This is a genomic window from Rhodococcus sp. MPR-R1B (assembly GCF_058793255.1).
Window position 1 is genome coordinate 283,318 of record NZ_JBXAFO010000002.1, and the last position, 112,676, is coordinate 395,993.

Below are 112,676 nucleotides of genomic sequence, written 5' to 3' on the forward strand. Positions count from 1 at the left end.
CCGGTTCCGGTGGAGTCACTTCCTTACGTACACCCGCACACCGTCATCAACCGATAACAACTCGACACGAAGAAGGCCCGCACCGAATCGGTGCGGGCCTTCTTGATGTTCGAGCGTCCGAGCGGACAGTCTTGCCGGTGTTACTTGAGGAACGACTTCGCGGTGTCGGCGACTGCGAGGATCTGCGGGTCGACCGGGATGCCGTTGGCCTCGGCGAATGCGATTGCCTGATCGATGGCGTCGGCGACCGGGTGTGCAACGGTCTGTGCGACCTGCTGCGCCGGAGCCGGAGCCGCCTGAGGAGCCGTCGTGGCCGGAGCGGAACGCTCGGTGGCGCCGCTGCTCAGCCCGAGGCTGGAGGAGCAGGACGGCCATGCGCCCCAACCCTGGTTTGCGAGAACACGCTCGGCAACAACGATCTGCTGCTCGCGAGTGGCCTGGTTTGCGGTGGCTGCGTACTGTCCGCCGCCGTGTGCGTTCCACGTGCTGGGGGAGAACTGCAGTCCGCCCTGGTAACCGTTGCCTGTGTTGATGGCCCAGTTTCCGCCGGCCTCACACTGGGCGAGACGATCCCAGTCGGAGTCGGGGGCAGCGTTTGCGGTTCCGGTGGCTGCAATTCCTGCTACGCCCATGATGGCGCCGGTGACGGCGACCTTGGCGACAGTGCGGCCGGTGGTGGTGGGCTTGCGATGGCGTCCGCTCATGATGGTCGAAATCCTCTCCACACGCGCCTGCGAGGTCAGCTGTCGGGTTCGGGCTGAGAGGTCGCCCGGCCTCGCCTTTCCTGGCTGGAAAGGGTCTGGCTTCACCCCAAGATTCGGTCTTGCGATCGAACCGGTGTCCACTGGAGAACTTTTCTGTTCTCACAGAGGACTTTGGGTCCCCCGTCCTCGTCCCTGGAATGCTCTGTCGGAAGTCCGGTACCCGCGGGACAAGGCTTGGCGCGGCGGGCCGGAGGTGGCCGAGTTTCCCGGCCGAAAACGACGGTAACGGCTCGAGTCGCTCGTGTCACCATTTGATAACGCGGCGTGGCGAAAGACGTACAACGCGTCACACAAAGCGCAGGAGACTCTTCCCAGGTAGGTGGGGGTGCCCGAGTGAATGTCCGGTTGTGTCCGTTCCGTTATTCATCCGTAATGTGAGCAAGGTCACACGTTATGCGGAAATAGAATTTCGGGCGATTGAGAGGTGCGTCGATCCGGACCCAAGGTTGTGGCCCGTGTCTCAACATCGACTATGAAACTTAGGTTAGGTTTGCCTGACTTGCCTCGCTTGGGCAGGTTTCGCAGAGTCTTCCAAAGAAGTAGGGCACCCCTCATGAAACTGCAATACCGTCGGCGTGCGGTCACCGCGTCACTCGCCGTCGCCGCTGCTGCTGTCGGCCTGGCCGTCACTGCTCCCGCTGCACACGCCTCACCCGAGGATCCGACACACGGTGTTGTCGGAAGCTATTCCGCAACCCAGCCCGGCGACATCGTCGTCGACTCGGCAACCCACCGCGGATACATCACGCAGTACGGCGGACCGACCAGCTCGTTGTCCGTCGTCGACACGAACACCGGCAAGTCCGTCGGCACCATCGACGGCGTCGTCGGTTACCCGTCGGCACTTGCCGTCGACTCAGGCCTCGGACGCGCATACGTGTCCTCCTCCTACGGCGGCGCGATCTCGATTGTCGACACGAAGACCGGGAAGGTCGAAAAGACGGTCACGCTGAGCGAGAAGAACCCCGACGGCTCGCGTCCGCAGATCAACGATGTCGTCGTCGATCCCACAACACACCGCGCGTACTTCTCGGACTACAAGTCCGGCAACATCCGAGTCGTCGACCCCAACGCCGCCGACGCCGTGTCGAGCATTCTGGTCCACAAGTCGGCAACGCCGACCAAGCTCGCCTTCGACAGTGTCCGCGGCTTCCTCTACATCGCGGACACCAACTTCTTCGACGAGAATTACGGCCGCACGCTGTGGCAGGCGGACGTACGCAAGGGCGGAGCACTCAAGTCGATCGTGCGTGCCGACAACCTCTACCCGGTCGACGTCGATGTCGACACGAACACCGGCAACATCTACATGACCGACACCCGGGCAACCAACCTGTGGGCGATCACCCCGGCCGGCGCGGTTCTGTCGAAGACCACGCTGTCTCCGACCGCGATTCCCAACGGCGTGGTCGTCGACGCTGCGGCAGGCATTGCATATGTCGCGGACGTCATAAACGGACACCTGTGGTCGGTCGATCTGACGACCCGCGCCACCACCGCTCTGACCGATACCAAGGTTCCGGTACTGGAGAAGGTCAAAAACCTCGCGCTCGACACCTCGACCGGCGCCATCGCGTCGACGACCAACGGGGGCAAGGTGACAGTCGTTGCTGCGTACCCGCTACCCGCGACCGTCGAATTGCCTGCCGCTCAGGTCGGTAAGGCGTATTCGCAGAAGCTCACTGCCGCCGATGCGCGCGCAACCTTTGCACTCACCAGTGGCACTCTGCCCGGCGGACTGTCCCTCGCACAGGACGGCACCATCTCGGGTACCCCCACCGCCGTCGGCAGCGTCACCGTCGAGGTCACTGCGAAGAGCGTGCTTTCGCGTGCTTCGAGCGTGACCATCGTGGTCTCCGAGGGGCCGGTCGGCCCCGTCGATCCGGGCAACCCGGGAACTGGTACCGGTTCGCTCGGTAACCTCCCCGGACTCGGTAGCCTCGGGCGCTGATCCGACCTGATACGAGAGAACCCGACCACGGCAACTGCTGTGGTCGGGTTCTTCGGTCTGCGAGGCCGCTTTTCGCGTAACGCGATCGACGACTTATGCGTAATTCACCCGGTCCACGTCGACGATCTCCTTGCCGAGCGGCATCAGCGAGATCGGAATCATCTTCAGGTTCGCGACCGCGAGCGGAATTCCGATGATCGTGATCGCCATCGCGACGGCGGTGACGATGTGTCCGATCGCCAACCAGATACCGGCGATGATCACCCAGATGACATTGCCGATCATCGAACCGACACCAGCGGTCGGCTTGTCGACGACGGTCTTACCGAACGGCCACAGTGCGTAGATACCGATGCGGAATGCCGCGATTCCGAAGGGAATCGTGATGATGAGGATGCAGCAGATGATGCCTGCGGCGAAGTAACCCAACGCCAGCCAGAAGCCGCCGAAGACCAGCCAGATCACGTTCAGGAGGATTCTCATGGTCAGTGACCTTTCGGTTGGAGGCGGGAGTGATCAGCGCACGCGTCGACCGGATCTGAGCGTGTAGACGATGGCCAGGAGGAAGCCGATCGGGCACGCGAGTGCTACCAGGTACAACGCCAGGCCGGGTGGGGTGTCGCTGAAGATATGGACTGCGAAGATGGCCACGATCGCCAGGAATCCGACGATGAACAGTGCCATCGCCGTACGGAACAGACCGTTTCCGGTGCCGGAAGTGCGCGGGTTCGGTTGATGGTCCACACCTACGAGGATAGTGCCTGTAAACCTGGGTGCCGACCCGGGTTCGTCACAGGTAGACTGTTAACAGACTGCGCGCCCCGCTGAAGCAAGTGTGGGGCGCGTTCTTTTGCATTCTTCCACCGGAAGCGATGCGAGCAAGGCCATGAGGCTCTTCCGAGAGCCTCCCGAGCACATTGGGGCAGACGCCCCAGTCGAGTGATGAGCAGGTGAACGCGGTGCCGACCGGCAAGGTGAAGTGGTACGACGTCGAAAAGGGTTTCGGCTTTCTGTCGCAGGAAGAGGGCGAGGACGTCTACGTCCGTGCTTCCGCTCTCCCCGAGGGCGTCGAAGGCTTGAAGGCCGGCCAGCGCGTCGAGTTCGGAATGGCTGCGGGCCGCCGCGGTCCGCAGGCACTGAGCCTGAAGGTACTCGAGCCGGCGCCGTCGTTGCGCGGCGCGACGGCGACGCGTCGTGAGCCCGTCGAGCGTAAGCACACCCCTGATCAGTTGCACGGCATGGTCGAGGACATGATCACGTTGCTCGAGGCGAAGGTCCAGCCGGATCTGCGCAACGGCAAGTACCCGGACCGTAAGACCGCTCAGCGGATCTCCGAGGTCGTCCGGGCCGTCGCTCGCGAGCTCGACACCTGATCGCTCGATACGAGCTGCCGTACACGGCTTCGAAACAAAATGCCCTGCACACCAATCGGTGTGCAGGGCATTTTCGACGTTCCGGGGATCAAGCGGTCTTGATCGACCAGATCAGCAGTCCCTGTTCGCTTCCCTCACCGACGGCGAGGTGGATTTCGACGCCGACCAGTTGCTTGACGGGATCGCTCGAAGACTCGACCGTCACTGCCAGGGCCTCGCCGGGCTCGAAGACTCGGGGCTCACCGGTCTGGTTGCCGTCGGCATCCTCGTAGACGGCGAGCAGTGCCCACTGCGCATCCGAGACGTCCGTCGACAACGACAGCTGCAGCGGGTAGCCCGCTGGAACGTCGAGTGCGTAGATGTCGCCCACCTGGGCGCACTGGGACAGGTCGATGGTGCAGAAACCGGCAGGGTTCGTTTCGATCGTCTTGCCGTGTGCGTATGCAGTGATGACCGGTAGCTTTTCGGGGTCGTCGTTGATGTTCTTGATGATCACGAAAAGAACGGAGACGTAAGCAACCAGTGCCACCACCATCAGGACACTGATCGCTGCCACGATCTTCTTTGTTCTCGAGCGCATCATCACTGCGGAGTACTTCCTTGTCCTCGGTTGGATTTACCGGTGTAAATCACTTCGGTCACTTCTTGTTCGGCCAGATCGGGTCGCTTCCCGCCGAGGCCGGGCAGGAGGCTGCTTCCTCGGTAGCTCAGGAAGGTCTGCAGAAGCCCGATCGTCAGGAACACCGATACAACAGTGAACCCGATCCAGTATTCGGTCGGAAGCAGAACCCCCAATGCGCCGCCGAGTACCCAGCTCAGCTGCAGAACCGTCTCGGATCTACCGAATCCGGACGCGATCGATTCCTCGGGCAGGTCGTGCTGGAGTGACGCGTCGAGTGAGACCTTGGCGAGTGCGCTGGCGGCCGATGCGATGAGCGTGGCAAGCGCGGCCGTCATGAGGTTGTCCGTCAGCGCTGCGATCACCGCGATGATCCACACCGACGCAGTGCACCGGAGCACGATCAAGGCAGGCCGGCCGAGCTTGAGGCGCGCACCCGTGGCATTTCCGGCGAAGTTACCCAGACCGGCTGCTGCGCCGACCAGGCCGAGCATCATGGCCTGCTGGAGCGGCTCGTGATCGGTGCGTGATTTGGCGACGAACGCGATGTAGAGCGTCAGGAAGCCGGTGAGCACGCGAATGGTGCCGTTGCCCCAGAGTCCGATGATCACGGCGCGTCCGAGAGGCTGACGGACCTTGGCAGGTTTGGCGTCCGGCTGCGGTGGGGCGCTGCCGGCGTGATGCGCTTCGTCCGGGTGGTAGGTGATGGTCGCGGGTACCTCACCCTCGGTGACCTCGACCCACGACGGGATTCGCATGCTCAGATATGCGCCGAACACGGTGACGGCGACCGCGAACCACAAGGCGCCGGTGGAACCGAAAGCGAGCGCGAGCGCACCTGCGACCGCGCCGGCCCCGATCGTTCCACCGATCAGCCCGAAGACCGTCAGACGCGAATTCACGCGCACCAGGTCTATTTCCGGTGGTAGGACGCGTGGTGTCACTGCGCTCTTGAGCACCGAGAACGATTTACTGAGCACCATCATGCCGAGCGCGGCCGGATAGAGGATCCAACTGTCGAAGTTGAAGACCAGGATCACCGCGAGGAGCGTCCGGATTCCGAACGACGACGCGAGTGCGATGCGGCGTCCGCGCTGCAACCGGTCGAGCATGGGGCCGATGAGCGGTGCGATGACCGCGAACGGTGCGATCGTGATCAGGAGATAGAGCGCGACCTTGGTCTTGTCCTCGCCCGTCGCCGCCGAGAAGAACAGGGTGTTGGCCAGAGCGACGGAGATCGCCGCGTCGGTCGCGTTGTTCGTCATCACCGCGTAGGTGAGAGCGGTCAGACCGGACTTGTCCGCGCCGTCGGCCTTCGCCGCGCGCTGGAAGGTCGCGATGCCCTTGTTCGTCAGTTCGCGGCTGCGCATCGCTGCGACGCGAGTGACGGTGAGCTTGCGAGGCATCGGTGGAGCCTTGGGAGCGTCCGCCCCCGGCGTCTTCGAACCGGCCGCGGATTCGGAGTCTCCCCGCGATTCGGGAATCGGATGCAGCGGTGGCAAAGGCGTGCGACGGGCAGCGGGACGGGCCGAAGGTGGGTAATTGTCCGGGCGGGCCGCGGGTGGGTAATTGTCGTAACCGGGGTGCACCTGTTGCCCCTCCGGCTCGTCGTGGATTCGCCGAGTTTCGGGGTCGTAGGGTTCGCGCGGTCCGGTCACCACTCAATTCTGTCCTAGTGTCGGCGCGGCTACCACGCACACCCCTGCGAGTCCTGTGTCATGTCGGACTCAGTTAACAAAACGGACTTCGAACATCTGCGGCCAATACTTGCCGGTGAGCAGGAATCGATCGGTACCGGGAATCTGCGCGATGCCGTTGAGAACGTCGACGGTGCTGGTCGATCCGTCCGCGACGAGTTCTTCGCGTAGCGGCGAAGCGTCGTACACGTTCGTGACGCTGCCGTCCGACGGGTCGATTCGGACGACGGTGTCCGTGGTCCAGACATTGGCGTAGACGGAGCCGTCTTCGGCGCATTCCAATTCGTTCAGCTTGCCGACGGACTCCGAAGATCTGGTGACGTCGACGGTCGAGATCGGCGCAAAGGTTTCGGGATCGCGAAAGGTCAACGTGGCCGAACCGTCGCTCGAGACAATCCGATCCCCGAGCGAACAGATTCCCCATCCCTCGGTGTCGAGTGGGAACCGCTCCCGTTCGGTCAAGGTGTCCTTGTCACGGGCGATGGCAACGCCGTCTTTCCAGGTGAGTTGCCACAGTGTGTCTCCGGCAACCGTGATGCCCTCACCGAACAACGGCGGGTCGAGATCGGCACGCGCAACTTCCGGTCCCGAAGCGGGGGACTGCTCGTCGGAGATCTCGCTCGAGCGCACCCAGGACTGCCCGACGCGTCCGGTGCTTTCGTACAACCGGTTTCCGTCGATCTCGAGGCCCTGCGTGAACGCGTCGGGATCGTGCGCGGACACTCGAACGATCTCGACGGAGCCGGTTTCGGACGTGAGGTTGTCGGGAGCGCCGCGGGAATCGGAGCACCCCGCCAAGGCCGACGCGACCACGGCGACCACTGCAAAAGTGCGCACGGAATTGGCGTGTGACCTACTCATCTGCCCAGCATGGCAGCCCAGTGCGTTGCGGACTTGCGGTGGTGCGGCAAACTGGAGGAGTGAGTGTTGCTACTTCTCCAGAGCGTGCAGTGCCGCGCCCAGTACTGGCCGATGCGGTCGAGCTTGCCCGAAAGGCAGTCGTCGACCTGCATGAAGGCGGTGTGGGGGCATACCTCGGCGTGACGTCGGAGGACGAATTTGCCGCCACCCATCGATTTGCAGCAGACATTCCGGGATACCGCGGTTGGCAGTGGGCGGTTGTCGTCGCTGCCGGACCGGAGGACACCCACGCCACGATCAGTGAGTTGGCGCTGTTGCCGGGTCCCGACGCGTTGGTTGCGCCGGAATGGCTGCCATGGGATCAGCGGATTCGTCCCGGCGATCTGTCCGTCGGTGACCTACTCGCCCCGCCGGCCGAGGATCCTCGCCTCGTTCCCGGCTACGTCGCCACCGGTGACCCGGAAGTCGACGAGGTAGCTCTCGAAATCGGGCTCGGCCGCAAACAGGTCATGAGCCGCGAGGGCCGACTCGATGCCGCGCAGCGTTGGTTCGACGGTGACTTCGGCCCGGAGTCGGAGATGGCGAAGGCCGCGCCGTCGACGTGTGGACTGTGTGGATTCTTCCTTCCACTCGCCGGTTCGCTGCACGCAGCGTTCGGTGTGTGCGGAAACGAACTCTCCGCAGACGGCCGTGTGGTCAGCGTGTCTTACGGTTGTGGCGCGCACTCGGACACCAGCCTGCCGCTCGGTGCGGGCTCGCCGCAGTTCGACGCATTCGACGACGGGGCCGTCGAGCTGATTGCGGTGCCCGCTCGCCCGTCGAGCGCTGTTGCAGTTGAGGATTCGGTATCCACCGAGTAGAAGATCCGTTCGGTACGGACGCACTCCGCGAGGCGACGCTGCGCGCGTGGTCGGAATCTCCGACGCGATTGCGTGAAGACGCGGCTGCGGAATCCGACCTCGCGAAGGCCGGGTACCGCGACCGTCTGCTCACCGAACTGGCGCAGAACGCTGCCGATGCAGCTGCACGCGAGGGCGTCGAGGGCTCTTTGTGGGTGGACGTGGACGGTCGGACGCTGACGGTGGCGAACACGGGCCGTCCACTGGACGAACCCGGTGTACATGCGCTCACCGCGCTGCGCGCGTCGAACAAGGTCGACGCCGACGAAGGTGTGACGGGACGGTTCGGCGTCGGATTCTCGGCAGTTCTCTCGGTCAGTGACGAGGTGGAACTGCGCTCGTCGACGGGATCGATTCGATTCTCCGCCTCGCACACTCTGCGCGAGATCGAGTCTCGCGAACTCCCCGTGCCGGAAACCGGTGTCCCCGTACTTCGTTTGGTGTGGCCCTCTGGCGAATTGCCGAGCGACGGTGCCGATTCGGAAGTGGTGCTGACGCTTCGGCCGGACGTCGATGCCGCAGCGCTGCTTTCGCAGATGGCACGTGAGGCTGTCGACCTGCTCCTCGAACTCCCAGCTCTCGGATCAATTCGTCTGGGTGAGAAGACTTTTCGGCGATCGGAACGGGTGCTGGATTCCGGCCTCGTCGAGATCGCTATCGGTGATCGCACGTGGTGGCAGTACACCGCGCCGAACGCACGATGGTTGGTGCCCGTCCGCGACGGGGTCGTCGAGCCGGTCGCAGACGACGTCCTGCGGGCGCCGACGCGATCCGACGAGGAACTGTCGATCCCCGCGATCATCATTGCCGACATTGCAATGCAACCCGATCGGCGACGCCTCATGCCCGCTGCACCGATCGCTCCGCTTGCCGAGGGGTACGCGAAGTTCCTTGCTGCACTACCTCCTCGGCAGCGAACGGCACTCGTCCCGATCCCTGCCTTTGCCCGCAGCGAAACCGATTCGCTTCTGCGCGAAGCGCTTCTGAAGGAGCTGCAGGAAAACGAGTGGCTTCCGGTGGTCGGTGAACCCGACCGCGCGCCGCAGCGAGCATCCGTGGTGCCCGGGCTCGGTGATGACCTTGCCGAGTTGCTCACCGACATCATCGGCGGCCTGGTTGTCCCCGAGCTCTCCGGCCCCAAGCACGAGCGAGCACTCGCGGCAGTGTCGACGCACCGCATCGGGCTCGCGCGCATCGCGGAACTGCTCAGCGGTTCGGAACGTGAACCGAAGTGGTGGAATCGACTCTATTCGGCTCTCGAGCCCTTGGTGATCGACACTCTTGCGGTGGAAGAGCTTGGAACACTGCCGGTTCCGCTCTCCGACGGACGGACGGTGACCGGGCCGCGGACCGTCGTCGTCGGCGTCGAACTGGGTGAAGACGCACCGTCGGTGCAGTGGACGAGGTTGGTTCATCCCGTCGCGGTTCACCCGTTGCTGTCTCGATTGGGAGCGCAGACCGCGAGTGCCACCGACCTGCTGTCCGATCCGGCGCTGCGCGCATTGATCGAAGATGCTGCGGACCAAGATGATTCGGTAGCGACGGAGTTGGCGCAGGTTGTACTCGGATTGGCGGCCCACGTGGCGCCAGGAGCGCTGCCGTCGTGGATCGGTGAAGTGCTGCTTCCTGATTCGGAGGGCGAATTGCGGTCCGCCGACCAACTTCTGCTTCCGGGAGCTCCCCTTGCAAGCGTCCTGGTCGAGGATTCTCCCTTCGGCATCGTCGACGCTGATTTTGTTCAGCAGGTGGGGGAGCAGGCGCTACGGGTAGTCGGTGTCGGGTGGGGTTTCACGGTGGTCCGTGAGGAATTGCCGTCCGGCCCCGATCACGATCTCGACGCCGAAGACGCATGGTGGGACACCCTCGACGAGGACCCCGAATACATCGAAGCCGTGCGCGATCTCGACCTCGTGGACGAAGACCGCTGGCCGCAGGCGTTGTCGCTGCTGGTCGAGTCGCCGGCGACACGGGCGCTGCTCACCGACCGTCGTGGATACACGGCGTGGTGGTTGCGTTCGAATGCCGAACTCGGCGGTGAGGTGCTGGGCTTGCTGCGCGCTCCGGGCGATCGCACCTTCGAGGGATTGCTCGATGCTGCCGAACACCCCGACGCCGGATTCTTCTCCGGATTGCTGGCATCGGATACCGTCGACGATCCGGAACTGGCTCAGCTGCTGCTCGATCGGCTTGCCGACCCACTACGGATGCCGGCCTCCGCCGTCGTCGCGCGGACGCACCGACTACTGGGTGAGGCAGCGCAGCGACGGGTTCTCGACCTGGAGGAACTGCACCTGCCTCCGTTCGTGCGAGGCCTTTCCGGCGATCTGGTCGATCCCGGCGACGCCCTTGTTCTCGACCGACCGTGGCTGGGAGCGGCACTACCTGCACAACGAGTCGTGCTCGGCAGCTTCGAGACGGCCGACGCACTGGCAGATCTGCTCGACGTCGCGACGGCGTCCACGTCAGTCCATGGACGAGTGAGCAGCACCGGCGTCGTGACGACGTGGGCGAACGAACCGCAGGCAGTTCTCGGCTTCGCAGCCCTCGGCCGTGAGGTACCCAGCGGCGAGGTAGTGATCCATCACGAACTGACGGTGGAACTGACGGGGGCGGTCGAGACGACGGTGATCGTGCCGTGGTGGGTGGACTCGGACGGCGTTCATCACGTGATGCGTACGTGGACTCTGCCGCAAGGAATGTGAGGGCAGATGTCTTTTGATCAGTGGGTACTCGACAGCGCAGTGAGTCAGCGGACGGCGTGGCTCGTGGACGTCGTCGACGTCATCACCGACAGCGGCGGAACCCTCGCGTCGTGGCTGATCGCGACGCTGCTCACGATCGTGCTTCTGGTTCGGGGACTACGCACCGAAGCTCTGCTGATCGCCGGATCGATGTTAACCGGTCTGCTCGTAATGAGCGGATTGAAGCGCATCTTCACGCGAACCCGTCCACCCCTGCCGGAGCGGTTGATCGAAATCGATTCGTATTCGTTCCCGTCGGGCCACGCGATGATGAGCGCGATCCTCGCGACTTCGGTTGCCGCCGTGATCCTTCGGCTTGCCTTGCCGAGGCTCGCGAAGACGGCAATGCTCGCGAGCCTCGGCCTGTACACGATCGCCGTCGGATTCTCCCGCGTCTACCTGGCTGCCCATTGGATGACCGATGTACTGGCAGGTTGGGCGTTCGGGATGATGTGGGCAGGGGTGTGGATCTGGGGAACCGCGCAGATCAGAAAGCGCCGGGCGCTGGTTACTTCGTGAGCTCGGCCAGTAGTTGGCTCGTGGCCCACGGCAAGCTCAGTGCCGAGCTTGCGGTCAAGGCCGCACCGACCTGCGGAGCCTGATCGTCGTTGACGTAGACGACGCGATTGTCCTTGACCACGTCGAGTTGCTGGAAGCCAGGGTTGTTTCGGACCGCCTGTGCGGCATCGGGATTGCCGATGACAACGAGACGGTCCACGTCGAGAAGATCCAGTCGTTCGGTGGAGATCGGCGCGTAGAACTCACCGTTCATCAAGGCCTCGACCGCGGGAGCAGGTTTGAATCCGAGACTGCCGAGAACCCGTCCGCGGGCGTCCTCGGAGGAGAAGGCGTAGAACTCCGGGGTCGCGTCGACGCTGATGATCACCGCGGTCTGGTCTGCAAATTCCGGGTGAGCGCTTCTGGCGTCGGCGAACTGCTTGTCGATATCGGCGACCAACTTCTCGCCGTCGGCTTCGCGACCCACTGCCTTCGCTGCGGTCTTCGTCGTGATCTGCCACGGAGTTGCGTAGTCGCCGTAGGCCGGATCCTTCGCGACGGTCGGGGCGATCGCGGAAAGTGTGCTGTACAGGTCTTTGTCGATGCTCGAGTAGAGCGCGAGGATCAGGTCGGGCTCGAGCGCAGCGATCTTTTCGACGCTGATCGTGGTTTCGGGATTGCTGCCGACGACGGTCGGTTCGGTTCCGCCCCAAGGACCGGTGACCCATGGCCACGTGCGGTTGACGTCCGGTTCGCCCGGGTACTGGTTGACCATTCCGACGGGCTTGATGCCCAGAGCCAACAGAGCCTGCTCGTCGTTGTAACCGACGGTGACGATCCGTTGTGGTTCGGAATCGATCGTGGTGCTGCCGAAAGCGTGATCGATCGTGACGGGGAAGGCGCCACCACCGGAACTCGACGAACTACTTGCTGCGTCGTCGTTCGAACTGCAGGAGACGAGTGCTGTGCCGACCAGGGCGACCACAGCAACGGATGTCAGTCTCGTCCAACGTCCTCGGCTTTTCCAACGATTTCGGTGGGAGATCTTCACGGCTACGTGGTTCCTTTCAGCATTGACAAGCTAAGACCGACACTGAAGTGCAGGGTAGGCTTACCATACTGAAAGGGTGAATCGACCTGCTCAGTCGACCAGACCGGCGCCCTGTTGTGCGCCCTTGTCACCGCGCACAGCTGCGCGTCGTTGAATGGAGAACAGAGCGAAGCCGAGGAAACCGACTCCGATACCCGCGTAACAGATCGGGAGTGCATCCGACCAACGATCGCCGCTCACCGCGACCACGATCGTGGCGATCACCCACAACGCGGTGCCGATGATCAGTGCCGGCGCGGGTGCGGACAATTTGCCGATCAGGCCTGTTGTGTTGCGAGTCTCCGTCACAAAATTAACGCTACCCGTACCCCGGTGGCCTACTCTCCCTAGTGCGACCGGCTTCATGTGCGCCGGCACACGGCGACCTACAGCGATGGGGAAAGAACAAACATGGCGGCACCCGGCAAGATCCTCGACACCTATTTCAAGATCAGCGAACGAGGGTCGACGATCTCGACCGAGATTCGCGGCGGTGTCGTCACCTTCGTGGCGATGGCCTACATCGTGGTCCTCAACCCCCTGATCCTCGGCAGTTTCTCGGCTGACGACGCTGCAGCGAAGACCGACGTTCTCGGCAACATCCTTCCGGTCAACCAGGTGGCTGCGGTCACCGCTCTGGTTGCGGGCCTGATGAGCATAGTCTTCGGTGTCGTTGCCAACTATCCGTTTGCCATCGCCGCGGGTCTCGGCATCAACAGCCTGCTCGCCGTCACAATCGCACCTCAGGTCACCTGGCCCGAGGCGATGGGCCTGGTGGTCATCGACGGTGTGATCATCGTTCTGTTGGCACTCACCGGTTTCCGAACTGCGGTGTTCAATGCGATTCCCTCGGCATTGAAGTCCGCGATCGCGGCCGGTATCGGCATGTTCATCGCCTTCATCGGACTGGTCGACGCCGGATTCGTCCGCCGTATCCCCGATGCCGCCGGTACGACGGTTCCCGTCGGACTCGGAATCAACGGCTCCATCGCTTCGTGGCCGACCGTGGTGTTCATCTTCGGTGTGCTGCTCATGGGTGTTCTGGTCGTGCGCAAGGTTCGTGGTGGACTGCTGATCGGCATCGTCGTCACGACGATCCTCGCCGCGATCATCGAGGCAGTTGCCGACGTCGGACCCTCGCTCGGAACCAACCCCAAGGGCTGGAACCTCAGCATCCCCGCGATCCCGGAGATGCTCGGTGGTATGCCTGATCTGAGCCTGGTCGGCGACGTCAGCATCTTCGGCGCATTCACCCGCATCGGTGTTCTGGCCGCCAGCCTGCTTGTCTTCACCCTCGTGCTCGCGAATTTCTTCGACGCCATGGGCACGATGACGGGTCTCGGTAAGGAAGCCGGCCTGACCGACAAGGATGGAAACCTCCCCAACGTCGGTCGCGCGCTTGTCGTCGAAGGCGCGGGCGCGATCGTCGGCGGTGGCGCTTCGGCGTCGTCGAACACCGTGTTCGTGGAATCCGCGTCGGGTATTGCCGAAGGCGCCCGCACGGGCCTGGCAAACGTCGTGACCGGACTGCTCTTCCTCGTCGCGATGTTCCTGACGCCGCTCTACTCCGTCGTGCCGATCGAGGCAGCTGCGCCTGCCCTCGTCGTCGTCGGTGCGCTGATGATCGGGCAGGTCCGAGACATCGATTTCACCAAGTTCTCGGTTGCTCTCCCGGCGTTCCTGACCATGATCGTCATGCCGTTCACCTACTCGATCGCCAACGGCATCGGCGTCGGCTTCATTTCATGGGTGGTCCTGCACGCTGCCAGCGGTGGTATCAAGAAGATCCACCCGTTGCTCTGGATCGTGGCGGCACTTTTTGTGGCCTACTTCACTGTCGGACCCATTACCGACGCCCTTACGTGAAATCAGGGTTGACCGGTATTCGATTACGTGAGCTACCGGCCAGCTCTTGACGTATTGTCTGACGCGTGACCACCGAAACTCGTGCGCTGGCCAGCGATCTTTCCCTGGCTGTAGTGCGTCTCACCAGGCATCTGCGCGGCCGCAGAGTCGACGCTCAGGTATCGCTGACGCAACTGTCCGCCTTGGCGAGCCTGGATCAGTACGGCCCGATGACTCCTGGCGTACTCGCAGCACGTGAGAAAGTGCAGCCGCCGTCGATGACGCGCGTTGTTGCTTCTCTCGCCGAGCTCGGTCTGGTCGAGCGCTCGCCGCATCCCACGGACGGTCGTCAGATCATCGTGAATCTGTCCGACGCCGGGCAGGCGTTGCTCGCGGACGAAACCCATGCGCGTGAGGCGTGGATGAACGAGCAGCTGGCCGGGCTGGGTGGCGAAGAACTCGCGACGCTGCGCGGTGCCGTCGAGATCATCACCGAGATGGTCAACAAGACGGAGTAGCTCCGTGAGTTAGAGGTCGCGTAGCTCCGCTACCTAGAGGTCGTTGCCCAAACGAATTACTCGAGGGGCAAGATAGTGGGGTGCCCCGAGACCCCGATTCCGGCATGTTTGCCGCGCTCCACAACCGCAACTACCGCCTTTGGGCTTCCGGACAGATCGTTTCTCTGGTCGGCACGTGGATGCAACGCATCGCCCAGGACTGGCTGGTACTGACGCTCTCGGACGGCAACGCGCTGGCGGTGGGCATCGTCATGGCCTTGCAGTTCGGCCCGACGCTGTTCTTGTCGGTGTGGGGTGGGGTGCTTGCCGATCGGTACGACAAGCGTCGGATCCTGATCTTCACGCAGTGGGCGAGTGCGGTATGCGCGCTGGTGTTGGGTCTGTTGGACGTCGGTGGGCTCGTCGCGTTGTGGCATGTCTTCCTGATTGCCTTTGCCCTCGGCTGTGTCTCGGCGCTCGACGCACCCGTGCGTCAATCGTTCACCATCGAAATGGTGGGCAAGGAACACCTGTCCAACGCCATCGCGCTCAACTCCATGACGTTCAACACGGCCCGCATCGTCGGTCCGGCCATCTCGGGTGTGCTGATCAACCTGATCGGAACAGGGTGGGTGTTCCTGCTCAACGTCGCAACATTCGGTGGGGTGCTCATCGCGCTCTACCTGATGAACAAGAAGGAGTTGATCCCGTCGGAACCGGCCCCGCGCACCAAGGGGCAGGTGCGCGACGGGTTCCGGTATGTATGGGGCCGCAAGGACCTTCGCGTGATAATGGTGTCGGTCTTCATGGTCTCGACCTTCGGCCTGAACTTCGCGATCAGCCTGGCGGTGATGGCGCGCAACACGTTCGGCCTCGAGGCCGACGGTTACGGATTGCTGTCCACGACGCTCGCCGTGGGCACCCTTGCCGGCGCTGCGTACGCCGCAAGACGGAAGGAAGCGCCGCGGTTGCGGACGTTCCTCGGTGCCGCCGTGGCTTTCGGTGTGTTCGAGGTCGCGGTGGGATTGATGCCCACCTACGCGTTGGTGGCGCTGATGTTGATCCCCACGGGCGCACTGACGTTGACGTTCACGACGTCCGCGATGAACATCCTGCAGATGTCGGTGCCCTCCGAGATGCGCGGGCGGGTGATGGGTATCTACATGCTCAGTTTCCTCGGTGGCACACCGCTGGGAAGCCCGTTGCTGGGTTGGCTCGCCGACTCCGTGGACCCACGTGCGCCCTTGATCGTGGGCGGAGTGATCTCGCTCGTCTCGGGCACTGTGGCCGGGGTGTACCTGCTACGCAGCGAAGGGCTGAAACTTCGTCTTGCGCGACCGGAAGACGGTGGCAGGCTGCCGGTTTTCGTCCTGCGTCCGGTGATCGTATGCGACGCGACCGAACAGGCAGTCGAGGCTAGCCGCGCGCCGTGACCTTCTCACGCTTGGGAAACACCGTGTAGCTCAGGGCGATTGCTCCCCAGATTGCGAGTACCACTGTCAGCTTGCTGATCCATCCGTCGAGGGCTCCAGTGCGGGTGGGGTCGTCGACGAGGAAGATGGCCGCGCCGAGAAGTCCGCACGCGACGGCCCAGGCGATCGCGGCTTTGCCGAACTCGCGCCATTCGCGCAGTGCTCGCGCACTCCCGTACTTGGGTGGTGCGACGGGAGCCGGGCCGCCGGCGAATCGGTAGGCGAACCTGGCGTCGGCCCAGGAGATGAGGCTGTGTCCGAACGCGACGGAGAATCCGATGTAGGCCGCGGCAAGCCCATGGGTGAAGTTTGCCTCGCCACCGCCACGAAGATCGAGGGCTGTGGCGACGAGCAGTACGACATCCACCAGGGGCGCGCAGATGAGCAGTGCGGCGCCCAGCGTTTTGCGGCGCAGTAGATAGCGGGCCGCGAGACCTGCGGCGATGAACACCCAGAACATGATTTCGCACGCGATGATCAAGTGGACGATCATGACATCAGCTCATTTCTAGTACGACTGTGTTAGTGATTGAAAACTAGCACAGCTGTGTTAGTTTTGTGAAGTGGTGAAACGTAGCAGTCCGGATGAGCGGCGTGAAGAGATCGCCGAGGCCGTGTGGCGTGTGATCCGTCGAGACGGTGTGGCGAGCGCCAGCGTCCGGGCGGTCGCGGACGAGGCGAAGATGTCGACGGGGTCGCTACGGCACTTCTTCGCGACGCAGTCCGAACTCTTGCTGTTCGCGATGACGCTCGTGACCGTCCGGGTGGAGGAAAGGATTGCCGGCATCGACTTCGATCCCGACATCCGCCGCGCGATCCGTCAGTTCACCGATCAGTTCGTTCCCCTCGACCGAGATCGGCGTGAAGAAATGCAGGTTTGGGAGGCCTTTGCTGCTGCCGCCCAGACCGATTCGGCGTTGACGGCGGTGCGTGACGAGACAGACCGGACCTTGTTCGAGCACTTTCGTTCGTTCGTGGAAGCGGCGCATCGAGCGGGTTTTCTACGGCCGGGTGCCTCGGTCGACATCGAGGCGATGAGATTGCATGCGCTCGCCGACGGGCTCGCGTCGCACGGCGTCGACAATCCCGAGCGAACCAATCCAGAGGTGATCAGCCAGGTGCTCGACGCGCATTTTGTCACGCTGTTGCGTTAGGTCGGGAGTAGTGGTGGGGGCTCGCGGTGCGTACGGCACGATAGACCCGTGGTTCACGTCATCGACATCTCAGATCCCGCCGACCCCCGGCTGGATGACTTTCGCGATCTCAACTCTTCGGATCGGCGCCCCGACCTCCCGGAGGGCAAGGGACTGGTCATCGCCGAGGGAGTGTTCGTCACTCAGCGACTGCTGACTTCGCGGTTCGAGCCGATCAGTCTCCTCGGCGTCGAACGACGGCTCCTGGAGCTCGCTGACGATCTCGACGGTGTGGACGTGCCGTTCTACCGTACGAGCGCCGAAGTGATGGCCGAGGTCGTCGGATTTCACCTCAACCGCGGCGTCCTCGCTGCAGCAGCACGCCCGGCACCGCTCGCGGTCTCGGACGTGTTGAAGGACGCGAAGACCGTCGTGGTTCTCGAAGGCGTCAACGATCACGAGAATCTCGGCTCGATGTTCCGCAACGCGGCGGGGCTCGGTGTCGATGCAGTTCTGTTCGGGAAGGGTTGTGCCGACCCGCTGTACCGGCGGTCGGTCCGTGTGTCGATGGGGCACGTGCTGCGAGTGCCCTTCGCGCATGTGGCAAAGTGGCCACACGACTTGGATGAGCTGCGTGGCAACGGTTTTCAGCTCATTTCCTTGACTCCGAATCCGGAAGCGGTCACTTTGGCCGAAGCGATGACCGGGGAGAAGGTAGCGCTACTGCTGGGCGCCGAGGGGCCAGGTTTGACCGAACATGCGATGCGGGCCACCGACATTCGTGCCAAGATACCGATGGCGCCCGGCACCGACTCGCTCAACGTCGCGACCGCAGCGGCGATGGCCTTCTACGAACGTGTCAGGACCGGCCGGTGACTCAGGACCGCACGCCCTGGTTCACCGGAATCGCGGTGTCGGTGTTCGCAGCCATGCTCTCGACCAGTGCCGTCGTGGCGTTCTGTGTCGCGCTGGGCAACGTGAACGTGCTCCTGGCGGTTGTCGTCAATGTCATTGCGGTAGGCGGACTTGCGCCGACCGTCTGGCGCTGGCGAGCCGTCCCCGTCTGGCGATGGGTGGTCTACGGCGCGGTAGCCGGCGTACCGCTCGGGTGGATCGCAGCGATAGCCGCGTGAACCTGTGAGGCTGCTCGGCGCTACTTGAAGCCGAAGTACCGAGCGAGGCGGCCGCGCGGCTTGGCCACCGGTGCGTCGTGGATCGGCGGCATGTTTTCGGGCATGGGTACCTCTGTCGGCGCCTGCTCGGGCATCGGCGCGGGGGCTGGGGGTGCAGGTTTGGGTGCCTCGCCGGGTCGGTGAATCTTGAAGCCCCACAGGAGAATCTGCGTTGTGTCGAGTTCGTGTTCTCGCGGCGCGCCGGTGTATCGAAATCCCAGCCACTCGAGGTTGGCGGACTCCGCGAACTGTTGCGGGTGGAACGGAAGTGACTGCGGATCAGGCAGGATCCCGGGCGGGTAACGCAGGGGATGGTTGCCGGCCCAGAATTCCAGTTCCCAGGTCTGTGGGATCCCCAGATTTTCGACGATGTCGATCGGGATGGCACTGAACGAGCGTCGTAGCTCGCCGTCCTCCCACAGTGCAAACGAACCCTGCGCGGTTTCGGGGACGGAGCTGATCAACAGCGTCGAGCCACCCTCTGCCGAAAGGTTCCAGGAATCAGGCAGTTTCGAGGGGACGAAGGTGCTGAGTTCGGAGCTGCAGACGACACTCACTCGACCGTACGCGCCGACGAAGACGTAGCCGGGGCTCACCGTCGCGGCCATCGACAGCGGCTGAGGCCCGAGCGACTCGAACTCCTTGTCCGGGTACAGCGACATGGCGATTTTCAGGGCCTCGGTCTGATCCGGCTGTGGGTACCTGCTCAATTCGGTGCGAGCGTCTGCGCCGCCCAGAAACCAGATCGTCGATACCCGTGCAGCCACCGGCAGCCCTCTCTCCTCAGCCTCGCTCGAAAGAAGAATACTTTCCTTCGGGTCAGCGACCGCTGCTGCGGACCCCGAGGAGTACGTCGTCCCACGAGGGAAGAGCAGGCCGTCCGCGCTTGTCCTTGGTCTGCGTCTGCTGCGGAGCGGTTTTCGGGGTCACATCCGGTGCGGGTTCGGGAACCTCTTCGGTGACGACGGTTTCCGGCTCGACAGCAATCGGTTCGGGCGCCACGATCCGTTCCGCCACCACCGTCCGCTCGGGGACTACTGTGCGCTCGGAAACTGCTGTCCGCTCGGAAACTGCTGCGGGCTCGGGCTCGATCTCCGCCACCGGTTCGACGTCGAATCGGGACAGTTCGAGCTGCTGCGGCTCGTTCGAGACCACCGGTACCAGGCCGCGGAGTGGGCGACCGAAGTCGGGATCGATCAAGTCGAATGCCGCGTCGTCGAGTGCGACGATCGTTCCGCCGTGCGCGTCGGGCTGGTAGCGCCAGTGCGCGGCGTTGGTGGTGCGGCCGGCCTGCCACTGCAACTGCGCGACCCACTGATTGTCCTCGTCGCGCCAGGCATCCCAGGTGGCCTCGTCGATACTGTGGCCGCGGGCGCGGAATGCGTGGGTCACGATTTCGGAGAGGGTGGGAACTGTCGGACCGTTGTCGCGCACCGGGTGTCCGCCCTGCGCCATTTCCGCGGCGCGGGAGCGCTCGAGCAGAACGGGGTACGCAAAGCGCTCGACCTTGCTGATGGGGATCTTCGCTTCTTCGGCGACCTGCTCTACGGAAGCACCGGAACGAATGCGCGCCTGAATTTCGCGGGGACGGAGTTGGCTTTCCATTTCGATCTCAATCTGGCCGAGTCGAGCCACGTCTCCGCGGGAAGCTGCACGAAGTTTGTCATCGGCGGGAAGCCGGAATTTCTGGCCGGTTTCAGCATCTGCGCACACCACATGCGATCCATCGGGTTCAAGTCCGATCACTCGAAGCTCTCGCACATTGACCTCCTTATCGCGCCGGCTCGCGACTTTGCGCCGCGCTCAACTGTAATTCATTCGTGACCATGGACTCGGCAGGACACGCAGGGCGAGATGACCTCGGATCCGCCCACCGGTGTGGTAGCTCACAAGGCCTGGCGCAAACGACGCTCGGCCCCCGACGTCATGCCGGGGGCCGAGCGGTGAAGCAAATGTGAAAATCAGCCGAGCTGAGAAACGACCCAGTCGATGCTCTTGGTGAGAGCGGTGACGTCATCGGGGGCGATGGCCGGGAACATGCCGACGCGCAGCTGGTTGCGGCCGAGCTTGCGGTACGGCTCGGTATCGACGATTCCGTTGGCGCGCAGGATCTTTGCCACCTCGGCAGCGTCGACGTCGTCGTTGAAGTCGATGGTGCCGACAACCTGCGAGCGGTGTGCCGGATCAGCGACGAACGGCGTTGCGAACTCACTGGCCTCGGCCCAGTTGTACAGGCGTGAGGACGAATCCGCGGTGCGAGCGGTAGTCCAGTCGAGGCCGCCGTTGCTGTTCATCCACTCGATCTGGTTGGCGAAGAGCAAGAGGGTGGCCAGGGCCGGGGTGTTGTACGTCTGATCCTTGGAGCTGTTGTCCACGGCGATGGGCAGCGAGAGGAAGTCAGGCGTCCAGCGTCCCGAATCCTTGATCTCCGCGACGCGTTCGAGGGCGGCCGGGCTCATCAGCGCGATCCACAGTCCGCCGTCTGCAGCGAAGCACTTCTGCGGAGCGAAGTAGTAGACGTCGGAATCGGCGACATTGACCGGAAGTCCGCCGGCGCCCGAGGTGGCGTCGATGGCGATCAGTGCGTTCTCCGAACCCGCGGGACGCGAGACGGGGATCGACACACCGGTGGAGGTCTCGTTGTGCGCCCAGCCGATGAGATCGACGGACGGGTCGGAGACCGGCACCGGTGCGCTGCCCGGATCGGCGGAAACGACGATCGGGTCACCGATGAACGGGTTGGCCTTGGCGACCGAAGCGAACTTGGAGCTGAATTCGCCGTTGGTCAGGTGCAGCGACTTCTCGCGGATGAGGCCGAATGCGGCCGCATCCCAGAACGCAGTGGTTCCGCCGTTGCCGAGGACGACCTCGTAGCCCTCGGGCAGTGAGAACAGATCGGCGAGGCCGGAACGAATGCTGGCCACAACGTTCTTGACCGGCTTCTGGCGATGGCTGGTGCCGAACACCGAAGCGCCCACCTCGACCAGGGACTGCAGCTGCTCGGGGCGAACCTTGGAAGGACCGCAGCCGAAGCGTCCGTCGGCGGGCTTGAGGTCGGCGGGGATGATCGGTGTGGAGGTCATCGCTTCTTTCTGTTCCTTCACTTGTGTTCTGTACTACCGTGATTGGCGAATTCGAGCGGGGTACTACGCGTGGCTGATCTGGTCCCAGCCCTCGACCGACTCCGGAGTACGGGGCGCCGGGCCGGTGTAGATGGCGGCCGGGCGTACCAGCTTACCGAGACGCTTCTGCTCGAGGATGTGTGCACACCAGCCGGCGGTGCGGCCACAGGTGAACATGGCGGGCATCATGTGCGCGGGAACCTCGGCGAAGTCGAGGATGACGGCGGCCCAGAACTCGACGTTGGTCTCGATCGCGCGATCGGGACGACGCTCACGCAGTTCTGCCAGTGCAGCCTGCTCGAGAGCTGCGGCAGCCTCGTAGCGGGGAGCGTTGAGGCGCTTGGCCGTGGCGCGGAGCACGCGTGCACGGGGATCTTCGGCGCGGTAGACGCGGTGTCCGAAGCCCATGAGCTTTTCCTTGCGGTCGAGGATTCCCTTGACCAGCGCGCGGGCGTCGCCGGTCTTCTCGGTCTCTTCGATCATCGGAAGAACGCGGGCCGGTGCGCCGCCGTGCAGCGGGCCGGACATCGCGCCGATGGCGCCGGAAAGCGAAGCCGCGACGTCGGCGCCCGTGGAGGCGATGACGCGGGCCGTGAAGGTGGAGGCGTTCATGCCGTGCTCGGCTGCCGAGACCCAGTACGCGTCGATTGCCTCGACGTGTGCCGGATCGGGCTCACCCTTCCAGCGAACCATGAAGCGTTCGGTGACGGTCTTGGCCTCGTCGATGCGGCTCTGCGGGACTGCCGGCTGGTAGATGCCGCGAGCGGACTGCGCGACGTACGACAGCGCCATGACGGATGCGCGGGCGAGCTGGTCGCGGGCGGTCTCGTCATCGATGTCGAGGAGCGGCTGGTAGCCCCAGATGGGAGCCAGCATCGCCAGTCCGGCCTGAACGTCGACACGGACGTCGCCGGTGTGAATGGGGAGGGGGAACGGCTCGGCCGGCGGGAGGCCGGGGCCGAAGCGGCCGTCGACGAGAAGGGCCCATACGTTGCCGAAGGTGACCCTCTGGCCGACCAGGTCTTCGATGTCGACTCCGCGGTAGCGCAGTGCGCCGCCGTCCTTGTCAGGTTCTGCGATATCGCTGGTGAAGGCGACGACGCCTTCGAGTCCGCTCACAAAATCGTCCGGTATTGCTGCGCTCGCTGCCATTCTCGTGGACTCTCCTCGTTCGAGTGCGCCAGGTCTACAGTCGCACTGCCTCAGCTTCAGTGACTGCGCCTCGGTGCTCGCAGGGATGAGCACGCACCGTGTTTTGTACTGCGCAATCGTCTCGTCCCGATTCGGTTGCTGTCGCTGGTGCGGCTCGCGGTCCGGGTCGGGTCTAGCCACGGCAAACTTTAGCGCGTGCCGCGTAGCCGTTGGCCAGTGAGTACCCGGGAGTAGCGTTCTCGGCTGTGTCGAATGAACGTCAGGACCCGCAGGCGGTGGACAACGAACTCGCGGCCATGCGTGTGGGCTATCCGCAAGCAGGCAGCGAATCGGAGTCCGTCGAGGACCGCATGAGTGCGGAATTGGATACTTCGGTTGTCGAAACCGGTTGGCTGCCCCTCATGCGCCAATGGCTCGTGGACGCCGTCGAAGCTGACGCGCCGGAGCCCAACGCCATGACTCTGTCGACGGTGGACGACGTTGGCCGTCCGGCGTCGCGCACCGTGCTCTGCAAAGGGCTCAGCGAGGACGGCGTCCTCTTCTTCACCAACTACGGATCCGACAAGGCTCGTCACCTCGACGCCCACCCGTACGCGTCGGCGAACTTCACGTGGCTGACCCTTGCCAGGCAGGTGATCGTCCGCGGCACCACCGAGCGGGTGAGTGCTCAACTGACGCAGGAGTATTGGCGAACCAGGCCTCGCGGTTCACAGCTCGGCGCGTGGGCGTCGTCGCAGTCTCGTCCGATCGACTCGCGTGCCGATCTCGACGAGCAACTGCGTGAGGTCGCTGCTCGATTCGGCGTGGACGGTGAGATTCCGGTGCCACCGAACTGGGGCGGGATTCTGATTCGGCCCGAGTCTGTCGAGTTCTGGCAAGGACGCGCGAACCGCATGCACAATCGAGTTCGCACGAGCCTGGTCGACGGACAGTGGTCCGCCGTCCGTCTCCAGCCGTGAGCCGGCTACTCGCGGACACGACTCCGCTCGAGAATCGCGACTATCGACGGCTGTGGACGGCCGGCATCGTCACCGTCATCGGCGCTCAGCTCAGCGTGGTCGCCGTACCGCAACAGGTGTACGAGATCACCCGAAGCTCGGCCTACGTCGGTCTGACGGGAATCTTCGGTCTGGTCCCGCTGGTCGTTTTCGGTCTGTGGGGCGGCGCACTGGCCGACGTCATGGATCGACGACGGCTGTTGATGATCACCTCGATCGGACTCGGCGTCACGTCGGTACTGTTCTGGATCCAGGCTGCCCTGAACGTGAACAACGTGTGGTTGGTGCTCGGATTGTTCTCGGTTCAACAGGCGTTCTTCGCGGTGAACCAGCCGACGCGAGCGGCGATCATCCCTCGGTTGATTCCGGGCAGGCAGTTACCGGCCGCGAACTCGCTGAACATGACTGTCGTGCAGTTCGGTGCGATAGCCGGCCCGCTACTGGCGGGTGTCCTCATACCGTCGGCCGGTCTGCAACTGCTGTACCTGCTCGACTCGATCTTTCTTCTCGCCACACTGTGGGCGGTATGGAAGCTCCCGGCGATTCCGCCGACCGGAACGTCTCGGCGAGCCGGATTGAGCGAGGTCCTCGGCGGTTTCACGTATCTCGCGACGCAGAAGGTTCTGCTCGCGTCGTTCGTGGTGGACATCATCGCGATGGTGTTCGGGATGTCGCGAGCACTGTTCCCGGAGATCGCTCACGAATCCTTCGGTGACCCCGCCAGCGGCGGTTTTGCGCTGGGACTGCTGTTCGCGGCGATGTCGGTGGGAGCCGTTCTGGGCGGAGTCTTCTCGGGTTGGTTGCCACGGGTTCAGTACCAGGGGCGAGCCGTTCTGGTCTGCATCGCGCTGTGGGGGCTGTCCATGGTCGGCTTCGGCGTTGCCGTGTACTTCGCGAGTCCCGGTTCCAGTGTGATTCTGCTCTGGGTGGCGGTCGCATTCCTGGCATTCGGCGGAGCCGTCGACATGGTCTCGGCGGCTTTCCGCAGCACGATGCTCCAGCAAGTGGCAACCGACGACATGCGCGGACGACTGCAGGGCGTGTTCATCGTGGTCGTGGCAGGTGGTCCGCGTATCGGTGACGTGCTGCACGGCGGTGCGGCCTTCCTGTTCGGGACCGGTGTCGCGGCAGCGGGCGGCGGCTTCCTGGTGATTGTCGGTGTTGTCCTTTCTGCCCTCGCATTTCCGGCATTCGTTCGCTACAAGGTGGGACGCGCCGTCTGACGTCCTGGTTAACCGGTCGCTCGTGGTGGAAACTGGAACGTATGACTGCGCCGCACAGCACGGGTAGGGGAGGGTTCGAGATCCGTGGTGGAGGCTATCGAGCCGAGATCGCCGCGGCCGGTGCCGGGTTGCGGCTACTCGATCACGAAGGACCGAACGGTCAGCGCGCGCTGACCGAGACCTGGGCACTCGGATCGAAGCCACCGCTGTCGGCCGGATTGGTTCTCGCGCCGTGGCCCAACCGAATTCGCGACGGGCACTTCATGTTCGACGGGATCGAGCATCAACTCGAGATCACCGAACCTGCGCTGGGGAACGCGAGCCACGGGTTCGTCCGGCGTCGCAATTGGAGCCTCGTGGACCACACGTACGAGCGCGTCGAACTGTCGGTCGACGTGGGACTTCACAAGGGTTGGCCCTATCCGTTGCAGCTGACGGTCGCCTACGAGGTCGGTGCCGACGGACTGACCGTCACGCACACGGCCACGAACAAGGGTGCGACCTCGTCGCCGTTCGGGCTCGGAATGCACACCTTCATTCGCGCCGGCGACTTTCCGCTCGACGAATGTGCTCTGCATCTGGCAGCAGGCACACGGTTGCCGATCGATCCGGCGAGGATGCTGCCGAACGCGTATTCGCAGGCAGTCGCCGGTACGGACTACGACTTCCGGACACCGAGACTGCTTGCCGGGGTGCAGTTGGACACTCCGTACAGCGCATTGGACGTCGTCGACGGCAGTGGTCGCACGCAACACGAGCTGCTGGCTCCGGATGGAACGGGCACTGCCCTGTGGACCAACCGCGAGTTCCCGTGGATTCAGGCATTCGTCGCAGATCCCGCCAACGACAAGGGGTATCCCGATCGCGGCCGCGCATTGGCTTTGGAGCCGATGACCTGCCCGCCTGACGCCTTCAACTCGGGCATCGATCTCCTGGTGCTTCATCCGGGTCAGACGTGGACGGGTAGCTGGGGCATCAAGGCGCTGTGATCCGGCTCTCATACCGTGGGATCGTGTAACACCAAGTAGGCATCAGCCGATAACAATCAGTTTTCGGTACCCCGTGTCAGTGGTCCGGAAGGTCCGACGTTGCTCCCATTTGCGAATTGCAGCCGAGATTTGCAGATCAGTGTGGGTAAATGCGCGATTCCGTAGACTGGAGTACCGGTCACGCGAGTGGGAAAGCCCAGACTGGAACATGTTTCAGTTTCGGTGGGTATGTCGGGTTCGTGAGTACCCGAAAAATAGCCGTGGAGCGACCCTCCTTCGGCACGATCTCTCCCGTGCGACTAGTTTCTAGTTGATCGCATGTAGTTACTCGTTGGTTCGAGCTTGAGAGGGATCCTTCGTGCCCGCTGACAATGACACAAAGCCCACGCTTACTTACCCCGGTGGTGAGTACACGATGTCCATTGCCAGGGCAACAGAGGGCAATGACGGCATCGAGCTGGGAAAGCTGCTGGCCACAACGGGGTACACCACCCTTGACCCCGGTTTTGTGAACACTGCATCCACCAGTTCTGCAATCACCTACATCGACGGTGAGAAGGGAATCCTGCGTTACCGCGGATATCCCATCGAGCAGTTGGCAGGTAAGTCGACGTTCATCGAGGTCAGCTACCTGCTGATCTACGGCGAACTGCCGACCGACGCCCAGCTCGAGTCCTTCACGGACCGCATCCGTCGACACACCCTGCTTCACGAGGACCTCAAGCGGTTCTTCGACGGATTCCCGCGCAACGCTCACCCGATGCCGGTTCTCTCGTCCGCAGTGAACGCATTGTCGGCGTACTACCAGGATTCGCTCGATCCCGAGGATCCGGAGCAGGTGGAACTGTCCACCATCCGTCTTCTCGCGAAGCTGCCGACCATCGCTGCGTACGCGTACAAGAAGTCCGTCGGACAGCCGTTCCTGTACCCGGACAACTCGTTGAACCTGGTCGAGAACTTCATGCGTATGACGTTCGGCTTCCCCGCCGAGCCGTACCAGGGTGATCCCGAGGTCGCCAAGGCACTCGACATGCTGCTGATCCTGCACGCCGACCACGAGCAGAACTGCTCCACGTCGACCGTGCGTATGGTCGGCTCGTCGGACGCCAACCTGTTCACCTCCGTCTCTGCCGGCATCAACGCACTGTGGGGCCCGCTGCACGGCGGCGCCAACCAGGCAGTGCTCGAGATGCTCGACGAGATCAAGGCCAGCGGCAGCACCGCAGCCGAGTTCGTCCGCAAGGTCAAGAACAAGGAAGACGGCGTGAAGCTCATGGGCTTCGGGCACCGCGTCTACCGCAACTACGATCCGCGCGCTGCGCTGGTCCGCGAAACCGCGCACACCATCCTCGCCAAGCTCGGCGGCGACGACGAACTGCTCAACATCGCAATGCAACTCGAAGAGGCCGCCCTCACGGACGACTACTTCATCGAGCGCAAGCTCTACCCGAACGTCGACTTCTACACCGGCCTCATCTACCGCGCGATGGGCTTCCCGCCGCGCATGTTCACGGTGCTGTTCGCCATGGGCCGTCTGCCCGGCTGGATTGCGCACTGGCGTGAAATGCACGAGGATCCGGCTACGAAGATCGGCCGCCCGCGCCAGATCTACACCGGCTACACCGAGCGTGACTACAGAGACATCACGTCCCGCTGACGCGTGACCTAGCGATATCACCACCCGCTAGTCTTCTGTACCCAACATTTCGCCTCAACGAGGAGGACCCATGAGTAGCAAGCCCGTAATCGAGTTCCAGGAAGGCCCCGCGCCGACCGATCTGGTCATCAAGGATCTGGTTGTCGGAGAAGGCGCCGAAGCCGTTCCCGGTGGCACCGTCGACGTTCACTACGTCGGTGTCGAGTTCGAGTCCGGCGAAGAGTTCGACTCTTCCTGGAGCCGTGGCGAGTCCATTCAGTTCCCGCTTCGTGGCCTGATCAAGGGCTGGCAGGACGGCATCCCGGGCATGAAGGTCGGCGGACGCCGTCAGCTCACCATTCCGCCGGAGCTGGCATACGGCCCCGCCGGTGCAGGGCACCAGCTTTCCGGCAAGACCTTGGTCTTCGTGATCGATCTGCTGGACGCCAAGTAATCCACTGTGCGCCTTTATTAACCCCCCGCGGTTAATAAAGGCGCACAGCACAAGCAGCCCCGCACCGTCAGGTGTGGGGCTTTCTTGTGTGGTCAGCTCGCGGTCTTTCGTCGGTAGAGCCAGTTCGACCACACGAATCCCACGGCGGCGATGCCCAGGCACCACGCGAGGGCGATGGCCGCGCTGTTCCCGATCGGCGTGCCCATCAGGAGTCCGCGCACAGTCTCGATGATCGGAGTCACGGGTTGGTGCCGGGCAAACCCCTGCAGCCAGGACGGCATGGTCTCAGCCGGTACGAAAGCAGTGCTGACGTAGGGCAGGAACATGATGGCGAAGGTGAATCCGCTTGCAGCCTCCGGGTTCTTGGCCAAGAGTCCCAAAGCTGTCGAGAGGTACGACATGGCAAAGACGAAGGCGACGATCACAGCGGCGACGCCGAGCCAGCGCAACGGATCGCTGGTCGGGCGAAATCCCATGATCAGCGCAACCACGACCACGATCGCCGTAGTCAGGACGTTGCGGACGACGCTGGCCAGTACATGACCGGTCAGGACCGACGGCGGAGATATCGCCAAGGTCCGGAAACGGTCGATGATCCCGTCCTTCATGTCGCTCGAGACGCTGACCGCGGTGGTCGAGGCGCCGAAACCGGCGCACAGAAGGATGATTCCGGGCACTACGTAGTCGATGTACTCGCTACCGGTGTTGATGGCGCCGCCGAAGACGTAGACGAACAGCAGCATGAGCATGACCGGAAGGGCTATCGCGGTGATCATCGAATCCGGACTGCGCAGAACGTGTTTGAGATTCCGGCGGAGCATCACCGCGGAATCGATTGCAACGGTGGAGGTCATCGAACGCTCGCAATCTCGGGTTGGCCTGATCCGGTGAGCGCGAAGAACACGTCGTCCAGATCCGGAGTGTGAACGGAGAACTTCTCGATGGTGATCGACGGATCGTCGATCGAGTCGAGGATCGCTTTGATCGACGGAACTGCCCCGTCGGAAGGGATGTGCAGGGTCAAGGTCTCGGCATTCGAATGCGCCTGCGGCAGTGATGCCGCGGCGAGTTCGAGTTGGGCCAGGTTCTCGAATTGCAGTGCGACGTGGCCGCCGGGAACAAGGCGTTTGAGTTCGTCCGGTGTTCCCTCGGCGACGATGCGGCCGCCGCTCAGCACGCCGACCGTATCGGCCAATTCGTCTGCCTCGTCGAGGTATTGGGTGGTGAGGAAGATGGTGACGCCTGACGCTGTGAGTCCTCGAACGATCGACCACATGTCGTGGCGGCTTCGCGGGTCCAGGCCGGTGGTGGGTTCGTCGAGAAAGACGACGTCCGGTCGGGCGACGAGGCTCATTGCGATGTCGAGTCGTCTGAGCATGCCGCCCGAGTAGTTGCCGGCGCGTTTGTCGCCGAAGTCCGTCAAAACGAACTGGTCGAGCAATTCCTCGGCACGGCGACGGGAGTTCTTCCGGCCCAGGTGATTCAGTTCGCCCAGTAGGGTGAGGTTCTCGAATCCGGTCAGCAAGGTGTCGACGGCTGCGTACTGCCCGGTCACGCTGATGCGTCGCCGAACATTCTGTGGATCTCCGGGCAGTGAATGCCCCGCGACCGTGACCTCACCTCCGTCGAAGGGGATGAGGGTGGTGAGAATTCTTACGGCCGTGGTCTTTCCGGCGCCGTTCGCGCCGAGGAGGGCGTACACCGATCCGGCCGGGACCGACAGGTCGAGTCCAGCCAGTACCTGTTGATCGCCGTAGCGCTTACGGAGTCCGCGGACCGAGATTGCGGGGATCGTTCCTGACATCGAGACCTCCAAGTAAGAACTGTGTATGTCATAAACTCATGTTTATAGCGTACACAGTTCTAGGATGATGGCAAGAGTGAAGAGTGGGAGCTTATGGATCGCGGAGCGCTACCGAGAGCAGTTGAACTGGCCTGGGGACTGGACCAGCCGGGAACGCGGGGTCCGAAGAAGGGGCTCAGTCTCGAGCAAATTCTCGACACCGCGATCGAATTGGCCGACGCAGAAGGCGTCACCGCTCTGTCGATGGGCCGCGTGGCCAAAGCGCTCGGGTTCACGACCATGTCGCTCTACCGCTACGTGGCAAGCAAAGACGAACTGATCGAACTGATTTCGGATCGGGTGATCGGGCCGCCGCCGGTAATTCCCGACGGCGTGACCTGGCGCGTCAAGCTCGAGGCGTGGGCGAATCAGGAGTACGCCACGATGCTGAGTCGACCGTGGTGGCTCAAGCTGCCCATCACGGCTCCACCGACCGGGCCCAACAACATGGCGTGGCTCGACGCGGGTCTGAGCGCCCTCGACGGGGTCGCCCTGAGCGCCGCGTCGAAGTTCCAGGTGGTGACCAACGTGTCGTTGTTCGTCATCGGCCGCGCTCGATTCTCGGCTGACCTGGCGTCTCGTTCAGCGCAGTCGGCAGACGACGACGTCGCATACGGCGCTCTCATTGCTCGTGTCATCAATCGGGAGAGATTCCCCTACCTGAGTGCCGCAATCGAGGAAGGCGGCTTCGAGGACGGCAGCCCGGAGGGTGAGGCCGCCGGCGACGATGCCTTCGATTTCAGTTTCTCGCTTGGCTTACTTCTCGACGGAATCGAGAAGCTGGTGCAGCGGTCAGGACACCAGCGCGGTGGCGCTGACGTCGTCGATGATCAGATCGGTGATCAGCCCGCCCCGTAGTGCTCCCTCCAGGGCCGGCAGTTTTGCTGTTCCGGCGACGATGCACACGCGCCTGGCGACCTTCTCGAAAAGGTCCAGTCGCGGGCCGCTCGCGCGCTCGTTGAGTTCGATTCCGCGGTAGCTCCCGTCCGACCGGAAGAAGACGGTTGCGATGTCGCCGACCACTCCGTCGCGTCGAAGTGCTTCTGCTTCATCGGGTTCGAGGTATCCGGCGGTGTAGACGTGACTCGGTACGTTGCCGCCCGGTACGCCGATGCTGAAGACTGCCAGGTCCATTCGCTTCTGCATGTCCAAGACGCGTTTGATGCTTCGTTCGCGCCACAGTTGCTCCCGAGTTTCCGGGTAGTCGAAGAAGGCAGGCACCGGAAATCCTTGTGGCAGAGCACCGTAGGCGTCGGCGATGGTTCTGATGATGTCGCTGGCGTAAGAGATCCCGGTGGTGCGAGTATTCGCGGCGCCGTTGAGTTGCACGACGTACGAGTTGTACGTGCGTTTGGGGGCAAGGTGCTTGCTGACTTCACTGAGTGTGGTTCCCCAGGCGATCCCCATCACCATGTCGCTGTCGAAGAACGACGCCAGCAGGCGTCCGGCAAAGGTTGCGACCTTTTCGAGTCGCTCGAGATCTCCCACCAGTTCCGGCACGGTCACCACGTGGGCGCGCACTCCGTACCGTTCCGAGAACTCGCGTTCGATGCGAGGAGCCTGGCCGTGCGGGGTGCTGATCTTGATCTCGACGAGACCCGAGGTGCGCGCGTAGGTGATCAATCGGGAGACGGTGGATCGGGACACCCCCATGTCGCGGCCGATGGCAGCCATGGTCTGGTCCTGGAAGTAGTAGAGGCGTGCGGCCTGAACTGCGTCGGCGATGCGCGGGTCCGCCGGATCGGAGGTAGCGGAGTCCGAAGTGGGAGTTTCCATGGGTTCGTCCTGTCTGCACGTACGTGCAAGAGCATTGAACCGAATCTTATCCGAGTAGGCCCAGGCCGAGGCGCTCGATCACGCAAAGTCCCAGAAGTGTGTCTGTTACCCGCGTTACGGTGCGCAAATGGGGCATTTGCACATATGTGCATGAGCTATGCGTGAATGTGCAAACGGCCTTACGCTACGGGTGCAGCAATCCAAACTATGACATGCATCACAACGAAGTGAGGGTGGGGATGGAGAAAGCCAAGCGATTAGGGCTTCCAGGCGAGTTGGCAGCCGAGTTCGCCGGAACGATGATCTTGATCTTGTTCGGCGTCGGAGTTGTGGCGCAGGTTGTGTCCGGCGGGAGCGGTGGGGGTCTCGGCGGACACGACAGTATCGCGTGGGCCTGGGGACTCGGCGTCATGTTCGGCATCTATGTCGCAGGCCGGGTGACGGGTGCTCATCTGAACCCCGCAGTGACCTTCGCCTTTGCGATCTTCCGGGGATTCTCCTGGCGCAAGGTCCTGCCCTACACGCTGGCGCAGACCGCTGGAGCCTTTGTCGCGGCCCTGATCGTCCGGTGGAATTACAACGACATGCTCAATGCCATCGATCCCGGACACACAACGGCGACTCAGACGATCTTCTCGACGATGCCCGGAAACGGAACGCTCCCGGTCAGTCTGGGATCAGCGCTGGTAGATCAGATCATCGGCACGGCGATCCTGTTGTTCCTCATCGTTGCGGTGACCGATACTCGGGGAACTCCGCCGCTCGCGAATCTTGCGCCCTTCGTCGTCGGTTTGATCGTGGTGGCAATCGGATTCGCATGGGCGACCAACGCGGGTTACGCCATCAATCCGGCCCGTGACTTCGGTCCGCGGCTGGCGTCGTATCTCACCGGTTACGGCAGCGCCTGGCGAGATCAGTACGGGAGCCTGTATTTCTGGGTGCCCATCGTGGGGCCGCTGATCGGCGCTCCGATCGGGGTGTTCCTCTACGACAAGCTGATTGGTCGATTCCTGCCTGACGAGTCGGTGGAGAAGGCAGCCGAGGAGCCGGCCACGATACCGGCCTGATGGCGAATCATCATCTCTGACAGTAAATCTTTCGCACTTTCTTCGACACCAAAGGGGTAGCACGATGGCGCAGTTCGTAGCCGCGATAGACCAGGGAACCACCTCCACGCGATGCATGATCTTCGATCACAGTGGGCACGTAGTCGCTGTCGAACAGCACGAGCACACACAGATCTTTCCGCAGGCAGGCTGGGTCGAACACGATCCGATCGAAATTTGGGACAACGTCCGCAACGTCACCGCGGGCGCCTTGGCCAACGCAGATCTGACCGCGGCCGACATCGCATCCGTCGGCATCACCAATCAGCGTGAGACGGCAGTGGTCTGGGAACGAGCAACCGGAAAGCCCGTTTACAACGCCATCGTCTGGCAGGACACACGCACCGATCGAATCTGTACTGCACTCGCCGGCGAAGACGGCCCCAGGAAGTACACCGAAGTCACCGGATTGCCGTTGGCCACGTACTTTTCGGGCCCCAAGGTCAAGTGGATTCTCGACAACGTCGAGGGCGCGCGTGAGAAGGCCGAAGCAGGCGAGTTGTGCTTCGGCACGATGGACACCTGGGTGCTGTGGAACATGACCGGCGGCGTCGACGGCGGAGTGCACGCTACCGACCCCACCAACGCGTCGCGCACTCTGTTGATGGATCTCGACACTCTCGCTTGGGATTCGGCGATCTGCGCCGACATGGGCATCCCCGAATCGATGCTCCCCGAGATTCGCAGCTCGTCCGAAACTTTCGGATTCGTGCGCGAACGCGGAACGTTGTCCGGCGTGCCGATCGCCGGAATCCTCGGCGATCAGCAAGCAGCGACTTTCGGTCAGGCCTGCCTCTCGCCCGGAGAAGCGAAGAACACCTACGGAACCGGCAACTTCGTGCTCCTCAACACCGGCACCGAAAAGGTGATGAGCAAGAACGGCTTGTTGACGACGGTCTGTTACAAGATCGGTGAGCAGCCAACGGTTTACGCACTGGAAGGATCGATCGCCGTGACCGGTTCGCTGGTCCAGTGGCTTCGGGACAACCTCGGCATGATCGACAACGCGGCCGACATCGAGGTGAACGCGCGCTCTGTGGACGACAACGGTGGCGCGTACTTCGTGCCCGCGTTCTCGGGCCTGTTTGCACCGCATTGGCGCGCGGATGCACGCGGTGCGATCGTCGGTCTGACAAGGTTCGTGAACAAGGGGCACCTTGCCCGGGCGGTGCTCGAAGCGACTGCGTACCAGAGTCGTGAGGTGATCGAGGCGATGAACCTCGACTCGGGTGTCGACTTGAAGGTTCTCAAGGTCGACGGCGGAATGGTCGCGAACGAACTCCTCATGCAATTCCAGGCCGATCTGCTCGACGTCGAGGTGATCCGCCCTGTCGTTGCGGAGACCACGGCATTGGGCGCTGCGTACGCCGCTGGTCTCGCGGTCGGGTACTGGGAGAGCGAGGACGACATTCGCAGCAACTGGGCGAAGGACAAGAGCTGGACGCCGTCGATGGATTCGGCCGAGCGTGAGCGCCTGTATGCAGGCTGGCAGAAAGCCGTCACTCGGACACTCGACTGGGTCGACGCAGACTGATCGCGGCGCCCCCATTTCTACCTATTTTCAAGTGAAGGAACAGTTTTCATGAGCACAGCACAAGCATTGAGTCCGTCCTCGCGGGCGGAGTCGCTGAAGAAGTTGGAAGAAACCGAACTCGACGTCCTCGTTATCGGCGGTGGCGTGGTCGGAGCGGGTAGCGCGCTCGACGCCGCAACTCGCGGTCTGAAGGTGGGCTTGGTGGAGGCTCGCGACTTCGCGTCCGGAACCTCGAGCAGGTCGAGCAAGCTGTTCCACGGCGGACTGCGTTACCTCGAGCAGTTCAATTTTGCGCTCGTGTTCGAGGCACTGCGTGAGCGGTCGCTGGTTCTGAATTCGCTGTGCCCGCATCTCGCGAAGCCGGTGCCGTTCATCTACCCACTCGAGAAGTTGATCGACCGGCCGTACGTCGGTCTGGGCATCGGCGTCTACGACGTGATGGGCGCAGGCCGCGGGGTTCCCTCACACCACAAGCATGTGGGCAAGAAGAAGACTCTCGAATCGTTCCCGTCCGGAAAGCGCTCTGCTATCCGGGGTTCGGTCAAGTTCTACGAGGGTCAGGTAGATGACGCCCGCCACACGATGATGCTGGCGCGCACGGCGGCCGAGTACGGTGCGCTGTGCGTCAACAGCACCCGCGTAATCGGCTTTCTCCGTGAGGAGGACCGCGTAGTCGGGGTGAAGGCCGTGGATCTGGAAACGGGTCGCGCGTTCGAGATCCGTGCTCGTCAGGTCATCAACGCCGCCGGTGTGTGGACTGACGAGATTCAGGAAATGGTAGGTGGTCGAGGACAATTCCAGGTTCGCGCTTCGAAAGGTGTGCATTTGGTCGTCCCGCGAAACCGCATCAACTCTGCGACCGGAATCATCACGCGGACCGAGAAGAGTCTGCTGTTCGTGATCCCGTGGGGAAGCCACTGGATCATCGGTACGACGGACACCGACTGGAACCTCGACCTCGCCCATCCGGCAGCGAGCCGAAGCGATATCGACTACATCCTCGGACATGTCAACAAGCTCCTTCAGGACGAGTTGACGCACGAGGACGTCGTCGGTGTGTACGCGGGGTTGCGTCCGTTGCTGTTCGGCGAATCGGATTCGACCAGCACTCTCTCGCGTGAGCATGCGGTGTCGAGTCCGGTCCGAGGTTTGACGGTGGTCGCCGGTGGCAAGTACACCACTTACCGCGTGATGGCCAAGGACGCTGTCGATTCCGCGGTGCACGGATTGGAACAGAAGGTGCCGAAGTCCTGCACCGAGCGTATCCAACTTGTGGGTGCCGACGGCTACTTTGCCGCGCACAACAATCGGCATCTCACCGCTGAGCGCACGGGACTGCACGTTTCGACCATCGAGCACCTACTGGGTCGGTACGGCACTCTGGCTGACGAGTTGTTCGAACTCGTCGAGGCGCGACCGGAACTGGGGCAGCCGTTGGACTCCGCCCCCGAGTACCTCAAGGCGGAGATCCACTACGCTGCGAGCCATGAGGGTGCGCAGCATCTCGACGACATCCTCACCCGTCGTACCCGCATCTCCATCGAGGTTACCGATCGCGGCGATGCGGCAGCTGCCGAAGTGGCGGAACTGGTTGCGCCGGTGCTCGGTTGGACTCCCGAGCACATCGCCGAGGAGATCGAGCACTACCGGTTGCGCGTCGCAGCCGAGCGGGAATCTCAGGAGCAGCCCGATGACCTCACAGCTGATGCGGCGCGCCTCGGTGCACCGGACGTTCGCACCGGAGTCACTGTCGGACAGGTTTGAGTCCGGGACACCAATGATCGGCCGGGACGCTGTGTCCCGGCCGATCGACCGAACTGCCTCGGTGTCAATCGAACTCGTCTGCCGAACATTCAGGGAGGTCGATCGTCACAACCGCGCCCTCGTTCGGATGGTTCGCGAAGTCGATACGAGCGCCGATGACCGCCGCTTGTCCCACTACGATCGTCAAGCCGAGGCCCAGGCCTGAGTTCGGGCCGCGTTCGACGGAGTTGGTCTGAAATCTCTTCGGCCCCTGGCGAAGCCACTCTTCAGTGAACCCGACGCCCCGATCTCGGACCGTGATGCGGGAGTGGTCGACGTGGACATTGATCGGCGACTTTCCGTGATTGCGAGCATTCAAGATCAGGTTGGCGATGATCCGCTCCAGTCTGCGCGCGTCGGTGTACGACACGGGGGTGCCGTGAACACTCACTTCACACTCGACCCCGGTGGTGGAAATCGCGTGACGCACCACCGGCGCCAGTTCCACCGATTGGATGTCTGCCTGCTCGGAGGTGGTGTCGAGGCGTGCCACTTCGATGACGTCCTCGGCGAGCCTCCTGAGTTTATGGACGCCGTCGCGCACCAATTCGGTTGGCCTACCGGGTGGCAGGAGCTCTGCGGCGCCGACCAGTCCGGAGATGGGCGTCCTGAGATCGTGCGCGATGTTGGCTGTCACGCGCTTTTCGGCGTCCAGTTGTCCCCGTAGGGCATCGGACATCGCGTCGACCGCATCCGCCAGCTCGGTGATCTCGTCGTCGAAAAGCGACCAGGTGACCGAGCGGACGCGGATGTCCGCTCCGGTAGACACTTTGCGAGCCGCACGGGCGGCCGAGCGCAATCGATACGACATCGCGAGTCCAAGCAGCACACCCAGGACGGCACCCGCTGCGATCACTGCGATGGTGGCGTTGCGAAGTGTCCGATCGACGCTGGCGATCGATTCCCGCTGCGCGGTGTACGGGACGCGAATCGCCACCACCTGAGTGTTGACGTCGGCAGCAGCCCAGACAAATGGCTGGTCCCCGCTGTCGACAAGGTAGGTGGCACGTTTGCCGCCCGCCACGGCCTGACGCAACTCTTCCGGAACGTCGAGACCATCTGTGGTGGCGCGGAACAGCGCACGCATGCTGCCCGTTTCGTCCTGCAGCACCAGTTGGAGATTGCGATCAGCTGCCGCCCGCGCTGCATCCTCTTGGTTGTGTGAAAAGGTTTGATGCATCACGGTACTGAGCGTGATCGAGGCGACGGCGATCACGAACGTGATGGCCGCCGCGATCTTCCACTGAAACGACAACCGCCTCCCGGTGGACGGGAGCTTGGCGGCGAGATCCCGCGATCTCACCGATGGTTGTCCATCGTGTAGCCGAACCCCCGGACGGTCCGGATCTGTTCGGAGCCGATCTTCGTGCGCAATCGCTGAACGTGAACGTCGACGATGCGCGTATCGCCGCCCCAGTCGTAATCCCAGACGTCCGAGAGCAGTTCGGAGCGAGACCAGACTTTGCGCGGCACACTCACCATGACCAGGAGCAGCTTCATTTCGGTGGGCGTGAGAGCCACTTCGGCGCCCGAACGCGTGACGGTCACCAACTCGCGATCGATCTCCAGATCGCCGAGAGTCACGATGTCTTTCTCCGTACCGGAATGGGATTCGACCCGCCGGAGCACACTGCGGATACGGGCCACCAGGACACCGCTGTCGAAGGGCTTGGTGACGTAGTCGTCGGCACCGGCTTCCAATCCGAGAACGATGTCGACCGGGTCGTCGCGCGCGGACAGCATGATGACCGGCACCGACAGTTCCTCACGAATGCGTCGGCACAGGCTGATTCCGTTCAGGTCGGGAAGCATCACGTCGAGGACGGCGATATCCGGCTTGGCGTCGACCGCCATATCCATTCCGGTCAACCCACCCGATGCGGTGATCACCCGAAACCCGTTGCGTTCGAGATTCAATTGCGTTGCTTCGCGGATGACAGCGTCGTCTTCGACCAGCAAAATCAACGGATCGGTCATCGGCCTTCGCTTTCATGGGAACGGAACACTCTCAAACCCTTCACCGGTCCACTTGTATGCAGTCGACGATTGACAGAACTCCGGAATGCCGGGGTCTTTGCACAGGTCGACCATGACCGACAATCCTCCGGTTGAGCCGACGACGTAGCGTCCTGGGTCTTGCACTCCGAAGACTTTGTGAGCGCCCGATTCGTCGATCTGGTAGACGAATCCGGCGACCATGAAGCTGACCGGTGGGGCCGGTCGTCCCCAGATGCCGACAGACTCGCAGGTGAAGACATTGACGACGGCATCTTGCCAAACGGCGCCTGTCACGGGGGAGTACCGGATTTCGAAGGGGAAGTTCGCATCACCGCACAGTCGGAGACTGTCCTTGACCGCATCGGACACTTCCGGGTCTGCTCTGAGGAGGGCAACAGGATCGATGCTCAAGCCCTGTGAGAGATCCGAGGGGTCGAGTGATGCTGCGATATTCGGAGTGGGTTCTGATTCAGGCTCGGTGGAACAGGAGACGAGAGCAAACGCGACCGGCAGGCAAACACCGGCGAGCATCGCGCGGCGACGGCGATCAATCACGGATGAACTCCATTCCATCCCAGTGGAACTCGGTCCGAAGCGGTGGACGGGGGCAACATTCGAACTCCGGTGGCCGCGGATCCGTTTCCAGGACAGACAAACTCGCGGCGCGTTGACCGCTGACGATGAACTTTCCGCGCTCTTCGACGGAGAACAGGCGCTCACCCAGTTCGGGATCGTCTTCACTCGAACCGGCCTTGCCGCTGCGGTAGACGTAGCCGGCAAGGTTGACCGAAATCGACACTCCGGTCCCGGGTTGGTGGGCCGGTTGGCACGGATACACATTCATGACGACGAGTTCGGTCTCCGGCACGATACGCGGTGCGCCTGGATCGAGAAGGATGGACCCGACCGAGATCGGATACCAGTCAGGGCACGACCGAAGTTCTGTCTTCACTCCCTCGGACACCCCAGGATCGTCGAGGAGCGCCCGGCCCAACCTCGAGTTTTCGGCAACCCGTCTGGCCAGGTCTGCAGGTTGTGTGACGGGCAACCCGGTGGAAGCGACATCGCCTTCGATCACAACGCCCTGGGTGGACGCGCAGCCGGTGATCACGGACGCTCCGAGGGTTGCTGCCGCGAGCGCTGTACCGAACAGGCTGCGAGTACGGTCTGATCGACCGCCGCAGATGTCACTCCGATACAACACTTTCCCCTCCCCGGCCGCTGCGAACCCTCTCATCGGCATGTGCGTTTTCATACGATCACAGGTGATCTCGATATCGGAGTTTTGCCACCCACCGTTACGTAATCGTATGAATTTCTGGACCGTCGAGAGTTGGTACGCGACCGACGGAATTCTGTTACGAAACCGATGGAATCAGGCTCCTAGAGTGAGTCACGTCGGTGTTCACCGCTTGGGCGGAACGAGCTGATCCGCGTATCGAGGAGTGTGAGAGCAAATGCCTGAACTATTGCTGACCAACAAGACTCGGCGTCTGCGAGTGCTGCTCGCCGTACTGACGATCGGGGTGATGTGCGCGATGACAGGGTGTTCGAGTGATGACAACAGCGCTCCAGGAGACGAACCGACGACTACATCGGTGGTTGCGGCGTCTACGACCCCACCGCCGCTGACCGCAGCGACCACTTCGGAGACAGTCGAAGGCTCGAACTCGGTGGGCGGCGGTACGGACGCATCCACCCCCGGAGTCCCGGCGGGCGGAGCAGCGCCGGCCTGGACCCCGGTCTCGACCAGCGCGGTTGCCCCTGCGGCCCCTGGTCCGGCTACCGAGTCGACCAAGTGCACCGATCAGATCAATTATGTGGGTGACCCTCGTTCGAATGCGGAGATCAACAGCATCGGAGAGCAGATGGGTTCATGCCCGGCGCCGCTCCCGCCCGATGCCGTCGAGCCCTCCGAGAAGTGCACCGACCAGATCAACTACGGCGCTGACCCTCGTTCCAACGCCGAGATCAACATCATCGGGGAACAAACCGGGATCTGCCCCGAGCCGATACGCCCCTAGCGACTTCAAAACCTGAGCATTAGTCGGGAATTCGACCAAGAGCCGAACCAGGGGGAGATCGGAATGACAAGCAGGGCAGGTGGACGTTCGATCGACAGTGTTGCCGACGATGCGTCCCGAGGGGATCGGGACGCGATTGCAGAACTCCTTCAACGCATCGTGCCTCTGGTGACGCGGCGCTGCCGTGCCGAACTGCGACCGCTCGACGCTGATCGTATTGCCGTCGGTATCTGCCGATCCGTCCTGTCCGACATTCGGCGACGTAGACGTGCCGGAGAAGCGTTCCTCGCGCATCTGTACGACGCGATCAGTCGCGAAATCGATTCGCTACCCGCCTCCAGTCGACTCACTCTGCCCTTCGGTGATCTGTCGGCCGCAGAACGCAACGTCTTGGTAGCTCGCATCGTTGTCGGCTTCGACGTGCGCGAGACGGCGCTGTCACTGAGAACGACAACGAGCGCCGTCGAACTCGCCCAACACCGCGCGCTGGCCAAGATCAGACGCGGCAGCCTGAGCGGCGCCTGAATCAACGCTCGAAAGTCAACAGCTGCAACCCTTCGCAACTCCCGGCAACCTCACGCAACTCTTTCCCTTCGCCCGTGACCTACACGACACTGCATGGCGACGAGTGATCGAGAACGAGGAGTGTGACTGTGGTTCAACGGACGGCGCAGAAGCCGACAACCCCAGGATCGAAAAGGACCGGCGCCAAGCCTCATTCAGGGCTGGACCGGGATGCATTGCTGAAGGCGTACGAGAAGATGTCGCGCATCCGTGCGTTCGAGGATCGACTGCACGAAGAGAATGCAACCGGTGACATCCCCGGCTTCATTCACCTCTACTCGGGCCAGGAAGCCATCGCGGTGGGAGTGTGCGAGAACCTGAGCGACGCCGACTACATCGGATCCACTCACCGCGGTCACGGGCACTGCATCGCCAAGGGCTGCGATCTGAACGGCATGATGGCCGAGATCTTCGGCAAGGACGACGGCCTGTGTCGCGGTAAGGGCGGCTCGATGCACATCGCCGACCTGTCCGTGGGAATGCTCGGCGCCAACGCGATTGTCGGCGGAGCCCCGTCGTTGGCGATCGGCGCTGCACTGAGTGGCAAGACGCTTCGAAACGGTGTCATCGCAGCGTCGTTCACGGGAGACGGTGGATCCAACCAGGGAACCGTCTTCGAGGCGATGAACATGGCTGTGGTGCTGGATCTTCCGATCGTCTTCGTGATCGAGAACAACGGATTCGGTGAAGCAACAGGAACCGACTACGCGGTGGGCGCACCCGACATCGCCGCCCGCGCTGCATCCTTCGGAATGCCTGCCGTCAAGGTGGACGGCACCGACTTCTTCGCGGTCTACGACGCGATGGCGGAAGCATCGGAGCGCGCCAGGACCGGCGGTGGCCCCACCACGATCGAGGCGGCGGCATTCCGTTGGCACGGCCACTTCGAGGGTGACGCGCAGCTGTACCGCACGGCGGAACAGGTTGCGCAACTACGGGAAACCAAGGATCCGCTCAAGAATTTCCGTAGCAGCGTGGATGTGAAGAAGGTCAGCACCGCTGATCTGGACGCGGTGGACGAGCAGTCGCGAGTGCTGGTGGACGAGGCGGTAGCGAAGGCGCGTGCCGCGGCGTATCCACCCGTCGAGAATCTGCTGACCGATGTCTACGTGTCGTACTGAGGAGCCCGAGATGACAAGCGTGGAAGCCGAGAACGTGTCGAAGAAGACCTACCGCGAGGCCGTCAAAGAGGCCATCGCCCAAGAAATGCAACGCGACCCGAGCGTCGTTCTCATCGGTGAGGACGTACGGGGTGGGCATGCCGGTACCAATCCCGATCTGGAGACGAAGAAGATCGAGGCATTTGGCGGTGTCCTGGGTGTCACCAAGGGATTGTGGACGGAGTTCGGATCGGAGCGTGTAATCGATACCCCGATCACCGAATCCGCGATCATCGGAATGGCTGCCGGAGCCGCACTGACCGGACTGAGGCCGGTCGCCGAGCTGATGTTCATGGACTTCTTCGGAGTCTCCTACGACGCGCTCTACAACCAGGCTGCCAAGTTCCGCTACATGTTCGGTGGCAAGGCCAGAACCCCGCTGGTGGTGCGAGGCATGATCGGCGCAGGGTTCTCCGCCGCTGCACAGCACTCTCAGTCTCCGTACAACGTGTTCGCGGCGGTGCCTGGTCTGAAGGTAGTCGCGCCGTCCAATGCCTACGACGCCAAAGGCCTTCTCATCCAGGCTATCCAGGACGACGATCCCGTCGTCTTCTGTGAGCACAAGGTGCTCTACGACCTCAAGGACGAAGTGCCGGACGAGCCCTACGCGATTCCGTTCGGCGTCGCCAACTACACCAGGCAGGGCGACGACGTCACGATCATCGCGTTGTCCGCAATGGTGAACCGCGCCAACGACGTAGCAGACAAGCTGGCAGCCGAGGGTATTTCGGTCGAGGTTGTCGATCCTCGTACTGTCTCTCCCTTGGACGAGGACGGCATCCTCGAATCCGTCGCATCGACCGGACGCGTCGTGATCGTCGACGAATCCGCCGCCCGCTGCGGTTTCGGGCACGACGTAGCCGCGCTGATCGCCACCAAGGGATTCAACTACCTGAAAGCGCCGATCGAACTGATCACGCCGCCGCACACGCCGGTTCCGTTCTCCCCGACCCTCGAAACTGCCTGGCTGCCTGACGCGGCGCGCATCGAAGAGTCGGTTCGCAAGCTGGTGAGAGCCTGATCATGGCTGACATCAAAGCTATCGACATCCCCAAATGGGGGCTCTCCATGGAGGAGGGGTTGGTCAACGCCTGGCTCATCGGGGAAGGTGACTCGTTCACCAAGGGCCAGTTGATCTGTGAGATCGAGACCAGCAAGATCACCAACGAGCTCGAGGCGCCGTTCGACGGTGTTCTCCGCAAGATCGTCGGCACGCCTGGGCAGACTCTGCCCGTCGGCGCCGTGATCGGTGTATCCGCCGATGCGTCCGCGACGGATGCGGAGATCGAGCAGTTCCTCGCCGCCCGCGGCGCAACCGCGCCGGCGGAAGAGCCGGCACCGTCACCAGCTGCTGCGCCGGCGGCTCCCGTGACACCTGCGGCTACACCGGCTGCGAAGGTGGTTGTTGCAGCGAAACCTGCACCAACCGGTTCCACCGTCGTACCGAGTGTTCTGCAGGGCACGACGCAGAGCGACGTGTTTGCGAGTCCTCGCGCACTCCGACGTGCCGAATCGCTCGGAATCGATCTCGCCGCCGTAGTGGGTACCGGTCCCCTCGGGCGGATCAGTGTCCGCGACATCGACGACGCGATTCGTGACGCCGGTGGCACTGTTGCGCCGGTAGTGCCGGCCGCGAGATCCGGCCTCCCGCTGCGATCAACCGCCGACGACAGTGCCGTGCCTGCCACCCCGGTCGCACGCAGAACTGCCCGATCACTGGGCGTCAACCTGCATGACTGTCGTCCGACGGGTTCGCGGGGGCGCGTCTGCGTCGCCGACGTGCACGACGCCGCTCGTTCCGCGCAGCTCCTGCCCGAGGCGGCGGCTGAGACCGAATCTGTTGCGGCCGAACCCGAGTACGACACAATTCCTTTCACCCCCATGCGATCGGCAATCGCCGGTAGGTTGCAGGCGTCCAAGCAGCAGGCACCCCATTTCCGGCTCACCGCAGACCTCGAGCTCGATGCGCTCCTCGCTCTGCGCAAGGAGATCAATTCGACCGTCCCGGCGGTCAAGCTGTCGGTCAACGACTTCATCGTGAAGGCTTGCGCCGCTGCACTGATGAAGGTGCCGGACGTGAACGTCCAGTTCGATGCCGCGAACGAATCGGTTCTTCGATTCGCGTCGGCGGATGTCTCGGTGGCAGTTGCACTTCCGACCGGGCTGATCACGCCCATCGTGCGTAGCGCGAATACCAAGTCGTTGGCGGACATCTCGGGTGAGGTGCTCTCGTTGGCCACCAAGGCGAAGACCGGCAAACTTCGTCCCGAAGAATTCCAGGGCGGAACCTTCACGGTGTCCAACCTCGGCATGTTCGGGATCAAGGCATTCGACGCGATCATCAATCCGCCCCAGGGAGCGATCCTTGCCGTAGGTGCGGGGGAGAAGCGCGCGGTGGTGGTCGGTGACAGTGTTTCTGCCCGGACCGTGATGACCGTGACCCTCTCGTGCGATCACCGGGTTATCGACGGAGCCCTGGGTGCGACCTTCCTTCGGGAGCTCCAGCGCTTTGTCGCTTCTCCCGCGCTGATGTTGGTGTAAGGGGCTGTGGTGGAAAACAATACGTCGCATAAGTACGACGTTCTTGTCATCGGTGGCGGCCCCGGTGGTTACGTGGCGGCGATCCGGGCTGCCCAGTTGGGGTTGAACGTCGCGCTGGTAGAACGTGATCGCCTCGGAGGTATCTGCCTCAACTGGGGTTGTATCCCCACCAAGGCGATGCTGCACGGCGCGGACGTCGCGCATACCTTGAGTGAATTCGACACATACGGATTCAGTTCGGCGTCTGTCCAGTTCGACATCTCGAAGTTGGTGTCGTTCAGCCGAGGGGTTTCGGAGAGGTTGTCCGGCGGTGTTGCCTATCTGATGAAGAAGAACGGCGTCGACGTCATCTCAGGCGCCGCGAAGTTGGTGGACAAAGGCGTCGTATCCGTGGGAGGACAGACGTATCGAGCCGACCACGTGATCATTGCAACCGGTGCCCGGCCGCGTTCGATTCCCGGCGTTGCCCCCGACGGTGATCGGGTGTGGACCTACTTCGACGCGCTCGTCCCGAAGGAACTGCCGAAGTCGCTGCTCGTGATCGGGTCCGGCGCGATCGGAGTCGAATTCGCCAGCCTGTACCGCGATCTCGGAACCGAGGTGACCATCGTCGAGATGGCACCACACATCATGCCGGTCGAGGACGAAGAGATCTCGGCCTTCGTTCGCAAGCAGTTCGAGAAGCGTGGCATCACGATTCACACCGGAGCCTCGGTGTCGGCGGTGACCGTCGGCGACGACGCCGTCCAGGTGAATGTGCAGACGAGCGACGGTGTCGAGTCGTTGACCGTGGACCGGGTGTTGGTGGCGGCCGGAATCACCGGCAACGTCGAGGATCTGGGGTTGGAGGCTCTGGGCGTCGAGATCGAGCGCGGTGCGATCGTCACCGACCAGTGGTGCCGTACCAGCGCTTTCGGGATCTATGCGATCGGTGACGTCGCGGGCGCTCCATGTCTGGCGCACAAGGCAAGTCACGAAGCTGTCCTGTGCGTCGAAAAGTTGGCAGGCGTGCCCGACGTTCATCCGCTCGATCGCGACTACGTTCCGGGATGCACGTATGCCCGCCCACAGGTGGCGAGCCTGGGTCTGACGGAGAAGCAGTGCGCCGGTACTGGTCGCGCGCTGCGGGTCGGACACTTCGACCTGCAGGCGAACGGCAAGGCACTGGCGATCGGCGAGGCCGAAGGCTTCGTCAAGACGATCTTCGACGCCGATACCGGGGAACTTCTCGGCGCGCACATGGTCGGTCCGGATGTGACCGAGCAGATTCAGGGTTTCGGTATCGCTCGATCCCTCGAAGCCACCGGCGAGGATCTCGCCGAGGTCGTGTTTGCTCATCCGACGCTCTCGGAGGCAATGCACGAGTCTGTGCTCTCGGCGCTGGGGAGACCCCTCAACGCGTGAGCACCGTTCGCGTGCGTGAACGCCGTCCTTTCGTTCACGCACGCGAACAACTCTGCAACCGGGTGCAACGCTCGCTTTCGATGACCCCGTCACATAGGACTGGAGTGTGATCGGCGAAACGAATCGACTCGAACCGGCCCTGGCCAGTGGTGAAGACCCGGCGCAGTACGCACGTGTTCTCGAATCCGTGTACGAAGCAACGATGTCGGGACGCAAGCCGCCTGCGCGTCCGCGCTCCGTCATCGCGAATTCGTGGTCGCGTTTGCGTGCGCTCGGACTCGATCCGGACCGGTGCTCGATCACCGAGACGGGCCGCGAATCCGAGATCGACGAAGGCAGACGCGCAGCCGGCATGGCGGAGATCTTCGACGAGGCGGTGCACGGTCTGGCACCACTCGTCGGCCCGGACGACGCGAATCTGATCGTGGTGGCGGACCGCTACGGACGTATCCTCTGGCGACACGGGTCCAGTCGAATGTTGGATCGGGCCGAACGGCTCGGGATGATCGAGGGTGCGTCGTGGACCGAGGAAGCTGTTGGTACCAACGGGATCGGCACTTCCTTGGCATCAGGTTCGGCAGTGCAGGTGTTCTCGGCCGAGCACTACTCGCGCTCGCAGCATCCGTGGACCTGCTCCGGGGCGACGGTTCGAGATCCGCGTAGTCGCCGGGCCATCGCCGTCGTGAACGTCGCCGGCGCAGCAGACACGGTCCACCCGTCGACTCTCGCTCTGGTGGACAGTGTGGCCAGGCTGGCGGAATCCGCACTGCGGGAGAAGCATCGAATCGGATTGGATCAGCTCCGGATGATCTCGGCATCGACGCTGGCTCGTGCGAGTCAGCCGACAGTGGTCGTGGACCGCAGTGGCTGGGTCGCGGCGGTGGACTCGATGGCGCCGATCTACAGAATCGCACTGCCGAAAGTGATGAGCAGCGGCGAGCATTGGCTCCCGTCGCTCGGACTATGTATGTGCGAGCCGCTTCCGGGTGGTTGGCTCGTCCGCCCTCAGATGGATCCGGCGTCCGGAACGGTTTGTGCAGAAGTCGAATTGGATGTGCAAGATCCGAATGCGATGGAATTGCGGTACTCCTCGGCAATGGGGAGCTGGAGTATCGACCTCAGCCCGCGCCATTCGCAGATCCTCGTGGCTCTGACACAGGCGCCCGAGGGCCTCACGGCCTCGCAGCTCGCCTCACAGTTGTTCGGCGATCCACGCAAGACGGTGACCGTCCGGGCCGAGATGTCGAGGTTGCGTAAGCGATTGGCCGGAATCCTGTTGGCTCAGCCCTATCGCTTCGACCCGGCGGTGAGGGTAAAAACCTCCCCTGCTGTGCGCCTTTATTAACCGCGGGGGGTTAATAAAGGCGCACAGCAGAGCGGCGCGAACGCCGCACCTGCGCGTACTCGTAGCCGTTCTGCCAGGTCACGGTGGCCACCAGCACCCAGATGATCCACGTGGCGCTCATGTGCGTGCCGACGATGCCCATGACGATGGGGACGGCGGTGCACGGGAGCGCCCAGCCGAGCAGCCACCGTCGGTCCGATCGCGCGAACAGCCCTGCCACCAGGCTGATTCCGAAATAGACTGCGATGCTTCCGCACAACAACCACCGCAGGTTCGCGGGCGTGTGCTCCGCGCCGTGTTCGGTTGCCGCTCCGAGCCCCGCGACCAGAACCGCGATAGCGCCGGTGGTGAAACAGTGCAGCGCCATGTCGATGCGAGCGGGAAACTTCTCGGGCTGCAGGTGCGGAACACCGGCGTGGCCGTAGAGAAGCGAGAGTGCCCACATGCCCGAGAGCAGGACAAACGATCCGACTGCGAGGCTGACCACCGTCGAGTCCCAGGTGAGCTTCGAGGCCGCAGAAATCACGAGGATCACACCCTCGCCCAGCACGATGATGACGTACAGGCCCAAGCGCTCGGCAAGGTGAGCCCGATCGGAGTGCAGGGCTTCGAGTTCGGGCATCCGGTCGTCCTTGAACCCCCGAACCTTGATGATGCGGTCGAGCTTTTCCTGCGCGTCTTCCATGATCGCGCTGCCGGAGACGACGAACATGATCAGCAGGTCGATGGTCACACCGGCGGTCCAGAGCCAGAACCGAGTTTCGCCCTCGAACCAGAACGAGACGATCCACGGGATCACACCGAGAGACATCTGGGCGATCGGCCAGTCCACGACTATCTGGCCGTTGTGCCACACCCGACTCGCCAGCAGACGTACGGCCACGTAGGCGACAGCGAAGGCCAGCGCATGGTTGTCGTGGATGCCGGCCACGGCCGCCATCATGACGGCCAGTCCGAACATGGCGATCAGCATGCTCGGGATCCGGACACGGTCACCGGCAACGTTGCCGTACATCGTGAACGTCGCCCACGCGGTCCAGAACGCGAGATAGAGCAACGCGTAGAGCGCGACATCCGACCACGACGGCGAACCGTGGAGCAGGTGAGCCAACTGACCGATACCGGCAACCACGACGAGGTCGAAGAACAATTCGATCCACGACGCGTGTCGCTCGAGCACCGCCTTCTGCTTCGAGTCTGGTTCATTTCCGAGTTCCGACATACAGCTCAGTATCGGTTATCGGCATCAACAGTGCTGGTAGGCGGCGAAGTTGTCCGTTTTTTCGAAGTAGTGTTTATGCTGTCCGCGCTCACGCGCGCGCCGTCAGGGAGGGGCATGCGAAGGCGCAAGTCGACGCCGTCGACCACATGACAAAGAAGTACGCACAAGAGTTGGCAGACAAGGGCTGACATCGTGAATGTCCCACAGGGCAACCGGGCGTTGTGTTTTCGAGAAGCCATGGCGCACGTGTGCTCACCGAGACTGCCGGACGCTCCCATCTGGATCGTGTGCACTGTGGACGGTGGTGATCACAAGATCGTGACAGGATCGGTGAACGAGGTCGAGCACCGCGAGTCGAATCCACTGACCTACCACCGGCGTGTATTCGGTACGCACGCACCGACGTCAGTGCTCTAGGAAGGAGAGCCATGTATGTACTGGTGGACGACGGCCGCGTCAGCATCCACGATGTGGACAACCTGAAGGCCTTTCACGTCGAGGTGAGTGCCGACATCTCCGAAGCCGAACTGGACGAACTCTTGCGCCTTCAGGATTACGGATACGTCAGCGGTGGTAGTGCATTCATCTCGGTAGCCCGCGTTCGCGAGAGCACCACGGACGTCGAAGGTGTTGCCGCGATGGTCGAATACGCCCAGAGCAAAGGCTGGGTGGACGAGGACGGCGAAGCACTGCAGGCTCACGTCGTTCGCCAGAAGTAGCGGAACGGCTCAGACCATGTCGTTCTTCTGCAGCCATCGCAGCGTCGGCCAACCGCAGAACACCGGGAGCCAGCAGGTCAGCACTCGGTAGAGCAGGACCGACGGGACCGCGATGCTTGCCGGCAGTCCGAATGCGGACAGACCACCGATGAGGGCGGCCGCCACCCGGTGTCGGAGCCGCCGAGGCGAGCGTCCCACCGATCATCGTCACGATGGTGACGGTGATGAACGTCGTGCCGCCGCCGAATGCTTCGACGCTCGCCCACAGAGCCAGGGCGGCACCCAGAGTTGTTGCGGCGCTGCCGCCCACGATGATGAGGAAGCGCGTGGGATTTCGCGCGAGTTGGCTCAGTTCACCCAACACCTCGGTGATCTGAGGACGCAGGTCGTCGCGCAGCCACCCACGGAGTTTCGGGATGAACATGAATGCACCGAGAACTCCGAGCGCGACGCCGCCTGCCAGATACAGAACAGTGGATCCCGGGATGAAGTGCGAGAGGTTCGTATCACGTCCGGCGACGATCGAGAAGAAGATCAGCAAGCCGACGTGGGTGACCACCTGGACCGTCTGTTGCAGCGCGACTGCGGCCGTTGCACGGACGGTACCGAGCCCGCCCTTCTGCAGGAACCGCACGCTCAGCGCTAGCCCGCCGACTCCGGCCGGAGTTGTCGTCGCCGCAAAGGTGTTGGCCACCTGCATGATCAAGAGGTTGCGGTAACTGACCATCGACGACGCACAGGCCCACAGGGCCGCAGCCGCGCCGACGTACGTCAGTGCGGAGACGCCGAGGCCGAGCAGTGCCCACCACCAGTTGGCCGTCTTCAGTTCGGTGATGAACGCGGGGACCTGGCTGATGAAGGGGTAGGCGACGTAGACCAGACCGATGAGCAGAACGAGCTGGATCAGCTGGTTGCGACTGAATCGGGTGACCTGTGCGGGAGCGACCTTTTCGATCCCGTTCTTGGCACCGACCTCGTCTCGGATCTCGGTCATCAGTTTCGCGGAATCCGTGACCGTCCGCCGAATTCGGTTGGGCAATGCAGCGGTGGTCAATCGGCCGGAGGCGGCGAGAATCGTGTCTGCGCCTTGCGCTCGAATCGCGGCGTCCACCGCTGCATCGACCCCGAACAATGATGCGGTGGCGAAGAGAAGTTGTGCGTTGTCGGACTGCATCTGAACTTCGGTGGCGCCGAATTCGGAGTACGCGTACCCGCCGAAGAGGATGGTTCCGCCTTCGACACGAATCTCGGAAGCGCGCAGGTCGCCGTGCGCCATCTGGTGCACGTGAGCGGTATGCAGTGTTTGCCACAGCGCGTCGATCAGTTTGGTGGATTCTTCCTCGCCCGCCTGGTTCTCGACGGCGACGGCAAGGGGGATGCCACGAGGACTCGGGCGCGCGTACATCTCCCACCCGCGATCGAGTACCGAGATTGCGACGGCCTTGGAACTGGCCAGACCGATGTCGGCGAACGCGATACCCATGAGCGCTCGGTGTTCGACGGCGCGACGAAGTGATCCGTAGGGCGGCGGAGTTTCACGGTTCCGGAACGAGATCCAACGGAACGTCTGTCGAATTGCTCCGCTGCTTCGCTGGTTCTGTCCGTACAATTCGACGACGAGTTCGTCGAAAGGTTCGTCGTCCGGTGCTTGGTCGATGGCTGCGGACATGACAAGAGGCCCGATTCCCGAGGGACTCACGACGCGGAACGCGGTGACGCGGTAACCGCGCCGCGCGAGTACGCGTACTGCCGAGTCCAATGGCACTTCGAGGGCAGGGGTGCCGACGGCGAGAACGATCACCGCGCCGATCAGGTAACCGACGGCGAGACCCAGCATCGATCGTGCGGGAACGATCGAGCTGACGATCAGATGGATGGGAGCGAAGAGCAGAAGCAGCGTCCACCAGGCTCGTCGCCACTTCTTCGGAAGCCACGGGCCCGAGACGGTGAGCACCGCCGCGAGCATCGCGATCCATCGCGGATCGTCGAGGAATTGAGACAGGAAGGTGGCGTCGAGTCGGTCCGGCACGTCGAGGTGCCATTTCGGTGCCGCCAGGCCTGTTCCGGTGAAGGACAGCGCGACACCGGCGCACAGGCCGGCGGCGGCGTATCCGGCCAGCAACTTCCACCGGCGCCCGACGATCAGGCCGATCAGGATGGCGAACGGTAGCGCCAGAATTGCGATGCCGTAGAGCAGGTACACAGTGTCGGACAGGCTCGGCGAGAGAACACCGACGATGTTGGACACCGACGTTTCGAGGGCGTCCCACTGACTTCGAGTGATCAGAGATCCCGCGATCACGCCGCCGAGCAGCACAGCAGCGATCGCAACCCGCATGATGTCGCTCGTACGGCGGTGCAGTGGTGGCAGGAGGCTTCCCGTTACCGGGATCTCCCGTCCGTCTACTCGCATCTCGCCAGAACTCTCTTCTCTCGGGGTTACCGACCGTCTCAGTTACCTCGATCAAGGTACCGCGTGAGGGTTCGGCGACTGGGAAGCCGGACCTGTCGTTACCTCCTCGATGCCAAGCAACATTCTCTTCGGACCCGCGGGAGCGGGCTTCGGCGCGTAAAATTCACTTTCCGGACGTTCGTTCATTTCGACGACAGGGAGTGCGTATTCATGAGCCCCGACGCCAGCGGTGTGGACGGTCGGGTTCCTGACCTGCCGACCCCGTCGACCAGAATTTCCGTCACCGAGGATTACGCGGCCGAGATCGACGAGCTGTCGAGTCTCAAGCACAAGCTCGGCGTGCTGGAGCCTTCGGAGTTCGCGGATGCCTGGAAGCAGGGCTATCCGTACGAGAAGAAGATGTCGCGCCGCGAGTACGAGCGGAAGAAGCGGCGTCTGCAGATCGAGTTGCTCAAGCTGCAGCTGTGGGTCAAGGAAACCGGTCAGAAGGTGCTCATCATCTTCGAAGGTCGCGATGCTGCCGGTAAGGGCGGGTCGATCAAGAGATTCACCGAGCATCTCAATCCCCGTGGAGCCCGCGTGGTCGCGCTCGAGAAGCCCACCGACATCGAGCGGACGCAGTGGTATTTCCAACGCTATGTCGCACACCTACCCAGCGGCGGCGAGATAGTGATGATGGACCGGTCCTGGTACAACCGCGCCGGCGTCGAACGAGTGATGGGTTACTGCACGCCGACGCAGTATCTCGAGTTCATGAGAGAGACCCCGGACTTCGAGCGGATGCTCGTCAACTCCGGGATTCATCTGCACAAGCTGTGGTTCTCGGTCAGCCGCGAAGAGCAGTTGGCGCGGTTCGCGGCCCGCCGAACGGACCCGGTGCGTCAGTGGAAGCTCTCACCGACCGATCTGGCTTCGCTCGACAAGTGGGACGACTACACCCAGGCCAAGGAAGCCATGTTCTTCTACACCGATACCGGGGATGCGCCCTGGACGGTGATCAAGAGCAACGACAAGAAGCGCGCTCGCCTCGAGGCGATGCGTCACGTGCTCGCCAGCTTCGACTATCCCAACAAGGATCACCGGGCTGTCGGTACTCCGGATCCCTTGATCGTCGGGCCGGCGTCGGCCGTATTCGAAGAGGGCGAGCACGTGAACGTGGAGTTGCCTCAGCTCTAGCGCAGGTGATCGCTCAGATCGAACTGGCCTCTGCCCACAGATTGATGCCGCTGTCCTTGGCGTGCTGATCTATGGATGCCAGTTCGGCTGCGCTGAATTCGAGATTGTCGAGCGCGCCGACGTTGGCTTCGAGTTGGGCGACACTGGACGCACCGATCAGTACCGAGGTGACCCGCGAATCGCGGAGTGCCCAGCTCAGTGCCAGCTGAGCCAGCGACTGGCCGCGGTCTGCCGCGATGTCGTTGAGCGCGCGGATGTGGGTGAGAGCGTCGTCGGTCAACCACGACGGATCCAGTGACTTACCTTGAGCTGCACGGGAATCCTCGGGGACGCCGTTCAGATAGCGATCGGTGAGCATGCCTTGAGCGAGTGGTGAGAACGCGATGACGCCGACGCCGAGATCGTCGACAGCCGACAGCAGGTCCTGCTCTATCCAGCGGTTCAGCATCGAATAGCTCGGCTGGTGGATCAAGAGCGGAACCCCCGCAGCGGCGAGCAGTGCGGCGATTTCACGGGTGCGCTCCGGCGAGTACGAACTGATACCCGCGTACAGGGCCTTGCCCTGCTGGACAGCGCTGATCAGGGCGCCTGCGGTCTCGTCGATCGGAGTTTCGGCGTCAGGGCGATGGCTGTAGAAGACGTCGACATAGTCGACGCCGAGTCGTCCGAGCGACTGATCGAGGGACGACAGCAAATACTTGCGGGAACCACCGAATCCGTAGGGGCCGGGCCACATGTCCCAGCCGGCTTTGGACGAGATGACCAATTCCTCGCGGTACGAAGAGAAATCCTCACGCAGGATCCTGCCGAAGTTCGTCTCGGCGCTTCCGTACGGGGGTCCGTAGTTGTTCGCAAGATCGAAGTGGGTGATTCCGAGATCGAATGCCCGCCGCAGTACTGCGCGCTGGTTCTCGATCGGTACGTCGTCGCCGAAGTTGTGCCAGAGGCCCAGCGAGATGGCCGGGAGTTTGAGACCGCTCCGACCGGTTCGGCGGTACGGCATGGCTTCGTAGCGGTCCTGCGCGGCGACGTACTGATCGGACATGGTGCCTGCCTTCACATCGTTGTGTCTGCGGTTGAGCGTTCACTCCCGACCATTATCGCCGACGGCGCTCAGGTGTGCCGGCCGCTGGAGGTGTGTCAGTCAAAATGCTTGCGGTTTAAAGCAATTCGATCGATCTTTTGGACCGATGTTCAGGTTCGAGTCACAGTGCCGGGCGGCGGTGACGTCGACCACGTCTGGGCTCGCATCTAAGGGAACGGTAAGGAATCGCGGTTACCATGGTCACAGTCGATCGGCGATACCGATCGCCGATTCGCTTCGAACATGTTGCCCAGCAGCCGGATCCGGGGTCCGGCGAGGAGATCTATGTCGACGCAGTCCGTAGTGCACGCACAATCATCCGCAGACGAGAGCGTCGTGGGGGATTCGTCTCCGCCGGGTGGTGGAAGCCGGCGATATCTCGAGCAACTGATCAGATACGACGTGCCGGCGTCGCTGGTCGTATTCCTGGTGGCGCTTCCCCTGTCATTGGGAATTGCGATCGCCTCCGGGGCGCCGATCATGGCAGGTCTGATCGCCGCAATCGTCGGCGGAGTGGTGGCCGGAGCTGTGGGAGGTTCACCGCTGCAAGTCAGTGGTCCCGCAGCCGGCCTGACCGTGGTGGTCGCCGAACTGATCGGCAAGTTCGGGTGGAAAGTCACCTGCCTGATCACCGTCGGCGCCGGAATTCTGCAGATCGTGTTCGGGCTCAGCCGAATTGCCCGTGCGGCGCTGGCTATTGCTCCAGTGGTGGTGCATGCGATGCTCGCCGGTATCGGCATCACCATTGCGCTACAACAGGTTCACGTGTTGTTGGGTGGAAGCTCGGCCAGCTCGGCGCTGGACAATCTACGGCAGTTGCCCGCACAGATCGGTGCCTTGCATGTCGAGGACCTGATGATCGGACTCGTCGTCATCGCCACCCTTCTCGGGTGTCGCTATCTCCCTGTCGGTGTCCGCAAGGTTCCGGCGGCGTTGGTGGGCATCGTATTGGCAACTCTCGCTTCGCTGGCGCTGCCGATCGACGTCGAGCGTATTGCTCTCGACGGATCTTTGCTGGACTCGATCGGACTCCCCGCTCTGCCCGACGGCCAGTGGCTCGGCGTCGCAACCGGCATCCTGACCATCGCCCTGATCGCCAGTGTGGAGAGTCTGCTCTCGGCCGTGGCCGTGGACAAGATGCACTCGGGCCCGCGGTCGAACTTCGATCGCGAGATGCTCGGCCAGGGCACCGCGAACATGGTGTCCGGGGCCATCGGCGGCCTTCCGGTCACCGGGGTGATCGTGCGCAGTGCGACCAATGTCGAGGCCGGGGCGAAGTCCCGCGCGTCGTCGATCATGCACGGCCTGTGGATTCTGCTGTTCTCGGCTGCGCTCGCCGGGTTGGTCCAGCAGATTCCGAAGTCTGCACTGGCCGGACTGTTGATTGTCATCGGTATTCAACTGGTCAAGCTGGCGCACATTCGGTTGGCGCGACGGACCGGTGATCTGTGGGTGTACGGCATCACGGTGGTCGGCGTCGTGTTCTTGAATCTGCTCGAGGGCGTCCTGATCGGGTTGGCGCTGGCCATCGCCCTCCTGGTGTGGCGTGTCATCCGCGCAACTGTCACCGCAGAAGAGTTGGGCGACAACGATTCCGGGAAGTGGCGCGTGCTGGTCGAAGGCTCGTGCACCTTCCTGGTGCTGCCCAAGCTGACGTCGGTGCTCGCCGGACTCCCACCGCGGTCGGACGTCACCGTCGAGCTGTCTGTCGACTTCCTCGACCATGCCGTCTTCGACGTCATCGAAGAGTGGGCGAGGCAGTACGAGTTGGCAGGTGGTTCGGTGGTCATCGACGAAGTCGGCTCGGTGAGTATGGAGAGCGCGACCACCGGTCCGCCGAAGCGCGGCGCCGCAGTCACCGACCTGCGCGGCTTGCTCGCGCCGTGGGGCAGTTGGCAACCACAGGCTTCGGGGAGGAATCTGAGCAGCCCGCCGGCCTTGCGGCCCATTCTCGACGGGGTGTCCAACTATCATCGCCATCGCGCCGAAGCGATACGGCCGCACATGGATCAGTTGCGCGACGGGCAGAACCCCGACTCCCTTTTCCTTACCTGCGCAGATTCGCGAGTGGTGCCGAACATAATCACGAGCAGTGGCCCCGGCGACCTGTTCACCGTGCGCAATGTCGGAAACCTGGTTCCTGCCGGCGGCCGCGATACGTCGGTGGAAGCGGCACTGGCCTTCGGGATCGACGAGTTGGGTGTCAGTTCGGTGGTCGTGTGCGGACATTCGGGCTGCGGCGCGATGCAAGCACTCCTGACGAACGGTTCGTCGGAATCGGGAGTCGTCGGGGAATGGCTGCGGCATGGGGAGACGAGCTTGCAGGCCTATACGAGTGGCCATCCGGTCGCGCGTGCTGCGGCCGAGGCAGGTTTCTCGGAGGTCGATCAGCTCGGAATGGTCAATGTCGCAGTCCAATTGCAGACTCTCGAACGCCATCCTCTCGTCGGTCAGGCCCGTGTGGATGGTCGCCTGCGTATCGCCGGACTGTTCTTCGACATCGGCTCGGCTCGGGTCATCGAAGTGACAGCGTCAGGGATCGGCCAGTTGATCGAGACCTGAAGGGGCTATTCGGGTCCGGGCTGATCCCTGAGTTCGACCAGCAGGCGAGCCCCGCCGAGTGGACTGTCGTGAAATGTCGTCCGTCCGCCGTGCAGGGCCGCCTGCTGCGCCACCAGCGCCAGGCCCAAACCGGAGCCTGTCTTGCCTGCCGTCGATCCGCGAGTGAAGCGCTCGAACACGCTCGAGCGTTCCTCGGCCGGTATTCCGCAACCGTTGTCGTCGATCGTGATCGTGACGGTGTCCGGTGAATCGGCCGGGCGAGCGAGGGTGATGCGCACCGCGCTCGCGCCGCCGTGGCGGACTGCATTGGTGATCGCGTTGTCGAGGATCAACCGGATTCCGCCGGGAAGGGCCCGGATGCAATAGGGGAGTGGGGAATCCACCGTGACGACGCCGACGTCGAGCCCAGGATGATGTCGGCGTGCGTCGTCGGCAGCGATGTCGCAGACCTCGGTCAAATCGGTGTCCTTGAAATCCTCGGCCGTCGAGAGTTCACCCTTCGCCAGGCGCTCGAGGTCTCTCAGAGTTGACTCGACGCGGCCCTGCGCGCGGGCCAGATCTGTGAGGATCTCGCGTCTTTGTTCGTGATCGAGGTCGTGAATGGACAACACTTCGATGTCGGTTCGCATTGCTGTCAACGGAGTTCGGAGTTCGTGAGCCGAGGCGGACGCAAAATCTCGGGCGGCGGCAAGGGCGGAGTTGGTTGCGGCTTGCGCTCGAGCGACGTCGCTGAGCATCGATTCTGCTGCTGCGGCAAGCTCGTCCGCTTCACGGATTCCGGAAACCTCGGTGGCGAGATCGGGATCGCGCCTGGCGATCCGGCGGGTCAACTCCACGAGGGGGCGCACCGCCGGGCCACCGAACAACCATCCCAACGCAGCTGCGGCCGCTACGGCCCCGACGCCGAAGAACGCAACCTGTCGCTGTTGGTCGACTGTGATGTCTCGCGCTTCGGCATAGGGAACCGCCAGCGAGACAAGGGCATTGATCCCGTCGGCCTCGGCGGTATATGCCCGGTACTTCGTACCGTCCACGTCGACGGTCGCCGAGCCGACCGGTAGTTCGGGCAGTCGCGTCGGGGTACTGGATTTGACGGTTCCGTCGGTATCGGAGCGGATGGTCACGGAAAAGGCGCCGCCGTCTCCGAACGCGCCGAGAAAAGGTCCCGCTGTTGCAGCATTGGCCACGATGACCGTCGATGCCGTCTCGAGTCGGCGGTCCAATTGCGCTAGATTATTTCGTGCGATAGCCAGTGCAACGACCACACCGAGTGCGATGACGATGAACGTCGCCCCCAGTGCCGCGGCCGCGGCAACGCGAGTTCGTAGTGAGAAGCGGCGACGCTTCACGGGTTCTCCCGAAGCACAAACCCGACGCCGCGAACCGTATGCAGCAGACGAGGTGAACCACCGGATTCGAACTTTCGACGCAGATAGCCGATGAAGACGTCCACGACGTTCGTGTCGGCGACGAAGTCGTAGCCCCACACCAGTTCGAGGAGACGTTCGCGAGTGAGCACGATGCCTGAATTGTGTGCGAGCACTTCGAGTAGCTCGAATTCGCGTTTGGTGAGCGGTACTTCCTTGCCGTCGACACGAACCCGGCGACCGGAGAGATCGATGTCGAGGTTTCCGACCCGCAGGGTATTCGTACCCTCGGAGTGATCGCCGGCCGGAGTGTTGCTGCGACGGAGCATTGCGCGGATCCGGGCAACCAGTTCGGCAAGAACAAACGGTTTGACCATGTAGTCGTCTGCACCGGATTCGAGCCCGGCGATGCGATCGTCGACCGAGTTGCGCGCACTGAGCACGCAGATCGGGATTTCGTTGCCGGCGGCACGAAGCGCCGTCACCACACCGGTGCCGTCGAGCACCGGCATGTTGATGTCGAGGACTACCGCGTCCGGTCGTTTGTCGGAGATCACTCGGAGCGCGTCGGCGCCGTCCACCGCCGTCAGTACGGTGAATCCCGAGAGCCGCAATCCGCGTTCGAGTGAGGTCAGGACGTCTGCGTCGTCGTCGACTACGAGGATTTTCGGTATCTCGGTCACAGCCCCATTGTGCCTTGCCTGGTACGTCGGGTTTCGCTGATCAGACCGGCAAGTCGGTACCGTCCGGACGCAGACCGGCCATGAACACCGCGACCAACCGCGGGACCAGGTTCGGCATGGCTTCGTCGGACAACTCGATTTGCGGGCGCGTCAGTTTGGCCAGAGCCATGACGAATTCGAGCGGTTGCAGATCGGCGCGGACCAGTCCGGCGCTCTGAGCGGCGCCGATCGTCGCGGTCATCTTCGTTTTCGTCACCTCACGCACCGCGAGAACTTCGGGCGCCAGCTCGGTGAAACTGCGTTCCACCAGTGCAGGAATGAGCGCACCCAGGCGCAGTTCCACGAGGCGGTCCACCAGCGTGTGCCACGCGTTTGTCGGATCGGTGGACATTGCTGTGAGTGCGATGTCGGCAGCCTCGCGGACATCGGTCAGTGTTGCGACGGCGACGGCGGTCACGAGGTCCTCGCGCGTCGGAAAGTTTCGATACAGCGTGGCGATGCCCACTTTCGCGAGTTCTGCGACTGCGTCGAGCGGCGCGTCGTGCCCGCGCTCGGTGAACACCGCTCGTGCGGCGTCGACTATTGCGTTTCTGCGTTCACGTGCATCGGCTCGCACATCCACCTCCGGTATTGACAGTTCATCATAACCGGAGGAATATCTTCCACAAATAGTGGAGGAAAAACTTCCACTTAGGGAGGGTAGTTATGAACGCCGAAGTCGAAGCACGGGACCGCAAGAAGTTGGTGGCTGTGGTGTTGGGCTTGTCCGCCGTGATCGGGCTGATGCTGCTTGCCTTCGTACTGCCCTCGGTCAACAGTGGCCCGCACGAACTGAAGTTGGGCATCACCGGTCCAGCTGCGGCAACCGAACAGATCAGCACCTCGCTCGAGGCGGGTAAGCAAGGCGCCTTCGATACTCGAGAATTCGCCGACGCCGACGCCCTGCGTGACGCGATTCGGAATCGCGACGTGGTCGGCGGAATCGCCGTTGATGCCAACGGTCCTCACGTGTTGATCGCGACTGCAGGCGGAACCCCGATCGCCCAGACCCTGACCGGGGTGGCCAACGGCCTCTCGGAGGCCTCGGGGGCAAAGGTGCCCGTCGAAGACGTTGTGCCGCTGACTGCGGACGACCCGACCGGTGCTGGGCTCACGGCATTGGCCTTGCCCTTGGTGTTCGGCGGAATCATGCCCGCTGTTGTTCTCGTGCAACTGTTTCCGCGCAGCATCGTCAAGCGAGTGTTGGGCGCTGCCGGCGTCGCGGTGGTCGCGGGTTTTGCACTGACTGCCATTCTGCAGTTCGGCACCAACAGTCTTGACGGAAACTACCTGCTCACCGCGCTCGCACTCACCATGGGCATGTCGGCCATCTCGCTTCCCATTTTGGGGCTCGAATCCCTGCTCGGGATGAAGGGGTTCGCGTTGGGCGCCGTCACGATGATGTTCATCGGAAACCCACTCTCGGGGATGGCGACAACTGCCGCGTGGTTGCCCGCAGGCTGGGGCGCATTGGGGCAGCTGCTCCCACCTGGCGCCGCAGGAGCATCCGTCCGTTCGATGGCGTTCTTCGACGGCCATGGCGCCACCACGCCACTTCTGGTGCTGGTGTGCTGGATTGCCGTCGGGATCGCGCTGTGCGTGGCTGCCGGCCGGAAGAAGGCGTCGGCGCCGGTTATCGAACCGGAGGCTGCGCTGGTCTAGCCGGCGCAGCTTGCGTACGGGGTCAGGTCGGGAATCGGCCAGACCCCGTCAACGCGTTCCATGGCCAGTTCGGCGACCACGGTGTCCTCGTCCATCGGTAGAGGTCGGAGGATTCGGGGCTTTTCCGCCTCCCATTCGACGTCGATGCCCGCGGAGGTCAGGGCGTCCTGATCGATGACGGCGACGACCAGCGGCAATGTGAGGTCGCCGAACACCAGATCGAGCACCGAAGCGAGTGCGTCCGGGGTCGTTGCGCGAATGAATCCTGCCTCGTCGTAACTGATTCCGCGCGTCGAGACCTCGTACTCACCGAAACGCTTGCATGCTTCCCAGTCGTCGGCGATAGCGACGTGGACGAGTCGTTGTCCGGTCATGCAGTGCTCCTGTAGTATTCGAATTAATGAAACGTCAACGTAGCATTAATTTACCGGCACGGTAACAGGGGACTTGATGGAGCAACCGCGCAGACGTGGGAGAACCAGTGACGCCGAGCGCGCCGAACGACGCAACGAGATTCTCGACGTCGCTGTCGACTCGTTTCGAGATGTCGGGTTCGCCCGAACTACCATCGAGGGCATTGCCACGGTGGCCGGCGTCGCCAAGCGCACCGTGTACAGCTACTTCGGCGACAAGTCTGCGGTCTTTGCAGCTGCGGTTGCGCGTCAGCACGCGTACGTCGACGATGCCGGCGAGGGCCAGTCCGACCTGCTCGCCGCTGCAGTGGACATCGTCATCGCCCTGCACAGCGACAACTCGATTGCGCTGCACCGCATGATGATCGGCGAGGCCGTGCAGTTCCCTGAATTGGCCGCAGCGTTCTACGAATCCGGCCCGGCCAAGTCGATTGCCTTTCTGGAGAAGATTTTGATCGATCAGCACGGCCAGAAGGCTGCGCTGTGCGCGGATCAGTTGTACACCTTGCTGCTCGGGGAGGAGCACCGGCGGCGACTGCTCGGGCTTACCTCCGAACCGACAGCCGAAAGAGCGGCGCAACTGGCGGCCCGCGCGGTGGGATGCGTTCTGAGATCTGATCGGTAGGCTCGACTGGGTGAGTAACTCTGTGATCTGGTTTCGACGCGATCTGAGGGTCGGTGATCTTCCGACTCTGACTGCAGCGGCGGATGCCGGCGGACAGACGTTGGGTTTGTTCGTCCTCGACGAGAAGTTGCTCGGACCGGCAGGCTCACCCCGCCAGAATCAACTGTTCGCCAACTTGTCGGCACTCGACAACCAGCTCGACGGACGATTGATGGTTGTTCGAGGTGATCCGGCAGACGTGGTGCCCCGCGTGGCGGAATCCGTTGGCGCCGAAGAAGTTCACATCAGTGGCGACTACGGGCCCTACGGCCGACGGCGCGACGCGGCCGTGGCCGAGAAGGTGGAGTTGATCGCCACCGGGTCACCATATGCCGTGGCGCCCGGACGCGTCACCAAGGCGGACGGTGATCCGTACAAGGTGTTCACGCCGTACTTCCGTCAGTGGATGGAACATGGTTGGCGGGGCCCCGCGTCGACCGATGCGGGGACGGTCCGTTGGTTCGATCCGAGCGAGAAGGACGGTGGCCCGCGCCGGGTGAGTATCCCCGCGCCGTCCGGCACCGTCAGCGATGTCGTCGGTGAGGCCGGTGCGCTCGAACAGTGGAAAGAATACTGCGAGAACGATCTTGACCGGTACGACGACGAACGAAATCGACCCGACCTCGACACCACGAGTCGGATGTCGATCCCGCTCAAGTACGGCACGATTCATCCGAGAACTATGTTGGCAGATCTCTCCAAGCGACTCGGAGACGGCGCTCAGGCGTACCGTCGCCAGCTTGCTTGGCGAGACTTCTACGCAGACATCCTATTTCAGCGCCCCGACAGCGCGCGGAAGAACTACGACGACAAGTTCGACCGTTTACGTCACGACGGGGGAGTCGACGCAGACGCCGCCTTCACGGCCTGGTGTGAAGGCAAGACCGGCTTCCCGATCGTGGATGCCGGCATGCGGCAACTCGCCGCCGAGAACTGGATGCACAATCGGGTCCGAATGATCGTCGCGTCATTCCTGGTGAAGGACCTGCACATTCCGTGGTGGCGCGGCGCACGGTACTTCATGTCGCATCTGGTGGACGGTGACTTGGCCTCCAATCAGCACGGGTGGCAGTGGACTGCCGGGTCGGGTACGGATGCTTCGCCCTTCTTCCGCGTCTTCAACCCGATCACGCAAGGGGAGAAGTTCGATCCCGACGGCACATACGTCCGTCGGTGGGTCCCCGAACTTCGCGATGTTCCCGGGAAGGCCGTCCACTCGTTGAAGGCGATGCGCCCAGTCGACTACCCGGACCCGATAGTCGATCACGCGCACGAGCGTGAGGAGGCCTTGCGCCGGTACGGCGAGATCAAAGGCTGAGTGCTCAGTGATCTGCGGGCGCTACGCGGACGCGGTTTCCGTCCAGATCTGAAATGACAAACGTCAGACCGAAGACATCTTCGTTGGGTTCTTCGACGACCGAGACTCCCTTGGCCACCCACTCGTCGTGGATCGCCCGAATTTCGTTGCTCCCGCCGTCGACCAAGATGCCGACTTCGAAATTGCGCGGTGTCGCGGGATCGAGGTCGCGGGACTTGCCGCTCCACAGTGCAAGGACCACACCGCCGCCGAGGTCGAAGGTCATGTACCGAGGGCTGAGGACCTCAGGCTTCGCGTCGAACAATTCGCCGTAGAACGCTGCTGCGGAGGCGGCATCGCTGACGTAGATCAGAAACTGGTTGGGTAGTCGCACTGTGGTTTTCCCTCTCCCGTTGATTTTCGGGCCACCGGCAGCGGGGCGTGTGCCTGGTCGTGCGGGGCTGCGTTCAACAATCCCCGCGCGCCGGACGAATGTCCAAGAACAAGTGCGTCTGAGAGGCAGATGGATTACTTATGACGACTGCCGCAGTCACACCGCACTGAGGTGGTACCCGACGCTCAGGTTCGGGTAGTAGCCGTCGATGTAGCTCGAGATGAAGTAGTGATCAGGGTCGGTGGTGCGAGTTCCGTCGGTGTCGAACTGCGGATAGTCGTTGGCCATGAAGACGGCTTGTCCGCCGCCGGGAGTGGAATAGACGACGTCGACCGTCAGGCCGCGCGGGTCCTGGTTGTACGCCGTGACGATTTCGGTCTCGTGAGGCGCGAGCGACTGGCGTGGGCTCTGCATCCACTGTCCGTAGGGGTTGTCGGCGCCTTCGAGATGAATTGTCTGTTCGGTGTCGTTGCTGATCGTCATCGTGATGCTGTTGCCGGTTGTGGGAAGGGTTCCGGCACTGGCGATTCCGCTCAATCCCAACGTGAGGGCGCCGGCGGCCAGAGCTGTGATTGCGGCAACTACGTAGCGTGGGTTCGTCATCGTCGGTGTCCTTTGTCCGGGTGAGCGTTCGGTTGGCTCTCTCGAAGACAACTATGTCGGAGCAGATCGATGTCGTATGTCCACTCCCCGGACCCTGTGCAGGCGGAACGGTGTGTCCACCGATCGGGGGACACCTACTCCGACACCGAGACGGCTTCGACCTTTCGCTCGCCGGTGACCAGCAGTCCGATCAGTGCGGCCGCCGCGAGCACCATGACGAGTGCGCCGTAGCCACGCGTCGTATCCACCAATCCGACCTTGCCGACCAGGTAGCCGGCCAGCAAGGCGGGAAGACTGTTGGCCAGATATGCGATGACGTAGACGGTGGACAACAAACCCGCGCGTTCGTGGTTCTCGGCCAGCGGCATGACGGTGAGGATAGTTCCTTGGAATCCTGCTCCGAAGCCGATACCTGCAACAGCCGTACCGACCAGAATCAATACGGCAGAGGATGTTTCAGCACCGATGAGTGTGACGGCCACCCCGAGCACCAAGGCGGTGGTTCCGATCAGCATCACGGTCCGGCCGCCGAGTTTGCGGAAGGTGAGTACTGCTGCCGCTCCGAATCCTGTCAGTGTTGCGACCATGATGGCACCGATGAGGGAGCTGTGAACGTCAAGTGCGTTGCGCGCCAATGCAGGTCCGAGTGAGAGGTAGAAACCTCCCAGTGCCCAGACCGCGATCAGGCACGGTGCGGTCAGGGCAATCATCGTGCGCGCCTGACGAGGAACGGCCAGTGTGGGGCGCAGGGACTGCCAGGCTCCGGGGCGTCCGCCCGAAGTCTCGGGAGCGGCCCATACTCCGAAGATCTCGAGAATGACAAGCACGAGAAGGACCAGGTAGACAGTGCTGGTGGGCCGGGGCAGGTGCTCGCTGATGAGGCTCGAACCCACTGCTCCGACTGCAAGCCCCATCGTCGGAGCGACGCTGTTGATGATCGATCCTCGACCCGGAGTGCGTTCGAGGTCGATCAATGCCGAACCCAGAGCACTGATTGCAGCGCCGGTGGCAACACCCTGTACGACCCGGGCGATGAGCAGGATGGTCAACCCGTCGGCCGAGGCGAACAGCGCGAGCGAGACTGCCTCGAGCGCGAGTGCTCCGAGCAGGACCGGGCGCCTGCCGATGTGATCGGACAGGGATCCGGCGGTCAGGAGCGTGGCGAGCAATGCGAGAGCGTAGATGCCGAACACGAGCGTCGACGCGAGCGAGGAGAATCCCCACAACTGTTGATAGTGCTCGTACAACGGTGTCGGGGTCGCGGATGCGCCCAGGAACGTGGCGATGATGACGGCGATGAGTGTGAAAGCGACGCCTCGCCCAAGGCGTGGGCGTGAAGTGCTCTCGGTCTGTGGTGAAACGGTCGTTGTCATTGTCGTAGCGCTTCCCGTGCGGGTGGTGAAGACTTCAAACGCAAATACTTTGCGTTTGGGACGCTACGCCTGGCCGTAGCCTAATGCAACATCTTTGCGTTAGTATTGGATTTATGAGTCCGTCCGCAGGTCCGCGCCCCGGTGGCCGTAGTGCGCGCATCCAACAGGCCGTGCATGCGTCGGCGCGCAAGTTGTTGGAACAGCGTGATCGAGCCGAGATCACGGTGCCGATGATCGCGACCGATGCGGGAGTGACCCCGTCGACCATCTATCGGCGGTGGGGTGACATCAACGAAGTCTTTGCCGACGTCTCGATCGAGAGATTGCGCCCGGACGCCGACCCGCGTGAAACGGGCTCGCTCCGAGGGGATCTGACGATTTGGGCGCAGGAGTACCTCGAGGAGATGTCTGCGCCTGTCGGTCGTGCTTCGTTGCGTGACGTGTTGATGAGCGACGATCAGACGCATGCACCGGACGGTACGAAGAAGTTCAAGTGTGCCTTCTTCTGTCGGACGCAGATCGACGTGATCCTCGCGCGTTGGCCGGAAGCTGCCGGCGTGGATGGTGATTCGGTGGTCGACCATGTAGTGGCGCCGATCATCTACCGAATTCTGTTCGACCTCGAACCGGTCGTGCCGCAGCGAGTTGCGGAATTGGTGGATCAGACGCTTGCCCTCGCGGCGCGGGTCGTTGCCGATGGCTGATCGCTACGTAGTCGGGCGTGGACGTGCATGTCGTGCCAGCCGTCGGCGTGCCTGGCGGAGCTTCGTCGAACACCTTCTTCGCTGAACCCTGCTTTGGTGGCGACTCGGCACGATCGTGGGTTGTGGATCGAGTGCTCGAGTTCCAGTCGATGAAACCCTACTTCGCGGAATACCCACTCGGACAGTGCGGTTACAGCCTGGGTGCACAGTCCGCGGCCGCGCGCCGCTGGGGTCACCCAATACGCGAGCTCGGCAGTGCCGTCCCACAAATTCACCCCCTTTGCTGCGATTCGACCGAGGAGTTCATTTGTCTCGGGAGCGGCGATCGCCCAATGGCATTCGGATTCGCTTGCCCGCCCGTCTCTCCACTGGGTGAGCCAACCCCGTGCTTCGTCGATCGAGTCGGCGCGGCGGATGTGCCAACGCTGAATCGACGGATCGCGAAAGGCTTCCATGACGGCCGGTGCGTCGTCGCGGGTCCAGGGTCGGAGAATCGCGGAAGTCCCGACGTGGATCGAGGGTTGGTCCATTCCCCGGAGATATCCAGCGGCGATAGCGGGCGTGGTCAACTTGGGCACGTGAAGCATCATCGCCTACCCGCCTGATGGCGGGCAATGGCGTGAGCTTTCCGGTCATTATCCCTGCCACTCTGCGTTCAGTCGGCGCGCAGATTCCAGAGTTGCGATGGCCTCTTCGGTGTCAACTCGTGCGAGTACCAATGCACTTACCGTGCAGGAGAGAAGGATTCGAGTGCGATCTGAGAGCGTGGCGTCTGTCTCGGTTGGAAACGCGGCGTGTAATCCACTGTTGATCGCGTCGGCGAGCTCTCGGCGGTAAGCGCGGATCACTGCGGCCACCGCATCGTCGTGCGCGCCGAGTCCGGCAGCCGTATTGAGAAGTAGGCAACCGCGCCGAGGTGAGTCGGCGGTCATGGTGCCGATCGCGTGCGCAAGCGAGGAAAGGTAGTCGTCGACGGCGTCTGCCCCGGGATTTGTCGTGAGGCTGCGCAGACGTGGCCGGATGACATGTTCGAGGTACAGCTGCACGGCGGCGTCGAACAATCCGCGCTTGTTGGTGAACGAGTTGTAGAGACTTGACCGACTCAGCCCCGTCGCGGATTCGAGGTCGCCGAGTGAGGCGCCTTCGTATCCGCGTGCCCAGAAAACGTCCAAAGCGGCAGCGACCACGGCTGTTGTGTCGAATTCTTGTGATCTGCCCATCAAAGCCTCGCTCTTTCTGTATCGTTCGGTCCAGTATATATTGGACCGAACGATACAGAATTCACTCGAAGTAACAGGAGCTCACCGATGAACGTCGCCGGCTACATCTTCGCGGGACTGGCCGCAGCAGTGCACGTGTACATTTTTGTCCTCGAATCGATTCTCTGGACGGCCCCGAAGACCCGCGCCACGTTCGGCGTGAAGTCCGAGGAAGAGGCGATCACCACGCAGCCGCTCGCCTTCAACCAGGGCTTTTACAACCTTTTCTTGGCGATCGTGTCGGCGGTCGGCATCGTGATTGCGGCGACCGGCTCCGCGTCGGTCGGAATTGCCCTCGTACTGGCAGGCACAGGATCGATGGTTGCCGCGGGATTGGTGCTGATTCTCTCGTCTCCCGACAAAGCCCGCGCAGCCGTCGTGCAGATGCTTTTCCCAGCTATTGCCGTTGTTCTGCTGGTAATCCACCTGCTTTGAGTGGTCTCTATCCGCCGCCGAGCACCAGTGATTCGATCAACGCAAAAGCCCCGTTGAGTGCTCCGCAATCGAAGGCTTCGGCCAGGGCGTAACCGATGACAAGTTCGTCGGTGCTCGGCGTGCTCGACCAGACTGCGTCGGTCTGTCTGGGATCGGATTCCTCGTTCTTGGAGAAGTGCCCGATCCGCAATCCGTCGCGGGTGAATGCACTGTTCGCGTCGTCGACTGGGGCGAAGTTCAAACTCACGCCGTCGACGAGTGCCGAGACAGAGTACGAGCGACGGGACAGAAACCCTTTGCCGACAGTGAGTTCGACTTCGTCGCCACCGACAGTGAAGAACAAGTCGGCGGCGGCGCGCGTTCCGATAGGTGTGCCTTCACGGCGCGGGGCATCGACTCGACGCGTCAACAGAGCGTGTGAGTTGCCGTTTCGGACGTCGACGACCCCCGTGTCGACATCGAACGAGATCTCGACTTTTCCGTGAATCGGGTCCATTACGGCGTATTTGACCGTCACTGTGCCTACCCCCTGTAAGTGTGAACTCGGGTCCATAATACGTGGTGGGAGCGTTGTCCAGTATGCCCGAATCCAAAAAATAGTGCCGAATGACGCGCGTTTGCGGCCAAATGCTTCTACGCTGGGTCTTGGGTTTGTTGCGCATCCCACAACGGTTTTTCCCACGCCAGACGAGGAGCGCCTATGAGGTTGTCGACTACTTGTTCTGTTGCTACGAAGGCTTGATCAAGCCGGAATTGCCTCTGCCGGATGGTGCTCGAGACCCATCCGGCAGAGGCAATTCTGCATCAGTTCGGGCCTTCAGCCGCCGGCGAATTTTTCCGAGGTGCCGAGATCGATCGGCAACGCGATGCCGGTGATCCCGCGGCCGGCCGGCCCCACCAGATAGAACACCGCATCCGCAATCACCTCGGGGTCGACCCACGGGTGGGGCAGCAGATTCAGCTTCGACATGATCGGAGCGGTATCGGCGAGGACAGGATTCTCCAAGTCTGGACGGAACGCACGAACCATCGGTTCGTTGTCGATCATCGTCGTTCGCACATTGCCCGGGTGTACGGAGTTGACTCGGATGTCTGCCCAGCCGAGTTCGTTGGCCAGAGACTTCGCCAGCCCCCGAACGGCGTGCTTGGACGCGGAGTAATGTGCAATCCCCGGCACGCCTCGAAGCCCGGCCATCGAGCTGATCAACACAATGGATCCACCTCGATTGCCGTTCATGATGTGCGGAATCGACACCTTGGTCGTCAACCAGACGCCGGTGACGTTGATGTCCATCAGCTCGCGGAACTCTTCGGCGCTCAGGTCCCAGGACAATTTCGCCGACGCCGCGATTCCCGCGTTGGCGATCACGATGTCCAGTCGGCCGAGTTTCTCGACTCCGGCGTCGACCGCTGATTTCAGGGCATCGAGGTCGCGAGTGTCCGCGACGGATGCGACGATACGCCGGCCCTGAGCTTCGACCAGGGCGACGGTCTGGGCGAGGTCGGCTTCGGTGGCCATGTCGTACCCCGCCGTTGCCACCGGCGCGCAGAGATCCACCGCGATGATGTCCGCGCCCTCGGACGCGAGCTTGACGGCATGCGCGCGCCCTTGACCACGCGCCGCTCCGGTGATGAATGCGACCTGACCGTCCAAATTGCCCATCGAACTTCCCCTGCCCGTCTGAATCGTTGAAAACTGGAACGTGTTCATACTGCTACGTCCGGAGGCAGACAGACAGGGGAATTCGCTGAATCCTTATCCGCGAAGGAGTTTGGACAACTCGTCCAATACGCTCGCGTCCTCGATGGTCGACGGGACCGTGTACTCCTCGTTGTCGGCGATCTGCCGCATGGTCTTGCGGAGGATCTTGCCGGAACGAGTCTTCGGTAGTGCGGCGACGACGGTGACGTCCCGGAACGTGGCGACGGCACCGATCTGGTCTCGCACCCGCGCGACCAGTTCTTGTCGGAGTGTTTCGGGATCGATGTCGACGCCGGACTTGAGCACGACATAACCGCTCGGCCGTTGCCCCTTGAGTTCGTCCTGAATGCCGATGACCGCGCATTCGGCGACAGCCGGGTGGCCGGCGACGACGGCCTCCATGCTTCCGGTCGAAAGGCGATGTCCGGCAACGTTGATCACGTCGTCACTTCGTCCGAGCACGAAGACGTAGTTGTCCTCGTCGATGTACCCGGAGTCGCCGGTGAGGTAATAGCCTTCGAAAGTCGACAGGTAGGACTTCACGTACCGGTCCTCGTCACGCCACAGTCCGGCGAGTGTTCCGGGAGGAAGCGGCAGGCCGATCACGATGTTGCCCTCGGTGCCCGGACCCACGAGTTCGCCCTTGCCGTCGACGATTTCGACGCGGTATCCGGGGCAGGCGACGGTGGGTGAGCCCGCTTTGATCTCCATGGGTTCGAGGCCGCGCAGATTCGCGCAGATGGCCCAACCGGTTTCTGTCTGCCACCAGTGATCGACCACCGGGCGATCGAGAATCCGAGTAGCCCACTCGTAGGTGTCGGGATCCAAGCGCTCGCCGGCCGCGAACAGTGTGTCGAGCGACGAGATGTCGTACTTGGCAAGCTCTTTTGCGTCCGGGTCGGCCTTGCGGACCGCGCGGATCGCTGTCGGAGCGGTGAAGAGTGCCGACACGTTGTATTCGGAAATGATGCGCCAGAACGCACCGGCGTCGGGGGTGCCGACGGGCTTGCCTTCGTACATGACCGTCGTGGCTCCGGCGAGCAACGGTCCGTAGACGATGTAGGAGTGGCCGACCACCCAGCCGACGTCGGAGGCGGTCCACCACACCTGTCCTGGGCTGATGTCGTACAGATTCTTCATGGTCCACGTCAGCGCAACGGCATGGCCACCGTTGTCCCGGACGACGCCCTTGGGCTTACCGGTCGTTCCCGAGGTGTAGAGGATGTAGAGCGGATCCGTCGCGGCGACCGACACCGGGTCGGCCGGGGTGGCGTCGGCGATCAGCTCGTCCCAGTCGAACCAGGCTGCGGCACTTGACTTGTAGTCGGAAGCTGCACCGGGAATCTGCTCGCGATTCTTCACGATCACGGTGTGCGCGGGAGTGGCGGACAGTTGCAGAGCCTTCTCGACCATCGGCAGGTACTCGATTGTTCGTCCGGGTTCGAGGCCGCCGGACGCCGTCACGAGCACCACTGGACCGGCGTCGTCGATTCGCGTTGCGAGCTCCTTGGCCGCAAAGCCGCCGAACACCACCGAATGCACCGCGCCGATTCGCGCACACGCGAGCATCGCGATCGCAGCCTCGGGGATCATCGGCATGTAGATGATCACGCGGTCGCCCGCCACCACACCCTGATCTTTCAAGACGCCGGCGAAGAGTGAGACCTGCTCGAGCAATTCGGCGTAGGTGTAAGTGGCTTTGGTGGGGACCATCGCGGAGTCGAAGATCAACGCGGTCTGATCGCCGCGGCCGTCGCGGACGTGCCGATCGAGGGCATTGAAGCTGGTGTTGAGCGAAGCATCCGGGAACCAGCGATAGATCGGCGCGGCAGAATCGTCGAGAGCCTTCGTGGGGGCGACATCCCAGTCGACGGCCCGCGCAGCGTCGAGCCAGAACTTCTCCGGCTGATCCATGCTCTCGCGATATGCGTCGGCATACGTGGTGTGGGACGCCTGCTCGGAAGAGCTCATCGACGTGTGTCCTCTCGTGAACTTCGCTTACCGGTGACCTGAAACACCTTAGGTCACCGTCAGTGCGGTGCGCCTCAGTAGCGGTGCGGGTACCGTCCCTTTGCGCCGGGCGGGCCTGTCCCGTCGGCCAGTGGCGCGCAGGGGTGGGATAGGCCAGGGACTGAAAGGGGGATCGATGTGACAGGTGCAGCGCAACGCGCAGGCTTCTGGGGAGTCCTCGCTCTGCGTGACTTCCGACTTCTGTGGACCGGCGACGCAGTCAGCGGTATCGGAAACGGTGTCACGACCGTCGTACTGCCGCTGATCGCGCTTCGCGAACTGGACGCGAGTAGCTTCCAGATCGGTGTGCTGGCATCAGCAGTGTGGTTGCCGTGGTTGATCGTCGGACTACCAGCAGGTGCCTGGATCGACCGGCTGCCTCGGCGCCCGATCATGATGATCGCGAACGCTGCGTGCGCGCTGTTCTTCGCGAGCCTCGCGATCGCCGGCTTCCTGGAGGCGATGACATACGGCCACCTGCTCCTGGTCGCGCTGCTCACCGGTACAGCCACCGTCTTCTTCCAGGCGGCCTATCACTCGTATCTCCCCACGGTGCTCGCCGAAGCGGATCTTGTCGAAGGGAACTCGAAGATTCAGGGCGCCGAGGCCGCAACTCGGGTGATCGGCCCAAGCGTCGGTGGGCTGGTGGTTGCAACTGTCGGGCTCGCGGCCGGTCTGGTTGTCGACGCGTTCACGTTCGCCTTCTGCTTCGTATGCATCTGGCTGATTCGTGTGCAGGAGACCGTCCATCGCGGACAGAATCAGCGAGAACCGTTGCGACGGCAGATTGCGCTCGGACTGCGATTCGTCGCCGGTGATCCGTATCTGCGGTCGATCGTCGTCTACGGCACTCTGCTCAATTTCGGTCTCACCGGGTACTCCACGATCCAGATCGTGTTCCTGGAAAAGACGGTTGGCGTGGGGGAGTTCGGACTCGGGCTTCTCCTGGCGATTGCCGGGGTGGGCGGAATTGTCGGATCGATGATCGGGCGCCCGCTCGGTCGCAGATTCGGCACTGCCCGAAGCGTTCTCATCTGTCAGTTGGTGACGGGACCGTTCATCCTGTTAGCACCTCTGACGACGTACGGTGCCGGCCTGTTCTGGTTCTGCATCGGCGGCATGGTGATGGTTGCGGGCGTCGTGTCGTGCAACGTGGTGCTCGGCAGTTTCCGTCAAAGTTACTGTCCGCCGGACCGCCTCGGACGAGTGGTGGCAACGAGTATGTTCCTGCTGCACAGCAGCATTCCGCTCGGTGCGCTGACGGCAGGCTACCTCGGCGACGCAGTGGGACCGCGCGGGACGATGTGGATCATGGCCTGCCTGATCGCGCCGTGCGGATTGGTCCTGCTCTTCAGCCCGCTCCGCGGGATCCGCGATCTACCGAGTCGGCCGGCGATCTCAGTGCGGTAGAGAATCGCTGCGGTAGAGGATTACTGCGGTAGAGCTGCGGCGGACTCTTCGCTTCGAATCGCGATGCGAAGTGTCGCGAGCATGAACAGTGACACTGCGAAACCGAAAAGCGCGCCGAACTGGTCCTGCGTGAACAGATAGACCTGCGTCACCAGGAGACTCACGATGAGGGATGCACGCAGGAGTCTCAGGGCTCGCAGGTACGGACCGCGGAAGAGGAACCACACTCCCAGAACCACAAGAACTCCGGTTGCGACGGTGGAGATCTGGACCACCAGGTCGGAGACGTCGTCGGCCTCGACGACGTTCTCGGAAACCAACGCGTAGATCACCTGGACAATCGCCAGAAGAGCCTGCAGTACGAACAGGGTCAGTACCAGTCGGCGGACGACCCGGTGCCGGAGCAGTTCCTCGGCACGGTGGAAGAACGCGTTGCGGCCACGAGTGATCTTCGATTCGATACCGCCGGTCGGCGGAGTCTGTGAATGCAGGCCGGCTTTGATCGAATCGACGAGGTCGGTGAGGCTGCGGTCTTCGACGCCGTCGAGTACGCGGAGGGCGTGGTTGTACTGGATCTCGTCTAGCTGACCGAGAGCGAGGTCCGAGAGCGCTCGCGCCCCGATGGCGAGCCGATGACGATCATTCATTCCGCGCCGAATCACCACCTCGCGCGCGGCAAGATAGAAGAGAACGAAGACGACGTACATGATCGCGATGGCAGGCTGGTAGAAGTAATCGACGTCGGCGGTGACGAATTTTCCGACCTCGTCGATGAAGAGACCGAATCCGATTCCGCCGACGAGCGTGGCCAGGTCACGCGTGCGAGAGCCTTCGGTGATGGCGGTCGCGACGATGGCGACGGCCATCAGCAATCCGCCCCAGAGAACGTGTGCGATGTGGAGGGCGCCGCCCCCGATCTGGGGATAGCCCGTTGCCGCCAGATAAGCGCGGGTGATCAGCACGGTGGCGACGCCGGCGAACAGGAACAATTCGAAACGAGCGAGTGCCGCGCGGTCGTAACTGTGCGGCAGCGTCAGCGCATTCCGGTCCTTCGTCGTCATTGCGGAACTCCCAGGTTTCGATAGCGCGCGATACGGGAGGACTGGCGATCGGTGTCCGACTCTTCGGCAAGCACGAAGAGTTCGTGCGCTATCGCAGCCCCTACCCTCTTGGAGAATTCCACGGGTTCGTCGGCCGCGTCAGGCGTTTCGGGAATGATCGCGTCGATCACGCCGTCTCGAAGCAGATCCAACGAACGAATGCCCTGCGCTGCCGCCATCTCCGGTGCGTGACTGATGTCGCGATGGACGATCGCGCTTGCGCCTTCCGGCGGCAGGGGAGCGAGCCACCCGTTCTGTGCCGCGAGTACCCGATCGGCGGGCAGCAGCGCGAGAGCCCCACCGCCTGTTCCCTGGCCGAGCAACACCGACACTGTCGGGGTCTTCAGCGTCACGAGGTCGGCGATGCAACGGGCGATCTCAGGGGCCAGTCCACGTTCTTCAGCTTCTTTGGACAGCGACGCGCCCAAAGTGTCGATCACGAGGACAAGCGGGAGTTGTAGTTCTTCGGCAAGTTTCATGCCCCGTCGCGCTTCCCTGAGCGCGGCCGGTCCCATCGTGGTGAGCGCGGATTGGCCACTGCGGTCCTGGCCGAGCAGGATGCACGGAAAGCCTCGGAAGCGGGCGAGCGAGAGCAAGATCGTCTTGTCGGTTTCACCCTGCCCGGTGCCGCTGAGCGGTACCTGTTCAGTTGCGGCATGGCGGAGCAACTGCCGGATGCCGGGTCGATCGGCCCGGCGCGAGAGCATCACCGACTGCCAGGCGGGAACATCGGGAATCTCGGGTGAGGGAATCGGGTCCGTGGCCGCCGGGGCCGGGGGATCGGTGAGCACACACAACGCTCGATTAACCAGCAGACGGAGGCGGTCGACGGGTACGACGCCGTCGATAACGCCGTTGCGATACAAGTTTTCGGACGTCTGGATACCGTCGGGAAACTTTTCGCCGTACAGGGATTCGTAGACACGGGGTCCGAGGAATCCCACCAGAGCACCGGGTTCCGCGACGGTGATGTGGCCGAGGGATCCCCACGAGGCAAAGACCCCGCCGGTGGTGGGATTGCGCAGGTAAACCAGGTAGGGCAGGTGTGCCGCTTTGTGAACAGCCACTGCCGCAGCGATCTTCACCATCTGAACGAACGCCACGGTGCCCTCCTGCATCCGCGTTCCGCCGGAGGTGGGCGAGGCCAGCAGCGGGAGTTGTTCTGCCGTAGCACGTTCGACAGCGGTCACGATCCGCTCGGCTGCAGCAACTCCGATCGAACCGGCGAGAAAGCTGAATTCACAGGCAATTACCGCGACCCGACGTCCCCGAACGGTACCGACACCGGTGACGACGGACTCGTCAACTCCGCTCTTCTCGCGGGCCTTCGCCAGGTCTTCCGCGTATTTCGCGCCAGGTCCGACGTCGACGGGCGGGGAGTCCCAAGAGACGAAGCTCTCGGGATCGAGTACCGCAGTGAGTAGTTCTTCGGCCGAGATTCGCACAACGTCCTCCAAGTAAGCAGCACCCCGTCCAGGATGAACCTACCTGGGCGGGGTGCTGCCGTGATCGTGTGGCGTCAGTTGTGCGCCGGATAAATCAGCGTCCGAACGCCTCTTTCCACGAAACGACCTTGCCGATACGAAGGATGGAGCGCTGGTAGATCTTTGCCGCGATCATCGACAGCGCAGCAGTCACGACCAGCATCAGCAGAATCGTTCCCACGATCTGGAACGGAGAAGCAACACCGGCGGAAATGCGCAGGGGCATGAGGATTGCCGAGAACGGCGGAATCCAACTCAACACGTTGCTCAGGGTTCCTTCTGGATTGCTCACCGAAACGAAAGCCACGCTGACCATTGCCATGACGAGCAGCGCGAGAGGCATCGCGGTGGCGTTGACGTCCTCCTGTCGCGAGACCATGGACCCGGCCGCGGCGTACAGCACGGCGAAGAAGAGGAAGCCGAGAATGAACCACCCGAGAGTGCCGAACAGAACGCCGATTGCGGTGCCCGTCACGGTCAGGACACCCGTCGCCAGTCCGGTGGCGACGCCCGCGACGGCATAGGCAGCCATCTGCATCAGGCCGACAGCACCGATTCCGAGAACCTTGCCCCACAACAACTGCAGTGGACGGAGAGTGGAGAGCAGCAACTCGACGACACGGCTGGACTTCTCCTCGACGACGCCCATCGCCACGTACGTTCCGAACAACAGGATCTGCATGTACAGGAGCACCACAGCAGCGATCGACATCGCTATACGTTGGCCCTGTTCGGGATCCGGGGGATCGATGGCATCGATGGTGACCACTGCGGTGGACGTGGCTTCGGCGAGCTGAGCCGGGTCGATCCCCGCAGCGGAAAGCGCATTCGATTGTGCCTGCTGTGCAACGGAACTCTCGATGACGGCCCGCAGATTCGTGGCTACTTCCTTCTTGGTCACGACAGTGACGCCGCCGCCCGATCCAGCGATCACGGCCACGTCGAGGTCGCCGTCCTTGACTTGATCACGCGCGGTGCCGTCGTCGGAAACCTCCGTTACCGTCACCGGATTTCCGAGGGTGTCGCCGATGGACACCATCGTGGCACTGAGTGATTGGTTGCCGACCAAGCCGATCTTCGACTTGTCCTCGTCGCCGCCGGAGAAGAGCGAGAAGGCGATGATGCCGCCGATGATCGCGACCAGAATGATGACGTTGCTGATCACAAAACTCTTCTTCGAGATCTGCGTCATGAATTCGCGTCGGGCGACCAACCCGATGGCTCGACCTCCGCTCAACTGGTTGCTCATGCGGCTACTACCTCTCGGAACAGATCGGTCAGTGACGGACGTCGTAGCGTGAACTCGTGCACCGGTCCGGTTTTCAATGCTGCATGCAGGATCTGCTGATCGTCGGCGGTTCCGTCGACGATCAGGAGCGTTCGACCGTCGAGGTGGCTCAGTGTGGTGACACCGATCAGATGGTGTGCCCAACCGACCGGCGCGTCAGGGGCGAAGACTTCGATTCGGCCGTCACCCTTGCCTCGTAGCTCGTCGACGGTTCCGATCTCTCGCATGCTGCCGCGGCTGATGATGCCCACGCGATCGCACAAGCGCTCCACCAGATCCAGCTGATGGCTGGAGAAGATTACGGGAACACCGGTGCGAGCCTTCTCGACCAACACGTCACTCATGACATCGACCGCTACGGGGTCGAGGCCCGAAAACGGTTCGTCCAGAACGAGTACCGATGGGTCGTGAACCAGCGCCGCCGCGAGCTGCACACGTTGCTGATTGCCGAGGGACAGGGAATCGACGGTGTCCTTGACGCGTTCGGCGATGCCCAGACGTTCGGTCCACCGCTCAGTGGCCGCGTGCGCGTCGGCCTTCGAGAGTCCGTGTAGCTCGGCCAGATAGGAAAGTTGCGCTCCCACCTTCATCTTGGGGTAGAGGCCGCGTTCCTCCGGCATGTATCCGATAGTGCGACGCACCTCGAGGTCGACGGGTTTGCCGCCGAGGCGAACTTCTCCCGAATCTGCTCCGAGCACACCCAGCGCAATGCGCATCGTGGTCGTCTTGCCGGCGCCGTTACTGCCGACGAATCCGAAGATCTCGCCTGGGCGCACTTCGAAACTCAGGTTGTCGAGTGCGACGACGTCGCCGTAGCGTTTCGAGATGCCGTCGATCGTGAGGGTGGCTGACATGGGTCCTTCCCATCGGTCGAGTGGTGCGCTTCGGTAATACGGGTCAGAGATCGAACTCTTCCGAATCAATCGGATCCGGGTCTGGATTGGTCCACGAGAGAATCATCGCGGGCGTGCACGCGCCGATCAGCATTGCAGTCAGTGCCAATAAACCTCCCGTGTAAGGCAGCCTCTCTACATTCCACTGCACCGACGAGGTGAAAATGAGGAAAATGGCGACAATGAAGACCAACGTTTGGGTCACGCTGAGCCCGACGGAGCGAGCGTCGTTGCGTTGCTGGATCTCCCATTCGTCCAACGCCTGCCGCGGAGCATCCCCTTGCCGGCCCGACACGATTTGAAGTGAGGACCACGTCGGCAGGAACAGCAGGGTGAGGACCGGCCATGCCACGGCGAAGAGCGGATTGAACAGGCATGCTGTGCTGACGGCAACCATCGTGGTGAACAGGACCGCCAGGGCGACGACGAGTACGCGCCGACGTCGACGGGTTCGCCAATTCGGTAGCCAATGTCGGAACGTCTCCTCGTTCTGCAGGAACCGCCGAGTGCGGTGGGCCTGGTAGCGGTCGATCAGATTTGATTCAGGCACTTGGCTTTTCACTCCCCTCGGTAGTGCGGTCAGATCGGTAGACCTCCGTCGACGGTGCATTCCGGTAGACCTCCGTCGACAGCGGCCCGAACTCCGTCCGGGAGAACACCGCCTCCACCGGGAGGTCGAACACCCAGCAGATTCGGAATGCAAGATCCAGGCTGGGGTAGTGGTCACCGCGTTCGAGTGCCCCCACCGTCTGCGGATTCACGTCGACGAGTTGCGCAAGCTGTGCCCGGCTCATCTTCCGCTCGGCGCGAAGCACTCCGATGCGATTGAAGATGGGGAGCGCGTCTCCCCGCCGGACTGGGCTCATGCATCAAAGTGTTGTAAAAACCCAACAGTTTGTCAACACGAACCGCGATTGTTCGGCTTCTGGGGCGTGCCGGCGGATAAGGTTCGGGCAACGGAAGGGGCTTGGCATAGTGGTCGAACAGTTGGTGCTCGAAAAGTCCGGCCTGGTCGTGCAGGTGCGCGAGGATGGTAGCTACTGCGTGGGACCGCAAGGGCGCGACGCGGTCTGGCGCGATCCGATGGAGAAGGGTGCAGTCATCGGTATCGGGCAGCACACTCCGGGGGATGTGGAAGGCGAATCGTGGTGGGTCGTGTACGGCCAGTCGGATATCGGGGCGGACGTCACCGTTCGACTCGAGGACGGGTCGCACGTGCCGGTTTCGCGCCTCGGTGAGATCTTCGCCAGTGAATGGTTGAGTACCCCGCAGCAGGCGTTGCTGTACCGGTCCGATCGCCCGGTGGAGTCGCAGCCCACTAAACTGTCTGTGCTGTTCGCCAGGCCGAAGTTCATGCCCAAGGCGGCGTTTCCGGAGAATGATCGCTTGTAGTTGCAGCGAGCTGCCGTCGGGAGGCTGGCAGCCATCTTCTCGAAACATTACGGTACGTACTGTACTGTTTTGGAATGACAACTTGGCCGAACGACCTCGCAGTAGTGCAAGTGCGCGTAGCGCGACCCACCGACAGGCTCGACGACGTGATTGCGTTCTATCGCGACTGTCTGGGATTGCCAGAGCTCTACCGGTTCTCCGGTCATGCCGGGTACGACGGAATCATGCTGGGTCTGCCGGATTCGAACTATCACCTCGAATTCACGACCCACGAAGACGGAAGCCCATGCCCGGCGCCGACGCAGGACAACCTGTTGGTGCTCTACTTCGCCGGCGAGTCGGCGATGTACGAGGTAGTTCAGAGGTTGGGGGAAGCAGGGCACGAACCCGTTGGCGCCGAGAATCCGTACTGGGAGGAGAACGCGGGGATGACTTTCGAAGATCCCGACGGCTGGCGTCTGGTGCTCATGCCGCGGCCGGTGCTGTAGATGGTGCGCGCCCGCGACGAGCGGATCGACGACGCCGTTCTGGCGGCAACCCTGGAGTTGTTGGGGGAGAACGGATATGCGGAGCTGTCGATCGGTTCGGTGGCGACGAGAGCGGGCGTGCATCGACCCGCCATCTACCGGAGATGGCCGTCGAAGCGGCATCTGGTGGTCGACGTTGTCGTGGCGCACATCGGTACTGATCCAACGCCGGACACCGGCAATCTCAGGGCAGACCTGGTCGCCGGCATCACGACATTGGTTGTGGGACTGAGTGAAACGGTAGTCGGTCGGATCCTGCCCGCGTTGGTCGCGGATCTGGCGGCGGACCCGGAATTGGCGCGGGATTTCCAGTCGGCATTCTTTCAGCCTCGACGCGATTCCACTGCGGCAGTGCTGGAATCGGCGCGGCTACGCGGCGACATACGGAGCGACTTCGACCTGGACTTCGTCCTGGACGCGCTGGCGTCGCCGATCTATTACCGAGCGTTGTTCCGTCACTTACCGCTGGACGCGCTCCTGGCCGAGCAGTCCGTCGATTCTGTGCTGCTGACGTTGACTCCCCACGAAAATTCTTGAAGCCGTTTCGATTCAGTTCAATTCGACTGGATCAGGCCCGACACGGCTGTCGGTGTTCAGCGCTGCGATGGCCGCTGACTCGTCGGCATCGAGTGCGAAGTCGAAGATTGCGGCGTTGTCGCGCATGCGTGCAGGCGTGACCGACTTCGACAGAACGGTGTGACCCTGTTCGAGATGCCAGCGCAGAATTATCTGTGCCGGGCTCTTGCCGTGTGCTGCAGCAATTTTCCCGATGGCCGGGTCGTCGAGGATGGTTCCCTGTCCCAATGGGCTCCAAGCCTCGATTTCGATGCCGCGACTTCGCGCGTACTCCCGTGACGCGTGCTGTTGCAGTCTGGGGTGCAATTCGATCTGGTTGACGGCCGGGGTGATCGAGCTGTGCTCGGCCAGCAGTTCGAGGTGCTCGGGCAGGAAGTTGGACACACCGATCGCCCGGGTGCGGCCGGAGGCGAGAATTTGCTCGAATGCCGCCCAGGTCTCGACGAACAGGCCCTTTGCCGGCGCGGGCCAGTGAATCAGATAGAGGTCGACGTAGTCGAGTCCGAGCTTGTCGAGGCTGGTGTCGAAAGCGGCGAGTGTTCGGTCGTGGCCCTGATCGTCATTCCACAGCTTGGTGGTGACAAAAAGCTCTGACCTAGGGATATCCGAACCTGCGATGGCGCGGCCGACCCCGGCTTCATTTCCGTAGATCGCGGCCGTGTCGATGTGGCGGTAGCCGATCTCGAGAGCTGCGGCAGTGACCTCTTCGGTCTGTGCGTCCGGTACCTGGAAAACGCCGTACCCGAGTTGCGGGATGGTGATCGGCTCGCCGGTGGTTCCGTGAGTCAGTGTGCGGTCGGGGATCGACAACATTGAAGAGTGCCTTTCGGGACTGGGATGTGGCAGCTCGACGGGGGATCATGTCATCCGCGGGCCACCTGTGCCGCGCATGCAACTATTGCGTGCGCCTGATAAATAGTTGCACACGCGGGTTGTCTGCGCAAGCAGAGTCGATCGGCTACTCCTCGAAGAGCTGTCCGTTCTCCATTCGCCACCGGCGCGTGCTTCGGGTGGACTGCAGCATGCGTCGATCGTGAGTGACCAGAAGGAGGGTTCCCTCGAACGACTCCATTGCCTGCTCGAGCTGTTCGATCGCCGGAAGGTCGAGATGGTTCGTCGGCTCGTCCAGTACCAGTAGGTTCACGCCGCGAGCCTGGAGCAAAGCAAGCGCAGCCCTTGTTCTTTCGCCGGGGGACAGGGAAGCGGCAGATCTGAGTACGTGGTGTCCGCGCAGGCCGAACTTGGCGAGGAGAGTGCGGACATCGGCATCGGGCCAGTCCGGAACCTGTGCCCCGAAGGCCTCCACGACTGGTTGATCACCTTCGAACAATCCACGCGCCTGATCGATCTCACCGATCGCGACACCGGAACCCAGCGACGCGATGCCCTCGTCCGGGACGAGTTTGCCGAGCAGGACGTTGAGGAGGGTGGTCTTGCCTGCCCCGTTCGCGCCCGTGACGAGAATTCGATCGCCCCAGTCGATCTGCGTCGTGACCGGACCGAACGTGAACTGACCGCGAGTTACCTTGGCGCCGTTCGTGGTTGCGACAACGGAACCGGACCGCGGCGCCGCCGCGATCTCCATGCGAAGTTCCCACTCCTTGCGCGGTTCCTCGACGACTTCGAGTCGCTCGATGCGGCGTTGAGTCTGGCGGGCTTTCGCGGCTTGCTTCTCCGTCGACTCGGTCCGCAATCCGCGTCCGATCTTGTCGTTGTCCTTGGCTTTACGACGCGCGTTGCGGACGCCGTGTTCCATCCAGTTGCGCTGCATCTGTGCGCGATCTTCGAGATCGGAGCGGGTGCCTGCGTATTCCTCGAACGCCTCGCGTGCGTGCTGGCGGGCGATCTCGCGTTCGGCGAGGTACGACTCGTAGCCGCCGTCGTACACGGCGATGTCCTGTTGTGCCAGATCGAGTTCCACGATTCCGGTGACGGTGCGCGAGAGGAACTCGCGATCATGGCTCACGACAACCAGTGCTGCGCGCGTCTCGGCGACAAATCGCTCCAACTGCTCGAGACCGCGTAGGTCGAGATCGTTGGTGGGCTCGTCCAACAAGAGAATGTCGTAGCGCGAAAGCAACAGTGACGCGAGGCCGGCGCGCGCGGCCTGACCGCCGGACAATGCCGTCATGTGAGCATCGAGTGGAACTCCGAGACCGAGTTCTTCGACCACCTTCTCGGCGCGCTCGAGCAGGTCGGCGCCGCCGAGAGCGAGCCAGCGTTCGAGAGCCGGGGAGTACAGATCCTCTTCGGCTTCGGCCAGGGTTTCGGCTGCGGCGTTCATGACTTCCTCGGCGTGGGCGACGCCGGTGCGGCGGCCGAGGAACTCGAGGACGGTCTCACCCTCGATGCGATCGGGTTCCTGCGCGAGGTAACCGACCGCAGCATCCGGCGGGCTGAGGATGATCGAACCTTCGACGTCGGCAGTTCCGATTCCGGCCAGTGCGGTGAGAAGCGTCGACTTGCCGGCGCCGTTCGCGCCGACGAGGCCGATGACGTCGCCGGGGGCAACGGTGAGGTCGAGGTCGGAGAACAGGGTGCGTTCTCCCCGGGAAGCAGAGAGGCCGCTGATGCGCAGTGTTGCAGTCACCTGAGAAGTATCCCCGGTGCTGTGCGCCTTTATTAACCGCGGGCGGTTAATAAAGGCGCACAGCAGTCAGCCACGGACCAGGTGATACCAGCACGGATGTGCCGCACGGACCGGAAGTGGCGATTCACTCACGTCCGCGGCCATGCTCGAGGCCATCGACCAACCGTCGAATGCTCGCATGACGTCCTCCTCCGAGACGCCGTGTGGCATCGGCCAACGGTGCCCCGGTCCGAATGCGAACATCACCATGGACGCCCCGGGTGCGGTGATCGCGTTTACGGATCTCCCGTAGTCCCGCCGTTGATGATCGGTGAGCCCGTGAAAACAGCCGATGTCGAGCACCAGCATGTGCCCGCCGTCGACGGCAATGTGCAGGTCTGCCGCGTCCTCGTGGAGGAACCGGACGTCGACGTGTGCTTCACGCGCGTGTATGCGCGCTTTGTCCAGCGGTTCCTGTTCGGCGTCGACGCCGGTGACGTGCCAACCGCGTTGCGCCAGCTCGATGGAATGGCGTCCGGTGCCGCAACCGATATCGAGTGCACGGCCACCTTCCGGGACGGGAATCGCATCCAGAAGGCCGGACAGTTGAGCGTCGAACCCGTGCCCGGTGTGCTCCCACGGAGTGACGCCGACCTTGTAGGCGAGACGATATGAAAGATTCATCGCTCTCTCTTTTCTCGAGGCGATTCCAATACTTGTCTTCCAAGGTAGACCGGCATTTCGGGCGGTACAAGGGCACTGCCCGGAGGTTCGGGGGGAATGCCTCCCGGCCCTCGCGCGTTGGATCCATATATGACCGAGACCAACGATGTGACCTCTGTACCGACCATTGTTCTGAACGACGGTAAGACGATCCCCGCACTCGGATTCGGTGTGTTCCAGGTTCCGGACGACGAGACGCAGGAAGCCGTCTCCACCGCCCTGAAGACCGGTTACCGCAGTATCGACACCGCCAAGATCTACGGCAACGAGGTGGGCGTCGGCCGTGCGATCGCCGAATCCGGCATCGCCCGCGAAGACCTCTACATCACGACAAAACTGTGGAACGACGACCAAGGCTACGACTCGACGCTTGCGGCATTCGACGCGAGCCTCGACAAGTTGGGTCTCGAGTACCTCGACCTGTACCTGATCCACTGGCCGGTTCCGTCCAAGGACCTGTACGTCGAGACGTTCAAGGCATTCCAGAAGCTCAAGGCCGACGGACGGGTTCGATCCATCGGCGTTTCCAACTTCACCATCGAGAACCTCGAGCGCGTCATCGGCGAAACCGGTGAGGTGCCGGTCCTCAATCAGATCGAGCTTCACCCCAAGTTCAACCAGGCCGAACTGCGCGCCTTTCACACCGGCAAGGGAATCGCGACGGAAGCGTGGAGCCCGCTCGGACAGGGAACCGTTCTCGGCGACCCCGTCATCACCGCTATCGCCGACGCTCATGGCGTCACCGCGGCTCAGGTGATCATTCGCTGGCACCTGCAGATCGGAAACGTGGTGATTCCGAAGTCGGTGACCCCCGAACGTATCGCCGCCAACTTCGATGTCTTCGGATTCGAACTGACACCGGAACAGATCAACGCAATCGGTGCTCTCGACGACCCAGCCGGCCGCATCGGCCCCGACCCGGTCACGCTCGGCAGCTAGTACTTCCGGCAGACCCACAAACGGCACTCCCACAATTGCGGGAGTGCCGTTTTGTCGTGCGAGGTCAGTTCAGGTGTGTGCGATGTTCTGCGGTGAATGCGATGTGCTCGTCCGCGCGTCCGGTGCGGAGCTTCTCGACCCACTCGGGATCGGCGAGCAGCGCGCGCCCGATGGCAACCATGTCGAATTCACCCCTCTCGTACTGAGCTTCGAGACGCTCCAGTCCGGTGACAGCAGATGCAGCTTCGCCGGTGAATGCCGTCGTGAACACGGAATCGAGTCCGACCGAACCGACGGTGATGGTCGGCAACCCGGTCAGCTTCTTCGTCCAACCGGCGAGGCCGAGTGTGCCGTCTTCACCGTCGAGTTCAGCGAATGCCGGTTCCCAATGACGCCTCGTGGACGGATGCAGAACGTCGACGCCGGCGTCGACCAGGGGAGTGAGGATGCGGCCGAGTTCTGCCGGGCTCTGGGCGATACGAGCGTCGTAATGGCCGGACTTCCACTGCGAGAATCGGTAGACGATCGCGAACTCGTCCCCGACGGCCTCTCGGATTGCGGCGACGACCTCGGCCGGGAAACGGGTGCGGGCCTCGAGTGATCCGCCGTATCCGTCGGTTCGGACATTGGTTCCCGCCCAGAGAAATTCGTCGAGCAGGTAGCCATGTGCTCCGTGCAACTCGAGACCGTCGAAGCCGGTGTTCTTCGCGTTGAGTGCGGCGTCGACCCACGACTGCTTCAAGTCGTCGAGGTCAGAGGTGGTGAATTCTCGTCCCAGGCGGGTGCCGTCCAGTGCCAGGCCGGAGGGGCTGACGGTTTCGACCTCGGGGTTCAGGCGCGAGTTCTCGCCGCGTTCGACTCCGAGGTGCCACAGCTGAGGAATGATCGATCCGCCTTCGGCGTGGACGGCGTCGACAACCGACTTCCATCCACCCAGGCTCGAATCGCCGTAGATGCGCGGTACGCGGGTGTGCGGGCCGGCTGCCGGGTCCGGGATGTACGTGCCTTCGGTGATGATCAAGCCGACACCACCTGCTGCGCGACGACGGTAGTACTCGGCTACGTCGGCGCCGGGGATTCCGTCCGGCGAGAAGGCGCGCGTCATCGGGGCCATGGCGAAACGGTTACGCAACGAGAGTGATTTGACCTCGAAAGGCTCGAAGAGGCCGCGCAACGCGGAGGCCTCGGGTGCTGTCGATGTGTCGGGAAGAGTCACGGGTTTGTTCAACGCGGCGGACCCTCGACCTATTCCGCCGCCTGACTTTATCTCACCGAAATCTGCAAAAGGTTGCGTACGTTCGGTTTTCGATAGATGCTCACGTCGACCACACTTAGTTTGTGCATTAACTATTAACATGCGATATGGTCGTGCGGAAAGTTCTTGAGGCGGTATCGAGCACGAAAGAGGACGCGCGAGCATGACGACAACGGTGCCGGACGAGCGGACCGGAGAGTTGGAGCCGATTCCGGAGCGGCCGTACCCGAAGCGCCGTGATCCCAAGGGGTCGTGGATGTTCGACATGATCAAGACCACCGATCACAAGAAGATCGGGATCATGTACATGATCACGGCTTTCGTGTTCTTCCTGATCGGCGGCCTGATGGCCCTGTTCATGCGTGCGGAACTGGCTGTCCCCGGGATGCAGTTCCTCTCGAACGAGCAGTTCAACCAGTTGTTCACCATGCACGGCACGATCATGTTGCTGCTGTACGCGACGCCCGTCGTTTTCGGCTTCGCGAACTACATACTTCCGCTGCAGATCGGTGCCCCGGACGTGGCGTTCCCGCGTCTGAACGCATTCGGGTTCTGGCTCTTCACTTTTGGTGGTCTCATCGTTCTCGGCGGATTCCTCACGCCGGGCGGCGCTGCCGACTTCGGTTGGACCGCGTACACCCCGTTGTCGGGTGCGGTGCACAGTCCCGGCGTCGGCGCCGACCTGTGGGTCTTCGGTCTGACGGTCGGTGGCCTCGGCACCATTCTCGGTGCGGTCAACATGATCACCACCGTGATCTGCCTGCGCGCACCAGGCATGACGATGTTTCGGATGTCCATCTTCACGTGGAACATCTTCATCACCAGCATTCTGATCTTGATGGCGTTCCCGTTGCTGACCGCTGCGTTCATGGGTCTGTTCGTCGACCGTCACCTCGGTGGACACATCTTCGACCCTGCGTCGGGTGGAGTTCTGTTGTGGCAGCACCTGTTCTGGTTCTTCGGTCACCCCGAGGTGTACATCATCGCGCTGCCGTTCTTCGGTATCGTCTCGGAGATCTTCCCGGTCTTCAGCCGTAAGCCGATCTTCGGGTACACCGGATTGGTCTATGCGACACTGGCGATTTCAGCTCTGTCGATCGCGGTGTGGGCTCACCACATGTACGCGACGGGTGCTGTTCTCCTGCCGTACTTCTCGTTCATGACGTTCCTGATCGCCGTGCCGACAGGTGTGAAGATCTTCAACTGGATCGGCACGATGTGGAAGGGGCAGTTGACCTTCGAGTCGCCGATGCTGTTCTCGGTCGGCTTCTTGATCACCTTCCTGTTCGGTGGTCTGTCGGGTGTCATTCTCGCGAGCCCGCCGATCGACTTCCATGTCACCGACACGTATTTTGTCGTCGCCCACTTCCATTACGTGGTCTTCGGTACGGTCGTGTTCGCCACGTACGCCGGTATCTACTTCTGGTTCCCGAAGATGACCGGTCGCATGATGGACGAGCGTCTCGGCAAGTGGCACTTCTGGACCACGTTCGTCGGTTTCCACGGCACGTTCCTCGTTCAGCACTGGCTCGGCGGCGAGGGGATGCCGCGTCGCTATGCCGACTACCTGCCCTCGGACGGGTTCACGGTGCTGAACTCGGTGTCCACGATCTTTGCCTTCGTGCTCGGTGCCTCGACGCTTCCGTTCATCTGGAACGTTTTCAAGAGCTACCGCTACGGCGAAGTTGTCACCGTCGACGATCCGTGGGGTTACGGAAACTCGCTGGAGTGGGCAACCACCTGCCCGCCGCCGCGTCACAACTTCACCGAGTTGCCGCGCATCCGTAGTGAGCGTCCGGCGTTCGAGCTGCACTACCCGCACATGGTGGAGCGAATGAGGGCGGAAGCGCACGTGGGTCTCACCGGGCAACCCACGTCGACGTTGGAGAAGAGTGACGATCGTCGCCAGATTGATTAGTGCAATAATAGTTGCTGCACTAATTAATCTGATAATATCGGAGTCATGACGACGAAGGCTCCGCAGATGCAGATGGATGATCCGCTGGCTCTCGACCGGCAGGTGTGCTTTGCACTTGCGGTCGCGAACCGGGCGGTGCTGTCCGTCTACCGGCCACTGCTCGAGCCGATGGGCCTCACGCATCCCCAGTACCTGGTGATGCTGGCACTGTGGGGAAAGTCGCCGATGGCGGTCAAGGAAATCGGGCAGGCACTGCAACTCGATTCGCCGACGCTGTCGCCGCTCCTCAAGCGACTCGAGGCGTCCGGGCTGATCACGCGAACCCGTAGCCGCGCCGACGAACGGCAACTGGACGTGGACCTCACCGAAGCCGGTGTGGCACTGCGCGCGGAGGCGGAGAAGATCCCGCCGGCGGTTGTCGCGAAGCTCGGCGTCAGCCTCGCCGAACTCGAAGAACTCCACAACGTTCTGACGCGGGTCAACGAGGCCGCGCTCCGCGCCGGAGCCTTGGACCAATGAGAGAAATGTGATGACTGCATCCGAAAGAAACGTGATGACTGCGTCAGTACCGTCGATGCGTACCGAACAGGTGACTTCCGTGACTTCCAAAAAGCAACGTACGAGCCCGAATCCTCTTCAGTGGTTGGGTTATTCAGTGGGGCGCAAGCTGCCCGATTCGATGCAGGACTGGGTACGAAACGACCTGATCGGTGACTGGGCCGTGCCGCGTCACCTGATCCGAAGCATGGTGCCGTTCATTCCAGTGTTCGCGGCTTTCATGCTCTTCCCCGGACCGTGGGCCCTGCGGGCATCGATGGTGCTGCTCGGAGTGCTTCTGGCACTGTTCTATTCGGTCTCCTACATGGCTCAGAACAGGTCGCGTCGCCTCGAGCGTCACGGTTTGCCTTCCGACCTCGAGAACCCGAAGAAGATCTCGCGCCACGACGCCGAGAAGGCCGCCTACGAGAAGTTGCACGGCGGCCCCGCGACGTAGACACCTCGGTCACAAGCCGTGGAGGGCGCTGCCGCCGTTCAACTCGCAGACGCGTTGCTCCACGGTCGCCGAGAAGCCCCCTTCCGGCTCGGTCGAACGAAGAGCCGATTCGACATCTTGCTCGACCAGATATCCGTTGATCGCGATTGCCGCGGTCGAACCTGCCGCCGCAGCATTGATTACCTGGGCGCGAGGGTCGACGACGTTGCCGGCGCCCCAGATACCAGGAACACTGGTGGCGCCGGAACGATCGACAGCCACGAATCCCGTGGGGCTGGTTTTGCAGCCGAGTCGCGTCAGATGTGCGTCGTTCGGAACGAAACGCGGCGCAACGAACAGTGCTGAGCGCGCAACAAGTTGGCCGTTGTCGAGTTCGACGGCTTTCAGTTTGCTTTTCTCGCAGACCAATCCAGATACCGATCCGTCGGCAACCGTCACTCCTCGGGCAGCCAGTCGCGCGCGTTCGTCGGGGGTGAGCGAGATCTTGTCGGGGAAGAACGTCACATCCGACGACCACTGTCGGAGTAGAAACGCCTGGTGAAGTGACATCTCGCGAGCGTCGCCGCCGAGAACGCCGATCGGTTGGTCGCTGATCTCGTACGCATGGCAGTACGGGCAATGGAGCACGCTTTGTCCCCAAAGCTCCTGGATGCCTGGTATTTCCGGGAGTGAATCCCGTAGACCGGTGGCAACCAGCACAGTACGAGTTTCGAGCGTCGTGCCTCCTGAAAGTTCGACGACAAAGCCGGGTTCGATACCGCGCCAGGAGATGTCGACTACGTCATCTTGTGTCAATTCCACTCCGTACGTCTGCAATTCGCTGCGTCCGACGGCGAGCAACTCACGTGGCGCCATGCCGTCGCGCGAGAGGAAGCCGTGCATGTGTGCTACCGGTGCGTTGCGCGGTTTGCCGGAATCGATGACGGCGACCGAGCGCCGAGCACGACCCAACACCAGGGCTGCGCTGAGTCCGGCGGCGCCACCGCCGACGATCACGGCGTCGAGGATCTCAGTTTCAGTGTGTGTTCGCATGAGCACAGATTGCTCGCGGAGGGGGTTCTTCAGCAACTAATGTTGCCATTTCTGGGAATCGTCGTCAGACTCGGCACCATGAATGTCAACGGTCCGCACATCGATGCCGCCATCTCGCAGATCGGCGCGCGCCTCAAACGCATTCGTACACAGAGGAACGTCACGCTCACAGCGCTGTCCGAGTCCACCGGTATTTCGAAGAGCACCCTGTCGAGGCTCGAAGCGGGGGAGCGTCGCCCGAGCTTGGAGTTGCTGCTTCCGATCGCGCTTGCCCACCAAGTGCCGTTGGACCAACTGGTGGCGGCACCGCAGGTCGCCGATCCACGCATCCAGAGTGCGCCTCGAAGCGTCAGTGGGCGAACGGTATTGCCGCTGACTCGGCAACCGGGTGGGTTGCAGGCATTCAAGATGACCATCCCGGCAAGCCAGACGGAACCGGATCCCCAAGTGCACGACGGCTACGAATGGCTGTACGTGTTGTCGGGGAGGTTGCGGTTGGTGTTGGCCGATCACGACATCGTGATGGGTACGGGTGAAGCTGCTGAATTCGACACCCGAAACCCGCATTGGTTCGGCAGTGACGGGCGCGGCCCGGTCGAGGTACTGAGTCTGTTCGGCCCCCAAGGAGAACGCATCCACGTTCGGGCCAGGCCTTCGGCGAAGTGACGGACAGTCATACTTTCATTCGATGCTGCCGGAAGCGAAGAGGACAGTGAGGGTCTGTGCGAATCGAAATTGACGACCTGAGTCGGGATGCGGTCCGTGCTCTACTCACCGAACATCTCGCCGACATGCACGCGACCTCGCCCTCGGACAGCGTTCACGCGCTGGACGTCACGGGGCTGATGGATATCTCTGTGACCATGTGGACGCTGTGGAGCGAAGGTGACGAGTTACTCGGTTGCGTCGCGCTCAAGGAACGGTCGTCGGCGGGCGGCGAGATCAAGTCGATGCGAACGTCATCGGCAGCAAGGGGGCGTGGCGTGGGAACGCGACTTCTTCAACACGTCGTGGACGAGTCGAGACAACGAGGTTACCGGCAACTCGAATTGGAGACCGGTACGCAAGAGTTCTTCGATCCAGCTCGCCGGTTGTACGCGAAATTCGGGTTCGTGCCTTGTCCACCGTTCGGGAACTACCGCGAAGACCCGAACAGCGCATTCTTCCTTCTCACCTTGTGAGCAGCTCGCACGCTACAGCATCTTGGCTGTGATGCGTCGTACTGCACTGTCGGGGTCCATGATTGCGGTGTCGAGCACCAGCCGTTCCGTAGTCCACGGCTCGTAGTCTCGATCCAGAATTTCCTGCCACGTCGGTAGTACGAGATCCGGGATGTCGACGACTCGCCGTTCAGCGCGTCTGCGATGCTCGTCGGGATCCGAACAGATGACCTCGACACCGAGCAGGCGCGCCGAATTGTGTTGTGCGGTAGCGGACCAGGCGGTTCGTGTCGCCTCGACGGGGTTGACGCATTCGACCACGACCGAAAGTCCCAGTCGCAATTGTTCGGCGGCGAGCGCGTACCCGGTGATGTATCCAGCGGTCCCGGACGCGTCAGCGATACCGCTGCGGATCAGCGTCTGTTCGATGGTATCGATCCGCACGAAGGGGATTTGGTGACGCTGCGCAAGCGCCCGCGCGATCGTCGACTTGCCGGTGGCCGGCAAACCACCGATCACGACGAGCGTTGCGCGGGTCGATGGCTGGGGGTTGTGTCCGGCATCCACCATCCCCGAAATGTACGGGGCGTTGTCGATTTACGTGAACTCGCCCCGTACTCTGCTCAGTTCGAGATCGCGAACTCTCGTGCTTCGAACGCCAGATCGTCGGCGGCGGATTCCATTCGTGCCGTCGCGCGGTTGGGTGCTGTCAGCACTGCGACAATCGGAACTGCCAACGCCAGCAGGCCGAGAACGAAGACAGGGAAGAGGAACGAGAACACTTCGAGTCCCTGTGGCGCCGGGGCTGCCGCGTCGTGAACAACCTCGACAGCGGCCATTCCGGTGTAGTGCATACCGACGACAGCGATGCCCATGATGATTCCGGCGACAAAACGCAGAATCGTGGACTCGAGCACCATGGTGAACCACAGTGCAGCGGTTCCGGCGACGACTGCGATGAGAACCGACAGTGCAACGAAGAGCAGGTCGTAGTGGATCTCGCCCTGAAAGCGCAAGGCGCGCATACCCGTGTAATGCATGATGTTCACGGCGAGACCGGTTACCACGCCCCCGATCAGAAGCCGCGTCCAGCGAAATTCGGTCCCGATGATCAGCAGGCCGACAAACACGGCCCCTACTGAGATGATCGCGGAGATCACGGTCCATCCGAGGTTGTATCGAATGGGACTGCCGGGGACCGCGAAGCCGAGCATGGCGATGAAATGCATGAGCCAGATGGCGACGCCACCGATCGACAAGGCAGCCATGGCGAGCCATCGCATGCGTGTGGCGGTTGTCGTCGCCGACGCTGAATGCCTGGTGCACGCCAGGCCGACTACCGACCCGACCACGGACACGACGTAGGCGAGTCCGAGCAGCCAGATTCCCATCGAGAAATGGTGCATTTCATCCGACATGCCAGTTCCTTTCGGCGACGATTCGCATCTGGTGATTCATCTAGACGACTGCTTCAGCTGCAAGTCGTTCGAGGGAGTATTCGGTGACGGCGATCAGCGCGCGTTTGGCTGATTCGCGGTTTCGGGCGTCGATCTCGATCATGGGAACCCGGTTGGGTAGAGCCAACGCCTGGCGGAGATCGCTCGCCGAATGGATTGGCGCGCCGTCGAAACGGTTGACCGCCACGATGAACGGGAGGCCTCGCGCCTCGAAGAAGTCGACTGCGGCGAAGCTGTCTTCCAGGCGACGCGTGTCGACCAGAATGACCGCACCGATCGCACCGGTGATCAGGTCGTCCCACATGAACCAGAAGCGGCGCTGTCCCGGGGTTCCGAACAGATAGAGGACCAGGTCGTCGGCGAGAGTGATGCGCCCGAAGTCCATCGCGACCGTCGTGGTGCTCTTGTCGGGAGTGGATCCGAGATTGTCGATACCGTCGCTGGCGTCGGTGACCATGGCCTCCGTGCGAAGGGGGACGATTTCGGAGACGGTCCCCACAAGTGTTGTCTTGCCAACACCGAAACCCCCGGCGATCACAATTTTTGTCGATTTCACGCGAGACGATGAGTCAGAGTGCCCGAAGTCCACTGAGGGTCCTTTCGATCAGTTCGCGTCGCTCGACTCGAGATGCGTCGCTTCGCAGAGTGGCATGTATTTCCAGTGATCCGGCTACTACGAGGTCGGCGACCAGTACCCGCACGACTCCGATCGGAACACCCAGGTGGGCAGCGATCTCGGCAACCGAGATCCGCTGCTCGCAGAGTACGACGATCGATGCACGAATATCCTGCGGTGCAAGATTGTTCGAGACCGCGTCTTCGATCGTCGCGATGATCGCTTCGAGTGGGAGGTCGATGGACGGCAGGGTCCGACCTTCGGTGAGCGCGTACGGCCGGACCAAGCTCGGTTCGGCGTCGTCGTACTCGGATTGATGGTGAGGCATCGAACTCAAATACCCTGCGATGTTCTCGGGGCAATGTCCATGGTGGTGCCGACGCGATCGACGAGAGTCGCCATTTCGTAACCGATCTGGCCGATGTCGCATCCGGCGACAGCGAGAGCAGCAAGGTAAGCGCCACTACCGACGCCCATGAGAAGCAGGTAGCCGTTCTCCATCTCGACGACGGACTGCATGACGGCTCCACCGTCGAAGAGGCGTGACGCCCCCGCGGACAGGCTGGCGAGTCCGGAAGTGACAGCGGCTAATTGATCGGCCCGATCGAGCGGAAGATGTGTGCTCGAGGCCGTCAACAACCCGTCGGCTGAGACGATGATCGCGTGACTCACACCCGGCACGTCTCGGGCAAAAGCCGATACCAGCCAGTCGAGTGCGCGGGGAGTCTCTTGGGCTCCGACAGTGTTCACTGTTCTCCTTCATCGTTGTGCAACATCGTGGACGATTCGAAAGACTGTCCGCCATCGGGCTGATGGTCGGCGGCGCGCCGACGCCCTCGTTGTACTCCGGATTGGTAACTGCTCCAACCACGTTGGACGTCCGCCGGATTGGATGCATGGCGCTGTGTCGTTCCGCCTCTCCCGACGGCGCCGGGAACCAGGCGGGCTCCGCGGTCTCGAATGGGAAGTCCGGAATCGGCGATCTTGGTGACCGGCATCTCGAACGAGGTCCGAGCGGCCAGCCAGCCTTGATCCGCGTCGGTGGTCCACGCACTGCCAGTGGAAGCAGCTGACGTCTCCGCCGTCGGGTCCACGAGCCACTCGGACACCATCCGGGCGAAAATCGGCATCGTGGTCGGGGCAGCGAGTACGCCGTTCGAGTTGCCCTCTCCCGCGCCGTCAGCGCGCGCCGATGCGCGAGCAGAGAGCCCGTCACGGGTGCGCGAGGAGAAGAACGCCGCAGTATTTGTCGGCGTCGGGGCTGAGAGCCGGTGCCGTGGCGGCGGGGTTGTCGACGGGTGTGGACCCACCGGGATCTCGGGACCCTGTGCCGGCGAGGTGAATTCCGGCGAAGGAGTACGCACGGGAAGGGACGTCGATGCGCTTGTGCCTTCGGGATCGGGCAGAGGAGCGAAGGACGACACGGAGGTGGCGGGTGCAGCAGTGGTCGGAGTCGAGGTACTGACCGCCGGTACTCCACTTGTGCCCGGAGTGCGACGTGGCAACCCCGACGGCGCTGTTGTCGTGGGAATGGATTGCGGTGTGATCGGGGCGAACGTCTCAGTCCGGTCGGTGCTGTTGCTGGGCGTTCGACGCGGGAGATCTGCGAAACTTCTGGTCGCAGGCTGCGGGGGTGCCAATTCGGTCGGGACGGGCTTTGACCAGGACGGTTCAGACGGTGCGGGCGGCGGAGTCCGATCGAGCGTGGGCACGGGTCCGGTTCGCGGCGTGCGGATCTCGGGTCTCCGAGAAGAATCGAGTATCGACGTCGGTAGGAGCACCGTTGCGGTGATGCCGCTGTGCGTCGACGACGTTGCCGTCGGGCGCAGGCGCACAGAGATGTTGTAGCGACGACTGATTCGGCTCACGACGAACAAACCCATGCGACGCGCTGTATCCGCGCTCATCTCGCCGCCGGCGGCGAGGCGCTCGTTGGCATCGAGGATATCGGCAGGCGACATGCCGATACCGAGATCTGCGATCTCGACGATCATGGAGCCGTCGATGGTGCGGGCAGCGTTGATGGAGACGGTGGTCTCCGGCGGGGAGTACCGCAGAGAATTGTCGAGCAGTTCAGCGATGAGGTGAACGACGTCCGGGGCAGCATGACCGTTGACGACTCCGGGCGGTATCTGCCCGAGTTCGACGCGTCGATATTCCTCGACGCCTGATACCGCCGCACGAAGGATATCGCCGAGAGCGACGGGGGCGGTTCTGGCGCGGCGTACATCGGTTCCGGCGAGAACCAACAAGTTGTCGCCGTTTCTACGCATTCTCGCGGCGATGTGGTCGAGCCGGAACAGATTCTCGAGGCGACGAGGGTCGTCTTCGTCCTGCTCCAACTGTTCGATCAAACCGAGTTGCTGGTCGACGAGGGACTTGTTACGCCTCGACAGCGTTTCGAACATGTCGTTGACCTGGCGCCGCAGGGTGGCCTGCTCGCCGGCCAGCGTGATGGCCTGACCGTGCATGTCGTCCACCGCGCGTGCAAGCTCGCCGATTTCCTCGTGGGTGCGGATCGGTACACGGGCGAAGTCGACGTCGTCGATACTGGCACCTGCGCGAATTCGTTCGATCGCGTCGGGGAGTCCGCGTCGTGCTGCTTGCAATGCGGCAAATCGCAGCCGACGGATCGGATCGATGAGCGATCGGCTGATGACGAGGGCGATGGCCAGTGCCAGCAGGACCGCGCCGAGCACGATTGCAGTGTCACGAAGTGCTGCGGTTCGTGCTGCATTGGATTCAGCGGTGACGGTATCGCCGAACTCGGTGACGGTGGTGTCGGTCAGGCTGTTGTACTGGTCGTTTCCGGATTTCAGATCGGTACCGACGCGGCTCCCCAGAGGAGAGGTCGACGGGGTTGATCCGAGTGCGTTGATCCGGTTCTGAGCGGAGTTGCTGAGGGTCCGGACGGTGTCGTTGCTCCCGTCGATGGCGAGAATGTTGTTCAGAGCGACCAGTTCGGCACCGGCGGCACTGACCATCGAGGTACGAGCCTGCTGGTCCGGATCACCTGAGCCGAAGAGGATTCGTTGTTCGGCCAGTGCTCGTCGCGCATCCCAGAGTGCTGAGAGTCGGCCACCCTCTTCGCGCAGCGCCGGACGCTGAGAATGCTCGACGACGCTGGTGAAGGTGCTCGAGAGTGCGCGAGAGACTTCGCCGACCCGCGAAACCAAGCGTGCGGGAGCCACCGCGCCGGCGGCGACCTCCTCCGTGATGGAACGGCTCTCTGCGAGCGCCGAAGTCACTTGGTCGTTGAGATCGTCGTCGGACTGGAACGCGCGCGCGGCGTCGACCAGTTGATCCATTGCGTCCGAAACCGCTTGTGTGGCGGGGCCGGTGTCAGTGCGTGCCGATGCGGCTTCGGCGAGCTCGTACAGCGCGGATTCGAGATTGATCGCGGCGGGCACAGCGAGGGCGCGCTCGGACGAGGAACTCAGCTGTGCGGCTTCTTCGAGTTCCGTCTGAACGCGAAGGGCTCCGAGGACGACGGCGACGATCATCGGCAATGCGAGAACGGCGATGACCTTCCATCCCAGGCGCCATTCGCCGATCGACCACCAAGAGGTTGTCGTGTGTGAATCGTGTTTCATGCGGAACATGGCCCCTTCACGTCAACCCCCCGTGGGTCATTGCCCGAACCCCTTCGATCCGGTTTGACCAGAAGGGGTAGTTAGCTGAACGGTAACAGACTGTTCGCTGGCTCGCTACATCCCAGTTGGCTTCTTGGATCGCCGATGACTATATCCGGATTGTAAGGCCAGGTGAAAGGGTAAACGGACAAGTGCGGCGAATGGGATAGCCGGATAGTCCAATTTGGTAGCTCGGTGAGCAGTGCTGCCCGGGAATTCGTGGAACTCGCGGCAAGCATCTGGCTCGTGTCCCGACATCGAGGACACGTCCGAACGAGGCGCACACGCATGTCAGAATGTGGAAACCGCACCGATGACCGAATTGAACTTGGAGCCATAGTGAGTGGAACTGCTCGCGACGCGTTGCGCGCGATCGCCGAACTGCTCGCCCCTGACAGCGCTGTTGTCATCGATCGTGTGACTCTCGCGATCGACCAACCGGAACGGTATGTCGAAGTACAGAACGAGTTGTACTCACAGACGCTCGAGAAGCCACACCCGGAAATGGCGTGGTTTGCTCTCGTCGACGCATTGCACGAACAAGAACGCCTGGTCTGGGTGGATTGGAACGAGGGCGCTGCCGAGGTTCTGGGTCAGCTGCGAGTGCTCACGTCGGCGCCGGCAGGATCGTGGGAGTGGGCGGACAGTCTTGCCATGGGCTTCGATCGAGCTGCCGGACTCGAATCGCTTCTCGCCCGTATCGTCGACAACATCACCGATACGGGCGTTTCACTTGCCTGGCTCGACAGCGACAGCGATACGTTTCTCCTCGCGCTCGTCCCGAGTGTTCACGGTGCAACGCTCGTCGAACTCGCGCTGGCAACCGGGCACTGCGTGCGCGTGTTCTAGAGTCTCAGCGTTTGCCGAGCAGGCGGCGCAATCCTTCGATTCGATCGCTCAGTCTGGGTGGCGTGCGCTCGGGATCCATCAGTGCATTTTCAGCGAGCACGTGGTCTTCGCCGTCGACTGTGTTCCGGTCGAATTCGCGCAGACTGCGAGCGTCGGAGGTCGCGAGAGCGCGAACCGTCGACAACAGTGACTGCTCGCCCAACGCGTCGTCGACTTCTTCCTCGGTGACGTCGAGGTGCTCGCTGAGTAGGCGGCGCCTCAATCCGATGATCGAGGCGCGCAACTCGACATCTGCGTCGTCGTCGGATTCGACGGCGATGTCGCACTCGGTGTCGAAGCCCATCGAACGGTTGTTGAGATTCGACGACCCGATTCGCAGGAGGCGATCGTCCATCACGAGAACCTTGGCGTGGACGTAAATAGGTGCGCCAGAAGAGGTCACGGGATAAAACGCCCCGAACCGGTCGTGGATATCGGCGGACCACAGCAGATGCAACAGGTCGTGGCGCGCCCCGTCCATCGCCTTTTGTTCCAGCCAACCGTCGGCGTTGCGCGGAATGACCAGAACGATCTCCGGTCCGTCGTCCTCACGCAGGCGCGCGGCAATCGCCTCGGCCAGAGTGCGTGAGGCGAGGTACTGGCTTTCGATGTACAGCGTGTGCTCGGCCCCGGCGATGGCCGCGAGATACAGCGCCTCGATCTCACGCACCTCCGTGCGTTCGCCGAGCTCCGGCAATGTTCTGGCGACGGCTACGTCGACAACCCGCAAGGTGGGCGCCAGATTGACGGGCCACGGAGTCGCGGTGCTCTCGACCGGTGTGAGATCCTCGCCGGTTGCGGATTTCCAGCGTGCCCGCGCCAATTCGCCGATGGCCGCAGCCGCATTGCCGTCGACCGCCGTGGTTGCGTCATGCCAAGGGCCGTAACGCCTTCCGCTCGGCGTGATTCGATAATCGTTTCGGTCGACGTGATCCGAGGTGTCCCAGCGGTCCACAGTCATGTCGATGCCGCCGCAGAACGCCAGAGCGTCGTCGATGACGATGATTTTCTGATGGTGCGCCGCACCAACCGGGTGGGCGCCGTCGATCTCGAACCGTAGGCGCTCGTCGGTCAGCCAGTTGGACACGAAGACGGGAGTCATGCCGCGGCCGATTGCGGTGAACGCGCCGATGTTCCATTTGAGTACGAGGATTTCGAGGTCGGGTTTCTCGCGGACGAGCCAGCGGAGGAACATTCCCAACCGGTTGGGGCCGTCGAGAGTCTGCTCGCCTGGTTCGAGTTTGATGCGCGTGTCGAAGTCCCAGCCGATCAACATGATTCGCTTTTCAGCTTGCAGCATTGCGGACTTCGCATGATGAAAGTAGTCAGCGGCGTCGACGATGCAGGCAAGATTGTCCGCCGGTTCGATGCGCCAGCAGGTTTCGCCCGGAACAAGGATTCTGTTCATTCGCCGATTCCCAGGTACGCGGTCAGTTCGCGCGCTGCCGCTTGGCCGGCGCGGTTGGCTCCGATCGTCGACGACGACGGTCCGTATCCCACCAGGTGCACGCGAGGGTCGGCTTCGACCTGCGTGGCGAGGCGCCCGGTCATCGGGATTCCGCCACCCGGTCCGCGCAGGTGCAACGGCGCCAGGTGATCGAGTGAGCTACGAAAACCGGTGCACCACAAGATGACATCGGCGTCGGCGACGGTACCGTCGGCCCATTTCACGCCGTTCGGAAGAATTTCGGAGAACATCGGCAGTCGATTCATCACACCACGCTCACGTGCTGCCCGGATGGCAGGCGTTACCGGGAGGCCGGTCACCGAGACAACGGATCCCGGTGGCAGGCCGCGTCGTACACGATCTTCGACCATGGCAACCGCAGCGCGGCCGATGTCCGGCGTGAACGGCTCGTCGCGGAACTCGGGTTCGCGCCGCGTCACCCAGGTAGTGGTCGTGACGCGTGAGATCTCGTCGAGCAGTTGGACAGCCGAGATCCCGCCGCCGACCACGACGACATGTTTGCCTTCGAACTCGGCAGCGGTTCGATAGTCCTTCGTGTGCAGTTGTCGGCCACGGAACGACTCGGCCCCGCGATAGTGGGGGATGAAGGGCCGCTCCCAGGTCCCCGTCGCGTTGATCAAGCCTCGCGCCGCGAATACTCCCTGGTCGGTCTCGATCCGCAGGCGCTCTTCCCTCGGACACACCACTCGCGTGTGTACCGGGCGGTGGACGGGAAGTTCGAATTGCTTTTCGTACAGTTCGAAGTAGTGGGGGACCGCCACCGATGCAGGCACCTGTTCGGCGTCTGTACCGGTGGTTTCCGCGAAGGACATTCCCGGGAGGTCATGGACGCCGTTGACGGTGCTCAGTGTCAGGCTCGGCCAACGGAACTGCCACGCCCCGCCCGGCCCCGACGCATGATCGAGCACCACGAACCCCGATTCGGGCTCGATTCCGAACTTGCGCAGGTAGTACGCGGCGGAGAGTCCGGCCTGTCCGGCGCCGATCACCACCACGTCAACCGGGTGTGGTTGCTGTGCGGCAAGGTCGTCTGTACTCATCGGTAATCTAACCTCCTGATGTACAGAACTTAGCTGCAGAGAAGTATGCGGACGGTATCGGCGCCTCGGAACATCCCTGTGTCGAGCCTTCCAGAAACGAAAGTGAGCGGACATGATCGGGTTCTCCCGTGACGGCAACGTCGTGACCATCGAGTTGCAGCGTCACGAGCGTCGTAATGCGCTCAGCGCGGAACTCTGCATCGCAATACGGGACGCGATGAACGCGGCGGTAGCCGAGCACGCGCACGTCGTCGTCATCACCGGTGAGGGATCGGCGTTCTGTGCAGGCGCGGACCTTTCCGGCGACGTCTACATGGAGGGCTTCACCGATCGTCTGTTCGAGATGCTTCGCTCTATCGACACGGCGCCCATCCCCGTCATTGCCGCTGTCAACGGTCCGGCCATCGGCGCGGGCACGCAACTGGCCATCGCGTCGGATCTTCGCGTCGTAGCGCCGAGCGCTCGCTTCGGAATCCCGGCCGCCACCCTCGGTGTCTCGGTGGACAAGTGGACGATGCGTCGGCTCGCGTCGCTGGTCGGCGGCGGTCCCGCGCGCACCATTTTGCTCGGCATCGAACAGATCGGCGCCGAAGAAGCCTTCACTCGCGGCCTCGCCAACAAAATTGGAACCCTCGACGACGCTCAGGAATGGGCACACCGCATTGCAAATCTCGCACCGCTGTCGTTGCGGCACATGAAGATGGTTCTCAACGACGACGGCACCATGGAGGAGCAGTCTCCCGAGCAGCTCGACGCGCTTCACGCCGCCTGGCTCAGCGAGGACGTCCAGGAAGCCCGCGCTGCCCGCATCGAGAACCGCCCTCCCGTATTCAAGGGTAAGTAAAGCTGGTTGCAGGGAAAACAGGCGCCGGGCACGCAGGGCAGATAGTGGCTACGCTCGTCTGAATGAAGAAGACGACGGTTCTCGGAGTTGCTGCTGTTGCCGCGGCGACGGGGTGGGTGGCGCGAGCCGCATGGGGCATCCCGACGCAGATCGGGGCCTCGCGAAACACGGTGCAACCGTATGCGGCGATGTCCCCGCGATACCGGGACCGCCAGTTCCACAACTCGGAGCCCAGCAGCACACTGGTTCCGGGCACCGATGTCGGAATGTTCAAGTCGATGGCCACGCGAGGGTCGACGGGTCGGCCGCGTCGGCCGATTCCGTTGGCCACTCCGCTGGCACCGGCGGCAGCCGGCGACGCGGCGGTGACGTGGTACGGCCATTCGAGCGTTCTCGTCGAGGTCGACGGCTACCGCGTTCTCGCCGATCCGGTGTGGAGTGAACGCGTATCACCCTCGGCCACAGTAGGTCCCGCACGCATGCACCCCACTCCGGTGGCTTTGACCGAACTGCCTGCAGTGGATGCGATAGTCATCTCTCACGATCACTACGACCATCTCGACATGGCTACGGTCAAGACCCTGACTCGTACACAGACCGCTCCGTTCGTCGTGCCGATCGGTATCGGTGCGCACCTGCGGCACTGGAAGGTGCCCGAGAACCGGATCGTGGAACTGGACTGGGACGAGTCGACCAAGATCGGCGACCTGGTCCTCACGTGCACGGAGGCTCGTCACTTCTCCGGTCGTGGCCTTGTCCGGAACACGACCCAGTGGGCGTCGTGGGTATTCGCCGGGCCGAAGCACCGGGTCTTCTTCGGTGGTGACAGCGGATACACATCACGTTTCGAACAGCTGGGTGAAACCTATGGGCCTTTCGATCTGACGCTTCTCCCCGTCGGTGCGTACGACGTGCGCTGGCCGGACATCCACATGAATCCGGAAGAGGCAGTGCAGACGCACATCGACCTCAACAAGGGCGACGGGTCGCGCGGTGTCTTCGTCCCGATTCACTGGGCGACGTTCAACCTCGCGTTTCACTCGTGGTCGGAGCCGATCATTCGCCTCGACGAGTCGGCTGCAGATGCGGGCACAACAGTGTCGGTCCCGATGCCGGGCGGCAGGATCGACGCGTTGTCACCGACACCGCCGTCGAAGTGGTGGATACCGCTGGGCTGAGCGGCGAAGTGTCGCGGACGTGGTTGCCTGTCGAGTCGCACCCTGATTAGTTGCTCCGGGTGCGTAATCTTTGACCATGGCTCACGAGCACACCAGTTCAGAAGAGACAGCAGTGGCGGTAGCGCCTGAGCGATTGCCGGACGACGTCGACGTCGCCCGCGGTCTGACCGCCGATCAGGTTGCAGCAAGGATCGCGTCGGGACAAACCAACGATGTACCGGACCGGGCGTCCCGCTCGGTCAAGGACATCATTCGCGGCAACGTCTTCACTCGCATCAACGCGATCCTGACCGTGTTGTTGGTGATCGTGCTCGCGACGGGTTCGATCATCGACGGCATGTTCGGACTGCTGATCATCGCGAACAGCGGTATCGGCATCATCCAGGAGATCCGCGCCAAGCGCACGCTCGACGCTCTGGCCATCGTGAGTCAGGCCAAGCCCATGGTCAGGCGTGACGGCGTCGCCGTGGCGATGGCGCCCAAAGATGTTGTGCTCGACGATATTATCGAACTCGGATCCGGTGACCAGATAGTCGTCGACGGTGAGGTGGTCAGTTCGGCTGCACTCGAGGTCGACGAATCGCTGCTCACCGGTGAGGCCGATCCGGTTCACAAGGCGAGTGGCCAGCAAGTGTTGTCGGGCAGTTTTGTTGCCGCGGGCAGCGGTGCATACCGCGCCACCAAGGTCGGCGGCGATGCATACGCGGCCAAGCTGGCCGAAGAGGCGAGCAAGTTCACCCTCGTGCATTCCGAACTGCGCAGCGGCATCGACAAGATCCTGAAGTTCATCACCTACCTGATGATTCCGGCGGGTGCGCTGATCATCTTCAATCAGCTCTTCACGATCGGCCTGCCGATCCGACCGGCACTCAACGGCATGGTGGCAGCTCTGGTTCCGATGGTTCCCGAAGGCCTTGTGCTCATGACGTCCATTGCATTTGCGGTCGGTGTGATCCGGTTGGGCAAGCGCCAGTGCCTCGTTCAGGAGTTGCCGGCGATCGAGGGTCTGGCTCGTGTCGACGTGGTGTGCGCGGACAAGACCGGAACGCTGACCGAGAACGGTATGCGGCTGTCCGAGGTCGACGTCGCACCGGGTGGATCGGGGGAGACTGCGGTCAAGTCCGCGTTGAGCGCGATGGCCGCGTCCGACCCTCGCCCCAACGCGAGTGTCCTGGCGATTCGCGAGTCTCTCTCCGACGACTCCGGGTGGGGCGAAGCGACAGCGGTGGCGCCGTTCTCCTCGGCGAAGAAGTGGAGCGGCCAGTCGTACGGCAGTCACGGCAACTGGGTACTCGGTGCCCCGGACGTGCTGCTCGATCCCGACTCGGAAATGGCCCGCAAGGCCGAGGAAGTGGGTTCGAGCGGACTTCGTGTCCTCATGCTCGGCAGCAGCGACCTCCCCGTCGACGACGCCGACGCCCCTGGCACCGTCACCCCCGAAGCTCTGGTCGTGCTCGAGCAGAAAGTGCGCCCGGACGCCCAGGAGACGTTGGAGTACTTCGCCAGCCAGAAGGTCGCGGTCAAGGTCATTTCCGGCGACAACGCGGTTTCCGTCGGCGCCGTTGCCGGATCCCTCGGACTCGAAGGCGGCGACCGTCCCATCGACGCGCGAGAGCTGCCGAGCGATCAGGAAAAGCTGGCGGACACTCTCGACGGAGCAACGACGTTCGGTCGAGTGCGACCGGATCAGAAGCGGGAAATGGTCGCGGCCTTGCAGTCTCGCGGACATACCGTCGCGATGACCGGTGACGGCGTCAACGACGTGCTCGCCCTCAAGGACGCCGACATCGGAGTCTCGATGGGGTCGGGCAGCCCGGCTACCCGAGCCGTGGCCCAGATCGTGCTGCTGGACAACAAGTTCGCGACGCTCCCGTACGTCGTCGCGGAAGGCCGCCGAGTGATCGGCAACATCGAGCGTGTGTCGAATCTGTTCCTGACCAAGACCGTCTACTCGGTGGTGCTTGCGTTCCTGATCGGCATTACCGGCGTCCTGTCCCAGGTCTTCGACTTCGAACCGCTGCCGTACCCGTTCCTGCCCCGCCACGTCACGATCGCAGCGTGGTTCACGATCGGTATCCCGGCCTTCATCTTGTCTCTGGCACCCAACAACGAGCGCGCGCGAACCGGTTTCGTCTCGCGCGTGATGCGTCTGGCGTTGCCGTCGGGCCTGATCATCGGCATCACCACGTTCATCTCCTACGTATTGGCTTACCAAGGCCCGGACCAGACGGAAACCCAGAAGATCCAGGCCGGAACCAGTGCGCTCATCACGTTGATCATGATCGCCGTGTGGGTTCTGGCCGTCGTGGCTCGGCCGTACGTCTGGTGGAAGCTCGTTCTGATCGGCGGGTCGGTGGCCGGATACCTCATCCTGTTCGCGCTGCCGTTCACCCGCGAGTTCTTCAAACTGGATCCGAGCAACGTCGCTGCGACGACGCTCGCGATCACCCTCGGCGCGATCGGCGTTGTACTCGTGGAACTCTCGTGGTGGATCAGCGCACGCCTGCACGGGGAGAAACGAAAGATGTTCGCGACACCTGACGACCTGCCCGGCGAGCATCACCATGCCCACAGTGAGTGAGTAGTTTCAGCGCCTGAACATCTGCACCCAGGCAATGCGATCGCCGCCGCGCTTCTTGGCTCGGTACATCGCATTGTCTGCGTGCTCGATCAGTTCGTTGACAGCCCGATCCGGTAAGTCCGTCTCGGGACTCAGATAGACGCTGACGCCGGTACTGGCGGACACAGGATAGGGATCGGAGTCGGACGAGACCGCCGAATGTATCTCGGTGGCGACCCGCTCGATATCTCCTCGATCGACTCCGCGCAGGACGACGAACTCGTCTCCACCGATTCGAGCCACCACCGCATCGGGTCCGGCGGCAGCGAGGAGGCGGTCGGCGACAGCGGTCAACGCGTCGTCGCCCGCGACGTGGCCGTGTGTGTCGTTGAGGTTTTTGAACGAGTCGACGTCGATGAGTAGTGCGATCAGAGCCTGCGTTCGATCACTGCGCAGCAGATGCTGTGCCTCGTCCTGGAGTCCGCGGCGATTGAGTGTCGCGGTGAGGTAGTCCCGGTGGGCGTTGCGTGCGTCGTCGGTCAGGCGCAGCCAGACGATCTGCAGAATCCATGCGGTGGAGAAAACCACACCGGCAACCATCAGATAGAGATTCACGACCACCCAGTCGTCGTTGACCGGCTCGGACATCGCCATGGCAGCGAGCGTCGTGCAGACAGCAAGAGCCCAACCGATGTGGCTGATGGCAACGCGAGGGCTGTGAACTATCGCCGCATAGAAGCCGATCATGATGAACAAGATGCAGCCGATGGTTCCGACGAAAGCGGTGCGCACGGCGAAGAAGAGAGTGACGGCGAGCCACAGGTCGGCCCAGACGACAAAGGCCACGGATTGTCGCCAAGTTGGCCACGATTCATTACGCGCCCAGCGGTAGCCCGCATAGGCGCCACTGATAGTTCCGAGGGCGAAGATCGACCGCGCCAGGGCGGTGTCGGAACCGAAGCGGCTCAACTGCATGGTCGCCGCGATCAGGGCGAAGAGAAAACACCACACCGCGACTAATTTGCGTCCGGGAACGGTCAGCCCGCGAGTGTCGAGGAATCGGGGGAGCCAGGTGTAATCGGTGCGATCCGACCACCACCGGGACAGCAGTTCACGCGTGGGGTAGGGGTCGCTCCCCGTCCCGCGCAGTCCTGCATTCAAACCGGGCACCTGTCGATGTCGATGGGTGGTCAATCAGCTATTGGCGGGTTAACGCTACCTCGAGTTGCGCACGGCTCGAACGCACGGACCTGCTTTCTGGCGCAGAGGCCGTCGACCTGTGAGAATCGAAGGGCGCGGAGGAACGATTCCGCCGAAGGATGTGCGTCAGCACCGGGAGAGGACACGGACATGGGTTTCTTGGACAACGTCAAGGGATTGGTCGAAAAGGGCCAGGAGCTCGCAGCGGAGAACTCCGACAAGGTTCACGACGCTATCGACAAGGTCGCCGACATCGCCGACGACAAGACCGGCAACAAGTACGGCGATCAGATCGACAAGGCAGCTGAGGCCGCCAAGAAGGCTGTTCCCGAAAAGCAGTAATACCGGATTCGGCATACCGTTTTTCGGTAGCACCGTTGCTCAGGGGCCCGTCACCGAAAAGGTTGCGGGCTTCTGTGCGTCCGCTGGGTGAACTCCCAGGGTCGGCGGGCAGAATGAACGCGTGAACTTCACCTGGATTCTGCTGGTCGTCATTGCCGCCATCGCAGTCACCGGGCTGTCCAATCGACGAAACCTGCAGGCTCCGCTGGTTTTGGTGACGGTAGGTTCGGTCGCATCCTTCATACCCGGTATGCCGCGGCCGGAACTCGATCCCCACGTCATTCTCGGTGTGGTCCTGCCGCCGCTTCTCTACTCGGCCGCTCTGAAATTCTCGGTGGCGACCTTCAAACGCAACTTGGCCCCGATCTTGCGCCTCGGCGTCGGAATGGTGTTGGTGACGGCGTTCGTGGTTGCCTTCTTCTCCGAATGGATGGTGCCCGAGTTCACGATCGGCGCCGCCCTGGTGCTCGGGGCCGTGATCGCGCCGACCGACGCCGTCAGCGCGGTGGCGGTCGGTCAGAAGCTCGGGCTCCCGAAACGGGTGATCGCCATCCTGACGGGCGAGGGGCTCGTCAACGACGCCACCGCGCTCACGCTCTTCACCGTCGCCGTCGCAGCAGTGACCGGAACGCGAATTGCCACCGATTCGCCCCTGTTGTTCTTCGCGTACGAAGTGATCGGCGGCGTTGTCGTCGGCTTGGTGCTCGCGTTTGTCGTCAAGTTCGTTCGTGCCCGCATGTACGACTCTCCACTGGAAACCGGCTTGGGGTTGGTGCTTCCGTTCGCTGCCTACCTGGCCGCCGAAGAACTACACGCGTCCGGTGTTCTGGCCGTTGTGGTCGCTGGTCTGGTGATCGGGCACTATTCGACGGACGCGTCGATCATGACGCGATTGCAGGAGCGCTCGGTGTGGTCGAGCCTGGACACTCTTCTCGAGATGTTCGTCTTCGCATACATGGGGCTCCAGCTGAGCTTTGTGATCGACGATGTTGTCGCCGACGGACTTCCGGTGCTTCACGTGTTCGCGTACGGTCTCGCAGTCCTGGCCGTTGTCATCGTGATTCGGCCGGTGTGGCTGTTCCTGAGCTACTCGCGTGTGCGATTCGGTGTAACCCTGCGCCGTGATCGCGAGAATCAACTGACGTGGAAACAGAATCTGGTGGTCTCGTGGGCGGGAATGCGCGGCGTCGTCACTCTTGCTGCGGCCGGCGGTATCCCGTTTGCACTCTCGTCCGGCGAGCCGTTCCCCGGACGCGGCGTCATCCAGGCGATCGCGTTCATCGTCGCGGTCGGGACATTGCTCATCCAGGGATCTACCTTGCCGTTCATGATCCGTCGCCTCGACGTCGCGGATCCTTACGAGCAGTTGCGCACGCAGGAACAGATGGAGTTGGCCCGCAACATTTCTCGCAAGGCGGGAGAGAAGGCGTTGGCAGACGCGGCCGCGCACCCTCCGCCGGGGATCGACGGGAAGGAACTGCAGGCGATCGTCGAACGCGTACGACGCTCGATGCAGGCGAGGCTTCAACTCCAGGAGGTCGACGAGGACGCCGATCGCGAGGCCGCCTTGTGGAATGCGGGAGCTCTGTTCGACAAGTTCCGGCATCAGTCACTGCGCTCGCAACGAGTTGCGCTGATCGCCGCACGTGACGACGGAGATCTCGACGACGAGGTATTGCGTACCGTATTGGAAGGACTCGACATCGAAGAGGCCGCAGCAGAGGAACGTGTCAGGCGTCGCCGAGCAGGTAGCGGTGCGGGCAAATAGAGGGGAACACTGCGTATGACTGTTCGGAGTTCGAGGGTTCGCGCAGTCTGGGGAGTCGTGGTGGCGAGCGCACTTCTCGTGAGCGTCGGCTGCGGATCGGATGCCTCGCCGGATGTCTCCGTCACCGACACCTCGACCACGACAACCCCGTCGGTCGAGAGCAGTGCGCAACGTGGCGTCGTGTTCGACAGTGAACCCTTCACCAGCACAGCCGAAGTGGCGGCGTCCGGAGCAAGCGCGGTGAAAATCCTGTACGGCTCCACCTCCGGTATCGACGGCCGAGAGACTCAGGTGTCGGGAACGGTGTTCACGCCGCCTGGAACTCCGCCGGAGGGCGGTTGGCCGATCGTCTCCATCGGCCATGGCACGACGGGTATTTCGGACGACTGCGCGCCGTCGGCCTCGCCGACCCTGTTCGGCACGATCGGCCTGGTCGCGCCGTTCCTCGACTCGGGATACGTGGTCGCTGTCTCCGACTTCGAGGGCCTCGGCACTCCGGACCCGCATCCTTACCTGCAACCGGACACCGCGGCGTTCAACGTCATCGACGCGGTTCGAGCGGCGCGCAACGTCGTTCCGGACACCTCGACTCGTTGGGCAACTCTGGGGCTGTCCCAAGGCGGGCAGGCATCCTGGGCAGCAGCCGAGGAAGCCGACACCTACGGCGACGGACTCGAATTCGTCGGTGCAGCAAACCTGTCCCCGGCAGCGGACATCTCGCCGATCATCTCGAGTGATTCCGAGGTGAATCTGTCACTGCCTCAGCAACTGCTGCTGCCCTATGTACTCGAAGGGCTGTCCCTCACCCATCCGGACCTCGAACGAACCGACTACGTGCGCGGCGCATTCGAGCAGAACTACGACCTGCTCACCTCGTGCCTGACCGCTCGGGCGACGGAGAAGTTGGGTCTGGTCGGAAAGGTGACGCCCGCCGACACGCGGCCGGCCACCGCCGAGGATGCGGACCGAATTCACGCGTGGCTCAGCGATGTTGCTCTTCCCCGTCAACGCGCGAGCGGTCCGATGTACGTAGTCGTCGGTACCAACGACAACCTGATCCGTCCGGAATGGACCGAGGCGGCAGTCGAACGCGCCTGCGCCGACGGTGACGTCATCGAATTCCAGGCGCGACCGGGTGAAGGTCATGCGGACGGCGCCGCTGTGCCGGGAGCTGTCGCGTGGGTGAAGGATCGATTTGCAGGTGTTCCGGCACCGAATACCTGCGGGTCGTGAATCGATGACGCCGTTGGAGCGAATCCGCGCTCTTGCACTGGCATTGCCGGAGGCGACCGAGCGGGTCAGCCACGGTGAAGCGTCGTGGTTCGTGCGCAAGGCGCCGCAGTTCGTCACCATGGCAGATCACCACCACGACGATCGCGTCGCGATCTGGGCCGCGGCCCCACCTGGGGCGCAGGCAGATTGGGTCAGTCGTGACCCGTCGAGGTTCTTCGTCCCTCCGTACGTGGGTGGCCGGGGATGGATCGGCGTGTACCTCGACGTTCCGAGTGCCGACGAGACCGAGGACGAGAAATTCTGGAACGACGTAGCCGACGTCGTCGAAGATGCGTACCGCACGGTGGCTCCGAAAACACTGATACGGAAACTGGACGAGGACTCGCGGTGAGTCCGGCCGTGGTCGCGCTTCTCAGCGTGCTGATTCTCGCAGTGGCCGGGGCGCTGACGGCTGTGTGGATGCGCACCAGACGTGAGGTGACCACCCCCACCGAACGTGCCGTCCATGCCGCTCTCCATACGGCTTCGCTTGCCGCGCGGCCACTTCGGCGTGGACTCGACGAGAATTCGGCCGCCGAGGCGGCGCCTCACCTACGTGAGCTGACCGGCGGCTCCGGTCTGGGCCTGGCAGACGCGTCGGGAAACCTGTTGGCGTGGGACGGCCGTCACGAAGCGTTGTCCGAACAATTCCACGACGCCGCCATTCGTGCGATCGAAGGCGAACGCCGGGTACTCGTCACGCACTCGGACCTGGTGCGCGGACCGAGCGATCACCATGTGCGAGCGCTGATCGCTCAGCCCCTGCTGATCGAGGACATCGGCGTGGTCGGCGTACTGGGAATCGTCACCAGCGAGGACCCGTGGCCGGGAATGCTCGGAGCGGTCACCGAGGTGGCACGATATGCCTGCAGTCAGATCGAACTCGCCGACCTCGACGCGTCCAGAGCCCTGTTGGATCGAGCCGAAGTGCGTGCCCTGCGCGCACAGATCAGTCCTCATTTCATCTACAACGCGCTCAACACGGTCGCATCGTTTGTTCGAACCGATCCGGCGCGGGCCAGAGAACTGATCCTCGAGTTCGCGGACTTCACGCGGTACTCGTTCCGATCTGCGGGTGAGTTCACCCTGCTTGCCGACGAGCTGCGCAACATCGATCGTTACCTGACCCTCGAACGCGCGCGATTCGGGGAGGCTCTGAACGTCCGCCTTCAGATAGCACCCGAAGTGCTCAACGTGGTTCTTCCTTTCCTTGCCCTCCAGCCGCTGGTCGAGAACGCGGTTCGTCACGGCATTTCGAGTAAGCCGGAGGGCGGGACCGTGAGCATCGTGGCTGCGGACGAGGGACCGGACTGCATCATCAGCGTCGAGGACGACGGTGTGGGGATGGACCCCGAACTACTGCGCTCCGGTTCGCTCGACGCCATCGAGTCGGGATCGGGGCGACCCAGCGCACGAGAAGCTGCTCACGTCGGTTTGGCCAACGTCGACGACAGACTTCGTGCCGCGTTCGGCAACGACTACGGACTCGTGGTGGAGACAGCGCCGGGTGCCGGTACGAAGGTCAGCATGCGTGTTCCCAAGTTCAAGCAGGGTATTCACGTCTGATTCTCGCCTTCGATGATCAGGCTGAAACCGTCGTGGGAACATGGACCTGTTGTGAACGAGACTGACACTGATGCCCAGCTGACCGTCCTTGCCGTCGACGACGAGAAACCAGCCCTCGACGAGCTGGCCTTCTTGCTGCGCGCCGAGGACTCGGTGGCGCACGTTCACACGGCATCGGATGCGACGACAGCGTTGCGGATACTGCGCGGTGGAAGCATCGACGCGGTGTTTCTCGACATCAACATGCCCGGACTCGACGGTCTCGAACTGGCAGGCATCCTCTCCAATTTCGCGACGCCACCGCCCGTGGTGTTCGTGACAGCGCACGACGATCGAGCGGTTGACGCATTCGATCTCGGCGCCGTCGACTACCTACTCAAACCGCTCCGGGAGGAGCGTCTCGCTCAGGCCGTTCAGCGGATCGTGGGGCTGGCCGGGCGCACCAAGAGTGAGAGCAAACCCGAAGCTGCGCCCACGGACGAGGTGATCCCGGTGGAACTGGGCGGTGTCACGACGCTCGTTCAGCGTTCCTCGGTGGAGTGGGTGGAAGCCGACGGGGACTACGCGCGTTTGCACACCGCTGGAAAGTCGCACCTGGTGCGCATCCCGATCTCGACGCTCGAATCACGCTGGGCCGACGCGGGCTTCTTGCGTGTGCACCGCTCCTACCTGGTATCTCTGGCGCTGGTCACCGGCATCCGAACCGTGGGCAGTGGATTGGTGGTCTGTCTGCGCCCGCACGGCGACAAGCCTCCCGTCGAGCTTCCGGTCAGTCGCAGACACACCCGTGAACTCAAGGATCGACTGGTTCGTGCGCCCAAGCAGAGTTGGTTGTCGCGGTGACGTCGCAGTCCGATCCTCCGCAGCGTGAGCGCGTTGTGTTGGCGCAACGTAGTGGCGCACGGATCGTGCGAACACGGGTGGAGGTGCAGGAACAGACCGAAGTCGGTGACGCCATGATCCGCGGTCTCGTTCGCGCGCAGTTGGGACTGGCGATTCGCCTTGCCGTCGTCGCAGCCGGGCTCCTGTGTGCGGTGCCGCTGCTGACGCATCTCTTCCCGACGCTGTCGGAGGTCGCGGTCCTTGGCATCCGGTTGCCCTGGCTCGTGATGGGCGGCGCCGTGTATCCCTTGCTGTTGACGACCGGTTGGGTGTTCGTGCGTCGTGCGGAGCGAAACGAGCAAGACTTCAACGACATCGTGGACGACTGAGCGCGGCACTGTGGGAGGACAACCTATCCCGGTGTTGACGGTGCTCGGCATCGTGGCAGCAGCTGTCGCGACGGTGGCTATCGGAATCTACGGCGTTCGGCTCGCTCGTACCACCTCGGACTTTCTCGTCGCGTCCAGAACCGTCAGTGCGCGGTGGAATGCGACGGCCATCTCTGGCGAGTACCTCTCTGCTGCTTCGTTTCTCGGTGTTGCGGGGCTGGTCGCCAAGTACGGCGCCGACGCACTCTGGTATCCCATCGGCTTCACCGCCGGATACCTCGCCCTGCTGCTGTTCGTCGCAGCGCCGCTTCGGCGTTCCGGTGCGTATACCGTCCCCGATTTCGCCGAGTTCCGTCTCGGCTCACCGCGATTGCGCAAGCTCGCGATGCTCGTGGTCGCGATGGTGTGCATCCTGTACCTGATCCCGCAGTTCCAAGGCGCGGGACTGACGCTCAATATCTTGCTCGGGGTTCCCAGTTGGATCGGCGGCGTAGCGGTCGGGGTCATCGTCATCGCCAACGTCGTCGGCGGCGGGATGCGCTCGATCACCTTCGTTCAGGCCTTCCAGTACTGGCTGAAACTGACTGCCGTCGCGATTCCCGCTGTGGCACTGACCTTCTACTTCTTCGGCGATCACCACGACGTCGGCGCGTCGATGCCGCCGACGGTCACCACTGCGACGACCGTCGACATCACCACCGACGTCGTCGTCCAGGTGTCCGAGCCGGTGACGGTCAGCGGCGGCACAGTCGACGGGCGAGCGGTCGAAGGCACGATGACCCTGGGGCCGGGGGAGCACACTCTCGGTGAAGGCATGTCCATGGTCCTCGACGCGGGAGCCGCTGTCCCTGTCGTCGCCGGAGCGCCCGCGCAGAACTCTGACTGGATCACCCCGGGTTGGGGTTTCGGTGGGCCGCACCCGATGTACCAGGTGTACTCGCTGATGCTCGCGACCTTCCTCGGAACGCTCGGCCTTCCTCATGTTCTCGTCCGGTTCTACACCAACCCCGACGGCCGGGCAGCCCGTCTGACGTCGCTCGCCGTTGTCGGTCTGGTCAGCGTGTTCTACCTGTTTCCGACACTCCTCGGTGTTTTCGCTCGACTGTACGTCCCGCAACTTCTGATCACCGGCACCTCTGACGCGGCGGTGCTGCTGTTGCCGGGCTCGGTGTTCTCGGGGTGGGGCGGACAACTGCTGGCAGCCCTCGTGGCGTCCGGTGCCATCGCCGCTTTCCTGTCGACGTCGTCCGGATTGCTCGTCAGCATCGCCGGCGTCGTCAGTACCGATGTTCTCCGTGGTCGAGTTCGA

The 112,676-nt window shown here is 62.8% G+C and carries 113 protein-coding genes, 1 pseudogene and 1 riboswitch (2 of these 115 only partly in view); of the genes and pseudogenes, 59 read left to right on the forward strand and 55 right to left on the reverse strand.

The genetic code is table 11. The features are described from left to right. A protein-coding gene (locus AC1Q61_RS04035) for a hypothetical protein (protein WP_019744939.1) crosses the window boundary here: on the forward strand, positions 1 to 57 show its 3' portion. Its footprint begins 132 nt before the window's first position; 57 of the gene's 189 nt are visible here — the last part of the coding sequence; the start codon falls outside the window, past its left edge; it ends in the stop codon at positions 55 to 57. A gap of 83 nt (positions 58 to 140) precedes the next feature. On the opposite strand, the gene AC1Q61_RS04040 is transcribed toward AC1Q61_RS04035, so the two are convergent. Beyond that, positions 141 to 704: a transglycosylase family protein gene (locus tag AC1Q61_RS04040; protein ID WP_003939675.1), complete on the reverse strand. Its 564-nt coding sequence runs from the start codon at positions 702 to 704 to the stop codon at positions 141 to 143. A gap of 8 nt (positions 705 to 712) precedes the next feature. After that, positions 713 to 922, reverse strand: a riboswitch (cyclic di-AMP (ydaO/yuaA leader). Positions 923 to 1,317: 395 nt separating this feature from the next. On the opposite strand from AC1Q61_RS04040, the gene AC1Q61_RS04045 reads away from it, so the two are divergent. Further along, positions 1,318 to 2,715, forward strand: a complete 1,398-nt coding sequence (locus AC1Q61_RS04045) for a YncE family protein (RefSeq protein ID WP_492651406.1) — start codon at positions 1,318 to 1,320, stop codon at positions 2,713 to 2,715. A gap of 93 nt (positions 2,716 to 2,808) precedes the next feature. Here AC1Q61_RS04045 and AC1Q61_RS04050 read toward each other — a convergent pair whose 3' ends face one another. Together AC1Q61_RS04050 and AC1Q61_RS04055 are read right to left on the reverse strand one after the other, a co-directional pair. Then, positions 2,809 to 3,198, reverse strand: coding sequence for a YccF domain-containing protein (locus tag AC1Q61_RS04050; protein WP_003939919.1), 390 nt, complete (start codon positions 3,196 to 3,198; stop codon positions 2,809 to 2,811). A 33-nt stretch (positions 3,199 to 3,231) separates the two neighbouring features. Further along, a complete protein-coding gene (locus AC1Q61_RS04055) occupies positions 3,232 to 3,459 on the reverse strand; it encodes a hypothetical protein (RefSeq protein WP_042921694.1) in 228 nt (75 codons plus the stop codon). A gap of 215 nt (positions 3,460 to 3,674) precedes the next feature. Here AC1Q61_RS04055 and AC1Q61_RS04060 point away from each other — a divergent pair, with 215 nt between their 5' ends. Beyond that, positions 3,675 to 4,088 carry a cold-shock protein gene (locus AC1Q61_RS04060; protein ID WP_007733502.1) on the forward strand — a complete coding sequence of 138 codons (414 nt, stop codon included), beginning with the start codon at positions 3,675 to 3,677 and terminating at the stop codon, positions 4,086 to 4,088. 88 nt (positions 4,089 to 4,176) lie between these two features. Here the strand turns inward: AC1Q61_RS04060 and AC1Q61_RS04065 are convergent, their stop codons facing one another. The 3 genes from AC1Q61_RS04065 to AC1Q61_RS04075 form a co-directional block, all read right to left on the reverse strand. Next, a complete protein-coding gene (locus tag AC1Q61_RS04065; protein ID WP_019744935.1) occupies positions 4,177 to 4,671 on the reverse strand; it encodes a DUF2771 domain-containing protein in 495 nt (164 codons plus the stop codon). After that, a complete protein-coding gene (locus tag AC1Q61_RS04070; protein WP_223304424.1) occupies positions 4,671 to 6,365 on the reverse strand; it encodes an MFS transporter in 1,695 nt (564 codons plus the stop codon). Before AC1Q61_RS04070 ends, AC1Q61_RS04065 begins: the two co-directional genes overlap by 1 nt. A 69-nt stretch (positions 6,366 to 6,434) precedes the next feature. Beyond that, positions 6,435 to 7,265: a glutaminyl-peptide cyclotransferase gene (locus tag AC1Q61_RS04075; RefSeq protein WP_252194532.1), complete on the reverse strand. Its 831-nt coding sequence runs from the start codon at positions 7,263 to 7,265 to the stop codon at positions 6,435 to 6,437. Positions 7,266 to 7,303: 38 nt separating this feature from the next. Between AC1Q61_RS04075 and AC1Q61_RS04080 the strand changes: the two genes are divergently transcribed. From AC1Q61_RS04080 to AC1Q61_RS04090, 3 genes are all read left to right on the forward strand, one after another. Continuing rightward, complete coding sequence (locus tag AC1Q61_RS04080; protein WP_030535360.1) at positions 7,304 to 8,125, forward strand: DUF3027 domain-containing protein; 822 nt, start codon at positions 7,304 to 7,306, stop codon at positions 8,123 to 8,125. A gap of 68 nt (positions 8,126 to 8,193) precedes the next feature. Next, complete coding sequence (locus tag AC1Q61_RS04085) at positions 8,194 to 10,866, forward strand: sacsin N-terminal ATP-binding-like domain-containing protein (protein ID WP_042921693.1); 2,673 nt, start codon at positions 8,194 to 8,196, stop codon at positions 10,864 to 10,866. 6 nt (positions 10,867 to 10,872) lie between these two features. Further along, the gene (locus tag AC1Q61_RS04090; protein ID WP_042921691.1) at positions 10,873 to 11,424 is read left to right on the forward strand and encodes a phosphatase PAP2 family protein; all 552 of its coding nucleotides are present in this window, start codon (positions 10,873 to 10,875) and stop codon (positions 11,422 to 11,424) included. On the opposite strand, the gene AC1Q61_RS04095 is transcribed toward AC1Q61_RS04090, so the two are convergent. Both AC1Q61_RS04095 and AC1Q61_RS04100 read right to left on the reverse strand, forming a co-directional pair. Next, complete coding sequence (locus tag AC1Q61_RS04095; RefSeq protein ID WP_051649549.1) at positions 11,414 to 12,454, reverse strand: iron-siderophore ABC transporter substrate-binding protein; 1,041 nt, start codon at positions 12,452 to 12,454, stop codon at positions 11,414 to 11,416. The genes AC1Q61_RS04090 and AC1Q61_RS04095 overlap by 11 nt on opposite strands. A gap of 90 nt (positions 12,455 to 12,544) precedes the next feature. Continuing rightward, entirely contained in the window at positions 12,545 to 12,802 is a 258-nt protein-coding gene (locus AC1Q61_RS04100) for a DUF2530 domain-containing protein (RefSeq protein ID WP_007733492.1), read from the reverse strand. A 102-nt stretch (positions 12,803 to 12,904) separates the two neighbouring features. On the opposite strand from AC1Q61_RS04100, the gene AC1Q61_RS04105 reads away from it, so the two are divergent. The 3 genes from AC1Q61_RS04105 (at position 12,905) to AC1Q61_RS04115 (ending at position 16,268) form a co-directional block, all read left to right on the forward strand. Then, complete coding sequence (locus tag AC1Q61_RS04105) at positions 12,905 to 14,359, forward strand: NCS2 family permease (RefSeq protein WP_003940242.1); 1,455 nt, start codon at positions 12,905 to 12,907, stop codon at positions 14,357 to 14,359. Positions 14,360 to 14,424: 65 nt separating this feature from the next. Further along, entirely contained in the window at positions 14,425 to 14,856 is a 432-nt protein-coding gene (locus AC1Q61_RS04110) for a MarR family winged helix-turn-helix transcriptional regulator (protein WP_003939901.1), read from the forward strand. 104 nt (positions 14,857 to 14,960) lie between these two features. Further along, positions 14,961 to 16,268 carry an MFS transporter gene (locus AC1Q61_RS04115; protein ID WP_007733487.1) on the forward strand — a complete coding sequence of 436 codons (1,308 nt, stop codon included), beginning with the start codon at positions 14,961 to 14,963 and terminating at the stop codon, positions 16,266 to 16,268. On the opposite strand, the gene AC1Q61_RS04120 is transcribed toward AC1Q61_RS04115, so the two are convergent. Continuing rightward, positions 16,252 to 16,800 (reverse strand): hypothetical protein, encoded by a 549-nt coding sequence (locus AC1Q61_RS04120; protein ID WP_003940103.1) that lies wholly within the window; start codon positions 16,798 to 16,800, stop codon positions 16,252 to 16,254. The genes AC1Q61_RS04115 and AC1Q61_RS04120 overlap by 17 nt on opposite strands. Positions 16,801 to 16,870: 70 nt before the next feature. On the opposite strand from AC1Q61_RS04120, the gene AC1Q61_RS04125 reads away from it, so the two are divergent. From AC1Q61_RS04125 to AC1Q61_RS04135, 3 genes are read left to right on the forward strand one after another with little or no spacing between them, the layout of a single operon-like run. Beyond that, a complete protein-coding gene (locus AC1Q61_RS04125) occupies positions 16,871 to 17,461 on the forward strand; it encodes a TetR/AcrR family transcriptional regulator (protein ID WP_042921688.1) in 591 nt (196 codons plus the stop codon). A 48-nt stretch (positions 17,462 to 17,509) separates the two neighbouring features. Further along, positions 17,510 to 18,316, forward strand: coding sequence for a TrmH family RNA methyltransferase (locus AC1Q61_RS04130; protein WP_003939731.1), 807 nt, complete (start codon positions 17,510 to 17,512; stop codon positions 18,314 to 18,316). Then, positions 18,313 to 18,573 carry a DUF2537 domain-containing protein gene (locus tag AC1Q61_RS04135; RefSeq protein ID WP_042921687.1) on the forward strand — a complete coding sequence of 87 codons (261 nt, stop codon included), beginning with the start codon at positions 18,313 to 18,315 and terminating at the stop codon, positions 18,571 to 18,573. Before AC1Q61_RS04130 ends, AC1Q61_RS04135 begins: the two co-directional genes overlap by 4 nt. Before the next feature lie 20 nt (positions 18,574 to 18,593). Here AC1Q61_RS04135 and AC1Q61_RS04140 read toward each other — a convergent pair whose 3' ends face one another. The 4 genes from AC1Q61_RS04140 to AC1Q61_RS04155 all read right to left on the reverse strand — a co-directional run bounded on the left by AC1Q61_RS04140 (position 18,594) and on the right by AC1Q61_RS04155 (position 22,886). Further along, a complete protein-coding gene (locus tag AC1Q61_RS04140; RefSeq protein ID WP_042921685.1) occupies positions 18,594 to 19,379 on the reverse strand; it encodes a DUF6928 family protein in 786 nt (261 codons plus the stop codon). A gap of 52 nt (positions 19,380 to 19,431) precedes the next feature. Beyond that, positions 19,432 to 20,373, reverse strand: a complete 942-nt coding sequence (sepH, locus tag AC1Q61_RS04145; RefSeq protein WP_030535368.1) for a septation protein SepH — start codon at positions 20,371 to 20,373, stop codon at positions 19,432 to 19,434. Between the two features lie 200 nt (positions 20,374 to 20,573). Then, entirely contained in the window at positions 20,574 to 21,695 is a 1,122-nt protein-coding gene (gene serC, locus AC1Q61_RS04150) for a phosphoserine transaminase (RefSeq protein WP_099698083.1), read from the reverse strand. A 63-nt stretch (positions 21,696 to 21,758) separates the two neighbouring features. After that, a complete protein-coding gene (locus tag AC1Q61_RS04155; RefSeq protein ID WP_003940025.1) occupies positions 21,759 to 22,886 on the reverse strand; it encodes a citrate synthase 2 in 1,128 nt (375 codons plus the stop codon). A gap of 245 nt (positions 22,887 to 23,131) precedes the next feature. Here AC1Q61_RS04155 and pdxH point away from each other — a divergent pair, with 245 nt between their 5' ends. From pdxH to AC1Q61_RS04180, 5 genes are all read left to right on the forward strand, one after another. Further along, entirely contained in the window at positions 23,132 to 23,845 is a 714-nt protein-coding gene (pdxH, locus tag AC1Q61_RS04160; protein ID WP_042921683.1) for a pyridoxamine 5'-phosphate oxidase, read from the forward strand. Next, a complete protein-coding gene (locus AC1Q61_RS04165; protein WP_021332219.1) occupies positions 23,842 to 25,107 on the forward strand; it encodes an MFS transporter in 1,266 nt (421 codons plus the stop codon). The genes pdxH and AC1Q61_RS04165 overlap by 4 nt, the downstream gene beginning before the upstream one ends. 41 nt (positions 25,108 to 25,148) lie before the next feature. Beyond that, the gene (locus AC1Q61_RS04170) at positions 25,149 to 26,096 is read left to right on the forward strand and encodes an aldose 1-epimerase family protein (protein ID WP_042921680.1); all 948 of its coding nucleotides are present in this window, start codon (positions 25,149 to 25,151) and stop codon (positions 26,094 to 26,096) included. A 358-nt stretch (positions 26,097 to 26,454) separates the two neighbouring features. Further along, entirely contained in the window at positions 26,455 to 27,753 is a 1,299-nt protein-coding gene (locus tag AC1Q61_RS04175) for a citrate synthase (RefSeq protein ID WP_003940509.1), read from the forward strand. Positions 27,754 to 27,823: 70 nt separating this feature from the next. Continuing rightward, complete coding sequence (locus AC1Q61_RS04180; protein WP_003940440.1) at positions 27,824 to 28,186, forward strand: FKBP-type peptidyl-prolyl cis-trans isomerase; 363 nt, start codon at positions 27,824 to 27,826, stop codon at positions 28,184 to 28,186. Between the two features lie 92 nt (positions 28,187 to 28,278). Here AC1Q61_RS04180 and AC1Q61_RS04185 read toward each other — a convergent pair whose 3' ends face one another. Continuing rightward, on the reverse strand, positions 28,279 to 29,040 hold the full coding sequence (locus AC1Q61_RS04185; RefSeq protein WP_209920475.1) for an ABC transporter permease: 762 nt from the start codon (positions 29,038 to 29,040) through the stop codon (positions 28,279 to 28,281). Further along, a complete protein-coding gene (locus AC1Q61_RS04190) occupies positions 29,037 to 29,990 on the reverse strand; it encodes an ATP-binding cassette domain-containing protein (protein WP_042921679.1) in 954 nt (317 codons plus the stop codon). Before AC1Q61_RS04190 ends, AC1Q61_RS04185 begins: the two co-directional genes overlap by 4 nt. Positions 29,991 to 30,083: 93 nt before the next feature. Here AC1Q61_RS04190 and AC1Q61_RS04195 point away from each other — a divergent pair, with 93 nt between their 5' ends. After that, entirely contained in the window at positions 30,084 to 30,887 is an 804-nt protein-coding gene (locus tag AC1Q61_RS04195; RefSeq protein ID WP_042921678.1) for a TetR/AcrR family transcriptional regulator, read from the forward strand. Here the strand turns inward: AC1Q61_RS04195 and AC1Q61_RS04200 are convergent. After that, positions 30,822 to 31,805: a sugar-binding transcriptional regulator gene (locus AC1Q61_RS04200; protein ID WP_007733475.1), complete on the reverse strand. Its 984-nt coding sequence runs from the start codon at positions 31,803 to 31,805 to the stop codon at positions 30,822 to 30,824. The genes AC1Q61_RS04195 and AC1Q61_RS04200 overlap by 66 nt on opposite strands. A gap of 239 nt (positions 31,806 to 32,044) precedes the next feature. Between AC1Q61_RS04200 and AC1Q61_RS04205 the strand changes: the two genes are divergently transcribed. The 3 genes from AC1Q61_RS04205 to AC1Q61_RS04215 all read left to right on the forward strand — a co-directional run bounded on the left by AC1Q61_RS04205 (position 32,045) and on the right by AC1Q61_RS04215 (position 36,209). Continuing rightward, positions 32,045 to 32,872 (forward strand): MIP/aquaporin family protein, encoded by an 828-nt coding sequence (locus AC1Q61_RS04205; protein WP_209920751.1) that lies wholly within the window; start codon positions 32,045 to 32,047, stop codon positions 32,870 to 32,872. 64 nt (positions 32,873 to 32,936) lie between these two features. Next, on the forward strand, positions 32,937 to 34,445 hold the full coding sequence (gene glpK / locus AC1Q61_RS04210) for a glycerol kinase GlpK (RefSeq protein ID WP_003939742.1): 1,509 nt from the start codon (positions 32,937 to 32,939) through the stop codon (positions 34,443 to 34,445). A gap of 48 nt (positions 34,446 to 34,493) precedes the next feature. After that, positions 34,494 to 36,209: a glycerol-3-phosphate dehydrogenase/oxidase gene (locus AC1Q61_RS04215; RefSeq protein WP_042451209.1), complete on the forward strand. Its 1,716-nt coding sequence runs from the start codon at positions 34,494 to 34,496 to the stop codon at positions 36,207 to 36,209. A gap of 64 nt (positions 36,210 to 36,273) precedes the next feature. Here AC1Q61_RS04215 and AC1Q61_RS04220 read toward each other — a convergent pair whose 3' ends face one another. From AC1Q61_RS04220 to AC1Q61_RS04235, 4 genes are read right to left on the reverse strand one after another with little or no spacing between them, the layout of a single operon-like run. Continuing rightward, positions 36,274 to 37,551 (reverse strand): sensor histidine kinase, encoded by a 1,278-nt coding sequence (locus AC1Q61_RS04220; RefSeq protein ID WP_058226118.1) that lies wholly within the window; start codon positions 37,549 to 37,551, stop codon positions 36,274 to 36,276. After that, complete coding sequence (locus tag AC1Q61_RS04225; RefSeq protein ID WP_003939990.1) at positions 37,548 to 38,225, reverse strand: response regulator; 678 nt, start codon at positions 38,223 to 38,225, stop codon at positions 37,548 to 37,550. The genes AC1Q61_RS04220 and AC1Q61_RS04225 overlap by 4 nt, the downstream gene beginning before the upstream one ends. Before the next feature lie 12 nt (positions 38,226 to 38,237). Beyond that, a complete protein-coding gene (locus tag AC1Q61_RS04230; protein WP_003940255.1) occupies positions 38,238 to 38,801 on the reverse strand; it encodes a hypothetical protein in 564 nt (187 codons plus the stop codon). Beyond that, positions 38,794 to 39,450, reverse strand: a complete 657-nt coding sequence (locus tag AC1Q61_RS04235; RefSeq protein ID WP_003939689.1) for a hypothetical protein — start codon at positions 39,448 to 39,450, stop codon at positions 38,794 to 38,796. Before AC1Q61_RS04235 ends, AC1Q61_RS04230 begins: the two co-directional genes overlap by 8 nt. A 253-nt stretch (positions 39,451 to 39,703) precedes the next feature. On the opposite strand from AC1Q61_RS04235, the gene AC1Q61_RS04240 reads away from it, so the two are divergent. The 7 genes from AC1Q61_RS04240 to AC1Q61_RS04270 all read left to right on the forward strand — a co-directional run bounded on the left by AC1Q61_RS04240 (position 39,704) and on the right by AC1Q61_RS04270 (position 47,284). After that, positions 39,704 to 40,270, forward strand: a complete 567-nt coding sequence (locus tag AC1Q61_RS04240) for a hypothetical protein (protein ID WP_042921673.1) — start codon at positions 39,704 to 39,706, stop codon at positions 40,268 to 40,270. A gap of 63 nt (positions 40,271 to 40,333) precedes the next feature. Further along, positions 40,334 to 40,795 carry a hypothetical protein gene (locus AC1Q61_RS04245; RefSeq protein WP_003940038.1) on the forward strand — a complete coding sequence of 154 codons (462 nt, stop codon included), beginning with the start codon at positions 40,334 to 40,336 and terminating at the stop codon, positions 40,793 to 40,795. A 236-nt stretch (positions 40,796 to 41,031) separates the two neighbouring features. Continuing rightward, positions 41,032 to 41,955, forward strand: a complete 924-nt coding sequence (locus AC1Q61_RS04250) for a thiamine pyrophosphate-dependent dehydrogenase E1 component subunit alpha (protein ID WP_051649553.1) — start codon at positions 41,032 to 41,034, stop codon at positions 41,953 to 41,955. Between the two features lie 10 nt (positions 41,956 to 41,965). Then, positions 41,966 to 43,015, forward strand: a complete 1,050-nt coding sequence (locus AC1Q61_RS04255; protein WP_042921671.1) for an alpha-ketoacid dehydrogenase subunit beta — start codon at positions 41,966 to 41,968, stop codon at positions 43,013 to 43,015. 2 nt (positions 43,016 to 43,017) lie between these two features. Further along, positions 43,018 to 44,535 carry a dihydrolipoamide acetyltransferase family protein gene (locus AC1Q61_RS04260; protein ID WP_054188868.1) on the forward strand — a complete coding sequence of 506 codons (1,518 nt, stop codon included), beginning with the start codon at positions 43,018 to 43,020 and terminating at the stop codon, positions 44,533 to 44,535. A gap of 6 nt (positions 44,536 to 44,541) precedes the next feature. Beyond that, entirely contained in the window at positions 44,542 to 45,939 is a 1,398-nt protein-coding gene (lpdA, locus tag AC1Q61_RS04265; protein ID WP_042921670.1) for a dihydrolipoyl dehydrogenase, read from the forward strand. 106 nt (positions 45,940 to 46,045) lie between these two features. Then, positions 46,046 to 47,284, forward strand: a complete 1,239-nt coding sequence (locus AC1Q61_RS04270; RefSeq protein ID WP_215516045.1) for a helix-turn-helix domain-containing protein — start codon at positions 46,046 to 46,048, stop codon at positions 47,282 to 47,284. 10 nt (positions 47,285 to 47,294) lie between these two features. Here the strand turns inward: AC1Q61_RS04270 and AC1Q61_RS04275 are convergent, their stop codons facing one another. Next, entirely contained in the window at positions 47,295 to 48,506 is a 1,212-nt protein-coding gene (locus AC1Q61_RS04275; RefSeq protein WP_030535378.1) for a low temperature requirement protein A, read from the reverse strand. Between the two features lie 192 nt (positions 48,507 to 48,698). On the opposite strand from AC1Q61_RS04275, the gene AC1Q61_RS04280 reads away from it, so the two are divergent. Together AC1Q61_RS04280 and AC1Q61_RS04285 are read left to right on the forward strand one after the other, a co-directional pair. Further along, positions 48,699 to 48,923 carry a flavin reductase gene (locus tag AC1Q61_RS04280; protein WP_308251954.1) on the forward strand — a complete coding sequence of 75 codons (225 nt, stop codon included), beginning with the start codon at positions 48,699 to 48,701 and terminating at the stop codon, positions 48,921 to 48,923. A gap of 11 nt (positions 48,924 to 48,934) precedes the next feature. Next, positions 48,935 to 49,225 (forward strand): hypothetical protein, encoded by a 291-nt coding sequence (locus tag AC1Q61_RS04285; RefSeq protein WP_081558284.1) that lies wholly within the window; start codon positions 48,935 to 48,937, stop codon positions 49,223 to 49,225. Between the two features lie 9 nt (positions 49,226 to 49,234). Here AC1Q61_RS04285 and AC1Q61_RS04290 read toward each other — a convergent pair. Continuing rightward, positions 49,235 to 51,638, reverse strand: a pseudogene (locus AC1Q61_RS04290) (lysylphosphatidylglycerol synthase transmembrane domain-containing protein). Between the two features lie 210 nt (positions 51,639 to 51,848). On the opposite strand from AC1Q61_RS04290, the gene ppk2 reads away from it, so the two are divergent. Further along, a complete protein-coding gene (gene ppk2, locus AC1Q61_RS04295) occupies positions 51,849 to 52,814 on the forward strand; it encodes a polyphosphate kinase 2 (protein WP_003940295.1) in 966 nt (321 codons plus the stop codon). 13 nt (positions 52,815 to 52,827) lie between these two features. Here ppk2 and mgrA read toward each other — a convergent pair whose 3' ends face one another. Then, a complete protein-coding gene (gene mgrA / locus AC1Q61_RS04300) occupies positions 52,828 to 53,859 on the reverse strand; it encodes an L-glyceraldehyde 3-phosphate reductase (RefSeq protein ID WP_042921784.1) in 1,032 nt (343 codons plus the stop codon). Between the two features lie 324 nt (positions 53,860 to 54,183). Here mgrA and AC1Q61_RS04305 point away from each other — a divergent pair, with 324 nt between their 5' ends. After that, entirely contained in the window at positions 54,184 to 56,460 is a 2,277-nt protein-coding gene (locus AC1Q61_RS04305) for a SulP family inorganic anion transporter (protein WP_492650983.1), read from the forward strand. A 5-nt stretch (positions 56,461 to 56,465) separates the two neighbouring features. Here AC1Q61_RS04305 and AC1Q61_RS04310 read toward each other — a convergent pair whose 3' ends face one another. The 3 genes from AC1Q61_RS04310 to AC1Q61_RS04320 are packed head-to-tail and all read right to left on the reverse strand — an operon-like array spanning position 56,466 to position 59,126. Continuing rightward, a complete protein-coding gene (locus tag AC1Q61_RS04310; RefSeq protein WP_003939972.1) occupies positions 56,466 to 57,809 on the reverse strand; it encodes a sensor histidine kinase in 1,344 nt (447 codons plus the stop codon). Beyond that, positions 57,806 to 58,510 carry a response regulator transcription factor gene (locus AC1Q61_RS04315; protein WP_003939853.1) on the reverse strand — a complete coding sequence of 235 codons (705 nt, stop codon included), beginning with the start codon at positions 58,508 to 58,510 and terminating at the stop codon, positions 57,806 to 57,808. Before AC1Q61_RS04315 ends, AC1Q61_RS04310 begins: the two co-directional genes overlap by 4 nt. Before the next feature lie 40 nt (positions 58,511 to 58,550). Next, positions 58,551 to 59,126, reverse strand: coding sequence for a TetR/AcrR family transcriptional regulator (locus AC1Q61_RS04320; protein WP_029256004.1), 576 nt, complete (start codon positions 59,124 to 59,126; stop codon positions 58,551 to 58,553). Positions 59,127 to 59,215: 89 nt separating this feature from the next. Between AC1Q61_RS04320 and AC1Q61_RS04325 the strand changes: the two genes are divergently transcribed. Next, positions 59,216 to 60,211: an ABC transporter permease gene (locus AC1Q61_RS04325; RefSeq protein WP_215516044.1), complete on the forward strand. Its 996-nt coding sequence runs from the start codon at positions 59,216 to 59,218 to the stop codon at positions 60,209 to 60,211. Here AC1Q61_RS04325 and AC1Q61_RS04330 read toward each other — a convergent pair. Beyond that, the gene (locus tag AC1Q61_RS04330; RefSeq protein WP_042921656.1) at positions 60,208 to 60,585 is read right to left on the reverse strand and encodes a DUF952 domain-containing protein; all 378 of its coding nucleotides are present in this window, start codon (positions 60,583 to 60,585) and stop codon (positions 60,208 to 60,210) included. The two genes, AC1Q61_RS04325 and AC1Q61_RS04330, sit on opposite strands and share 4 nt — an antisense overlap. A 76-nt stretch (positions 60,586 to 60,661) precedes the next feature. Here AC1Q61_RS04330 and AC1Q61_RS04335 point away from each other — a divergent pair, with 76 nt between their 5' ends. Continuing rightward, positions 60,662 to 61,249: a TetR/AcrR family transcriptional regulator gene (locus AC1Q61_RS04335; protein ID WP_042921655.1), complete on the forward strand. Its 588-nt coding sequence runs from the start codon at positions 60,662 to 60,664 to the stop codon at positions 61,247 to 61,249. 10 nt (positions 61,250 to 61,259) lie between these two features. After that, positions 61,260 to 62,606 (forward strand): cryptochrome/photolyase family protein, encoded by a 1,347-nt coding sequence (locus AC1Q61_RS04340; RefSeq protein WP_215516043.1) that lies wholly within the window; start codon positions 61,260 to 61,262, stop codon positions 62,604 to 62,606. Between the two features lie 4 nt (positions 62,607 to 62,610). On the opposite strand, the gene AC1Q61_RS04345 is transcribed toward AC1Q61_RS04340, so the two are convergent. From AC1Q61_RS04345 to AC1Q61_RS04355, 3 genes are all read right to left on the reverse strand, one after another. Continuing rightward, positions 62,611 to 62,979: a VOC family protein gene (locus tag AC1Q61_RS04345; protein ID WP_042921654.1), complete on the reverse strand. Its 369-nt coding sequence runs from the start codon at positions 62,977 to 62,979 to the stop codon at positions 62,611 to 62,613. 156 nt (positions 62,980 to 63,135) lie between these two features. Then, positions 63,136 to 63,582, reverse strand: a complete 447-nt coding sequence (locus AC1Q61_RS04350) for a hypothetical protein (protein ID WP_021332236.1) — start codon at positions 63,580 to 63,582, stop codon at positions 63,136 to 63,138. Between the two features lie 134 nt (positions 63,583 to 63,716). Continuing rightward, positions 63,717 to 64,955 (reverse strand): MFS transporter, encoded by a 1,239-nt coding sequence (locus AC1Q61_RS04355; protein WP_003940229.1) that lies wholly within the window; start codon positions 64,953 to 64,955, stop codon positions 63,717 to 63,719. A 113-nt stretch (positions 64,956 to 65,068) separates the two neighbouring features. Here AC1Q61_RS04355 and AC1Q61_RS04360 point away from each other — a divergent pair, with 113 nt between their 5' ends. Next, on the forward strand, positions 65,069 to 65,659 hold the full coding sequence (locus AC1Q61_RS04360) for a TetR/AcrR family transcriptional regulator (RefSeq protein WP_042921653.1): 591 nt from the start codon (positions 65,069 to 65,071) through the stop codon (positions 65,657 to 65,659). On the opposite strand, the gene AC1Q61_RS04365 is transcribed toward AC1Q61_RS04360, so the two are convergent. Both AC1Q61_RS04365 and AC1Q61_RS04370 read right to left on the reverse strand, forming a co-directional pair. Then, positions 65,617 to 66,237, reverse strand: coding sequence for a GNAT family N-acetyltransferase (locus AC1Q61_RS04365; RefSeq protein WP_128637903.1), 621 nt, complete (start codon positions 66,235 to 66,237; stop codon positions 65,617 to 65,619). The two genes, AC1Q61_RS04360 and AC1Q61_RS04365, sit on opposite strands and share 43 nt — an antisense overlap. Positions 66,238 to 66,294: 57 nt before the next feature. Next, complete coding sequence (locus AC1Q61_RS04370) at positions 66,295 to 66,879, reverse strand: TetR/AcrR family transcriptional regulator (protein WP_054781222.1); 585 nt, start codon at positions 66,877 to 66,879, stop codon at positions 66,295 to 66,297. 87 nt (positions 66,880 to 66,966) lie between these two features. Here AC1Q61_RS04370 and AC1Q61_RS04375 point away from each other — a divergent pair, with 87 nt between their 5' ends. Then, positions 66,967 to 67,353, forward strand: a complete 387-nt coding sequence (locus tag AC1Q61_RS04375) for a DUF1304 domain-containing protein (protein ID WP_003939752.1) — start codon at positions 66,967 to 66,969, stop codon at positions 67,351 to 67,353. 7 nt (positions 67,354 to 67,360) lie between these two features. Here AC1Q61_RS04375 and AC1Q61_RS04380 read toward each other — a convergent pair whose 3' ends face one another. The 3 genes from AC1Q61_RS04380 to AC1Q61_RS04390 all read right to left on the reverse strand — a co-directional run bounded on the left by AC1Q61_RS04380 (position 67,361) and on the right by AC1Q61_RS04390 (position 71,026). Next, positions 67,361 to 67,870 (reverse strand): hypothetical protein, encoded by a 510-nt coding sequence (locus AC1Q61_RS04380; protein WP_223304422.1) that lies wholly within the window; start codon positions 67,868 to 67,870, stop codon positions 67,361 to 67,363. A 300-nt stretch (positions 67,871 to 68,170) separates the two neighbouring features. Then, positions 68,171 to 69,016: a mycofactocin-coupled SDR family oxidoreductase gene (locus AC1Q61_RS04385; protein WP_020970454.1), complete on the reverse strand. Its 846-nt coding sequence runs from the start codon at positions 69,014 to 69,016 to the stop codon at positions 68,171 to 68,173. 93 nt (positions 69,017 to 69,109) lie between these two features. Next, positions 69,110 to 71,026 carry a propionyl-CoA synthetase gene (locus tag AC1Q61_RS04390; RefSeq protein WP_042921649.1) on the reverse strand — a complete coding sequence of 639 codons (1,917 nt, stop codon included), beginning with the start codon at positions 71,024 to 71,026 and terminating at the stop codon, positions 69,110 to 69,112. A 177-nt stretch (positions 71,027 to 71,203) separates the two neighbouring features. Here AC1Q61_RS04390 and AC1Q61_RS04395 point away from each other — a divergent pair, with 177 nt between their 5' ends. Continuing rightward, entirely contained in the window at positions 71,204 to 72,475 is a 1,272-nt protein-coding gene (locus tag AC1Q61_RS04395; protein ID WP_492650984.1) for an MFS transporter, read from the forward strand. A gap of 20 nt (positions 72,476 to 72,495) precedes the next feature. Here AC1Q61_RS04395 and AC1Q61_RS04400 read toward each other — a convergent pair whose 3' ends face one another. The 6 genes from AC1Q61_RS04400 to AC1Q61_RS04425 all read right to left on the reverse strand — a co-directional run bounded on the left by AC1Q61_RS04400 (position 72,496) and on the right by AC1Q61_RS04425 (position 78,106). Further along, entirely contained in the window at positions 72,496 to 73,536 is a 1,041-nt protein-coding gene (locus tag AC1Q61_RS04400) for a hypothetical protein (protein ID WP_042921648.1), read from the reverse strand. Beyond that, positions 73,533 to 75,020: an acetyl-coenzyme A carboxylase carboxyl transferase subunits beta/alpha gene (locus AC1Q61_RS04405; protein WP_003940141.1), complete on the reverse strand. Its 1,488-nt coding sequence runs from the start codon at positions 75,018 to 75,020 to the stop codon at positions 73,533 to 73,535. The genes AC1Q61_RS04400 and AC1Q61_RS04405 overlap by 4 nt, the downstream gene beginning before the upstream one ends. A gap of 94 nt (positions 75,021 to 75,114) precedes the next feature. Next, positions 75,115 to 76,308, reverse strand: coding sequence for an ABC transporter permease (locus AC1Q61_RS04410; RefSeq protein ID WP_007733417.1), 1,194 nt, complete (start codon positions 76,306 to 76,308; stop codon positions 75,115 to 75,117). Beyond that, complete coding sequence (locus AC1Q61_RS04415) at positions 76,305 to 77,201, reverse strand: ABC transporter ATP-binding protein (protein ID WP_042921647.1); 897 nt, start codon at positions 77,199 to 77,201, stop codon at positions 76,305 to 76,307. Before AC1Q61_RS04415 ends, AC1Q61_RS04410 begins: the two co-directional genes overlap by 4 nt. A 43-nt stretch (positions 77,202 to 77,244) precedes the next feature. After that, the gene (locus AC1Q61_RS04420) at positions 77,245 to 77,790 is read right to left on the reverse strand and encodes a hypothetical protein (protein ID WP_003939943.1); all 546 of its coding nucleotides are present in this window, start codon (positions 77,788 to 77,790) and stop codon (positions 77,245 to 77,247) included. After that, positions 77,783 to 78,106 carry a helix-turn-helix transcriptional regulator gene (locus AC1Q61_RS04425; protein WP_003940147.1) on the reverse strand — a complete coding sequence of 108 codons (324 nt, stop codon included), beginning with the start codon at positions 78,104 to 78,106 and terminating at the stop codon, positions 77,783 to 77,785. The genes AC1Q61_RS04420 and AC1Q61_RS04425 overlap by 8 nt, the downstream gene beginning before the upstream one ends. Before the next feature lie 109 nt (positions 78,107 to 78,215). Here AC1Q61_RS04425 and AC1Q61_RS04430 point away from each other — a divergent pair, with 109 nt between their 5' ends. The 3 genes from AC1Q61_RS04430 to AC1Q61_RS04440 all read left to right on the forward strand — a co-directional run bounded on the left by AC1Q61_RS04430 (position 78,216) and on the right by AC1Q61_RS04440 (position 79,696). Beyond that, positions 78,216 to 78,632 carry a hypothetical protein gene (locus AC1Q61_RS04430; protein ID WP_230691721.1) on the forward strand — a complete coding sequence of 139 codons (417 nt, stop codon included), beginning with the start codon at positions 78,216 to 78,218 and terminating at the stop codon, positions 78,630 to 78,632. Between the two features lie 74 nt (positions 78,633 to 78,706). Then, complete coding sequence (locus AC1Q61_RS04435) at positions 78,707 to 79,120, forward strand: VOC family protein (RefSeq protein ID WP_021332241.1); 414 nt, start codon at positions 78,707 to 78,709, stop codon at positions 79,118 to 79,120. After that, positions 79,121 to 79,696, forward strand: a complete 576-nt coding sequence (locus AC1Q61_RS04440) for a TetR/AcrR family transcriptional regulator (protein ID WP_042921643.1) — start codon at positions 79,121 to 79,123, stop codon at positions 79,694 to 79,696. 12 nt (positions 79,697 to 79,708) lie between these two features. Here the strand turns inward: AC1Q61_RS04440 and AC1Q61_RS04445 are convergent, their stop codons facing one another. The 3 genes from AC1Q61_RS04445 to AC1Q61_RS04455 all read right to left on the reverse strand — a co-directional run bounded on the left by AC1Q61_RS04445 (position 79,709) and on the right by AC1Q61_RS04455 (position 82,988). Beyond that, positions 79,709 to 80,548 (reverse strand): aldo/keto reductase, encoded by an 840-nt coding sequence (locus AC1Q61_RS04445; RefSeq protein WP_058037842.1) that lies wholly within the window; start codon positions 80,546 to 80,548, stop codon positions 79,709 to 79,711. Positions 80,549 to 80,693: 145 nt separating this feature from the next. Then, positions 80,694 to 82,325, reverse strand: coding sequence for an ABC-F family ATP-binding cassette domain-containing protein (locus AC1Q61_RS04450; protein WP_030535395.1), 1,632 nt, complete (start codon positions 82,323 to 82,325; stop codon positions 80,694 to 80,696). Between the two features lie 66 nt (positions 82,326 to 82,391). After that, a complete protein-coding gene (locus tag AC1Q61_RS04455; protein ID WP_030535396.1) occupies positions 82,392 to 82,988 on the reverse strand; it encodes a class I SAM-dependent methyltransferase in 597 nt (198 codons plus the stop codon). 129 nt (positions 82,989 to 83,117) lie between these two features. On the opposite strand from AC1Q61_RS04455, the gene AC1Q61_RS04460 reads away from it, so the two are divergent. Beyond that, positions 83,118 to 83,966: an aldo/keto reductase gene (locus tag AC1Q61_RS04460; RefSeq protein WP_037128502.1), complete on the forward strand. Its 849-nt coding sequence runs from the start codon at positions 83,118 to 83,120 to the stop codon at positions 83,964 to 83,966. A 64-nt stretch (positions 83,967 to 84,030) separates the two neighbouring features. Here the strand turns inward: AC1Q61_RS04460 and AC1Q61_RS04465 are convergent, their stop codons facing one another. Continuing rightward, positions 84,031 to 85,182, reverse strand: a complete 1,152-nt coding sequence (locus AC1Q61_RS04465) for an NADH:flavin oxidoreductase (protein WP_007733403.1) — start codon at positions 85,180 to 85,182, stop codon at positions 84,031 to 84,033. Positions 85,183 to 85,384: 202 nt separating this feature from the next. Here AC1Q61_RS04465 and ctaD point away from each other — a divergent pair, with 202 nt between their 5' ends. From ctaD to AC1Q61_RS04480, 3 genes are read left to right on the forward strand one after another with little or no spacing between them, the layout of a single operon-like run. After that, positions 85,385 to 87,139, forward strand: a complete 1,755-nt coding sequence (gene ctaD, locus AC1Q61_RS04470) for an aa3-type cytochrome oxidase subunit I (RefSeq protein ID WP_046379038.1) — start codon at positions 85,385 to 85,387, stop codon at positions 87,137 to 87,139. Between the two features lie 45 nt (positions 87,140 to 87,184). Then, positions 87,185 to 87,658, forward strand: a complete 474-nt coding sequence (locus tag AC1Q61_RS04475; RefSeq protein WP_042921411.1) for a MarR family winged helix-turn-helix transcriptional regulator — start codon at positions 87,185 to 87,187, stop codon at positions 87,656 to 87,658. 55 nt (positions 87,659 to 87,713) lie between these two features. Further along, positions 87,714 to 88,133 (forward strand): DUF5313 family protein, encoded by a 420-nt coding sequence (locus AC1Q61_RS04480; protein WP_042451127.1) that lies wholly within the window; start codon positions 87,714 to 87,716, stop codon positions 88,131 to 88,133. A 9-nt stretch (positions 88,134 to 88,142) separates the two neighbouring features. Here the strand turns inward: AC1Q61_RS04480 and AC1Q61_RS04485 are convergent, their stop codons facing one another. Further along, positions 88,143 to 89,171 (reverse strand): NAD(P)/FAD-dependent oxidoreductase, encoded by a 1,029-nt coding sequence (locus tag AC1Q61_RS04485; RefSeq protein ID WP_063836242.1) that lies wholly within the window; start codon positions 89,169 to 89,171, stop codon positions 88,143 to 88,145. Positions 89,172 to 89,204: 33 nt separating this feature from the next. On the opposite strand from AC1Q61_RS04485, the gene AC1Q61_RS04490 reads away from it, so the two are divergent. Next, the gene (locus AC1Q61_RS04490; protein WP_007727793.1) at positions 89,205 to 89,831 is read left to right on the forward strand and encodes a helix-turn-helix domain-containing protein; all 627 of its coding nucleotides are present in this window, start codon (positions 89,205 to 89,207) and stop codon (positions 89,829 to 89,831) included. Positions 89,832 to 89,887: 56 nt separating this feature from the next. Then, positions 89,888 to 90,346 carry a GNAT family N-acetyltransferase gene (locus AC1Q61_RS04495; protein WP_065351273.1) on the forward strand — a complete coding sequence of 153 codons (459 nt, stop codon included), beginning with the start codon at positions 89,888 to 89,890 and terminating at the stop codon, positions 90,344 to 90,346. A 12-nt stretch (positions 90,347 to 90,358) separates the two neighbouring features. Here AC1Q61_RS04495 and AC1Q61_RS04500 read toward each other — a convergent pair whose 3' ends face one another. Genes AC1Q61_RS04500 through AC1Q61_RS04525 form a run of 6 tightly spaced genes read right to left on the reverse strand, consistent with a single transcriptional unit; the run spans position 90,359 to position 95,991 of the window. Further along, positions 90,359 to 90,895 carry a P-loop nucleotide/nucleoside kinase family protein gene (locus AC1Q61_RS04500; protein ID WP_042921407.1) on the reverse strand — a complete coding sequence of 179 codons (537 nt, stop codon included), beginning with the start codon at positions 90,893 to 90,895 and terminating at the stop codon, positions 90,359 to 90,361. Between the two features lie 53 nt (positions 90,896 to 90,948). After that, complete coding sequence (locus AC1Q61_RS04505) at positions 90,949 to 91,743, reverse strand: MHYT domain-containing protein (RefSeq protein WP_003939865.1); 795 nt, start codon at positions 91,741 to 91,743, stop codon at positions 90,949 to 90,951. 40 nt (positions 91,744 to 91,783) lie between these two features. Continuing rightward, positions 91,784 to 92,371: a GTP-binding protein gene (locus AC1Q61_RS04510; RefSeq protein WP_003940118.1), complete on the reverse strand. Its 588-nt coding sequence runs from the start codon at positions 92,369 to 92,371 to the stop codon at positions 91,784 to 91,786. Then, positions 92,352 to 92,726, reverse strand: coding sequence for a DUF742 domain-containing protein (locus AC1Q61_RS04515; RefSeq protein ID WP_215516040.1), 375 nt, complete (start codon positions 92,724 to 92,726; stop codon positions 92,352 to 92,354). The genes AC1Q61_RS04510 and AC1Q61_RS04515 overlap by 20 nt, the downstream gene beginning before the upstream one ends. Positions 92,727 to 92,731: 5 nt before the next feature. Further along, on the reverse strand, positions 92,732 to 93,148 hold the full coding sequence (locus tag AC1Q61_RS04520; RefSeq protein WP_003940329.1) for a roadblock/LC7 domain-containing protein: 417 nt from the start codon (positions 93,146 to 93,148) through the stop codon (positions 92,732 to 92,734). Then, complete coding sequence (locus AC1Q61_RS04525; RefSeq protein ID WP_252194530.1) at positions 93,145 to 95,991, reverse strand: ATP-binding protein; 2,847 nt, start codon at positions 95,989 to 95,991, stop codon at positions 93,145 to 93,147. The genes AC1Q61_RS04520 and AC1Q61_RS04525 overlap by 4 nt, the downstream gene beginning before the upstream one ends. A 378-nt stretch (positions 95,992 to 96,369) precedes the next feature. Between AC1Q61_RS04525 and AC1Q61_RS04530 the strand changes: the two genes are divergently transcribed. After that, a complete protein-coding gene (locus AC1Q61_RS04530) occupies positions 96,370 to 96,879 on the forward strand; it encodes a DUF6630 family protein (protein WP_042451123.1) in 510 nt (169 codons plus the stop codon). Positions 96,880 to 96,883: 4 nt separating this feature from the next. Here AC1Q61_RS04530 and AC1Q61_RS04535 read toward each other — a convergent pair whose 3' ends face one another. Together AC1Q61_RS04535 and AC1Q61_RS04540 are read right to left on the reverse strand one after the other, a co-directional pair. Beyond that, positions 96,884 to 98,326 carry a phospholipase D-like domain-containing protein gene (locus AC1Q61_RS04535; protein ID WP_042921404.1) on the reverse strand — a complete coding sequence of 481 codons (1,443 nt, stop codon included), beginning with the start codon at positions 98,324 to 98,326 and terminating at the stop codon, positions 96,884 to 96,886. After that, entirely contained in the window at positions 98,323 to 99,426 is a 1,104-nt protein-coding gene (locus AC1Q61_RS04540; protein WP_042451119.1) for an NAD(P)-binding domain-containing protein, read from the reverse strand. Before AC1Q61_RS04540 ends, AC1Q61_RS04535 begins: the two co-directional genes overlap by 4 nt. A gap of 112 nt (positions 99,427 to 99,538) precedes the next feature. Here AC1Q61_RS04540 and AC1Q61_RS04545 point away from each other — a divergent pair, with 112 nt between their 5' ends. The 3 genes from AC1Q61_RS04545 (at position 99,539) to AC1Q61_RS04555 (ending at position 104,029) form a co-directional block, all read left to right on the forward strand. Next, entirely contained in the window at positions 99,539 to 100,270 is a 732-nt protein-coding gene (locus tag AC1Q61_RS04545) for an enoyl-CoA hydratase (protein WP_003940192.1), read from the forward strand. 62 nt (positions 100,271 to 100,332) lie between these two features. After that, entirely contained in the window at positions 100,333 to 101,448 is a 1,116-nt protein-coding gene (locus tag AC1Q61_RS04550) for an MBL fold metallo-hydrolase (RefSeq protein ID WP_081558270.1), read from the forward strand. Positions 101,449 to 101,524: 76 nt separating this feature from the next. After that, positions 101,525 to 104,029, forward strand: a complete 2,505-nt coding sequence (locus tag AC1Q61_RS04555; RefSeq protein ID WP_003940410.1) for a cation-translocating P-type ATPase — start codon at positions 101,525 to 101,527, stop codon at positions 104,027 to 104,029. A 6-nt stretch (positions 104,030 to 104,035) separates the two neighbouring features. On the opposite strand, the gene AC1Q61_RS04560 is transcribed toward AC1Q61_RS04555, so the two are convergent. After that, positions 104,036 to 105,178, reverse strand: coding sequence for a GGDEF domain-containing protein (locus AC1Q61_RS04560; RefSeq protein WP_042451115.1), 1,143 nt, complete (start codon positions 105,176 to 105,178; stop codon positions 104,036 to 104,038). A 180-nt stretch (positions 105,179 to 105,358) separates the two neighbouring features. Between AC1Q61_RS04560 and AC1Q61_RS04565 the strand changes: the two genes are divergently transcribed. From AC1Q61_RS04565 to AC1Q61_RS04600, 8 genes are all read left to right on the forward strand, one after another. Further along, on the forward strand, positions 105,359 to 105,550 hold the full coding sequence (locus AC1Q61_RS04565) for an antitoxin (protein WP_003940164.1): 192 nt from the start codon (positions 105,359 to 105,361) through the stop codon (positions 105,548 to 105,550). Between the two features lie 121 nt (positions 105,551 to 105,671). Beyond that, entirely contained in the window at positions 105,672 to 107,318 is a 1,647-nt protein-coding gene (locus AC1Q61_RS04570) for a Na+/H+ antiporter (protein WP_042451113.1), read from the forward strand. Between the two features lie 15 nt (positions 107,319 to 107,333). After that, positions 107,334 to 108,551, forward strand: a complete 1,218-nt coding sequence (locus AC1Q61_RS04575; RefSeq protein WP_050654687.1) for a lipase family protein — start codon at positions 107,334 to 107,336, stop codon at positions 108,549 to 108,551. Between the two features lie 4 nt (positions 108,552 to 108,555). Next, complete coding sequence (locus tag AC1Q61_RS04580) at positions 108,556 to 108,942, forward strand: MmcQ/YjbR family DNA-binding protein (RefSeq protein ID WP_042921394.1); 387 nt, start codon at positions 108,556 to 108,558, stop codon at positions 108,940 to 108,942. After that, a complete protein-coding gene (locus tag AC1Q61_RS04585; RefSeq protein ID WP_030534943.1) occupies positions 108,939 to 110,156 on the forward strand; it encodes a sensor histidine kinase in 1,218 nt (405 codons plus the stop codon). Before AC1Q61_RS04580 ends, AC1Q61_RS04585 begins: the two co-directional genes overlap by 4 nt. 51 nt (positions 110,157 to 110,207) lie before the next feature. Then, complete coding sequence (locus AC1Q61_RS04590; protein WP_003939723.1) at positions 110,208 to 110,999, forward strand: LytR/AlgR family response regulator transcription factor; 792 nt, start codon at positions 110,208 to 110,210, stop codon at positions 110,997 to 110,999. Beyond that, positions 110,996 to 111,367, forward strand: a complete 372-nt coding sequence (locus AC1Q61_RS04595) for a membrane protein (RefSeq protein ID WP_003939880.1) — start codon at positions 110,996 to 110,998, stop codon at positions 111,365 to 111,367. Before AC1Q61_RS04590 ends, AC1Q61_RS04595 begins: the two co-directional genes overlap by 4 nt. Positions 111,368 to 111,377: 10 nt before the next feature. After that, positions 111,378 to 112,676: the 5' portion of a sodium/solute symporter gene (locus tag AC1Q61_RS04600; protein WP_030534942.1), read on the forward strand. It continues 453 nt past the right edge of the window; the window shows 1,299 of its 1,752 coding nt (coding positions 1–1,299); its start codon is at positions 111,378 to 111,380; its stop codon lies off the right edge, out of view.

Excerpts from the sequence above, each read along its gene's own strand:
- AC1Q61_RS04170 (WP_042921680.1), top strand. The coding sequence starts at position 25,149 with ATGACTGCGCCGCACAGCACGGGTAGGGGAGGGTTCGAGATCCGTGGT.
- AC1Q61_RS04190 (WP_042921679.1), bottom strand. The coding sequence starts at position 29,990 with ATGTCAGGAACGATCCCCGCAATCTCGGTCCGCGGACTCCGTAAGCGC.
- AC1Q61_RS04305 (WP_492650983.1), top strand. The coding sequence starts at position 54,184 with ATGTCGACGCAGTCCGTAGTGCACGCACAATCATCCGCAGACGAGAGC.
- AC1Q61_RS04285 (WP_081558284.1), top strand. The coding sequence starts at position 48,935 with ATGTATGTACTGGTGGACGACGGCCGCGTCAGCATCCACGATGTGGAC.
- AC1Q61_RS04180 (WP_003940440.1), top strand. The coding sequence starts at position 27,824 with ATGAGTAGCAAGCCCGTAATCGAGTTCCAGGAAGGCCCCGCGCCGACC.
- glpK (WP_003939742.1), top strand. The coding sequence starts at position 32,937 with ATGGCGCAGTTCGTAGCCGCGATAGACCAGGGAACCACCTCCACGCGA.
- AC1Q61_RS04325 (WP_215516044.1), top strand. The coding sequence starts at position 59,216 with ATGAACGCCGAAGTCGAAGCACGGGACCGCAAGAAGTTGGTGGCTGTG.
- AC1Q61_RS04275 (WP_030535378.1), bottom strand. The coding sequence starts at position 48,506 with ATGTCGGAACTCGGAAATGAACCAGACTCGAAGCAGAAGGCGGTGCTC.
- AC1Q61_RS04565 (WP_003940164.1), top strand. The coding sequence starts at position 105,359 with ATGGGTTTCTTGGACAACGTCAAGGGATTGGTCGAAAAGGGCCAGGAG.
- AC1Q61_RS04425 (WP_003940147.1), bottom strand. The coding sequence starts at position 78,106 with ATGAGCCCAGTCCGGCGGGGAGACGCGCTCCCCATCTTCAATCGCATC.
- AC1Q61_RS04200 (WP_007733475.1), bottom strand. The coding sequence starts at position 31,805 with ATGGAAACTCCCACTTCGGACTCCGCTACCTCCGATCCGGCGGACCCG.
- AC1Q61_RS04480 (WP_042451127.1), top strand. The coding sequence starts at position 87,714 with ATGCGTACCGAACAGGTGACTTCCGTGACTTCCAAAAAGCAACGTACG.
- AC1Q61_RS04245 (WP_003940038.1), top strand. The coding sequence starts at position 40,334 with ATGACAAGCAGGGCAGGTGGACGTTCGATCGACAGTGTTGCCGACGAT.
- AC1Q61_RS04545 (WP_003940192.1), top strand. The coding sequence starts at position 99,539 with ATGATCGGGTTCTCCCGTGACGGCAACGTCGTGACCATCGAGTTGCAG.
- AC1Q61_RS04500 (WP_042921407.1), bottom strand. The coding sequence starts at position 90,895 with ATGGTGGATGCCGGACACAACCCCCAGCCATCGACCCGCGCAACGCTC.
- AC1Q61_RS04335 (WP_042921655.1), top strand. The coding sequence starts at position 60,662 with ATGGAGCAACCGCGCAGACGTGGGAGAACCAGTGACGCCGAGCGCGCC.
- AC1Q61_RS04205 (WP_209920751.1), top strand. The coding sequence starts at position 32,045 with ATGGAGAAAGCCAAGCGATTAGGGCTTCCAGGCGAGTTGGCAGCCGAG.
- ctaD (WP_046379038.1), top strand. The coding sequence starts at position 85,385 with ATGACGACAACGGTGCCGGACGAGCGGACCGGAGAGTTGGAGCCGATT.
- AC1Q61_RS04260 (WP_054188868.1), top strand. The coding sequence starts at position 43,018 with ATGGCTGACATCAAAGCTATCGACATCCCCAAATGGGGGCTCTCCATG.
- AC1Q61_RS04540 (WP_042451119.1), bottom strand. The coding sequence starts at position 99,426 with ATGAGTACAGACGACCTTGCCGCACAGCAACCACACCCGGTTGACGTG.
- AC1Q61_RS04215 (WP_042451209.1), top strand. The coding sequence starts at position 34,494 with ATGAGCACAGCACAAGCATTGAGTCCGTCCTCGCGGGCGGAGTCGCTG.
- AC1Q61_RS04525 (WP_252194530.1), bottom strand. The coding sequence starts at position 95,991 with ATGAAACACGATTCACACACGACAACCTCTTGGTGGTCGATCGGCGAA.
- AC1Q61_RS04360 (WP_042921653.1), top strand. The coding sequence starts at position 65,069 with ATGAGTCCGTCCGCAGGTCCGCGCCCCGGTGGCCGTAGTGCGCGCATC.
- AC1Q61_RS04050 (WP_003939919.1), bottom strand. The coding sequence starts at position 3,198 with ATGAGAATCCTCCTGAACGTGATCTGGCTGGTCTTCGGCGGCTTCTGG.
- AC1Q61_RS04400 (WP_042921648.1), bottom strand. The coding sequence starts at position 73,536 with ATGACGACGAAGGACCGGAATGCGCTGACGCTGCCGCACAGTTACGAC.
- AC1Q61_RS04460 (WP_037128502.1), top strand. The coding sequence starts at position 83,118 with ATGACCGAGACCAACGATGTGACCTCTGTACCGACCATTGTTCTGAAC.
- AC1Q61_RS04410 (WP_007733417.1), bottom strand. The coding sequence starts at position 76,308 with ATGAGCAACCAGTTGAGCGGAGGTCGAGCCATCGGGTTGGTCGCCCGA.
- AC1Q61_RS04255 (WP_042921671.1), top strand. The coding sequence starts at position 41,966 with ATGACAAGCGTGGAAGCCGAGAACGTGTCGAAGAAGACCTACCGCGAG.
- ppk2 (WP_003940295.1), top strand. The coding sequence starts at position 51,849 with ATGAGCCCCGACGCCAGCGGTGTGGACGGTCGGGTTCCTGACCTGCCG.
- AC1Q61_RS04505 (WP_003939865.1), bottom strand. The coding sequence starts at position 91,743 with ATGTCGGATGAAATGCACCATTTCTCGATGGGAATCTGGCTGCTCGGA.
- AC1Q61_RS04355 (WP_003940229.1), bottom strand. The coding sequence starts at position 64,955 with ATGACAACGACCGTTTCACCACAGACCGAGAGCACTTCACGCCCACGC.
- AC1Q61_RS04515 (WP_215516040.1), bottom strand. The coding sequence starts at position 92,726 with ATGCCTCACCATCAATCCGAGTACGACGACGCCGAACCGAGCTTGGTC.
- AC1Q61_RS04550 (WP_081558270.1), top strand. The coding sequence starts at position 100,333 with ATGAAGAAGACGACGGTTCTCGGAGTTGCTGCTGTTGCCGCGGCGACG.
- AC1Q61_RS04390 (WP_042921649.1), bottom strand. The coding sequence starts at position 71,026 with ATGAGCTCTTCCGAGCAGGCGTCCCACACCACGTATGCCGACGCATAT.
- AC1Q61_RS04435 (WP_021332241.1), top strand. The coding sequence starts at position 78,707 with ATGACAACTTGGCCGAACGACCTCGCAGTAGTGCAAGTGCGCGTAGCG.
- AC1Q61_RS04415 (WP_042921647.1), bottom strand. The coding sequence starts at position 77,201 with ATGTCAGCCACCCTCACGATCGACGGCATCTCGAAACGCTACGGCGAC.
- AC1Q61_RS04375 (WP_003939752.1), top strand. The coding sequence starts at position 66,967 with ATGAACGTCGCCGGCTACATCTTCGCGGGACTGGCCGCAGCAGTGCAC.
- AC1Q61_RS04440 (WP_042921643.1), top strand. The coding sequence starts at position 79,121 with ATGGTGCGCGCCCGCGACGAGCGGATCGACGACGCCGTTCTGGCGGCA.
- serC (WP_099698083.1), bottom strand. The coding sequence starts at position 21,695 with ATGACCTCCACACCGATCATCCCCGCCGACCTCAAGCCCGCCGACGGA.
- AC1Q61_RS04370 (WP_054781222.1), bottom strand. The coding sequence starts at position 66,879 with ATGGGCAGATCACAAGAATTCGACACAACAGCCGTGGTCGCTGCCGCT.
- AC1Q61_RS04045 (WP_492651406.1), top strand. The coding sequence starts at position 1,318 with ATGAAACTGCAATACCGTCGGCGTGCGGTCACCGCGTCACTCGCCGTC.
- AC1Q61_RS04575 (WP_050654687.1), top strand. The coding sequence starts at position 107,334 with ATGACTGTTCGGAGTTCGAGGGTTCGCGCAGTCTGGGGAGTCGTGGTG.
- AC1Q61_RS04580 (WP_042921394.1), top strand. The coding sequence starts at position 108,556 with ATGACGCCGTTGGAGCGAATCCGCGCTCTTGCACTGGCATTGCCGGAG.
- AC1Q61_RS04330 (WP_042921656.1), bottom strand. The coding sequence starts at position 60,585 with ATGACCGGACAACGACTCGTCCACGTCGCTATCGCCGACGACTGGGAA.
- AC1Q61_RS04040 (WP_003939675.1), bottom strand. The coding sequence starts at position 704 with ATGAGCGGACGCCATCGCAAGCCCACCACCACCGGCCGCACTGTCGCC.
- AC1Q61_RS04155 (WP_003940025.1), bottom strand. The coding sequence starts at position 22,886 with ATGGCAGCGAGCGCAGCAATACCGGACGATTTTGTGAGCGGACTCGAA.
- AC1Q61_RS04225 (WP_003939990.1), bottom strand. The coding sequence starts at position 38,225 with ATGACCGATCCGTTGATTTTGCTGGTCGAAGACGACGCTGTCATCCGC.
- AC1Q61_RS04455 (WP_030535396.1), bottom strand. The coding sequence starts at position 82,988 with ATGAATCTTTCATATCGTCTCGCCTACAAGGTCGGCGTCACTCCGTGG.
- AC1Q61_RS04445 (WP_058037842.1), bottom strand. The coding sequence starts at position 80,548 with ATGTTGTCGATCCCCGACCGCACACTGACTCACGGAACCACCGGCGAG.
- AC1Q61_RS04240 (WP_042921673.1), top strand. The coding sequence starts at position 39,704 with ATGCCTGAACTATTGCTGACCAACAAGACTCGGCGTCTGCGAGTGCTG.
- AC1Q61_RS04490 (WP_007727793.1), top strand. The coding sequence starts at position 89,205 with ATGTTGCCATTTCTGGGAATCGTCGTCAGACTCGGCACCATGAATGTC.
- AC1Q61_RS04385 (WP_020970454.1), bottom strand. The coding sequence starts at position 69,016 with ATGGGCAATTTGGACGGTCAGGTCGCATTCATCACCGGAGCGGCGCGT.
- AC1Q61_RS04475 (WP_042921411.1), top strand. The coding sequence starts at position 87,185 with ATGACGACGAAGGCTCCGCAGATGCAGATGGATGATCCGCTGGCTCTC.
- AC1Q61_RS04075 (WP_252194532.1), bottom strand. The coding sequence starts at position 7,265 with ATGAGTAGGTCACACGCCAATTCCGTGCGCACTTTTGCAGTGGTCGCC.
- AC1Q61_RS04195 (WP_042921678.1), top strand. The coding sequence starts at position 30,084 with ATGGATCGCGGAGCGCTACCGAGAGCAGTTGAACTGGCCTGGGGACTG.
- AC1Q61_RS04185 (WP_209920475.1), bottom strand. The coding sequence starts at position 29,040 with ATGACCTCCACCGTTGCAATCGATTCCGCGGTGATGCTCCGCCGGAAT.
- AC1Q61_RS04120 (WP_003940103.1), bottom strand. The coding sequence starts at position 16,800 with ATGATCGTCCACTTGATCATCGCGTGCGAAATCATGTTCTGGGTGTTC.
- AC1Q61_RS04065 (WP_019744935.1), bottom strand. The coding sequence starts at position 4,671 with ATGATGCGCTCGAGAACAAAGAAGATCGTGGCAGCGATCAGTGTCCTG.
- AC1Q61_RS04105 (WP_003940242.1), top strand. The coding sequence starts at position 12,905 with ATGGCGGCACCCGGCAAGATCCTCGACACCTATTTCAAGATCAGCGAA.
- mgrA (WP_042921784.1), bottom strand. The coding sequence starts at position 53,859 with ATGTCCGATCAGTACGTCGCCGCGCAGGACCGCTACGAAGCCATGCCG.
- AC1Q61_RS04535 (WP_042921404.1), bottom strand. The coding sequence starts at position 98,326 with ATGAACAGAATCCTTGTTCCGGGCGAAACCTGCTGGCGCATCGAACCG.
- AC1Q61_RS04115 (WP_007733487.1), top strand. The coding sequence starts at position 14,961 with ATGTTTGCCGCGCTCCACAACCGCAACTACCGCCTTTGGGCTTCCGGA.
- AC1Q61_RS04090 (WP_042921691.1), top strand. The coding sequence starts at position 10,873 with ATGTCTTTTGATCAGTGGGTACTCGACAGCGCAGTGAGTCAGCGGACG.
- AC1Q61_RS04555 (WP_003940410.1), top strand. The coding sequence starts at position 101,525 with ATGGCTCACGAGCACACCAGTTCAGAAGAGACAGCAGTGGCGGTAGCG.
- AC1Q61_RS04350 (WP_021332236.1), bottom strand. The coding sequence starts at position 63,582 with ATGACGAACCCACGCTACGTAGTTGCCGCAATCACAGCTCTGGCCGCC.
- AC1Q61_RS04250 (WP_051649553.1), top strand. The coding sequence starts at position 41,032 with ATGTCGCGCATCCGTGCGTTCGAGGATCGACTGCACGAAGAGAATGCA.